The organism is Streptomyces sp. SD15 (assembly GCF_054462255.1).
This window is the reverse complement of record NZ_JBTLMO010000039.1, coordinates 1-82,927: the sequence shown is the minus strand read 5'-3', so window position 1 is coordinate 82,927 and position 82,927 is coordinate 1. Positions and strand designations below refer to the sequence as shown.

At 69.2% G+C, this 82,927-nt stretch carries 74 protein-coding genes and 3 pseudogenes; 21 read left to right on the top strand and 56 right to left on the bottom strand.

What is annotated here, in order from left to right:
* Positions 1 to 71 precede the first annotated feature (71 nt).
* The 3 genes from ACX28W_RS31535 to ACX28W_RS31525 all read right to left on the bottom strand — a co-directional run bounded on the left by ACX28W_RS31535 (position 72) and on the right by ACX28W_RS31525 (position 3,110).
* Positions 72 to 1,028 (bottom strand): SDR family NAD(P)-dependent oxidoreductase, encoded by a 957-nt coding sequence (locus tag ACX28W_RS31535; RefSeq protein WP_459003252.1) that lies wholly within the window; start codon positions 1,026 to 1,028, stop codon positions 72 to 74.
* Between the two features lie 111 nt (positions 1,029 to 1,139).
* Positions 1,140 to 2,027, bottom strand: a complete 888-nt coding sequence (locus ACX28W_RS31530) for an MBL fold metallo-hydrolase (RefSeq protein ID WP_459003250.1) — start codon at positions 2,025 to 2,027, stop codon at positions 1,140 to 1,142.
* A gap of 99 nt (positions 2,028 to 2,126) precedes the next feature.
* The gene (locus ACX28W_RS31525; RefSeq protein WP_459003249.1) at positions 2,127 to 3,110 is read right to left on the bottom strand and encodes an aldo/keto reductase; all 984 of its coding nucleotides are present in this window, start codon (positions 3,108 to 3,110) and stop codon (positions 2,127 to 2,129) included.
* A gap of 100 nt (positions 3,111 to 3,210) precedes the next feature.
* On the opposite strand from ACX28W_RS31525, the gene ACX28W_RS31520 reads away from it, so the two are divergent.
* Positions 3,211 to 3,798, top strand: a complete 588-nt coding sequence (locus tag ACX28W_RS31520; RefSeq protein WP_459003248.1) for a TetR family transcriptional regulator — start codon at positions 3,211 to 3,213, stop codon at positions 3,796 to 3,798.
* Positions 3,799 to 3,910: 112 nt separating this feature from the next.
* Here the strand turns inward: ACX28W_RS31520 and ACX28W_RS31515 are convergent, their stop codons facing one another.
* The 3 genes and pseudogenes from ACX28W_RS31515 to ACX28W_RS31505 form a co-directional block, all read right to left on the bottom strand.
* Entirely contained in the window at positions 3,911 to 4,348 is a 438-nt protein-coding gene (locus ACX28W_RS31515; RefSeq protein ID WP_459003259.1) for an AMP-binding enzyme, read from the bottom strand.
* Positions 4,346 to 5,392 (bottom strand): annotated as a pseudogene (locus ACX28W_RS31510) (AMP-binding protein); the annotation flags it as partial. The pseudogene ACX28W_RS31510 and the gene ACX28W_RS31515, both read right to left, overlap by 3 nt.
* A gap of 14 nt (positions 5,393 to 5,406) precedes the next feature.
* Positions 5,407 to 7,893, bottom strand: a complete 2,487-nt coding sequence (locus tag ACX28W_RS31505) for a SpoIIE family protein phosphatase (RefSeq protein ID WP_459003246.1) — start codon at positions 7,891 to 7,893, stop codon at positions 5,407 to 5,409.
* Between the two features lie 290 nt (positions 7,894 to 8,183).
* On the opposite strand from ACX28W_RS31505, the gene ACX28W_RS31500 reads away from it, so the two are divergent.
* Positions 8,184 to 9,446, top strand: a complete 1,263-nt coding sequence (locus ACX28W_RS31500) for a PucR family transcriptional regulator (protein ID WP_459003244.1) — start codon at positions 8,184 to 8,186, stop codon at positions 9,444 to 9,446.
* A 190-nt stretch (positions 9,447 to 9,636) separates the two neighbouring features.
* Here ACX28W_RS31500 and mdlC read toward each other — a convergent pair whose 3' ends face one another.
* The 4 genes from mdlC to ACX28W_RS31480 all read right to left on the bottom strand — a co-directional run bounded on the left by mdlC (position 9,637) and on the right by ACX28W_RS31480 (position 14,751).
* On the bottom strand, positions 9,637 to 11,247 hold the full coding sequence (mdlC, locus tag ACX28W_RS31495; RefSeq protein ID WP_459003243.1) for a benzoylformate decarboxylase: 1,611 nt from the start codon (positions 11,245 to 11,247) through the stop codon (positions 9,637 to 9,639).
* Between the two features lie 92 nt (positions 11,248 to 11,339).
* On the bottom strand, positions 11,340 to 12,119 hold the full coding sequence (locus ACX28W_RS31490; protein ID WP_459003242.1) for a crotonase/enoyl-CoA hydratase family protein: 780 nt from the start codon (positions 12,117 to 12,119) through the stop codon (positions 11,340 to 11,342).
* Between the two features lie 42 nt (positions 12,120 to 12,161).
* Positions 12,162 to 13,379, bottom strand: a complete 1,218-nt coding sequence (locus ACX28W_RS31485) for a CaiB/BaiF CoA transferase family protein (protein WP_459003240.1) — start codon at positions 13,377 to 13,379, stop codon at positions 12,162 to 12,164.
* Between the two features lie 82 nt (positions 13,380 to 13,461).
* Positions 13,462 to 14,751, bottom strand: coding sequence for an acyl-CoA dehydrogenase family protein (locus tag ACX28W_RS31480; RefSeq protein ID WP_459003239.1), 1,290 nt, complete (start codon positions 14,749 to 14,751; stop codon positions 13,462 to 13,464).
* Between the two features lie 225 nt (positions 14,752 to 14,976).
* Between ACX28W_RS31480 and ACX28W_RS31475 the strand changes: the two genes are divergently transcribed.
* Positions 14,977 to 16,404 carry a cytochrome P450 family protein gene (locus ACX28W_RS31475; protein ID WP_459003237.1) on the top strand — a complete coding sequence of 476 codons (1,428 nt, stop codon included), beginning with the start codon at positions 14,977 to 14,979 and terminating at the stop codon, positions 16,402 to 16,404.
* Positions 16,405 to 16,630: 226 nt separating this feature from the next.
* On the opposite strand, the gene ACX28W_RS31470 is transcribed toward ACX28W_RS31475, so the two are convergent.
* Both ACX28W_RS31470 and ACX28W_RS31465 read right to left on the bottom strand, forming a co-directional pair.
* The gene (locus ACX28W_RS31470; RefSeq protein WP_459003236.1) at positions 16,631 to 17,860 is read right to left on the bottom strand and encodes a SpoIIE family protein phosphatase; all 1,230 of its coding nucleotides are present in this window, start codon (positions 17,858 to 17,860) and stop codon (positions 16,631 to 16,633) included.
* Positions 17,861 to 18,146: 286 nt separating this feature from the next.
* The gene (locus ACX28W_RS31465) at positions 18,147 to 18,410 is read right to left on the bottom strand and encodes a hypothetical protein (protein ID WP_459003234.1); all 264 of its coding nucleotides are present in this window, start codon (positions 18,408 to 18,410) and stop codon (positions 18,147 to 18,149) included.
* A gap of 177 nt (positions 18,411 to 18,587) precedes the next feature.
* Between ACX28W_RS31465 and ACX28W_RS31460 the strand changes: the two are divergent.
* Positions 18,588 to 19,199, top strand: a pseudogene (locus tag ACX28W_RS31460) (transposase family protein); the annotation flags it as partial.
* Position 19,200: 1 nt separating this feature from the next.
* On the opposite strand, the pseudogene ACX28W_RS31455 reads toward ACX28W_RS31460, so the two are convergent.
* Together ACX28W_RS31455 and ACX28W_RS31450 are read right to left on the bottom strand one after the other, a co-directional pair.
* Positions 19,201 to 19,626, bottom strand: a pseudogene (locus ACX28W_RS31455) (spermidine/putrescine ABC transporter substrate-binding protein); the annotation flags it as partial.
* 162 nt (positions 19,627 to 19,788) lie between these two features.
* Complete coding sequence (locus tag ACX28W_RS31450) at positions 19,789 to 21,228, bottom strand: gamma-aminobutyraldehyde dehydrogenase (protein ID WP_459003233.1); 1,440 nt, start codon at positions 21,226 to 21,228, stop codon at positions 19,789 to 19,791.
* A gap of 166 nt (positions 21,229 to 21,394) precedes the next feature.
* On the opposite strand from ACX28W_RS31450, the gene ACX28W_RS31445 reads away from it, so the two are divergent.
* The 5 genes from ACX28W_RS31445 to ACX28W_RS31425 all read left to right on the top strand — a co-directional run bounded on the left by ACX28W_RS31445 (position 21,395) and on the right by ACX28W_RS31425 (position 26,107).
* On the top strand, positions 21,395 to 21,982 hold the full coding sequence (locus ACX28W_RS31445; RefSeq protein WP_459003231.1) for an Lrp/AsnC family transcriptional regulator: 588 nt from the start codon (positions 21,395 to 21,397) through the stop codon (positions 21,980 to 21,982).
* Entirely contained in the window at positions 21,967 to 23,349 is a 1,383-nt protein-coding gene (locus tag ACX28W_RS31440; protein WP_362070790.1) for an aspartate aminotransferase family protein, read from the top strand. Before ACX28W_RS31445 ends, ACX28W_RS31440 begins: the two co-directional genes overlap by 16 nt.
* Positions 23,350 to 23,632: 283 nt before the next feature.
* Entirely contained in the window at positions 23,633 to 24,370 is a 738-nt protein-coding gene (locus ACX28W_RS31435; protein WP_459003230.1) for an ABC transporter ATP-binding protein, read from the top strand.
* On the top strand, positions 24,352 to 25,593 hold the full coding sequence (locus tag ACX28W_RS31430; RefSeq protein ID WP_459003228.1) for a hypothetical protein: 1,242 nt from the start codon (positions 24,352 to 24,354) through the stop codon (positions 25,591 to 25,593). The genes ACX28W_RS31435 and ACX28W_RS31430 overlap by 19 nt, the downstream gene beginning before the upstream one ends.
* 106 nt (positions 25,594 to 25,699) lie before the next feature.
* A complete protein-coding gene (locus ACX28W_RS31425; RefSeq protein WP_459003226.1) occupies positions 25,700 to 26,107 on the top strand; it encodes a VOC family protein in 408 nt (135 codons plus the stop codon).
* 145 nt (positions 26,108 to 26,252) lie between these two features.
* Here ACX28W_RS31425 and ACX28W_RS31420 read toward each other — a convergent pair whose 3' ends face one another.
* Positions 26,253 to 26,429, bottom strand: coding sequence for a hypothetical protein (locus ACX28W_RS31420; protein ID WP_459003224.1), 177 nt, complete (start codon positions 26,427 to 26,429; stop codon positions 26,253 to 26,255).
* A gap of 6 nt (positions 26,430 to 26,435) precedes the next feature.
* On the opposite strand from ACX28W_RS31420, the gene ACX28W_RS31415 reads away from it, so the two are divergent.
* Entirely contained in the window at positions 26,436 to 27,551 is a 1,116-nt protein-coding gene (locus ACX28W_RS31415; protein ID WP_459003223.1) for an LOG family protein, read from the top strand.
* Positions 27,552 to 27,698: 147 nt separating this feature from the next.
* On the top strand, positions 27,699 to 28,409 hold the full coding sequence (locus ACX28W_RS31410; RefSeq protein ID WP_459003222.1) for an LAETG motif-containing sortase-dependent surface protein: 711 nt from the start codon (positions 27,699 to 27,701) through the stop codon (positions 28,407 to 28,409).
* 72 nt (positions 28,410 to 28,481) lie between these two features.
* Here the strand turns inward: ACX28W_RS31410 and ACX28W_RS31405 are convergent, their stop codons facing one another.
* From ACX28W_RS31405 to ACX28W_RS31380, 6 genes are all read right to left on the bottom strand, one after another.
* On the bottom strand, positions 28,482 to 29,279 hold the full coding sequence (locus ACX28W_RS31405) for a maleylpyruvate isomerase family mycothiol-dependent enzyme (RefSeq protein WP_459003220.1): 798 nt from the start codon (positions 29,277 to 29,279) through the stop codon (positions 28,482 to 28,484).
* 43 nt (positions 29,280 to 29,322) lie between these two features.
* Positions 29,323 to 30,411 (bottom strand): ABC transporter ATP-binding protein, encoded by a 1,089-nt coding sequence (locus ACX28W_RS31400; protein ID WP_459003218.1) that lies wholly within the window; start codon positions 30,409 to 30,411, stop codon positions 29,323 to 29,325.
* Entirely contained in the window at positions 30,411 to 32,018 is a 1,608-nt protein-coding gene (locus tag ACX28W_RS31395) for an ABC transporter permease (protein WP_459003258.1), read from the bottom strand. The genes ACX28W_RS31400 and ACX28W_RS31395 overlap by 1 nt, the downstream gene beginning before the upstream one ends.
* 128 nt (positions 32,019 to 32,146) lie before the next feature.
* Positions 32,147 to 33,259: a thiamine ABC transporter substrate-binding protein gene (locus ACX28W_RS31390; protein WP_459003217.1), complete on the bottom strand. Its 1,113-nt coding sequence runs from the start codon at positions 33,257 to 33,259 to the stop codon at positions 32,147 to 32,149.
* A gap of 222 nt (positions 33,260 to 33,481) precedes the next feature.
* Positions 33,482 to 34,588, bottom strand: a complete 1,107-nt coding sequence (gene rlmN / locus ACX28W_RS31385; RefSeq protein ID WP_459003215.1) for a 23S rRNA (adenine(2503)-C(2))-methyltransferase RlmN — start codon at positions 34,586 to 34,588, stop codon at positions 33,482 to 33,484.
* Positions 34,589 to 34,713: 125 nt separating this feature from the next.
* The gene (locus tag ACX28W_RS31380) at positions 34,714 to 34,869 is read right to left on the bottom strand and encodes a hypothetical protein (RefSeq protein WP_459003213.1); all 156 of its coding nucleotides are present in this window, start codon (positions 34,867 to 34,869) and stop codon (positions 34,714 to 34,716) included.
* Positions 34,870 to 35,105: 236 nt separating this feature from the next.
* Between ACX28W_RS31380 and ACX28W_RS31375 the strand changes: the two genes are divergently transcribed.
* Positions 35,106 to 35,891: a PAS domain-containing protein gene (locus ACX28W_RS31375; RefSeq protein WP_459003211.1), complete on the top strand. Its 786-nt coding sequence runs from the start codon at positions 35,106 to 35,108 to the stop codon at positions 35,889 to 35,891.
* Positions 35,888 to 37,069, top strand: a complete 1,182-nt coding sequence (locus ACX28W_RS31370) for a PP2C family protein-serine/threonine phosphatase (protein WP_459003209.1) — start codon at positions 35,888 to 35,890, stop codon at positions 37,067 to 37,069. Before ACX28W_RS31375 ends, ACX28W_RS31370 begins: the two co-directional genes overlap by 4 nt.
* A 286-nt stretch (positions 37,070 to 37,355) precedes the next feature.
* Here ACX28W_RS31370 and ACX28W_RS31365 read toward each other — a convergent pair whose 3' ends face one another.
* A complete protein-coding gene (locus ACX28W_RS31365) occupies positions 37,356 to 37,529 on the bottom strand; it encodes a hypothetical protein (protein WP_459003207.1) in 174 nt (57 codons plus the stop codon).
* Positions 37,530 to 37,564: 35 nt separating this feature from the next.
* Between ACX28W_RS31365 and ACX28W_RS31360 the strand changes: the two genes are divergently transcribed.
* Positions 37,565 to 37,912: a DUF6479 family protein gene (locus tag ACX28W_RS31360; protein ID WP_459003206.1), complete on the top strand. Its 348-nt coding sequence runs from the start codon at positions 37,565 to 37,567 to the stop codon at positions 37,910 to 37,912.
* Between the two features lie 150 nt (positions 37,913 to 38,062).
* On the opposite strand, the gene ACX28W_RS31355 is transcribed toward ACX28W_RS31360, so the two are convergent.
* The 5 genes from ACX28W_RS31355 to rpsB all read right to left on the bottom strand — a co-directional run bounded on the left by ACX28W_RS31355 (position 38,063) and on the right by rpsB (position 42,746).
* Positions 38,063 to 39,205, bottom strand: a complete 1,143-nt coding sequence (locus ACX28W_RS31355; protein ID WP_459003204.1) for a phosphatidate cytidylyltransferase — start codon at positions 39,203 to 39,205, stop codon at positions 38,063 to 38,065.
* Complete coding sequence (gene frr / locus ACX28W_RS31350; RefSeq protein ID WP_153288324.1) at positions 39,205 to 39,762, bottom strand: ribosome recycling factor; 558 nt, start codon at positions 39,760 to 39,762, stop codon at positions 39,205 to 39,207. The genes ACX28W_RS31355 and frr overlap by 1 nt, the downstream gene beginning before the upstream one ends.
* A 185-nt stretch (positions 39,763 to 39,947) precedes the next feature.
* Positions 39,948 to 40,718 (bottom strand): UMP kinase, encoded by a 771-nt coding sequence (gene pyrH / locus ACX28W_RS31345; protein WP_362070763.1) that lies wholly within the window; start codon positions 40,716 to 40,718, stop codon positions 39,948 to 39,950.
* 178 nt (positions 40,719 to 40,896) lie between these two features.
* The gene (tsf, locus tag ACX28W_RS31340) at positions 40,897 to 41,733 is read right to left on the bottom strand and encodes a translation elongation factor Ts (protein WP_459003202.1); all 837 of its coding nucleotides are present in this window, start codon (positions 41,731 to 41,733) and stop codon (positions 40,897 to 40,899) included.
* A 95-nt stretch (positions 41,734 to 41,828) separates the two neighbouring features.
* Positions 41,829 to 42,746, bottom strand: coding sequence for a 30S ribosomal protein S2 (gene rpsB / locus ACX28W_RS31335; protein ID WP_459003200.1), 918 nt, complete (start codon positions 42,744 to 42,746; stop codon positions 41,829 to 41,831).
* Between the two features lie 271 nt (positions 42,747 to 43,017).
* Here rpsB and ACX28W_RS31330 point away from each other — a divergent pair, with 271 nt between their 5' ends.
* The gene (locus ACX28W_RS31330; protein WP_459003198.1) at positions 43,018 to 43,677 is read left to right on the top strand and encodes a peptidoglycan DD-metalloendopeptidase family protein; all 660 of its coding nucleotides are present in this window, start codon (positions 43,018 to 43,020) and stop codon (positions 43,675 to 43,677) included.
* Between the two features lie 69 nt (positions 43,678 to 43,746).
* Here the strand turns inward: ACX28W_RS31330 and ACX28W_RS31325 are convergent, their stop codons facing one another.
* The 18 genes from ACX28W_RS31325 to proS form a co-directional block, all read right to left on the bottom strand.
* Complete coding sequence (locus tag ACX28W_RS31325; protein WP_459003256.1) at positions 43,747 to 44,304, bottom strand: TetR/AcrR family transcriptional regulator; 558 nt, start codon at positions 44,302 to 44,304, stop codon at positions 43,747 to 43,749.
* Between the two features lie 155 nt (positions 44,305 to 44,459).
* Positions 44,460 to 45,302, bottom strand: a complete 843-nt coding sequence (gene whiG / locus ACX28W_RS31320; protein WP_459003197.1) for an RNA polymerase sigma factor WhiG — start codon at positions 45,300 to 45,302, stop codon at positions 44,460 to 44,462.
* Between the two features lie 270 nt (positions 45,303 to 45,572).
* Positions 45,573 to 46,721, bottom strand: coding sequence for a DNA-processing protein DprA (dprA, locus tag ACX28W_RS31315; RefSeq protein WP_459003195.1), 1,149 nt, complete (start codon positions 46,719 to 46,721; stop codon positions 45,573 to 45,575).
* Positions 46,718 to 48,343: a YifB family Mg chelatase-like AAA ATPase gene (locus ACX28W_RS31310; protein ID WP_459003193.1), complete on the bottom strand. Its 1,626-nt coding sequence runs from the start codon at positions 48,341 to 48,343 to the stop codon at positions 46,718 to 46,720. The genes dprA and ACX28W_RS31310 overlap by 4 nt, the downstream gene beginning before the upstream one ends.
* Positions 48,343 to 48,717: a YraN family protein gene (locus tag ACX28W_RS31305; RefSeq protein WP_459003191.1), complete on the bottom strand. Its 375-nt coding sequence runs from the start codon at positions 48,715 to 48,717 to the stop codon at positions 48,343 to 48,345. Before ACX28W_RS31305 ends, ACX28W_RS31310 begins: the two co-directional genes overlap by 1 nt.
* A 117-nt stretch (positions 48,718 to 48,834) precedes the next feature.
* On the bottom strand, positions 48,835 to 49,143 hold the full coding sequence (locus tag ACX28W_RS31300; RefSeq protein WP_003965949.1) for a DUF2469 domain-containing protein: 309 nt from the start codon (positions 49,141 to 49,143) through the stop codon (positions 48,835 to 48,837).
* A gap of 55 nt (positions 49,144 to 49,198) precedes the next feature.
* On the bottom strand, positions 49,199 to 49,771 hold the full coding sequence (locus tag ACX28W_RS31295; protein WP_459003177.1) for an NUDIX hydrolase: 573 nt from the start codon (positions 49,769 to 49,771) through the stop codon (positions 49,199 to 49,201).
* 43 nt (positions 49,772 to 49,814) lie between these two features.
* A complete protein-coding gene (gene lepB / locus ACX28W_RS31290; RefSeq protein WP_459003175.1) occupies positions 49,815 to 50,561 on the bottom strand; it encodes a signal peptidase I in 747 nt (248 codons plus the stop codon).
* An 81-nt stretch (positions 50,562 to 50,642) separates the two neighbouring features.
* Positions 50,643 to 51,584, bottom strand: a complete 942-nt coding sequence (gene lepB / locus ACX28W_RS31285; protein ID WP_459003173.1) for a signal peptidase I — start codon at positions 51,582 to 51,584, stop codon at positions 50,643 to 50,645.
* Positions 51,472 to 52,551, bottom strand: coding sequence for a signal peptidase I (gene lepB / locus ACX28W_RS31280; protein WP_459003171.1), 1,080 nt, complete (start codon positions 52,549 to 52,551; stop codon positions 51,472 to 51,474). Before lepB (ACX28W_RS31280) ends, lepB (ACX28W_RS31285) begins: the two co-directional genes overlap by 113 nt.
* Positions 52,544 to 53,284, bottom strand: a complete 741-nt coding sequence (lepB, locus tag ACX28W_RS31275) for a signal peptidase I (protein WP_459003169.1) — start codon at positions 53,282 to 53,284, stop codon at positions 52,544 to 52,546. Before lepB (ACX28W_RS31275) ends, lepB (ACX28W_RS31280) begins: the two co-directional genes overlap by 8 nt.
* 45 nt (positions 53,285 to 53,329) lie before the next feature.
* Positions 53,330 to 53,680: a 50S ribosomal protein L19 gene (gene rplS, locus ACX28W_RS31270; RefSeq protein ID WP_454406885.1), complete on the bottom strand. Its 351-nt coding sequence runs from the start codon at positions 53,678 to 53,680 to the stop codon at positions 53,330 to 53,332.
* Between the two features lie 132 nt (positions 53,681 to 53,812).
* Entirely contained in the window at positions 53,813 to 54,646 is an 834-nt protein-coding gene (trmD, locus tag ACX28W_RS31265) for a tRNA (guanosine(37)-N1)-methyltransferase TrmD (RefSeq protein WP_459003168.1), read from the bottom strand.
* Positions 54,646 to 55,188, bottom strand: coding sequence for a ribosome maturation factor RimM (gene rimM, locus ACX28W_RS31260; RefSeq protein WP_362070734.1), 543 nt, complete (start codon positions 55,186 to 55,188; stop codon positions 54,646 to 54,648). The genes trmD and rimM overlap by 1 nt, the downstream gene beginning before the upstream one ends.
* A gap of 84 nt (positions 55,189 to 55,272) precedes the next feature.
* Positions 55,273 to 55,512, bottom strand: coding sequence for an RNA-binding protein (locus tag ACX28W_RS31255; RefSeq protein ID WP_005479813.1), 240 nt, complete (start codon positions 55,510 to 55,512; stop codon positions 55,273 to 55,275).
* Between the two features lie 2 nt (positions 55,513 to 55,514).
* Positions 55,515 to 55,934 (bottom strand): 30S ribosomal protein S16, encoded by a 420-nt coding sequence (gene rpsP / locus ACX28W_RS31250; RefSeq protein WP_362070732.1) that lies wholly within the window; start codon positions 55,932 to 55,934, stop codon positions 55,515 to 55,517.
* Positions 55,935 to 56,228: 294 nt separating this feature from the next.
* On the bottom strand, positions 56,229 to 56,825 hold the full coding sequence (locus ACX28W_RS31245; RefSeq protein WP_054235363.1) for a hypothetical protein: 597 nt from the start codon (positions 56,823 to 56,825) through the stop codon (positions 56,229 to 56,231).
* 250 nt (positions 56,826 to 57,075) lie between these two features.
* The gene (gene proS, locus ACX28W_RS31240) at positions 57,076 to 58,491 is read right to left on the bottom strand and encodes a proline--tRNA ligase (protein ID WP_459003165.1); all 1,416 of its coding nucleotides are present in this window, start codon (positions 58,489 to 58,491) and stop codon (positions 57,076 to 57,078) included.
* Positions 58,492 to 58,691: 200 nt separating this feature from the next.
* Between proS and ACX28W_RS31235 the strand changes: the two genes are divergently transcribed.
* Positions 58,692 to 59,531 carry an SAM-dependent methyltransferase gene (locus ACX28W_RS31235; protein ID WP_459003164.1) on the top strand — a complete coding sequence of 280 codons (840 nt, stop codon included), beginning with the start codon at positions 58,692 to 58,694 and terminating at the stop codon, positions 59,529 to 59,531.
* Positions 59,532 to 59,613: 82 nt separating this feature from the next.
* On the opposite strand, the gene ftsH is transcribed toward ACX28W_RS31235, so the two are convergent.
* From ftsH to nsdA, 6 genes are all read right to left on the bottom strand, one after another.
* Positions 59,614 to 61,560, bottom strand: a complete 1,947-nt coding sequence (gene ftsH / locus ACX28W_RS31230) for an ATP-dependent zinc metalloprotease FtsH (RefSeq protein WP_459003162.1) — start codon at positions 61,558 to 61,560, stop codon at positions 59,614 to 59,616.
* A gap of 123 nt (positions 61,561 to 61,683) precedes the next feature.
* On the bottom strand, positions 61,684 to 63,234 hold the full coding sequence (gene ffh / locus ACX28W_RS31225) for a signal recognition particle protein (protein ID WP_362070723.1): 1,551 nt from the start codon (positions 63,232 to 63,234) through the stop codon (positions 61,684 to 61,686).
* A gap of 142 nt (positions 63,235 to 63,376) precedes the next feature.
* Positions 63,377 to 65,818 carry a [protein-PII] uridylyltransferase gene (locus tag ACX28W_RS31220; RefSeq protein WP_459003161.1) on the bottom strand — a complete coding sequence of 814 codons (2,442 nt, stop codon included), beginning with the start codon at positions 65,816 to 65,818 and terminating at the stop codon, positions 63,377 to 63,379.
* Positions 65,819 to 65,845: 27 nt separating this feature from the next.
* Entirely contained in the window at positions 65,846 to 66,184 is a 339-nt protein-coding gene (locus tag ACX28W_RS31215) for a P-II family nitrogen regulator (protein ID WP_164411711.1), read from the bottom strand.
* Positions 66,181 to 67,518 carry an ammonium transporter gene (locus ACX28W_RS31210; RefSeq protein ID WP_459003158.1) on the bottom strand — a complete coding sequence of 446 codons (1,338 nt, stop codon included), beginning with the start codon at positions 67,516 to 67,518 and terminating at the stop codon, positions 66,181 to 66,183. The genes ACX28W_RS31215 and ACX28W_RS31210 overlap by 4 nt, the downstream gene beginning before the upstream one ends.
* A 505-nt stretch (positions 67,519 to 68,023) precedes the next feature.
* A complete protein-coding gene (nsdA, locus tag ACX28W_RS31205; RefSeq protein ID WP_459003156.1) occupies positions 68,024 to 69,499 on the bottom strand; it encodes a transcriptional repressor NsdA in 1,476 nt (491 codons plus the stop codon).
* Between the two features lie 448 nt (positions 69,500 to 69,947).
* On the opposite strand from nsdA, the gene ACX28W_RS31200 reads away from it, so the two are divergent.
* Positions 69,948 to 70,610 (top strand): bifunctional DNA primase/polymerase, encoded by a 663-nt coding sequence (locus tag ACX28W_RS31200; RefSeq protein WP_459003155.1) that lies wholly within the window; start codon positions 69,948 to 69,950, stop codon positions 70,608 to 70,610.
* An 89-nt stretch (positions 70,611 to 70,699) separates the two neighbouring features.
* Here the strand turns inward: ACX28W_RS31200 and ftsY are convergent, their stop codons facing one another.
* Entirely contained in the window at positions 70,700 to 71,908 is a 1,209-nt protein-coding gene (ftsY, locus tag ACX28W_RS31195) for a signal recognition particle-docking protein FtsY (protein WP_459003254.1), read from the bottom strand.
* Between the two features lie 116 nt (positions 71,909 to 72,024).
* Here ftsY and ACX28W_RS31190 point away from each other — a divergent pair, with 116 nt between their 5' ends.
* Together ACX28W_RS31190 and ACX28W_RS31185 are read left to right on the top strand one after the other, a co-directional pair.
* Complete coding sequence (locus tag ACX28W_RS31190; RefSeq protein WP_459003153.1) at positions 72,025 to 73,467, top strand: cytosine permease; 1,443 nt, start codon at positions 72,025 to 72,027, stop codon at positions 73,465 to 73,467.
* Positions 73,468 to 73,515: 48 nt separating this feature from the next.
* A complete protein-coding gene (locus ACX28W_RS31185) occupies positions 73,516 to 74,505 on the top strand; it encodes an LLM class flavin-dependent oxidoreductase (RefSeq protein WP_459003152.1) in 990 nt (329 codons plus the stop codon).
* 87 nt (positions 74,506 to 74,592) lie between these two features.
* Here ACX28W_RS31185 and ACX28W_RS31180 read toward each other — a convergent pair whose 3' ends face one another.
* The 4 genes from ACX28W_RS31180 to ACX28W_RS31165 all read right to left on the bottom strand — a co-directional run bounded on the left by ACX28W_RS31180 (position 74,593) and on the right by ACX28W_RS31165 (position 81,229).
* Positions 74,593 to 76,011 (bottom strand): sugar porter family MFS transporter, encoded by a 1,419-nt coding sequence (locus tag ACX28W_RS31180; RefSeq protein ID WP_459003150.1) that lies wholly within the window; start codon positions 76,009 to 76,011, stop codon positions 74,593 to 74,595.
* Positions 76,012 to 76,271: 260 nt separating this feature from the next.
* On the bottom strand, positions 76,272 to 80,153 hold the full coding sequence (locus ACX28W_RS31175; RefSeq protein ID WP_459003148.1) for an AAA family ATPase: 3,882 nt from the start codon (positions 80,151 to 80,153) through the stop codon (positions 76,272 to 76,274).
* Positions 80,154 to 80,361: 208 nt separating this feature from the next.
* Complete coding sequence (locus ACX28W_RS31170; RefSeq protein ID WP_028802434.1) at positions 80,362 to 80,565, bottom strand: hypothetical protein; 204 nt, start codon at positions 80,563 to 80,565, stop codon at positions 80,362 to 80,364.
* A 382-nt stretch (positions 80,566 to 80,947) separates the two neighbouring features.
* Entirely contained in the window at positions 80,948 to 81,229 is a 282-nt protein-coding gene (locus ACX28W_RS31165) for an acylphosphatase (protein WP_459003147.1), read from the bottom strand.
* A 143-nt stretch (positions 81,230 to 81,372) separates the two neighbouring features.
* Here ACX28W_RS31165 and ACX28W_RS31160 point away from each other — a divergent pair, with 143 nt between their 5' ends.
* Positions 81,373 to 82,344 carry a CAP domain-containing protein gene (locus ACX28W_RS31160; protein ID WP_459003145.1) on the top strand — a complete coding sequence of 324 codons (972 nt, stop codon included), beginning with the start codon at positions 81,373 to 81,375 and terminating at the stop codon, positions 82,342 to 82,344.
* Positions 82,345 to 82,417: 73 nt separating this feature from the next.
* A complete protein-coding gene (locus ACX28W_RS31155; protein ID WP_459003143.1) occupies positions 82,418 to 82,825 on the top strand; it encodes a winged helix-turn-helix transcriptional regulator in 408 nt (135 codons plus the stop codon).
* Positions 82,826 to 82,927: the final 102 nt, after the last annotated feature.

The following is an 82,927-nucleotide window of genomic DNA, read 5'->3' as shown; positions in this document are numbered from 1 at the left end:
GGCAACCGACGACAACGCCGCAGATCGGCGTGCCGGACCCCGCGTCTCCGGCATGATCCGCCGGACAGGCCCTAGCGGACGAGAGCCTCGGACACGGCCCACAGCCGGGCCGCGTTCTCCCGATCCAGGGCGTACGGCGCGACGCCGGCAACGGCACCGGCTCGCTCGGCGACCGGCTTGGCCTCGGCACAGTCCTCGAAATAGCGGCCGGTGATGCCCTCGACAGTCGGCGATGCGGCCAACAGCACCGAGGTCGCGGCGCCCTGCTCCACAGTCTTCTGCGGTGGCAGTGCGAGTTCGCCCGAGGCGATGAAGTCGGCCACCTGTTGCATGTCCATGTGCCGGGCCAGGGACGTGTCCGCGATGTTGCCCGGCATCAGCGCGTTGGCGGTGATGCCGTCGTCGGCCCATCGCTCGGCGGCGCCGACGGCGAACAGGGCGTTGGCGGTCTTCGACTGCCCGTAGGAGGTCCAGGGGTCGTAGGGGCGGAAGCGGTAGTCCAGGTCGTCGAAGACGACCGGTGAGAAGAGGTGGCCGATGGAACTCACCGAGACGATCCGTGCGCCGTCCGCCGCCGCGAGTGCCGGGTGGAGGCCGACGGCGAGGGCGAAGTGGCCCAGGTGGTTGACGCCGAACTGCGTTTCCCGGCCGTGAGGTGTGCGGGTGAGTTCCGGCGGGGCCATCACTCCGGCATTGTTGACCAGGATGTGCAACGGGCCGTGCCAGGCCGCCACGAACGCCGCGACCGTCGACCGGTCGGCCAGGTCGAGCCGCCCCACTGTCAACTGTCCTGATTCGGGCGGCAGTTCTGCCTCCAGGCGCGCCGCCACGCGGGCGCCCGCGTCGGTGTCCCGCACGGCCAGGGTGACGTCGGCGCCGGCCGCGGCGAGCGCGCGGGCCGTCTCCACCCCGATTCCGGAACTGGCTCCGGTCACCACGGCCCGGCGGCCGTGCAGGTCGACGCCGTTGATTACCTCGGCGGCGGTGGTGCTTGCCCCGAACGTGTGGGGCGTCTGAGGAACGGACATGAAGTGAGTCTCCTGAATTGAGCGACTTGAGCGACTGAATTAAGCGACTTGAGCGACTTGAGCGACTTGAGAAAACCGAGGGCCGCACCCGGGACGGCAGGTCTGGTCGGCTTACCGGGAAGACGGCGAGCCGCCGACGGGAGTCCACGCGTGCGCGTCGCCCACCGACGTGACACTGCCGAACACGTCGTCCGTGAAGTGCCCGGCGGCGATCACGGTGTCCGGCCGCTGGAGCACGTGGTCGCGCACCGCTCGGGCCTGGTCCGCAGCGACGTCGGAGGAGAACACCAGGGCGGGGTCGCCGACCTGAGCCGGGGAGTGAAGGATGTCTCCCACGATGCAGACCGATTCGGTGCTGCCGCCCGACGGGTCCCGCACGACGATCGCCAGGTGTCCGGGGGTATGACCTGGTGTGGCCTCGACGGTCACCCCGGGCGCGATGCTGTCGCCGCTCCTTACGAACTCGACGACGCCTTCGAGCGGCTTGAGCACTGCCTCGGCGTCCGGTCCGCCCATGGTCGCCGTCCTGGTCGACCAGTACTGCCACTCGTCTTCCGACATGAGATGGCGTGCCCGGGCGAAGGTGAGGCCCGTGGGCGAGTCCGTCGCGGGCGCGTTCGGGAGCGGCGCGACATCGCTGGTCCAGCCGACGTGATCGAGGTGCAGATGGGTGTACACCACCGTGTCGATGTCGTCGGTGGACAGTCCTTCCGCGGCGAGGCTCTGCAGCAGCGAACCGCCCTTGAGCTGTGCGACGCCGGGCACGTCCACGTCGATCTTCCCTACGGCCAGATCCACGAGAATCCTCTGGTCCCCGGCGCGTATCAGGAAGGATCCGAACGAGAGGATGAGCTGCCCGTCTTCGAGGAAGCCGGGGCGCGTCGTCCAGTCCACGCCGGGAAACAGGACGTCTGGATTGTGTGCGCCGAAACCGTCGGGGAGATAGGTGATCGTCGTTCCGCCGATGGTGATCTGGGACCGGGTGGCCGGCTGGGGCATGGGGGCCTTTCGAGACGTGGGGGGCTTGGGGGCTTGTGCGTGTGGGGGGCGGGGTTGTTCTGGCCCCGCGAGGGGATCGCGTGAGGCGCCGGCCGGCTCTCAGCCGTTGAGCGTCCCCATCTGCTCGGGTGCGTAGCGGTCGCCGGCGACCACGCCGTGCGGGGCGACCGCCTCGATCGCCGCGATGTCGGCGGCGGTCAGGGTCACCTCGGTCGCGGCGACGTTCTCCTCGAGGTAGCGGCGGCGCTTGGTGCCGGGGATGGAGACGGCGCCTTGGTGCTGGACCCAGGCGAGCGCCAGCTGGGAGGGCGTGACGTTCTTGTCGGACGCGATGCGGCGGACCTCACGCACGACGTCCAGGTTGCGGTCGAAGTTCTCGCCCTGGAACCGGGGGTCGGTCCGGCGCCAGTCGTCCTCGGCGAAGTCGTCGGGGCTGGTGATCGCGCCGGACAGGAAGCCGCGCCCCAGCGGGGAGTAGGCGACCAGGCCGATTCCCAGCTCCTGCAGCGCATCGCGCACCCCGTTCTGCTCGATGCCGCGCTCGAAGAGCGAGTACTCGGTCTGGACGGCGGCGATCGGGTGTACGGCGTGGGCACGCCGGATGGTCCGCGCGGAGGCCTCGGACAGGCCGATGTGGCGGATCTTGCCTTCGGTGACCAGCTCGGCCAGGGCGCCGACGGTTTCCTCGATGGGCACCTGGGGGTCGATGCGGTGCAGGTAGTACAGGTCGACGTAGTCGGTGCCCAGGTGCCGCAGGGAGCGTTCGAGAGCCTGGCGTACGTACTCGGGTCGGCCGTTGAGGCCGAGCACACGACCGTCGTCGGTGATCTCGACGCCGGTCTTGGTCGCGACCACGGCGGCCTCCCGGCGCCCTGCCAGCGCCTTGCCGAGAAGCTGCTCATTGACGAAGGGGCCGTAGCTCTCGGCGGTGTCCAGCAGGGTGACGCCGAGCTCCAGGGCGCGGTCGACGGTGGCCAGCGACTCGGTCTCGTCGGCGGCGCCGTAGAACACGCTCATACCCATGCAGCCGAGGCCTTGGACGCCGACGGTCAGGCCCTGGCCGCCCAGTGTGCGCTGTTCCATGATGGTTCCTCATTCCGTAACTAACTGGATAGATACATTACCGTAGACCCGCGAGCCACCCATGTCAATAACTAGATAGTTACTTGCTATGGTGGCACGCATGCCACGGGATTCCAGCGCCACCAAGGCCCGGCTGCTCGACGCCGCCTTCACCGAATTCGCCGCCTACGGCATCGCCGGTGCCCGAGTGGACCGGATCGCGGAGGCCGCGGGGGCGAACAAGCGGCTGATCTACGCCTACTTCGGCAACAAGGAGCAGTTGTTCGACGAGGTTTTGCAACGCGCGATGACGGCGGGCGCCGAGTCGGTGCCGTTCGACGTCGAGGACCTGCCCGGATACGCAGGTGCGATCTTCGACCACCTCGTCGCCCGGCCGGACCTGATGCGCCTGCGCCTATGGAAACTGCTGGAGCGCCCCTCCGCCACCGGACTCGAACCGGACGCCTTCCGACGCAAGGCCGCCGAAGTGGCCGACGCGCAGCAGCGTGGCGAGGTCGCCCAGGAGATGGAGCCTGCCGATCTCCTGACCATGGTTCTTGCCGCGGCCCAGGCGTGGTTCTGGGCCGCCGAGGGCGTCGACCCCGAGGAGGTCAGCCGGTCCTGGTCGCCGCAGCGGCTGGCCCTGCACCGCTCGGCGGTCGTCGAGGCCGCCCGCCGGATGAGCGAGCCGAAGACCGCCGGCGAGTAGCAGCCCAGCCACCCGCCGGTTGACCGCCGCCGCAGAAGCTTGGTCTTCCGTCAGCGAGGAAGGCACCGGCTCGGGCGTCGGAAGATCGCAGACCCGTCCCGCCCCAGGCGCCTCATCGCCTGCCCGGCTCGGGCGGCGGGACGATCTCCCGCTTGAGGATCTTGCCGGTGGGTCCCTTCGGCAGCGCGTCCACGATCCATACCTTCCGCGGATACTTGTAGGCGGCGACCTGATGCTTGACGTACTCACGCAGTTCCTCGGCTGTCGTTCGGGCGCCCGGCTCGAGAACGACCGCCGCCCCGACCTCCTCACCGAGATCGGGGTTGGGGAGGCCGATGACCGCGGCGTCGGCGACCGCTGGATGCTCGTACAGCACGTCTTCGACTTCGCGGGGGTACACGTTGTACCCGCCCCGAATGATCACGTCCTTCTTCCGTCCGACGATCCAGAAGTAGCCGTCCTGGTCGACCCGGCCGAGGTCGCCGGTATGGAGCCAACCGTCCCGGATCGCGGCGGCGGTCTCCTCGGGGCGCTGCCAGTACCGCTTCATCACGTTGTGCCCGCGGATCACGATCTCGCCGGTTTCCCCGTGCGGTGCCTGCGTGCCGTTGTCGACCACCCGCATCTCGACGCCTCGGATCGGGGTGCCGACCGAACCGGGCCTGGGTCCGGCCCGCAGGGTGTTGAACGAGGCGACGGGCGAGGTCTCCGACAGCCCATACCCTTCGAGCACGGGGCAGTGGAACGCGGCCTGGAAGTCGTGCAGCACCTGGACCGGCATCGCCGCGCCGCCGGAGAGGGACACACGCAGCCGGGGGTGGTCGTACGCGTCCCGGTCGGGCTGCTCCAACAGCCTGCTGAACACCGTCGGCACCCCGGCGAAGACGGTCACCCCGTGCTCGCCGAGGATTTCCAGTGCCTTCCGGGCGTCGAAGCGCGGTAGCAGCGTGAGGCACGCGCCGGCGGCGACGGCGGCGTTGAGAGTGCAGGTCTGTCCGAACGCGTGGAACAGTGGCAGCCCACCGAAGATCACATCCTCGGCGGTGAGCTGGAGCAGCTCGGTGGCCACGATGTCGCGGTTGCGGGTGAGGTTGGCGTGGGTCAGTTCGGCGCCCTTCGGCTGACCGGTCGTCCCCGAGGTGTACAGGATCACCGCTGTGTCGTCCTAGTGCCGGTCGGTCAGGTCCTCGACGGGTGGGGCGGACACCAGCAGCTCGTCGAATGCGTCGGGACTGACGACGACCGCCTCGGCCTCGACCTGCTGCGCACCGGCCCGTGCCTCGTCGGCGAAGGCGTGCCAGGCGAACAGGAGCCGGGCGCCCGAGTCGCCGAGGTAGCAGGCGACCTCGCGGGACTTGAGCAGGGGGTTCATCGGGACGACGATGCCGCCGGCCCGGAGTACGCCGTAGTAGGCGAGGGCGAACTCGGGCACGTTGGGCAGCATGATCGCGACTCGGTCGCCGGGCTTCACGCCACGGTCTTGGAGCAGTCCGGCCATGCGGGCACTGCCCTGGTCGAGCGTGCGATAGGACACGGCGGCGTCCCCGAGACGGATCGCGGCGCGATCCGGATGAATCCGAGCGCTGCTCACCATGTGGGATGCGAGGTTCATGTCAGCTCCTTTCCTCGACTTTCTGGGTCTTTCGGCCACGCAGCCCCAGCGGGTTGGGGAGGGATGCCGCTGTCGCTCTCGCCCTCGACGCGACGGGGCAGATCTTGTTCCGCCCAGACGACCTTGCCGCCCGCTGTCCAGCGGCAGCCCCAGCTACGCGACAGCTGGGAGACGAGGAGGATGCCGCGGCCGTACTCGTCGGTGCAGCGCGTGTGGCAAAGGCGTGGGAAGGACCTGCTGGCATCGGATACTTCGCAGGTCAGCAGGCGGTGCTTGATCAGACGCAGGGCCACGGGGCCGGCGCCGTGACGGATCGCGTTGGTGACCAGCTCGCTGGCGATCAGCTCCGTGTCTGTGATCAGGCTCTCCAACCCCCACAGGGTCAGTTGCCGGGCCACCAAGCTGCGGGCACTGCTGACGACGGCCGGGTCCCGGGGCAGGTCCCAGGCCACGGTCTGGCACGGATTCAACACACGGGTCCGGGCCAGGAGCAGGGTGACGTCGTCGGATGGTGACTGGGTCGGCAGTGTCTCGATCACTGAGGAGCAGAGGTCGTCCAGGGGCCGGCGGGGCTGGGCTGCCAGGGTGGCGCCCAGTTGCCGCATTCCGACGTCGATGTCCCGGTCGCGGGTCTCGACCAGGCCGTCGGTGTAGAGGGCGAGCAGGGTCCCCTCGGGCACTTCCATCTCCACGGCTTCGAAGGGGACCGAGCCGACGCCGAGTGGGGCTCCGGTGGGGAGGTCGGGGAACGTGACCTTTCCCTGCGGGTCGACGACAGCGGGCGGAGGGTGGCCGGCCCGAGCCATCGTGCACCGCCGGGTGACCGGGTCGTAGACGATGTAGAGACAGGTGGCGCCGATGACCATGGGGCCGCCGTCCCCGGCGGCGTCGTCTTCCTCTGCCTGGCGCCGGACCGTGTCATCGAGGTGGGACAGCAGGTCGTCGGGGGGCAAGTCCATGTCCGCCAGCGTGCGTACGGCCGTTCGGAACCTTCCCATGGTCGCTGCGGCGTTGATGCCATGCCCGACCACATCTCCGACAACAAGCGCCACCCGGGCGCCGGACAACGGGATCACATCGAACCAGTCGCCTCCGACGCCGCTGTTCACGTCGGCCGGCAGGTAGCGCGAGGCCGCCTCGATCGCCGCGCTGTCCCTCAAGCCGTTCGGAAGCAGCTTGCGTTGAAGAGCGAGGGCCGCCGTGTGCTCGCGGGTGTATTGGCGAGCGTTGTCCAGTGACAGTGCGGCCCTGGTGACCAGTTCCTCGGCAAGGAGCAGGTCATCCTCCTGGAACGGCATCGGTTCCTCGGTACGGATGAACAAGGCCACACCCAGCGTGGCGTGCCTCGCACGGATGGGGACGAGCATCATGGAGTGCATCCCGTTTTCACCAATGGACTGCGCCCGCGCGGGGTCGTTGTCGACCCATGTGCCAGGAGAGGTGTTCAGGATGGGTTGCAGGTGAGAGGTGCCGGAGGAGAGCACACTGATCCAGGGTGAGGTCGGCGGGACGAAGATCGGCTCGCCGCGTGCCCACGGCGATTCGGGAGTCCCCGGGTGGATCGAGGCCAGGCCGGCGCGGCGAAAGGCCGGACTGCGCTGCCCCATCGGGTTGATGAGGGGGGCGGGTTCGCCACCGAGCGGGACGAACTCCGCCAGATCGACGACGGCGTAGTCAGCCAGGAGGGGTACGGCGAGGTCGGCCAGTTCCTGGCTGGTCTGCATCACGTCCAGGGTGCTGCCTATCCGGGTGCTGGCCTCGCTGAGGATGGCGAGGCGCTCGCGGGCCCGCCGGTTGCCGGTGACATCCACGCTCATGGAGCACACCCCCAGTGACCGGCCATCGGCGTCGCTCAGGCAGAAGAAAGAGGCCGCGAAGGCGTGCTCCCGGCGCTGATCCGCCGGCGGCCATGCCCGGTATTCATGGACCGCGGTCTGGCCGCTGCTCAGCACCTGGCGCATCACCGCTTCGAGCGCCTCGGATTCGAGGCCGGGCAGCGAGTCCGGGAGGCGCCGTCCGAGCCGCTTGTCACGAGGGACGCCGTCCTGAAGTTCGCTGACATCGTTCACCCAGGCGCAGCGCAGTTCCAAGTCACGCACCACGATGCCGATCGGTGTGCGGGTGAGAAGCGACTCCCGCACCGATCCTGCGACCTCCACCGCGGAAAGCGCGGCGATATCGGTGCCGGAGACGAGCCAGTGGACTGCTCCCTCGCGCCCCCACAACAGCGAGACACGCAGGCTCACATGAAGGGTGTGGCCATCGCGGTGATGGACCGTCGCTGTGCCGGACCAGCCGCCCCGGGCGCGGCGCTGCTCGCTGGCCGCCCATTCTTGCAGTGCGTTCTGGAGAAAGGGCAGCACGAACCAGGCGGGCCGGCCCACCACCTCGCCGGCCGCGTAACCGACAAGCCGCTGCGCGGTGTTCGTCCAACCGACCACCGTCCCCTCGCCGTCGATCATCGCAATCGCAGAGTCGGGCACATCTTCAACACCTCGGACAATATTGATCAAGGCCGATCACCCCTAGGACGTTTCCGAAGAACGGATTGAAGGCGAGTCGATCCCCCAGATCTCGCGCCGGAGGGTCCAGTCAGTAACCAGAGGCTAGGCGTGGACCGCACGACAACCGCTGGGCCCGCAATACGACCTTCGGGTTGGACTTGGTGCCGATGGACCATTCCGCAGGCAGTAACCGCACAAGCTTGCCGAAGTCCGGCCTATCGTGTCCCGCAGAAGCAGATAGATCACGAACCACTCTGTACGATTGAGGTATGGCTGCGGAGCATCCAGAGGCCGCAAAACAACTGTCCGTGGTCGCGGAGAACGTAGGGTCACACCTTTCGGATCTCGGCCACGACATAGAGGAGTACGTTCTTTCCGAGATCTCGGAGATCAGGGGCGACGCAACCCTCATTAAAATCCTGCAGGCGAGCATCGCGGAAAATGCCGCCACGTTGCTGCACGTCTTCGAGAACGAAATTCCTCTGGACAAGATCGAGGGGCCTGCGGCTGCTCTTGAGTACGCCAGGAGGCTGGCGCAGAGGGACATCCCCCTCAGCACGCTGATCAGGGCCCACAGAATGGGCAACTGGCGTTTTCTGCAGTGGTGCCTGGACGAACTCAACCGACAGGACGCCGACAACGAGCTCTCCACCGCGACCACTCGGCGCATGCTGCAGATGAGCTTCGGTTACAACGACCGGGTCACCGAGCATGTCATCGCGGCCTACCAACAGGAACGCGATCACTGGCTGCTCAGCCAGACCGCCGCGCGCGCCGCGCGCGTGCGCGACATCCTCACCGAGGAGAACGTCGACCTCAACTGGGCTGAACCAGCCCTTGGTTACCGGCTCCGGCAGAACCACCTCGGGCTGGTGGCCTGGTTGCCCACGCTGACGGGTGGGGGTGAGGGACTTGCTCGACTCGACCGGATCACCCAGGAGATCGGCCGGGAGCTCGGCTGCCCCGCCAGGCCGCTGTTCGTCCCCCGGGACGCAGTCCTGTCCTGGGCCTGGCTGCCGTTCGGCTCGCGCAACGACGTCTCCTGGGAACAGATTTCACATGTGGTCGAGCGCAGCGATCCTCCCGTGCACGTATGCACTGGAAACGTCGGGTGCGGCATCGAGGGATTCCGCTCCACACATCGGCAGGCAGTGCGCACGCAGGAACTTGCGGCAGTGGCCAGTCCAGTCCCCCAGTTCACAAACTTCTCCCATGTCGGTCCCATTGCCTTGATGGCTACGAACGTCGGCGACATGCGCGCTTGGGTGTGGGGAGTCCTGGGTCCGTTGGCCGTCGATGACGAGAACAGCGCACGACTCCGGGAGACCGTGCAGATATTCCTGGGCACCGGCTGCAGTTACACCGCCACCGCCAGCGCTCAAATTCTCCACAAGAACACCGTGCAGTACCGCATCCGGAAAGCCGAGGAAATCCTTGGATGCTCCGTCCAGCAAGAGCACACCGATCTGGAAGTCGCACTGCTCGCCGTTGGGTACCTCGGCTCGACGCTCCTTCGCGTCAGCCCCGCATGAAATGCATCGGTGATCCCGTACTGGCGATGTGGGCGGGCAGCGGGCCGGCCACGCGAATGGCCGGGGCGCCCAACTCGTTCGAGAGGCTTTGGCATAGCCGCCCGTGCCCGCCGGAAGACATGGGGGACGCACCGCGCCCTGGAAGACCGACTCGAAGGCGTCACTATCGGATCGTGCGGGCGCCCGTGCCCTACAACATGGCTTTCTGGGGCTGTGTGGGGACCACGATGACCGTGGTGGTGTCGGCGGTCAGGGCCGCCTTGAACTCCCGCTCCAGATCCTCGGTGGTCTCCACGTCGACCGCTCGGCATCCGAAGCCGCGGGCCACGGAGGCGATGTCGAGCCCCGGCAGGTCGAGCCCCGGAACGCCTGGCGTTTCCTCGAGTACCGCGAACGACTTGAGGATGGAGTACTCCTGGTTACGCATGACCACATACACGATCGGGAGGTTGTGCTGGGCCGCCGTCCAGATGGCCTGCACGGAGTACTGGAAGGAGCCGTCGCCGATCAGGCCGACCACCGGACGTTCGACTCCCCTGTCCCGGTCGCCGAGCGCGACGCCCACCGCAGCCGGGGTGCCCCAGCCGATCCCTCCGCTGGCCGTGGCGAAGAACGATCCGGTCCTGACCGTCGGAAGCCACTCGACCTGCTGCGCCATCGTGGAGGTCGATTCGTTGACAATGACCGCGTCCGGCGGCCTGACCCTGCTCAGGGTGGCATAGACCTTCGGCGGGGTGAGCGGACTGTTCGGCTCCTGCGGCAGCTCACGGGGCCGCGCCATCGGCTCCGGAGCGGTCCGCGCGGATCCCTCCGCGACCATGCCCAGGAGCAGCTCGATCGCCGTCGCGGGATCGCCCAGGAGGCTGTCGCCCACACGCGCCGCCGCGGCAACCCCCGGATCGCCGGTGATCTGCAGGAGTTCCGTGCCTTCGGGGAGGTAGTCGCCGGGCACGTAGGGGTAGTACCGGAACACCTCCGCGCCGATCACGACCACCAGGTCGTGCCCCGCCAGCCGGTCGCCGACGGTCTTCACCGACATCCCGAGCGGGCCGCGGAAGAGGGGGTGGTCCTCCGGGAAGGAGGCGCGGTCCAGCAGCGGGGCGCCGTAAACGGAAGCGCGCAGCTTCTCCGCCAGGGCAACGGCCGCGTCCCAGCCGCCGCAGCGGTCGACCTCCGGGCCGAAGACCAGCGCGGGACGACGGCTTGCGGAGATGCGATCGGCGAACAGCCGCAGGCGCTGCGAGTCGGGGACGACCCGGTCGCTGACGGTCCGGATCCGGGTGAATCCGGACAGCGGCCGCTTCCAGTCGTCCATGGGAATCGACAGATACACCGGTCCCGCCGGCGGCTGCAACGCCTCCGCGTAGGCCCGCATGAAGGCCTCGGGGACGTCTTCGGCGCGGGCCGGCTCATAGGACCATTTCACCCACGGCTTCAGCAGCGTGGTGGACTCCCGGTTGCCGAGATACGGCTCCCCGATCACCAGTTCACGGTGCTGCTGTCCCGAAGTGATGATCAGGGGCGTGTTTCCGTGGTGGGCCGCTATCAGGCTTCCCATGGCGTTGCCCGGACCGGCCGCGGAGTGCACGTTGACCAGTGCCGGGCGCCGCGTGACCTGCGCGAAGGCGTCGGCCATCGCCATGACGGAGGCCTCCTGCAGCGCCAGTACGTAGGTGAAATCCGCCGGGAAATCCTGCAGGAACGTCTGCTCGGTGGAGCCGGGATTGCCGAAGACCGTGGTGAGGCGGAGAGTCCGCAGCAGATCGTAGGTCACGCTTCGGACGGTGGGTTGCTCGGTCATCGTTGGTCGTCCTTTCTTGCGGTGCGGAGGTGGCTGTGCTTGCGGGCGGCCCTGGGCGGGGGCCCGCAAGCACCTGTCGGGCGGGGCTGATGTCAGCGGCCCTGCCAGTGCGGTGGGCGCCTTTCCGCGAAGGCGTGGGCGCCCTCCTGCGCGTCGTGGGACGCCAGAACCGGTGCGACGATCCGGTCCTGCTCGACGAAGGCGTCCTGGTCGCTGAACGCTCGCCGCTCGTTGACGACCCGTTTGACGGCTGCCACGGCCAGGGGCGCGTTGTGCGCCACAAGTGCGGCGAGTTCCAGGGCCCGCTTCAGGGCCTGGCCCGGTTCTGTGAGGTAGTTGACCAGGCCGAATCGCTCGGCCCGCTCGGCGGGCAGAGGCTCGCCGGTGAGCAGAAGCTCCAGGGCGATGTTGCGCGGGATGCGCTCGGGCAGGCGCACCATGCCTCCTTCGGGCGGCACGATGCCGTAGTGGACCTCGGTCTGGCCGAAGGTGGCGTTCCGCGCGGCCACGATCATGTCGCAGGCGAGCGCCATCTCGGTTCCACCGCCCAGCGCATAGCCCTCGACGGCGGCGATGAGCGGGGTCTTGATCTGGGCGCGTGTGATGCCGGCGAAGCCCCGTCCTTCGACGATGGGCGTGTCTCCGGCCGCGAAGGCCTTGAGGTCCATGCCCGCACTGAAGACACCGTTGGCCCCACTGATGATGCCGACCCTGAGGTCGTCGCGGGACTCCAGGCGGTCGACGGCAGCCGCCAGGGCCCTGGCGGTGGCCCCGTCGATGGCGTTGCGGGCCTTCGGCCGGTCGATCGTGATCACGAAGATGCCGTCGTTATCCTCAGTCCGTACGGTCGGCGTGTCCGTGGCCGTGGTCATGATGGTGTTTCCCTTCTTCTCTCGCGCTGCTGAGCTGCGGCTTCAGACGACGGCTTCGGCCTTGCGCAGCTCCTCGATTCCTGCGGCGTCGAAGCCGAGGTCGCGGAGCACGGACTCGGTGTGTTCACCCAGATCGGGGGCAGGGCCCGGACGGACCTTCTGTTCCTGGTCCAGCCGGACGGGGCTGTCGATGGTCAGGTGCGGCTCGTCGCTGCCGTCGTCGATCGGTACGAACACCCGGTTGGCGAGGAGCTGAGGGTCGTGGGCGCACTCTTCGAGCGTCTGGACGACTCCGTACGTGAGGCCCGCGGTGTCGAGCACCTCGCGCCACTCGGCCAGGGAGCGAGTCGCGAATGTCTTGTCCAGCAGGGCAACGATCTCGGCGGCGTGGGCGCGGCGGCTCGGAGTGTCGGCGTAGCGCGGGTTCTCCGCCGCCTCGGGATGACCGATGGCCTTGAGGAAGGGCGGTACCTGCTTGTCCTCGTTGACGAAGACGAGGACGATCCAGCGGTCGTCTGCCGTGCGGTACATGTTCCCGAGCGCGTTGGGCGGGTCGGACCGGTCGATGGGTCGGGGGGGCTTCGCCCCGACCAGTACGGCTTGCAGCCACATGCTCGCCGCCCAGGCGCCTTCGGCGAGCAGCGAGGCCGTGACGCGTGCGCCCTGGCCGGTCCTCTCCCGCCGGTACAGCGCGGTCATGATCCCGGCGAACAGGGTGATCGCCGTGGAGTGATCGCCCGATCCGAACGCGTTCATGGCCGGTGGCACGTCCCTTTGGCGTGTGAGGTCCATCAGGCCGCTGCGCGCCCAGTACGCCGTCACGTCGAAGCCGGGCAGATTCGCGTCCGGACCTTCTTCGCCGAAGCCGGTGACATCGGCGTAGATCAGCCGGGGATTGAGGGAGGCCAGAGCGTCGTACTCCAGGCCCAGCTTCTCGCGCGTCCGCGGCGGGAAGTTGGTCACCAGCACATCGGCCCACCGCACCAGACTCTCGAGCACGGGCCGGGCGCCGGGCGACTTGAGGTTGAGCGCGATGCTGCGCTTGTTGCGGTTGTCCAGCTGCCAGGGGTAGTTGACCCCTTCGACATGGGGGTTGGGAGGGATACGGCTGAGCGAACGGTATGCGTCGCCCACGCGCGGGGGTTCCACCTTGACGACGTCGGCGCCGAAGTCACCGAGGACGGTGGCCGCGGCGGGCCCGGCGATGAAGCTCGCGAGATCGACGACGTGCAGTCCCTCCAGGAGGGGCGTGTTGCTCATGACTACTCCTTGTCTTCCGTGGGGTCGTGCGCGGCGCCCGGGATTGACCCGCTGTCATGGGACGCCGCGATACACGCCGGGGTCAGTGGCTCGGCGCCACAGGCACGAAGGCGTTGTAGCCGGTGATGTCGCGGCCGACGATCAGCGCCTGCACGGTGTCGGTGCCCTCGTACGTGTCGATCGCCTCGATGTCGCAAAGGTGCCGGGCGACGTGGTAATCGAGCAGGATCCCGTTGCCGCCGAGCATGTCGCGGGCGTCGGCGAGGATGGCCCGGGCTCGTTCGGTGTGGTGCATCTTGGCCAGCGCGACCCGGGGCATCGAGTACTCGCCCTCGTCCATGAGCTGGCTGAGTCGGAGCTGCATGCACAGCATGTCGGTGATGTCCGCCAGCATCCGGGAGAGCCGGTACTGGATGAGCTGGAAGGCGGCCAGCGGCATCCCGAACTGCTTGCGCTGCTTGGCGTAGGCCAGAGCCGTCTCGTAGCCCGCGATGGCGGCGCCGATCGACTCCCATGCGACGCAGAAGCGCGAGGCCAGCAGGACTTTCTCGGTGTCGCGGAAGGTGTTCACGTTCGCCAGCCGGTTCTCGGCGGGCACCCGGACGTCGGTGAGGGAGATCTGCGCGTTCTGGACACAGCGCAGAGCCGTCTTGCCCTTGATGACCTGGGCATCGAACCCGGGTGTGCCCTTTTCGACCACGTAGCCGCCCACGTGCCCGTCGTCGCCGCGGGCCCAGATGATCACGTAGTCGGCGAAGGTCGTGTTGCCGATCCACCTCTTGTGGCCGTTGAGGACGTAGGAATCACCGTCCCGGCGTGCGGTCGTCTCCAGCTCGACCACGTCCGTGCCGTGCGCAGGTTCGGTCAGGCCGAAGGCTCCGATCTTCTCCAGGCGCGCCATCGGCGGCAGGAAGCGCTGCTTCTGCTCCTCGGAGCCGAGCAGTGCGATCGACATCATGGCCAGGGCCGAGTGGACCCCCATGAACGTCGAGATGCTCAGATCGCCCCGGGCCAGCTCGAGAATCACCAGGCCGGCCGTCACATTGCTCATCCCCGGGCTGCCGTAGCCGGAAATCTGAAAGCCCGCGATGTCCAGCTGCGCCAGCTTGGGCACCAGCTCGAAGGGGAACTCCGCCCGCTCCCAATACGGGTTGATGATCGGGGCGACCTCCCGGTCCATGAACTCGCGGACCTTCTTCCGCAGGGCCCGCTGCTCGTCGGTGAGCAGGTTGTCCAGCAGGTAGTAGTCGGTGTGCTCCGGTCCGCCCAGTACCGGCGGCTCCACCCCGGACGGCTTTCCGTTGCCGTTCGGGAAAGCGCCGTTCGGCACGGTCCGGCCCGGGTCGACTGCCGTGCCCTGTGTCGCCTTCATATTCCGCTCCTTCCGATCGGGGATCCGATTGCGTCAGTGAGAACGACGCTAGGAGCGAGCAGCGGCACGGCCATTGGGCGCGGAATACTATATTTCATTTTAATTTGGTACCTCTGACCCAATTCGCCCGGTAGTGCCTGCGCGTCAACCTTGCACCACGGCTCGGGGAGAGCCGAGGCGCCGCCTCGGCTGCCCGAGCTGACCCAACGATCAGAGGAAACAAACATGAGCACACCCCACGCATGGGTCGGACTGCTTCCGCCGGCCTTCGACCCGGACTACATCGAGCGCGCCGTGGTGCCCTACCTCTCGAGCAGCGAGTACGTGGGCGAACGGCCCGCACTCCCCATGATCGATCTCGCCCTGAGCAAGGAGAACGCGGCTCCGCCGCACTTTTGGGGCATGCTCTACGACGGGTGGGCGCCCGACCCCAAGGAGGGCACCACGGTCTTCATCACGGGCTACGACCAGCGAGGACCGGACAACGAGCGCAAGAAGATCTACGCTTCGGCGACCACGCCGGACCTCTACGCAGCCAAGTACGCCCCTAAGATCCACGGCTTCCTCGCTCGGCTCTTCGCCGAGACCAACGCCGGCAAGCCGCTGATGCACGAGTACTACCAGAACTACTTCGACCTCTACTGGGACCTCCACCTCGGTGTCACCGGCGAGGCCATCCCGCCCGAGGTGCGGACGATCGGCGTCGGCTTCACCGCCGTCCTCGGCCACTGGTATCCCACCGAGGACCTGGTGCGGGAGAACATCATGCGGGTGCGCGAACTGCGCCCGCGGCTCAAGGAGTGGATCGACCGCCGGGTGCAGGCAGTGATCGACGGCGACGTCCAGGACCCGGAGGGCACTTTCGTCCACTACTGGCTCAAGAACGGCCGAGGGGGCGAGCACTTCCGCCGCGAGGACATCGTCTTCGAGTGCTTCCACAACTTCCTGGCGTTCAGTCAGTGGGGCAACATGCTCTACCGCACCATGGCCCTGCTGGACGCAAGCCATGGCGACCCGGCCGTCAGGTCGTGGTTCGAGCGGACGATGACGAACAGCCCGGACACGGCGGACGGCGGCGCGTTCACCCCACTCGACCGCTACGTGATGGAGCTCTTCCGCACGGTTTCACCGAACGGAGGCAGCCTGTCGACCGTGAGCACCGAACGTGGTGCCGATCCTCGCTCGGGCAGTGTTCTCACCCTGCACCCCTCGGCGAGCCGAGACCCCCGGCACTGGCGCAACCCGGAGGAGTTCGATCCCGACAGGTACCGGGCAGCGCCGACGACCGCCGACAACGCGGAGACGAGAAGCCGCCAAGCCGGGCTCGCGCGCTGTCCTTTCCCACCCACACCGTTCACCGTCATGGACGGCCGCCGGGCAGAGATGACCAACAGCGCTTTCGGAGCCGTGTACGGAGTCGTCGACGGCACCGCGTACCCGGCTTGCGACACGGCCGGTTATGCACCGTTCGGATTCGGCTACCGGCGATGCGGCGGAGAGCAACTGACCACGGAGTTCATCAAGGAGTTCCTGCGCACGGTGTGGAGTCGCGGGATCGAATTCACCACGCTCGACCTTGAGCATTCCGAGAAACTGCCCGTTTCGCCGCGCACAGTCATCGACGACAACATCGGCTTCCGGCAGGGTCCGTGAGAACCACAGCTCGAGGCGCGGATACGCCGGAGTCTGCAACGGCGTATCCGCGCACCTGTGAGAACAACGGGGAGGCTGTTCCGCGCCGGCCCGACCAACCAACAGGCGATCCCGTCGTGTTGCCAGGGCTGTCTGGTCGGTAGCGGGGCAAACGAACGGGGGCCGGGCCGACCGCAAGGCCGTCGCAGCCCCCGCGCGGGTTGCTGTCCCCCTCTTTGCCCCCTCCTCAAACCGGGCAGGGGTCGTAATGACCTGCCCGACTGCCTTGTGAGGGGTGCCCCGTCGCAGCAACCGGCCGCTCATCCATCCCGGCCGGCGGCGTCTGCGGCAGGGGCTGCTCGGTCCAAATCACCTTGCCGGCCTGCGTATGCCGGGTCCCCCAACGCTCGGCGAGCCGGGCGACAAGAAACAGACCGCGTCCGTTCTCGTCCGTGGTGGCCGCCTGACGCAGATGGGGGAACGCGGGGCTGGAGTCGAACACCTCACACGTAAGGGCGTGGTCACAGAGCAGCCGAAGGTGGATCGGTCCAGTGGTGTGGCGAAGAGCGTTGCTCACCAGCTCGCTGAGGATCAGTTCGGTCGTGAAGACAAGGTCACTCAGACCCCAATGCGCAAGCTGGCGCGTAACAGCAGCACGCAGGTCCGCCACCGCCGTCGGCTCGGCGGGCACATCCCAGTCGGCGACCTGATCAGGTCGCATGCTGCGAGTGCGGGCGACCACCAGCGCGACGGCGCCGCCGGGGCGGACCGGGAGCAGTGCGTCGAACACGGCCGCGCAGGTCTCCTCCGGGCCCACAACGCCGTTCCGGGTGGCGGCTCGGCTCAGCACCCTCCGCAGCAGTGCGACACCGGCATCGGCGCCCTTTCCTCGGCGTTGGAGCAGGCCATGGCCGTAGAGCACCAGTTGGCTGCCCTCGGGCACCTCCCACTCCGCAGTGGTGAAGGAGCCGCTGCCCAGGCCGAGGGGCGGCCCGGCGGGCACGTCGGGGAACTCCACCCGGCCATTGGGGCTTACTACGGCGGGCGGCCGATGCCCGGCCCCGGACACCGCGCAGTGCCGGGAGACCGGGTCGTAGATCGCATAGAGACAAGTCGCTCCCCTGAAAGAGCCCTCCCATTCGTCAGGGCCCTGGCCCCATCGGGTCGCGAGATCATCGAGGCGGCCCAGGAGTTCGTCGGGCGGCAGGCCGGTCGAGGAGAGGGTGCGGACCGCGCCGCGCAGCCGGCCGATCCAGGCGCGGGCACGCGGGCCGCAGCCCACAACACTGCCCACGGCCATGGCCACGCGATTCTCGGGCAGCGCCATGAGCTCGATCCAGTCGCCCGATGTCTCCGGTCGTGCAGGCCGATAGCGGACTGCCACGTCGACAGCGTGCTGGGCGAGCGAGCCTGGGAAGGCGTGAGGCATCTCGAGGGGTGACGGTTGTGGTGTGTCCGCGGACGTAGTCGCGTTCATGTTCCGCTCCTTGTGGGTTTGCAGGATCGGATCGCATCCGTGAACTCGACGCTAGGCGTGCAGGGCACGACAGCCACTGGGCGCGGAACACCACCTCTCACTTGAAGTTGGTACTGACGGGCCAATCGGCCCTCACCAGCACTGAAGCCGTCAACGGATCACGCCTCGGCGCGCCAGTCCGAGAGCCCCTTGGTTCTCGGCGAAGTTGTCGTCCCAGCCCTCAACGGCCTGCACACAGCAGGCGTTCCCGGCCGGGAAACCCCGACCGGGAACGCCTGACCTGGTCTTAGTAGCCGCCGTCACCCCAACCGCCGTCGTCGTCACCGTCGCCCCAGCCGCCGCCGTCGCCGTGGCCGCCACCGCCGCCGCCGTGGCCGCCACCGCCACCGCCGCCGTGGCCGCCACCGCCGCCGCCGTCAGCCGCGTAGCTGACGGCGTGGCTCTGCTGCGACGCCGACGCCGTGCCGACCCCCATACCGGTGCAGGCGAGGACGACTGCGGCAGCGGTAACGGCCGCCAGGCGGCCAATGCGGGACACATGTGCACTCATGACGTTCTCCTCTCAGAACTGAGTAACTATCTGATACGGAGGCGACATTTTTTCTCGACAACGCATTCAGTCACGCGTCCATTGCCTCCGCGAGCACGGGTATTCACATAGCCGGTACCACAGATCCGTAGGCAAATCCTCCGTGCTGTCCACCACGCTATGGACGGACGTGAGGCAATCCATCGGGCGCAGAACACGAGGAAGTCAGCACCGTTCGTATCCGGGACCCAACATTGGTACCCGGAGGAGTTCCGGAAGGACGCCGTCGCGCTGTACCACGCGGCCGGTGGCAAGCACACGTACGCGGCGGTGGACGCGGATCTCGGGATCACCGGGGAGACGTTTGCGGATGTGGGTCCGCACGGACGCCACCCCGCACTCGGCGCCCGAGCACCATGAGGCCGGAGCCGGTACGAATCCGGCTGAGGACCTGGCCCGGCTGAAGGAAGAGAACGCCAGGCTGCTCAGGGCCGAGAGGGAATGACAGCGGCAGCGCGACATCCTGCGCCGGGAAGCCGCCTATGTCGCCCGGGAGGTGAAGTGAGGACCCACTGGGACTTCATCTCCCACAACGGCGCCGATTTCGGCGTGAAGCGGCTGTGCCGGGCCCTTGGGGTGTCCCGCTCCGGCTTCTATCGACACCGGACCACCACTGTCGCCCGTATCGAGCAACAGGCGGCCGAGGACCGGGCGGTCGCGGAGATCCGCGAGATCCACGCCGAACACCACGGCGCCTGCCGCGCCCCGCGCGTGCATGCCGAACTCCGGTCCCGTGGACGGAAGATCAATGCTTGGCCCGGTCCATCTCCTGTACCCAGCCGAGCCGGACGAAGCGCGCGCACATCCAGTCGCTGATGACGATCAGATCGCGGCCCGTCTGCTGGTGGTTCATCAGGGACGGGCTGATCTTGCCGAAGAACTCGTCGTTGTCGTTGATCTCCTCGATGTAGTCGACGGAGATCCCGGTGCGCTTCTCGAAGGCGTCCACAGTGGGCCGCTTCGTGCTGTCCTCGTCGTCGGTGTCGATGTACAGCGGCCAGTTCGCCCAGGTCAGCCGCTTGTCGCGGGCGGAGAGGTCGACCCCGGCACGGTCGCCCGGTGACACGTACGCGGCAGGCACCCCGCATCCGGCCAGGGCACCGAGCGCCGCGCCCCCGCCCAGGGTGCGCAGCAGGGACCGGCGGGACAAGGGCGGGGTCCTGCGAAGCGCTGGCACCCCGGCAGCATGCCGTCCCCGTGCCGGCGCGGACAATGGGCGCTGCGTCGAGCCGTCGCCCCCCGACCCGACACCCTGTCGCCCCCCACGTACACCCAGTACGTACACCGCGGCCCCGGACAGGACCAACTCCCGTCCGGGGCCGCGCGGTTCATGCGGTGATCAGCCGTCCAGCGACGTCATCACGTGCTTGATCCGCGTGTAGTCGTCGAAGCCGTACGCCGACAGGTCCTTGCCGTAGCCGGACTTCTTGAAGCCGCCGTGGGGCATCTCGGCGACCAGCGGGATGTGCGTGTTGATCCACACGCACCCGAAGTCGAGGGCCTTCGACAGGCGCATCGCGCGGCCGTGGTCCTTCGTCCAGACGGAGGACGCGAGGGCGTACTCGACGCCGTTCGCCCACTCGACCGCCTGGGTCTCGTCCGTGAAGGACTGGACGGTGATGACCGGCCCGAACACCTCGTGCTGGATGATCTCGTCGTCCTGCTTCAGGCCCGAGACGACGGTCGGCGCGTAGAAGTAGCCCTTCTCGCCGACCCGGTGGCCACCGGACTCCACCTTGGCGTGAGCGGGCAGCCGCTCGATGAAGCCGGCGACCTGCTTGAGCTGGTTCGGGTTGTTGAGCGGCCCGTACAGCACGTCCTCGTCGTCCGGCTGCCCGGTCTTCGTATCCGCGGCGGCCTTGGCCAGCGCGGTCACGAACTCGTCGTGGATGGACTCCTGTACGAGGACACGCGTGGCGGCCGTACAGTCCTGGCCGGCGTTGAAGAAGCCCGCCACCGAGATGTCCTCGACGGCCTTGGCGATGTCGGTGTCCTCGAAGACGACGACCGGGGCCTTGCCGCCCAGCTCGAGGTGGACCCGCTTGAGGTCCTTGGACGCCGACTCGGCGACCGACATGCCCGCGCGCACCGAGCCGGTGATGGAGGCCATCGCCGGTGTCGGGTGCTCGACCATCGCGCGGCCGGTCTCGCGGTCGCCGCAGATGACGTTGAAGACGCCCTTGGGCAGGACCGAGCCGATGATGTCGGCGATCAGGACGGTGGACGCGGGGGTCGTGTCCGACGGCTTGAGGACGACCGTGTTACCGGCCGCGAGTGCGGGGGCGAACTTCCACACCGCCATCATCATCGGGTAGTTCCACGGCGCGACCTGCGCGCAGACGCCGATCGGCTCGCGGCGGATGATGGAGGTCATGCCCTCCATGTACTCGCCGGCGCTGCGCCCCTCGAGCATGCGGGCGGCGCCCGCGAAGAAGCGGATCTGGTCGACCATCGGCGGGATTTCCTCGGACCGGGTCAGCCCGATCGGCTTGCCGGTGTTCTCCACCTCGGCCGCGATCAGCTCCTCGGCCCGTTCCTCGAAGGCGTCCGCGATCTTCAGGAGGGCCTTCTGGCGCTCGGCGGGGGTCTGGTCGCGCCAGGCGGGGAAGGCCGCGGCGGCGGCCGCCATCGCGGCGTCCACGTCGGCCTGACCGGACAGCGGGGCGGTCGCATACGCCTCGCCGGTCGCGGGGTTGACGACCTCGGTGGTCCGCCCGTCGGCGGCGTCCCGGAACTCACCGTCGATGTAATTGCGCAGACGACGCAGCTCGGTGCTCACTGCCGGCCCTCCAAGTTTCGGGTGTCCAATCACTGAGACAACCACCCTAATCCGTACGCCGACGTTTTCAACACCCCCGGTCGGCCCAGAACTGCGAAATCCGCACGATACGCCATCGCAAACAACGAATTTCATCGCTACGTCCTTGCGGAACCGTCGAGACGTCGTGCACAGTGAGCTCGTGGCCAGTCGAAGCGCAGACCCCAGGGACTCCCGCGAGTCGAGGAGCGAGTCCCGGATCGATTCGCGGATCGATTCCCGGAGCGACTCCAGGATCGAGGCGAGGAACGAGTCCAGGAACGGCCGTCCCCCGTTGGACTCCGTCTCCCTCGCGATCATCGAGCAGCTCCAACAGGACGGACGCCGTCCCTACGCCGCGATAGGCAAGGCCGTCGGCCTGTCCGAGGCGGCCGTGCGCCAGCGCGTCCAGAAGCTGCTCGACCAGGGCGTGATGCAGATCGTCGCGGTCACCGACCCGCTCACCGTGGGCTTCCGCCGACAGGCGATGGTCGGCGTCAACGTCGAGGGCGACACGGAGTCCGTGGCCGACGCGCTGACCGCCATGTCGGAAGTCGAGTACGTGGTGATGACCGCGGGCTCGTTCGACCTCCTCGCCGAGATCGTCTGCGAGGACGACGACCACCTGCTGGACGTCATCAACAAACGCATCCGGGCCCTGCCCGGGGTGCGCTCCACCGAGAGCTTCGTCTACCTGAAGCTGAAGAAGCAGACCTACATGTGGGGAACCCGATAGCCGTGACCGCCAAGGACCTCAGCAAGACCGCGTACGACCACCTGTGGATGCACTTCACCCGCATGTCTTCGTACGAGAACGCGCCCGTTCCCACCATCGTCCGTGGTGAGGGCACCTACATCTACGACGACAAGGGCAAGCGCTACCTCGACGGTCTCGCGGGCCTGTTCGTGGTCCAGGCGGGCCACGGCCGCACCGAGCTCGCGGAGACGGCGTTCAAGCAGGCGCAGGAGCTGGCCTTCTTCCCGGTGTGGTCCTACGCCCACCCCAAGGCCGTCGAACTGGCGGAGCGCCTCGCGAACTACGCCCCCGGCGACCTGAACAAGGTCTTCTTCACCACCGGCGGCGGCGAGGCCGTCGAGACCGCGTGGAAGCTCGCCAAGCAGTACTTCAAGCTGCAGGGCAAGCCGACCAAGTACAAGGTCATCTCGCGCGCGGTCGCCTACCACGGCACCCCGCAGGGCGCCCTGTCCATCACCGGTCTGCCGGCCCTGAAGGCCCCCTTCGAGCCGCTGGTCCCGGGCGCCCACAAGGTCCCCAACACCAACATCTACCGCGCCCCGCTCTTCGGCGACGACCCCGAGGCCTTCGGCCGCTGGGCCGCCGACCAGATCGAGCAGCAGATCCTCTTCGAGGGCCCGGAGACGGTCGCGGCCGTCTTCCTGGAGCCGGTGCAGAACGCCGGCGGCTGCTTCCCGCCGCCGCCCGGCTACTTCCAGCGGGTCAGGGAGATCTGCGACCAGTACGACGTGCTGCTCGTGTCGGACGAGGTCATCTGCGCGTTCGGCCGCCTCGGCACAATGTTCGCCTGCGACAAGTTCGGCTACGTACCGGACATGATCACCTGCGCCAAGGGCATGACCTCGGGCTACTCCCCGATCGGCGCGTGCATCGTCTCGGACCGCCTCGCCGAGCCGTTCTACAAGGGCGACAACACCTTCCTGCACGGCTACACCTTCGGTGGCCACCCGGTCTCGGCCGCGGTGGGGCTGGCCAACCTCGACCTGTTCGAGCGTGAGGGCCTCAACCAGCACGTGCTGGACAACGAGTCCGCGTTCCTGACCACCCTGCAGAAGCTGCACGACCTGCCGATCGTCGGCGACGTCCGCGGCAACGGCTTCTTCTACGGCATCGAGCTGGTGAAGGACAAGGCCACCAAGGAGACGTTCACGGACGAGGAGTCGGAGCGCGTGCTCTACGGCTTCGTCTCCAAGAAGCTCTTCGAGTACGGCCTCTACTGCCGCGCCGACGACCGCGGTGACCCGGTCATCCAGCTGTCGCCGCCGCTGATCTCCGACCAGTCGACCTTCGACGAGATCGAGGGGATCGTCCGTCAGGTGCTGACGGAGGCGTGGACGAAGCTCTGATCTTCCCGATCTTGCCGATCTTGCCGATCTTGCCGATCTGCCTGATCTCCCGCTCTTCCTGATCATCCTGATCTTCCGTATGGATGATCAACACCGGCCCCGGTGCCGCCCGTTCGAGTGAGAAAGGGCGGCCCGGGGCCGCGTGCTGTCCGGCCTCCCGCCCCCGACTCCCTAGCGTGCCAGTGACCGATCGGCCCTGCCTTCGTTCCCCCGTCCGGGGGGACTGAGCGACCTCTCCGAGGCCGCTAGGCAGCGCAAATCAGATCTGAACGAGGTGTACGCGATGGTGGCCCCGCCGGACAACGACGTGCTCTGGGCACGCGCCCTGCACGTCAAGCACAACGGCTCCCCCGCGCTCAGCGGTGTCTCGCTAGGCATCCGCGAGGGCGAGATCCTGGCCGTCGGCGGCCCGCGCGGCAGCGGCAAGACGACCCTGCTCCAGTGCCTGTCCGGGCAGCTCCTGCCGCAGCAGGGCGAGGTCTGGTTCAACAGCACGCCGGTACACACCATGGGCACGCTGACCCGCGAACGGCTGCGCCGCGACCGCTTCGGCTGGATCGACCCGGCCCCGGTGCTGGTACCGGAACTGAACGCCTGGGAGAACGCGGCGCTGCCCCTGATGCTGCGCGGCGCGGGCCGCCGGGCCGCCAAGACCACCGCCCTGGAGTGGCTGGAGCGGCTAGACATCGGCGACTGCGCCCGCAAGCGCCCGCACGCCCTGTTGCAGGCCGAGCGCCAGCGCGTCGCCATCGCCCGCGCCCTCGTCCCCTCCCCCACGGTCCTCTTCGCCGACGAGCCGACCGCCCCGTTGTACCGCGCCGACCGCGCCCAGGTGCTGCGGACGCTCACCACGGCGGCCCGCTCGCACGGCATCACGGTCGTCCTGGCCACGCACGACACGGACACCGCGGCGCTCGCCGACCGCACGGTGTCGCTGCTCGACGGACGGCGCGTCAACAACGTCCACCTGCCCCCGGTCACCGAGTCGGAAGGCCGGGCCGCGTGCTCGCTCTCCGTCTAGCCCGCGGCGCCCACCCCCTCGTCCAGCTGCGCAGACTGCTGGTCGCCGGCGCCGCAGCGGGCACCGGGTTCCTGCTGCTGTGCACGCTGGGGTACGCGATGGCGCATCCGGAGGCCTCGGCCGGCTCGGCGCTCCGGCTCGCCTGGTGCGTCGCGCCCGTCGCCGCCACCGTGCACTTCGCGGTCGCGGTCGCCCGTACGGACCCGGGGACCCGGCCGCGCTCCGGGCTCGCGGCGGTCGGTCTCGGCCCGGGCCGCCTGATGGCCATCTCGGCCGTCACCACCGCCCTGTCGACCACGCTGGGCTCGATGCTCGCACTGCTGGTCTTCCTGCAGCTGCGCGGCGACCTGACCGGCATGCCCTTCGACGGCGCCGCGACGGAGTTCCTCGCCGCGGACCACCCCCTGCCGCTGCCCGCGGCACTGACGCTGCTCGCCCTGGTACCGCTGGCCGCCTCCGCGGCGAGCGCGGTGGTGCTGCGGCCGCGGGGCCTGGCGCCGGGACGCGCCGGACGGCACAGCTCGCCCCGGACCTCCTCCCGTAAGAGCGCGGAGTCGGGACCGTACGCCGATCAGCCGGGGCGCCCGCTGGACCCGCAGCAGCCCGCCGCTCCACTGCCCACCCCCGGCGGGCTGCCCTGGGGCACGGCCACCGTCGCGGCGGGGCTCGCCGTGGAGGCGTACGCGAGCCGCTCGGGATCGGCAGTCGGCGCGGACCTGTCCGGCCGCTTCGCGGGCGCCCCCGCCGGGGTGCTCGGCGGCTGGGCGCTGACCGCGTTCGGGCTGGCCCTGGCCGGACCCGCGATCACCCACCTGTGCGGGCGGCTGCTCCAGGCCGTACGGCCCGGTGCGCTGCGGCTGCTCGCCGGGCGCGTCCTCCAGGAGGAGGCCCGGCGCATCGGGCGTCCGCTGGGCGTGGTGTGTGCGGTGGCATCGGGCGCGTATGCCATGGCGACCCTGTACGCGGGGGCCCGGCCCTCGTTCGGACCGCTCAGCACGCTCGGGGCACTGCTCGTGGCCGGGTGCGCCGTCGCGACACTGCTGACGGCGGCGGTCGAGGCCAAGCACGCACGCGCCGACACCACGGCGGCGCTGCTGCGGCTCGGGGCGCCGGCCTCGATGCTGCGCGGCGCGGCACTGCTCCGCGCGGGCACGCTCCTCACCGTGTTCGGCCCGCTGACCTGGGCAGTCGCGGAACTGGCGGCACTCGCGGCGGCCCACTGAGAGGTCGTACGAAATCATGTTCCCGATGAGCGATGAGTTTCGCGTGGACGGGCGGTCCAACTCTCCGTACAGCACGCCACGTCACCTTCTCCGGGAGAGACCACTCATGTACCAGCAGATGATCTTCGTGAACCTCGCCGTGAGCGACGTCGACGCCTCGAAGAAGTTCTTCACGGAGCTCGGCTACACCATCAACCCGCAATTCACGACGGACGACTGCGCGTGTGTCGTCATCAGCGACACGATCATCGCGATGCTGCTGAGCAAGCAGCGCTACGCGGACTTCACGAAGAAGGAGCTCGCGGACCCGACCAGGACCAGCGAGGTGCTGCTGTGTCTGAGCGCCGAGAGCCGCGAGAAGGTCGACGAACTCTGCGACAAGGCCCTCGCGGCGGGCGGCTCGGAGACACGCGAGGCCCAGGACCACGGCTTCATGTACGGCCGCGCCTTCGACGACCCGGACGGCCACACCTGGGAGGTCATGTGGATGGACCCGGCAGCGGTCCAGGGCTGAGCCGAACTCCCCGGAGGCCGGGCCCGTGCGGCGGATCATGTGAGCACCTCGCTCTGAGATCATTGTTCGATCGTGGGGCGAGGTGATCAAGCACTCACGGGCCGCACCCACCCGCTGGGACAAACGCGCCTGGGTCTTCTTGGACTCAGGCGCCAGTGAGCTTGTTCTCCGGCGCGTTCTCGCGGCGCGGGAGCAGCAGGGGGCCGGCCAGAAGGAGGACTCCGGCGTCCGCGATCGCCGGACGGACCGCGCACAGCTCACTTCGCGCGGACCGGCGTAGCTCCTGGGTGGGCGACGGGAAATTGACGGCAGGGCCTAGCATGGCCGCGTGCAGCCAACCCCCCTTCACGCCGGCCACGACCGTGAGATCGAGTCCCTCGCCGAGTTCGACGAGGTCGTCTCGGAGCACGGCTCGCTCGCTCAATTCCGTGTCCAGGCAGTCGATCTGACGGATCGTACGGAGACACTGCTCTCTGTGGACACCGCGGGCTCGGTCTTCCTCGGCTGCCCGATGACCCCCGAGGCGGCGGCGCGGGTGAGAGCCTCGGGCGCGCTGGTCTTCCCACCCGTCCCCGGGCTGCCCTTCGACCCGTACCGGGGTCTGCTCTACACCCCGGACGAGCTCTTCCACTCGCTGGACGCCGGGTACGAGGCGACGCTGGACGCGCGCGCCTACACCTGGATACAGCAGACCAAGGCCGACGGCGACGTCTTCGCGTCGATGCTGCGCGCGATCCACGACGACTCGGTGTCCGACGCGCTCGACGAGCTTCTCGTCGGCGCACGGGTGGTGGGCGTGATGGGCGGCCACGCGATGGCGCGCGGCACGGAGGCGTACGAGGGCGCGGCCCGCCTGGGTCGCGAGCTGGCGCGCGCCGGTTTTATCGTCGCCACCGGCGGCGGCCCGGGCGCGATGGAGGCCGCGAACCTCGGCGCGTACGCGGCTCCGTTCGACGACGCGATGCTCACCGAGGCGTTCCAACTCCTCGCTGGGGCACCGTCGTTCGTGCCCTCGATCACCGACTGGGCGCGTGCCGCCTTCACCGTGCGCGAGCGCTGGCCCGCGGGCGGCGCCTCCGTCGGCATCCCCACCTGGTTCTACGGCCACGAACCGCCGAACGCCTTCGCCTCGGACATCGCCAAGTACTTCGCCAACGCGACCCGTGAGGACGGGCTGTTGGCCCGCTCGAACGCGGGCGTCGTGTTCCTGCCGGGCGCCGCCGGGACCGTACAGGAGATCTTCGACAACGCGACCCCGAACTACTACGAGTCGCGCGGCGAGCCCACCCCCATGGTTCTCGTGAACCGCGCGCACTGGACCGAGAAGCACCCCACCTGGCCGCTCCTCCAATCGCTGGCCCGCGAGCGTTCGATGGAGTCCCGGATCGCGCTGGTGGACCGGATCGAGGAGGCCCCGGAGGCACTCAAACGCCTCGGGGGTTAATGACCAGGCAAAGCCAACGGCACGGCAGGGCATATGCATTGACAGCACTTAGCTGGCGCTTATAAACCTGTGAGGCCCGAGGGGGCGCTGTTACCACAGCAGAACCCCACTCAAACCCCCCGCAGTTGCGCATTTTGAAGGGCAATCGTGTCCATATCTCGCCGTACCGCACGTTCTGTGCGAATCCTCGGTGTTGCCTCCGCCACCGCCGCGCTCGCGCTCGGCGTCGCCGGCAACGCACTTGCTTGCAACATTCGTGACTTCTCGGCCGCCGCCTCGTGCGACGACAACGGGAAGGGCATCATCACCGTGACCGACACGGACGCCACGGGCGTCAACGCCACGGTCTCGGTCTACCTGGAGTCGAACGGCGCGGACGTGAAGCTCGTCGGCTCCAAGAAGGTCAAGGGCACCCGCGAGGGCGCCACCGTCACCTTCTCCGAGGACTGGGCCCCCAAGGCCGTGTACCGCGTCCGCATCAAGGCCGGGAACATCGTCGACGAGGACATCTCGCCGCAGCTGACCACCCCGTCCGAGGCGTGCAAGACCACCGGGACGCCGTCGCCTTCGGAGACCCCGGTGACCCCGGTGACCCCGGAGCCGTCGGAGACTCCCTCTTCCCCGGCCTCCTCGGAGACGCCTTCCGCGACCCCGTCGGAGTCGGAGAGCGGCAGCACCGCGCCCGCCACGGCAGGGGACAACTCCCCGTCCCCGGCGGTTGGTGAGTCGAACCTCGCCGAGACCGGTGCGAACTCCAACACCCCGGTGATCGCCGGTATCGCCGGTGCCCTCGTGGTGGTCGGCGGCGGAGCCGTGTTCTTCGGCATGCGCCGCCGTGGCGGCTCGAAGGCCAACTGACCGGCACCCCGTAGGACGAACGTGTGGCCCGTCCCCCCTCGGAGGGGCGGGCCGCACGCCTGTGCGCGCCCGCTACCCGAAGGTGGCCCGCTCCAGCCAGAAGTCCAGCAGTTCCCGCTCCCCCAGCACCTCCAACCCCCCACCGTCCAACGGCAGTCGGCGATAGAAGCCGAGCAGCACGTCGATGAGCGGGCCGCGCAGCGCGACGGCCGCCTTCTCGTGGCCCCGCCGCCAGACGACACCCTTCTCGGTGAGTTCGACGACCCACTCGGCGTTCAGCTCGGGGCCGACGTCGGTGGCGTGGAGGTGGATGCTGCGCCCCGGACCACGCAGCTCCGTCGCCGCGTCGTGCGGCTGTGTCCGCTGCACGAACTCGATGATCTCCAGCCACTCGTCGATCGCGTCCACGGCCACATCGGGTGCCACGTCGTACGGCAACCCGGCGGCCAGGGTCGCGTCGGCACGGTGGATCGCCAGCTCGTGCGTCATCCGGCGGGCCCAGAAACCGGAGGTGAGGACACCGGCCCACGACCACACCTTCGCATCGGGCCCCGCCTCGCGCAGCGTGCCCACCAGCGTCTCGCCGGTCTCCGCGAGCCAGACGTCCAGGGCGGCCGGGTCGCCCTCGGCCTCCGGTCCCCCGACGCGCGGAACCTCCGCCTCGGGGATGGGCTCCTGCGTCCTCGTCCGGACCATGAGTTCCGCCCAGCGCAGCGCTCCGCCGGTGTGCCGTACGAGCTGCTCCAGCGACCAGTCCGGGCAGGTCGGCACGGTCGCGGAAAGGTCCGCCCCGGAGGCCACCACGTCCCTGAACTGCCGCACCTGCGACTCGATCGCGTCGCAATAGCGGTCATGTGCGAGAAGCGTCATGCCCCGCACCTTATGCGGCGCTCCCCTGCGGCCACGACTCCATTCATCCGGCCGACTGCTTCCCGAGTACGACGATCTCGGCCACGTCGAACGCCACCCCGACCTCGTCCCCGGGCGCCGGCGCCTCCCGCAGCGCACACGCCGCCTCGAGCCGCGGCCCGCCCGCGGGCTGCAGCTGTACGGCGACATGAGTGCCCCGGAAGGTGCGAGCGGCCACGATGCAGCGCAGCCCGTCCGCGGGGGCGACCAGCCGTACGCCCGCGGGCCGCACCAGCAGCGCGCCGGGACCCTGCTCGGTGCCTTCCGGCACCGGAAGCTTCCCCCACGGGGTGTCCGCGACCCGATCGCTCACCGTCGCCCCGACCACGTTGTCGAAGCCGAGGAAACGTGCCACGAACTCGTCCGCCGGGTGCTGCCAGACCTCAAGTGGCGTACCGGACTGGGCGATCCGTCCGTCGCGCATCACCACGACCCGGTCGGCGAGCGCGAACGCCTCCCCCTGGTCGTGCGTGACCGCGAGCACGGTCGTGCCCAACTCACCGAAGAGTTCTCTGAGTTCGACGACCAGTCGTTCGCGCAGCGAGCGGTCGAGCTGGCCGAGCGGCTCGTCGAGCATCAGCAACCGGGGGCGCGGCGCGAGGGCCCGGGCCAGCGCGACCCGCTGCTGCTCGCCGCCGGAGAGCGAGGCGACGGCCCGGGATGCGGCTCCGGGCAACCCGACCAGCTCCAGCAACTCCCGTACGCGTACGGCCTGTTGGTCCTTCGGCGTGCCGTGCATGCGCAGCCCGAAGGCGACGTTGCCGCCCACGTCCCGCTGGGGAAAGAGCTGGTGGTCCTGGAACATCAGCCCGACGCCGCGCTGGTGCGCGGGCACGCCGCCCTGGTCGCGTCCGCCGAGAAGCACCCGTCCGCCATCGAGCGCCTGGAGCCCGGCCACCGTCCGCAGCAGCGTGGACTTGCCACTGCCGCTCGGCCCGAGCACGCACACGATCTCGTGCTCGGCGGCCTCGAGGTCGACGGCGTCGAGCACGGGCCGCCCGCCGAAGCGTACGGTCGCCGCCTCGATCCTCAGCAGGGCGTTCCCCGACTTCGCCCTCACCTCCGCCTGCGCCTCTTTGACGAGCCTTGTCATCAGAACTCCCCCGTCCGGTCGGTGCGCATTCGCTCCAAGAGCAGCAACGCCACCGCACACACCACCATCAAGATCGTCGAAAGGGCCATCGCCTGGCCGTAGTTGAGATCGCCCGCGCGCCCGAGCAGCCGGGCCACGGCGACCGGCAGCGTCGGATTGTCGGGCCGCGCGATGAACACCGTCGCCCCGAACTCGCCCAGCGACACCGCGAAGGCGAACCCCGCCGCGATCAGCAGCGCCCGCCGCACCATCGGCAGATCGACCTCCCGCCATACTCGCCACGGCGACGCCCCGAGCACGGCCGCCGCCTCCCGCAGCCGTCCGTCCACCGCCCGCAGCACGGGCAGCATGGTGCGGACGACGAAGGGCACGCCCACCAGCGCCTGCGCGAGCGGCACCAGGATCCAGGACGACCTCAGATCCAGTGGCGGTTCGTCGAGCGCGATCAGGAAGCCGAATCCGACGGTCACAGCGGACACGCCGAGCGGCAGCATGAGCAGCGCGTCGAAACCTCGTACGAGACGACCGGCCCGTCGGGTGAGCGCGGTGGCCGCCAGACCGCCGATCACCACGGCGATGGCGGTGGCGGCGAACGCGTAGGCGAGCGAGTTGCCGATCGCCTCGATCGGCGCGACCAGGAAGATGCCGCTGTCGGCGGAGGTCAGCGCCTTGTAGTAGGCGAATCCATAGCCGCCGGGGGTGTCGAAGGACCGCTGGACCAGCACGCCGAGCGGCAGGACGAGCAGGACGGCGATGCTCGCCAGCACCCCCACGAGCAGCGCCCACTGCCCGGCCCCTCGCGGCCTGCGCGCGGTCACCTCGGGGGACACCAGACGCAGGGCGGTCTCCCGGCGGCGTACGGTCCCGGCGTGCACGGCGAGGATCGCGCCCACGGCCACGAACTGGATGATCGTCAGCACGGCCGCCGTCGCCAGGTCGAAGATCTCCGAGGTCTGCCGGTAGATCTCGACTTCCAGGGTCGAGAAGGTCGGCCCGCCGAGGATCTGCACCACACCGAACGAGGTGAAGGTGAAGAGGAAGACCATGAGCGCGGCGGCGGCCACGGCCGGGCTCAGGGCCGGGAGCGTCACCTTGCGCCAGGCCGCGAACCGAGAGGCGCCGAGCATCCGCGCGGCCTCCTCCTGGCGCGGGTCCAGCTGCGCCCAGAGCCCGCCGACGGTCCGTACGACGACCGCATAGTTGAAGAACACGTGCGCGAGCAGGATCGCCCACACGGTGGTGTCCAGACGTACGCCCCACAGCTGGTCCAGGAGCCCGCCCCGGCCGACCAGGGCCAGGAACGCCGTACCGACGACGACGGTCGGCAGCACGAACGGCACGGTCACGACGGCCCGCAGGACTTGCTTGCCCCTGAAATCGAAGCGCGCGAAGACGTATGCGCCGGGGAGCGCGATCAGCAGCGTGAGCGCCGTCGAGGCGAGCGCCTGCCACGTGGTGAACCACAGGACGTGCCGGATGTCGGACTGCGCCAGCACCTCGCCGATCCGCCCGAACTGCCAGACCCCGTCGACCTTGAGGCCCCGGGCCACGATGGCCGCGACGGGGTAGGCGAAGAGGACGGCGAAGAACGCGACGGGCAGGGCCATGAGCCCGAGCCGCGCCGCGCTGCCACGCTTGTCGGGCAACGCCTTGGCTGCTTCAGTCACTTCGCATACTTCAGCCACGTCAGTCACTTCGCGTACTTCAGCCACGTCAGGCACTTCGGGTACTTCAGTTACTTCAGTACGAGTGAGGTCCACGACTTGACCCACTGGTCACGGTGGTCGGCGATCTCGGCGGGAGCCAGAGTCTCGGGGTCCTTGGCCTGGGGACCGAACTGCGTGAACTCGGCCGGCACCTCGGCGCCCTCGACCACCGGGTACACGAACATGTTCAGTGGCATGTCCTCCTGGAACTTCTTGGAGACCAGGAAGTCGATGAGCGCCTTGCCGCCCTTCGTGTTCTTGGCGTTGCTCAGCAGCCCCGCGTACTCGACCTGCCTGAAGCAGGTGCCGCTCGCGACCCCGGTCGGCGCGGTCGTCGGCTTCGGGTCGGCGTAGATGACCTCGGCGGGCGGCGAGGAGGCGTAGGAGACCACCAGCGGCCGGTCGGCCTTGGCCTTCTTTCCGCCGGCCGACCCGGAGAACTCGTCGTTGTACGCCTGCTCCCAGCCGTCGACCACCTTCACACCGTTGGCCTTCAGTTTCTTCCAGTAGTCCGGCCAGCCTCCCCCACTCTCGGCTTCGCTCGAGCGGGAGGTGCCCCCATCCCCGTACTCGGCGGCGGTCCCGAGCAGGAACCCGAGGCCGGGCGAGGAGGTGGACGCGTTCTCCGTGACGAGCAGGTTCTTGTACGCGGGCTTGATCAGGTCGTCGAAGGAGGTCGGCGGGGCCAGCTTGTGGTCGGCGAAGTACTTCTTGTCGTAGTTGACGCAGATGTCACCGGAGTCGATCGGCGTGACCCGGTGCTTGTCCTGGTCGACCCGGTACTCCGGGAGGATCTGGTCCGAGCCGCTCGCCTCGTACGGCTGGAAGAGCCCGTTGTCGAGCGCACGGGACAGCAGGGTGTTGTCGACGCCGAAGAAGACGTCGCCCTGCGGGTTGTCCTTGGTGAGGACGGCCTTGTTCACGGCCTGCCCGGCGTCCCCGTCCTTGAGGATCCTGACCTTGTAGCCGGACTCCTTCTCGAACGCGTTCAGCACGCTCTTGGAGTAGGCGAAGGAGTCGTGACTGACGAGGGTCACGGTCTTGGAGTCCCCGGCGTCGCTGCTGTCGGCGGACCCGCACGCGGACAGCGTGACCAGGCCCAGGCCGATACCCACGGCCGTGATCGTCCTCTTGATGCCCACTGAATTCCTCCTGGGATGACCAGGAAGAGACGCGGCCCTGCCCGGGAACCGTGGGAGGTTCCCGGGCAGGGCGCAACAGCTTGAGTGATGCCCGAACTTCCTACCCAGAATGACCTGGGCAAGGTTCTGAGGGTCTGCGGCCCACCGGAGTTCCGGCTACCGCACTCTCAGCGCTGTGGCGCTCCCCTGTCGGAATATGAAGATGTACGTACCGAGCACAGGTTACCGCTCGGTGGCCGCGAGCTGACCGCACGCCCCGTCGATCTCCTGGCCCCGGGTGTCCCGGACCGTGACCGGCACCCCATGGGCCGCGATCGCCTCGACGAACGCTTTCTCGTCCTCGGGCCGCGAGGCGGTCCACTTCGAACCCGGGGTCGGGTTCAGCGGGATGAGATTGACATGCACGGGCTTGCCCTTGAGGAGCCGCCCGAGCCGGTCACCGCGCCATGCCTGGTCGTTGATGTCCCGGATGAGGGCGTACTCGATGGAGAGCCGACGCCCCGACTTGGCCGCGTACTCCCATCCGGCATCCAGCACCTCGCGCACCTTCCACCGCGTGTTGACGGGTACGAGGGTGTCGCGCAGCTCGTCGTCCGGCGCGTGCAGCGAGATGGCGAGCCGGCACTTGAAGCCCTCGTCGGCGAACCGGTGGATGGCGGGGACGAGTCCGACCGTCGACACGGTGATACCGCGCTGCGAGAGCCCGAGCCCGTCCGGCTCGGGGTCGGTGAGAGCGCGGATCGACCCGACCACCCGCTTGTAGTTGGCGAGCGGCTCACCCATACCCATGAAGACGATGTTGCTCAGCCGCGCCGGGCCACCCGGGATCTCGCCGTCCCGCAGCGCCCGCATGCCGTCCACGATCTGGTGCACGATCTCACCGGTGGACAGGTTCCGGTCGAGACCGGCCTGGCCGGTGGCGCAGAACGGGCAGTTCATCCCGCAGCCCGCCTGGGAGCTGATGCACATGGTCACCCGGTCCGGGTAGCGCATCAGCACGGACTCCACGAGCGTGCCGTCGAACAGCCGCCACAGGGTCTTGCGGGTGGTGTCCTGGTCGGTCGACAGATGCCGCACGACCGTCATCAGCTCGGGAAGCAGTGCCTCCTGGAGCTTGCCGCGCGCGGCGGCCGGGATGTCCGTCCACTCCGCCGGGTCGTGCGCGTACCGCGCGAAGTAGTGCTGCGAGAGCTGCTTGGCGCGAAACGGCTTCTCACCGATCGCGGCGACGGCCTCTTTCCGCTCGGCAGGCGTGAGATCGGCGAGGTGCCGCGGCGGCTTCTTGGCTCCGCGCGGCGCGACAAAAGTAAGTTCTCCGGGCTTAGGCATGGCTCAACCAGTGTCGCAGATCCACTTGAGTGACCTGCGGCTGCCGCTGACTACGACTGCCGTCGGTAGTCGTCACCGGTCGCCACCGAGCGGCCTCGGACGGCCCAGAGACGGCCCAGCGGCGATCACTCGTCAACTGCCGGCCACTCGTCGAGCCGGACCCTGACCTGGTGGTTGTGGGCGTGCCAGTAGACCTCACCGCTGACGCAGGCACCGAGGGCCGGGAGAGCCATCCCCGGCGGCATGGACGTGGTCTCCGCCAGCCCCATGGCGTCCGGCACGCCATCTAGGCACGCCATCTATACGTACGAAGCCCCCGATTCGTGCAGTCTTGAACCTGTGGCTCTTCCTTATCGGATCGAGCCTGAGGTCACTCTGTGTGAGTCGAACGCCCGCAGCCCCAGGTCGGCCGTGCATCAGCGTCCGTGCTCGTCCTGCCCCCGTCCGTAGAGACATCACGGCAAAATGCGCGACGATAGCTGAAAAGGCTGTTTTGGTATATGCCAGGGAGCCACAGATGGACGCCTCGGACGAACTTCTTCGAAGGGCTGACCCGTCAGCCCTTCTGACCCTGGACGGTGCCATGCGCGGCCTCAACGCCGCGATGGCCACGGCGCTGGGCAGGCCGGCGGAGCAGTGCCTGGGACGTGACTTCTGTGATCTATGGCCTGCAGGCCGACAGCTCTGTGCCGATAGTCTGATCCACGCCGCCAGGACGAGCACGACCGCGATGCGGGTGCTGGAGTTCCCCGGGCAAAACGGAGTACCCCTTGCCTGCTTGATCGAGGCGCGGCAAGTGAAGGATTCCGCCGGTGACGAGCAGCTGGTCTGGGTGCACGCGCTGGATGCGCGAAACGACCTGCCCAGCCTGCTGATCCCGTTCCGGTTGGCCACCGAGGCCGCCGACCTCGGCCTGTGGATGTATGCCCCCCATCGGGACCAGCTGGAGTGGCTCGGTGGCGCACCCGTCGTGGCCGCGCTCTTCCCGGATTCCACTGCGCCGTTTTCCAGAGTGATCTCGGCAGTGCACCCGGACGACCGGGAGGCCTTCCGGCAGCTCCTGCGCTCGGCCCCCATCCAGCAGTCCCCCTGGGTGAGGTTGCGATACCTCACCCAGCACGACGGCTGGCACCAACTGGCCGCCCAGACCCGTCGGCTCCAGCTGGGGTATGGCGGCCCCGAACGGATCTTCGGGGTGGTCCGCGACGACACCAACAGGAGAAGCGCAAGCAGAAGGCGCAGGCCGCACTGGCTGCCGAGCGACAGCGCGCCAAGGACATCGCCGACTTCTCCTCCGCCTTGATCATCGCAGCCTCGGAGCAGGAGTTGCAGCAGGTCGTCCTGACCAGGCTCGCCGCGACCTTCGGCGCCAGCGGCGCCCTGCTCGCACTCGTCGACGACAGCCGCCTGCGCTGCGCCACCGATGCCGGGATAGCCATGCGCGAGGTCCAGGCCCTGAACGGCCTGCGGCTGGGCCATCCGAGTCCGCTGCCTGAGGCGATCCGCACCGGCCGGCCGCAGTTCATCCCCGACCGGAAGCACCACATCCGCCGCTGGCCGCACGGCCCATTTCCGCGGCTCGACCGGCTCGGCTCCGACTACGCCTTCTCGATCACCCCCCTCAGCGAGACCGGCGATCAACCGCTCGGGGCGTGGGTGATGACCTACCACCGCGGATACCAGCCGTCTCTGGACGAGCGGACCCTCATGGGCACGCTGGCCGACCTGGCAGGCCAGGCGCTGCGGCGCATCAGGTTGCAGCAGGCGCGAGTCGAGCTGGCCACGGCGCTGCAGCAGACCATGCTCCCCACGCTGCCCGAGCACCTCCCGGGCCTGGAGGTCGCCGCCCGCTACCGGCCCAGCCGTGACGGGCTGGACATCGGCGGAGACTGGTACGACGCCTTCGTGCTGCCCGACGGCGCGATCGCCCTGGAGATCGGCGACGTCCAGGGGCACGACGTGGAGGCCGCCGCCTTCATGGGACAGGTCCGCTTGTCCTTGCGCCTGATCGCCTCCCAGGAACCGGATCCGGGAACCGTGCTGACGCGCACCAACGAGCTGCTCGTCACGATGGATGCCGCACGATTCACCAGCTGCACCATCCTGCATGTCGACTCGCGCGACGGACGGGTCACGGGCACCAGCGCCGGCCATGTGCCGGTGCTGTGCGCACACAGGGACGGCAGCCACGATGTCCGTGAGCTGCCGGGCGGGCCGGTCCTGGGCGTCGCGCCCGGCATCAAATACCGCGCGGAGCCCTTCACCCTGGACGAGGACAGCGCGCTGGTCATGGTCACCGACGGCGTGGTAGAAGGACCAGGCCTGACGCTGGACGCCGGACTGGAACGAGCCGGAACACTGGCCGCCCAAGCCGTCCACGACGGACTGAACGCCGAAGAGACCGCCGACCGCATCCTCGACGCCGCGATCGCGGTCGACCACCTCGACGACGTCGCCTTGCTGGTCATCCGACGCACATGACGACGCCCGCGTCCTCACACCCCTCTATACGGGCCCCACTGCAAGACTCCCTCGCGCTCATTCGCCGAGCGGTGAGTCCTCCACGACTCAGCCAAGCCAGCCGCGGAAGGACCCTCCAGCCCCAGTCACCCAGAGCCCCAGTTTGGAAGATCGCGTATGCGGATCGGGGCTGAGCTGGCGAGACGCTGACGTGCGGGTTCTCGGGCTGCTCGCCGGTGTTCCCCGTTACTCCCCGCCGGTCGCTGCTCGATCGGGCATGTTGGGGGACACGGCTGGGCCTCGCCCATCAAAACCGCAGGTCGGGGGCGCCCTGGAAGACCAGCCGGACGCTGGTGACGTAGCGCGTGCAACACCAGCGCGTCCTCGACGCCACGCAGCGGACCGAGGCGTTCGCGATCACGCGGCGGGGGAGGCGTTCACCGACGCCCGGCGCGATCAGGACGGTTGATTCATGGGGCAATTTGAGGGTATTTGCCTTGTATGAGTATCGCATCGATGCAGATTGCAGAGCCGAGCGGCCTCATCAGCCTTGCGCTGTTCGGGGTCGCCGTAGCCGTCCTGGCGCTGCTGGCAGGCGGCTTCTGGCTGGGCTGCCGCATACGGGCCAGCGAGCGCCTGCCACGCCCTGAGGACCAGCCGCGCCTTCCCGCGGACGGCCCGGTCCACGAAACCCGGGAGATCCGGGAGCCCGCCGAGGTCCCCAAGGTGACCAAGGACCAACACGCTCTCACCCCGTACGAGCTGGCCCACACGCCAACCCGCACGAGTCCCTTGAAGAAGCCGCCACGCTGGGTCGAGGGTAGAACCGGTTCGTTCGGCGGCGGCGGTCTGGGCCCTCACTGACCGCCTGCCCATCGGTGGCGGGATCCGCGCCCGCTCGCCGTGTCACAGACATACGGAGAGGGCTCGCCGTCCTGTGGACAACGAGCCCCCGCCACCATCACAACCGCAGGTCAGCCGCACCTTGGAGGAGCTGCCGGACCCTCGTACGGATCAGCCGGAGCCGACGAAGAGCACCAGCAGCAGCCACACCACCGGTGCCGTCGGCAACAGGGAATCCAGCCGGTCCATGATGCCGCCGTGCCCCGGCAGCAACGTGCCCATGTCCTTGATGCCCAGGTCCCGCTTGATCATGGACTCGCCGAGGTCGCCGAGCGTGGCGCTGGCCGCGACCGCGAGGCCGAGCAGCAGACCCTGCCACCAGGTGCCGTCCTCGATCAGGAACTGCATGCACAGCGCACCCGCGGCCATCGCGAAGGTGACCGCTCCGATCAGACCCTCGCGGGTCTTGCCGGGGCTGATGCGCGGTGCCAGCTTGCGCTTGCCGAAGCGCCAGCCGATCGCGTACGCACCGGTGTCGCTGACGACCGTCAGCAGCAGAAACGTCAGAACGCGGCGCGGGCCGTCGTCCGCGGCGAGCATGAGCGCGACGAACGTGGCCAGGAACGGCACGTAGAAGGCCGCGAAGACCCCCGCCGTGACGTCCTTGAGGTAGCCCTCGGGCGGTTCGGTCATCCGCCAGACCAGGACCGCGAGCGCGGTGAGCGCCATGGCGACCCACGCGCCCTCGGCACCCCGGACGTAACCGGCGACGACCATCGCCGCTCCGCCGACCGCCAGCGGCACGAGCGGCGCCTTGATGCCCTTGCGCTCCGCGAGCCTTGACGTGAGCTCCCACAGGCCCACCACCACGGCGACCGCCACCACACCGACGAACACGGCCTTGACGACGAACAACGACGCGACGATCACCGCACCGAGCCCGACGCCCACCCCTATCGCGGCACCCAGATCGCGGCCCGCGCTCTTCTTCTGCGGTGCGGGGGCGGGCTGTGGGGCGGCGCTGGGCATGGGCTCCTGCGGACTCTGCGGGTTGTGCGACGGGGCCCCATAGGGCGCCGCCTGCGGTGTGTCGTCGCGGACCGCGGGACCGCTCAGCCGAGCGGCCCCCCGGTCGCCATCCTGGTCTCCGCCATGTGTGGGTACGTCATCGGGCACGATGGGCATGGGCCGAGTGTGCTGCGCGTGATGCGCATCGTACGTGGGACCCGCCGGGGCTGCCCCCTGGGCAGGCCCCTGCGCGGACGGCCCCCAGTACCCGGCTTGTGGCGGCGCCCCCCAGGAAGAGTCGTTCATCAGACCTCGAGCAGCTCCGCTTCCTTGTGCTTCAGGAGCTCGTCCACCTGGGCGACGTACTTCGCGGTGGTGTCGTCGAGCTCCTTCTCCGCACGGCGGCCCTCGTCCTCGCCGACCTCGCCGTCCTTGATCAGCTTGTCGATGGTCTCCTTCGCCTTGCGGCGCACGGAGCGGATCGAGATCTTGGCGTCCTCACCCTTGGTCTTGGCGACCTTGATGAACTCCTTGCGGCGCTCCTGGGTGAGCTCGGGGAACACCACTCGGATGATGCTGCCGTCGTTGCTCGGGTTGACACCCAGGTCGGAGTCGCGGATCGCTTGCTCGATGTTGCGCAGCGCGCTCTTGTCGAACGGGGTCACCACGGCCATGCGCGGCTCGGGTACCGCGAACGAGGCCAGCTGGTTGATCGGCGTCAGCGCGCCGTAGTAGTCGGCCACGATCTTGTTGAACATCGCCGGGTGCGCACGACCGGTGCGGATCGCGGCGAAGTCCTCCTTGGCGACCACGACGGCCTTCTCCATCTTCTCCTCGGCCTCGAGGAGGGTCTCTTCGATCACCACTTGCTCCTGCGTGTCTTGAGTAGGCCCGGCAGCTGTTCCTTGTCGGGGTGCGGCCGGCTGCGTCGCGTCTTATTCCTGCACGGTTCCCGACCGGCAGGACATTGTCCATCCCCCGGTCAGGGTCCGTACTCGGCCGGGGTGCGTCCCCGGTCGGGGTTGGTCCCCGTCAGGGTGCTCCCCGGTCAGGCCCGGCCGCTTTGGTCACCCACGAGTGTGCCGATCTTCTCACCCTTGACGGCGCGCGCGATATTGCCCTCCGCCAGGAGCTCGAAGACCAGGATCGGCAGCGCGTTGTCGCGGCACAGCGTGATGGCGGTCATGTCGGCGACCTTGAGGTCGCGGGTGATGACCTCGCCGTAGCTGAGCGAGTCGAACTTGACGGCCTCGGGGTTGGTCTTGGGGTCGGAGTCGTAGACCCCGTCCACACCGTTCTTGCCCATCAGCAGGGCCTCGGCGTCGATCTCCAGGGCGCGCTGGGCGGCGGTGGTGTCGGTGGAGAAGTACGGCATGCCCATACCGGCGCCGAAGATGACCACACGGCCCTTCTCCAGGTGCCGTACGGCACGCAACGGGATGTACGGCTCGGCGACCTGCCCCATGGTGATGGCGGTCTGTACGCGGCTGTCGATGCCCTCCTTCTCCAGGAAGTCCTGGAGGGCGAGGCAGTTCATGACCGTGCCGAGCATGCCCATGTAGTCGGAGCGGGCCCGGTCCATGCCGCGCTGCTGGAGTTCGGCGCCGCGGAAGAAGTTGCCGCCGCCGATGACGACGGCGATCTGGGCTCCGCCGCGCACGACTGCCGCGATCTCGCGGGCGATCTTGTGCACCACGTCGGGATCCACGCCCAGTCCGCCGCCACCGGCGAACGCCTCGCCGGAAAGCTTCAGCAGAAAGCGTCCCGCGCCTTTGCCCTCGTCGGTCTTCTCGCCCTGGTCGGCCTGGGTGGTGGTCATGGAGATCTCCTCATGGTGCACATACGAAGAAGGCCATTGCCGGTGGGTGCTGGCTCCCATGCGCGGCAATGGCCTCCTCGTCAGATCTGCTGTCGTCCGGAACGCACGCGCGCGTGCCGGCGTACGCGGACGACTGCTGTCGACCCTAGCGGGGTCGCGTGTCGATCGCGGTACGGACTCAGATGCCGACCTTGATGCGCGTGAAGCGCTTCAGGGTGACACCGGCCTCGTCCAGGACCTTCTGAACGGACTTCTTCTGGTCCAGCGCGTAGGGCTGGCCCAGCAGGGTGGCCTCCTTGAAGAAGCCGTTGACGCGACCCTCGACGATCTTCGGGAGCGCGGCCTCGGGCTTGCCCTCGGCGCGCGTGGTCTCCTCGGCGACGCGGCGCTCGGACTCGACGACCTCGGCCGGGACGTCCTCCTTGGAGAGGTACTTCGGCGAGAAGGCGGCGATGTGCTGCGCGATGCCCTTGGCGAGGTCGGCGTCGGCCTTGTCCAGCTCGACCAGAACACCGATCTGCGGGGGCAGGTCGGGCATGGTGCGGTGCATGTACGAGGAGACGTAGACGCCGGCGAACTGCGCGAAGCGGTCCAGGACGATCTTCTCGCCCAGGTTGGCGTTGGCCTCGTCGACGAACGCCTGAACCGTCTTGCCGGCCTCGATCTCGGAGCCGAGGAGCGCGTCGAGGTCGGCCGGGGAGGTCTTGACGACGTGCTCGGCGATCTGGTTGGCGACGGCCTGGAACTTCTCGCCCTTGGCGACGAAGTCCGTCTCGCACTTCAGCTCGACCAGGACACCGGAGGTGTTGTCGTCAGCAATGATGGAAACCACAGCGCCGTTCTCGGCGGAGCGGCCCTCGCGCTTGGCGACGCCCTTCTGGCCCTTGATGCGCAGCGCCTCGACGGCCTTGTCGACGTGGCCGTCGGCCTCGTCCAGCGCCTTCTTGCAGTCCATCATGCCGGCGCCGGTGAGCTCACGGAGCTTCTTGACGTCGGCGGCGGTGTAGTTCGCCATGATTCCTGGAATCTCTCTCGAAGTCTGAAGATCTACGGACGGAACGGCGGGGGCTTGGTGTGCCCCCGCCGTCCGTAACCCGAAGGGGTGAGGGGTCAGGCCTGCTCGGCGTCCGCGGCCGGGGCCTCGGCGACGGGGGCCTCGGCGGCCGGCTCGACAGCGGCCTCAGCCGGCGTCTCGGCCTCGGCAGCGGGGGCCTCTGCGGCCGGAGCCTCAGCGGGGGCCTCGGCCTCGTCGGCCTTCTTCTCGCCCTCGAGCAGGTCGCGCTCCCATGCGGCGAGCGGCTCGCCCGCAGCCTTGTCACCCTCGGCCTTGCCGGCACCGGAGCGGGCGATGAGGCCCTCGGCGACGGCGTCGGCGATCACGCGGGTGAGCAGGGTGACGGAACGGATCGCGTCGTCGTTGCCCGGGATCTTGTAGTCGACCTCGTCGGGGTCACAGTTGGTGTCGAGGATGGCGACGACCGGAATGTTGAGCTTCCGGGCCTCGCCGACCGCGATGTGCTCCTTCTTAGTGTCCACGATCCAGACGGCGCTGGGCACCTTCTGCATCTCGCGGATACCACCGAGGGTCTTCTCCAGCTTGGCCTTCTCGCGCGAGAGCACGAGAAGCTCCTTCTTGGTCAGACCGGAAGCGGCGACGTCCTCGAAGTCGATCTGCTCGAGCTCCTTGAGGCGCTGCAGACGCTTGTAGACGGTGGAGAAGTTGGTGAGCATGCCGCCCAGCCAGCGCTGGTTGACGTAGGGCATGCCGACGCGGGTGGCCTGCTCCGCGATGGCCTCCTGCGCCTGCTTCTTCGTGCCGACGAACATGACCGTGCCGCCGTGGGCGACGGTCTCCTTGACGAACTCGTAGGCGCGGTCGATGTACGACAGCGACTGGAGCAGGTCGATGATGTAGATGCCGTTGCGCTCGGTGAAGATGAAGCGCTTCATCTTCGGGTTCCAGCGACGGGTCTGGTGACCGAAGTGGACGCCGCTTTCCAGCAGCTCCCGCATCGTGACGACGGCCATGGCCGTTCTCCTTGGTGTTCTCGGTTGTGCCGCGTGTGCCGGACGGCACTCGCGCCTGACGCCCGCGATGCGCCTTGCCACGAGGGACCGAGGGGCGCTGACACCGGCTTTTGATGACCGAATGTCGGGGCGTGCGAAGTCGACCCGGTGACCCGGATCGCCATCAGAAGTGTACGGGACCCGCGAGGTGCAGGGTGACGCCGCTGTCCACAACCGGCCGGTGATCCACAGATCCCGGCCGTGATCCGCCCCCATGCGGGACGGTTCTCGCATGCGAGCGAAACGATGTGCGCGTACGTGGCTGGGGTTGCTGTTGGGAATGACGCTGACCGTCCTGGGCACGCTGACCCCGTCCGCCCTGGCCCGGACGAACGGTCCGGCGCCCCCGGCCCCCACCGGTCCACCCGGCCCCGCAGGGCCACAGCCACCTGGCCCCGACACGACGGTCCCGACGACAGTCGCCCGCCTCTGGCCGGTGGGTCTGCGCCCCACGGTCCTACGATCCTGGGACCCCCCGGCGACGCCCTACGGCCGCGGCCACCGCGGCGTGGACCTCGCGGCGGCCCCCGGCTCCCCGGTCCGGGCCGTCTCCCCTGGTCGCGTCTCCTTCGCGGGCCGTGTCGCCGGCCGGGGCGTGGTCTCGGTGGAACTGGCCGGCACCGGCACCCCACCCTTGCGCACGACTTTCACCCCCGTACGGGGGACGGTGAGGAAAGGCGACGAGGTGGCGACGGGCGAGGTGCTGGGCACGCTCGAAGTACCGGGCACGCGCGAACCGGGGGGCTCCCACTGCCCCGTCTCATGCCTGCACTGGGGCCTGCTCAGAGCGAAGACCTACCTGAACCCGCTGTCCTTGCTGCCCCCGGGCCTGCTGCACAGACGCCCGTCCCGCCTGCTGCCGGTGATCGGGGTGCCGTCACAGCCGTCCTGAGTGCGGGGATGCGTGCCACTGGGGTGGGGTCCCCGCCGAACTCAGCGGGTGCCCGGACGCGGACGGGCCTCAGCCCCGAACCCCCCGCAGGGCCATGGCGACGGCCGCCTCCGTGATCACGCCGGGATCCTCCGCCGCCCCCAGCTCGATACGCCGCACAGCGGCATCGACCACACCCTGGAGAAGCATCGCGGCCAGCCGTGGCTCAGCGTGCCCGATCTCCCGCAGCGCATCGACGATCATCGTGACGAGCGCACCATGAGCGGCACGGATCTTCTCCCGGGCCCCGGCGTCGAGCTCGCTCGCGGAGATGGCCACCACGGCGCGGTGCCGCCGGTCGCCGACCAGCGCCAGCTGCTGCCGGACATAGGCCTCGACCTTGGCCTCTGGGGCTCCCACCTGCTCCATCGCCGCCGAGACCTCGGCCGCCCACAGGGGAAAGTCGACCTCGCACAGCTCTTCGACCACAGCCGCCCGAGACCGGAAGTACTCATACACGGAGGACCGCGCGAGCCCCGTGCGCTCCGCGAGAGCCGGGAAGGTCAGCGCCTCCGTCCCGCCCTCGGACAGCAGGGACCGCGCCGCGTCCAGCAGGGCGGCTCGCTGCATCGACCGGTGCTCGGCCACGGAGGCCGCTCGAATCCTTGGCACGCCCTCCACTTTACGGACGGACCGCTCCGAACGGCAGCCACTGCGACCACCCGAAAGGATCGCGCCATCGACACACCGGCAACAGACCAGGGACGCGGCAGAGACGATTCAGCACCCCTCCACTGTCGAGGTCAGCGGGCGAAACTCGCCAGCTTCGCCCGCAGCTGGAGCACGGATTTGGTGTGAATCTGGCTCACCCTGCTCTCGGTCACGCCCAGGACGTTCCCGATCTCCGCGAGCGTGAGCCCCTCGTAGTAGTAGAGCGTGACCACGGTCTTCTCCCGCTCGGGCAACGTATTGATCGCCCGCGCCAGAAACCTCCGCAGCTCCCGGTCCTCGGCGACCTCCACCGGGTTGTCGGCCGCGGTGTCCTCCAGCGTGTCCATCAGACTCAGTCGGTCACCGCCCTCCCCGCCGACATGCAGGAGTTCCTCCAGCGCCACCACGTTCGCCAGCGACAACTGGCTGAAGACCGCGTGGAGTTCCTCCACCCCGATCCCCATCTCACGGGCCACCTCCCCCTCCGACGGAGTGCGCCGCAGCCGCGCCTCCAGCGTCGCGTACGCCCGCTCGACATTGCGCGCCTTCTGCCGCACGGACCGCGGAATCCAGTCCAGCGCCCGCAGTTCGTCGATCATCGCGCCCCGGATCCGCGTGATCGCGTACGTCTCGAACTTGATCTCCCGTTCGATGTCGAACTTCTCGATCGCGTCGATCAGCCCGAACACCCCCGACGACACGAAGTCCGCCTGCTCCACATTGGCCGGCAGACCCACACTCACCCGGCCCGCCACATATTTCACCAACGGCGAGTAGTGCAGGATCAGCTGCTCGCGCAGCCGCTCGTCCCCCGTCGCCTTGTACGACCGCCACAACTCGTCGACCGTCGAGGGAGCGGGCGGGCGCACGCTACCGCCGTCGCGCGCGGCTGGGGGGATCGCCGCCCGATCGGGCCCGGAGGTGTGCTGGGGCATTCGTCGCCTTGTGCCGTTCTGCCGTGAACTGGGAGTGCCTGGGTGAGCTGTCGCTCTGATGTCGAGTTGCCTCTCTACGTCGGAATCCACGTGAGCGTAGCGTGACTGAAGTGTCGCAGTGCGCGAAGGGCAGAGGTTCAGCCGTGCGCAGATACGTTCCGCTGGGCCTCCCCCGGGTCACGTTCGTCGCACTGCGTGATCGGCGAGAGAGGTCAACTGCGCGTAATGCCAAGGCTATCGGCGTTCGCCCGGACGGCCGAACACGCTCGGTCAGCACCCGTGGCGATCGTCCCGGACCGAGATCATCGCCTGGCGTGTCAACTTCCAGCCGTCGCCGTGTCGTTCGACGAAGCCAAGTGAGCGGAGTTCGTACAGCCTCCCGACCACGTCGTCCGTCGTGGTCCGCGCCCCGCGGGCGATCTCGTCCACCGCCGCCAGACCGCGGGCCGGCAGCGCGGCCAGCACGCGTCCGGCGCCCGGATCCAGCAGGTCGCGCGGCAGCACGGGCCCGCGCCGGTCCGGGGCCAGCTCACCCATGCCACCCACCAGTTCGGCGACTTCCGCGGCGTCGCTGACCAGGACCGCTTCCCCGCGCAGCAGTTCGTGCACCCCGGCCGACAGCCCACTGGTGACCGGGCCCGGCACCCCCATCGTGAACCGCCCGAGGCGCTGCGCCGCCCGCGCCGTGACCAGCGCCCCACTGCGGTACGCGGCCTCGACGACCACGGTTCCCCGGGTGAGCGCGGCGATGACCCTGTTCCTGAGGATGAATCTGCTCGGCGTGGGATGGTCACCTGGCGGCAACTCCCCTACGACCAGACCTTGCTCGGCGATTCTGTTGATCAACCCGGTGTGCCCGCGCGGATAGGGCCGGTCGACGCCGCAGGCCAGCACGGCGACAGTAGCCCCGCCCGCCCCGAGGGCCCCTCGGTGCACAGCTCCGTCCACTCCGTAGGCGCCGCCCGACACCACCACCCAGCCCCGCTCCGCGAGCCCGGCGCCGAGGGTGGCCGCCATATGGGCACCGTACTCGGTACAGGCCCGCGCTCCGACGACCGCAACCGACCGCAGTGCCCACATCCGCAGGCTGGGCAGCCCCCGGACCCAGAGGCCGGTGGGCCGGGTGTCCCCGAGATCGTCGAGCTGCGCAGGCCACTCGGAGTCCCCGGGGCACACGAATCGCGCTCCGGCGTCCTGCGCCGCCGCGAGGTCCCGCTCCGGGTCGGCCCGCTCGGCCCGGGCCCGCAGCCCCGCCCACCGCTTGTCCGTCATCCCTGGTGGCCGCACCCCACCGCCGACGAGCCGCCGGACCGCCTCCTCGGCCCCGACCTCACGCAGCCAGCGCCCGCAGATCTCGTCCCCCGGTTCGACGACTCGCGCGAGAATGGCCCGGTGGAGCCGCTCGTCGTCCTGGCTCACGACGACGCGCCGATCGCCATCGGCACCCCGCGTGGAACCCCGGTGCGCAGTTGCAGGGCTAGGGCGACGTCCGTCGCGTCGGGCCGGTCGTGTCCCACCAGGTCCGCGACGGTCCAGGCGACGCGCAAGACCCGGTCGAGGCCACGGGCGGTCAGAACGCCTCGCTCCAGATTCCGCTCCGCCTCGTCCAACGCGCCCAGGCACGCGTACCACCGGCTGCGCAGCTCCCGCCCCGGCACTTCGCCGTTCGTCCGCCAAGGGGTGCCCGTCAGACGCGCGGCGGCCCGCTCCCTGGCTGCCCGCACCCGGTCGGCGACCGTCTCGGTGGATTCGCCCCGCGCGCCGCGCCGGGTCAGCTCGGAGCGCGTGACCCGATCCACCTCGACCCGCAGATCGACCCGGTCGAGCAGCGGCCCGGAAAGCCTGGCCTGGTAGCGGCGGATGGCGGAGGGCGGACACTCGCACAGCACGTCCACCTGCGAGAAACGGCCGCAGGGGCAGGGATTCGCCGCCAGCACCATCAGGAACCGCGCCGGAAACCGCACCACACCCGCGCTGCGCGCGATCACCACATGCCCCGCCTCCAGAGGCTGGCGCAACGCGTCGAGGGCTTGGCTGCTGAACTCCGGGGTCTCATCCAAAAAGAGCACCCCCCGGTGGGCCAGCGACACCGCGCCCGGTCGTGCGACCCCCTGGCCCCCTCCGACGAGCGCCTGCATGGTCGCCGAATGGTGCGGGGCGCAGTAGGGAGCGAGGTCGACCAGCGGCTTGCCCGGTGGCAGCAGGCCCGCAATTGAGTGGACGGCCGTGACCTCGAGGGATTCACTTCTGACGAGCCGGGGCAGGATGGCCGGCAGTCGCTCGGCGAGCATGGTCTTGCCCGCTCCCGGTGGGCCTTCCAGGAAGAGATGGTGCCCGCCTGCCGCCGCCACCTCCACGGCGGTCCGTGCCGAGAGCTGACCCACGACATCGGCGAGGTCGTGGCCGTGATCGTGCTGGGCGCCGCCCAAGCTGTGGATGCCCGTGGCCGCGCCCGTGCCCGGCATGCGCAGGCCTGCCAGCAACGGATCCGGCCGCCCCTGCTCGTCCGGATCCTCGTCGGGCACCGGCTCGTCCGTGAGGACGGCGATCAGCTGGCGCAGACTGCGCACCCCGAGCACCGAGATCCCCGGCACCAGCGAGGCCTCGGCCGCCGCGCACTCGGGTACCACCACCTGCTCGTACCCCGAGTCCGCCGCGGCCAGCACCGCCGGCAGCACGCCCCGCACCGGCCGCACCCGGCCGTCCAGGCCCAGCTCCCCGATCATCACGATGTCGGAGAGCACCCGTGGATCGATCCGCTCCGAAGCGCCCAGCACCGCACAGGCCACAGCCAGGTCGAAGCCGCTGCCGCCCTTAGGCACCGATGCAGGGCTCAGCCCCACCGTGAGCTTCTTCTGGGGCCACGACGCGCCGGAATTCACCACCGCCGCGCGAACCCGGTCCTTGCTCTCCGTCAGGCTCTTGTCGGGGAGGCCGACCAGAGTGAACGCCGCGACGCCCGGCTCCAGATCCGCCTGGACCTCGACCACCACGCCCTCTACGCCGACGAGGGCCACCGCACACGTGCGCGCGAATCCCATCAGGCCACCCCCCGCGCGTGCTCGAGCACGGGTGCGCCGCGCTCGGGGAGAACGACTCCGATCAGATCGATGCGGACGCCGCCGGGTGGGGCTCCGCCGTGTTCCTGGAGCCAGCGTTCCGCCAGGCCGCGCAGGCGTAGCGCTTTGGCCGGGGTGACGGCCGCCATCGGGTGTTCGAAGGCCCCCGCCCTGCGGGTCTTGACCTCGCAGACGACGAGCGCGTCGCCGTCGCGGGCCACGATGTCGATCTCACCGGTCCTGCCGCAGCGCCAGTTCCGCGCCAGGACCGTCATCCCGGTCTCGGCCAGCCGCCGCGCGGCCAGGTCCTCGCCGTACTTGCCGAGTGCACTGCGTTGTGCGTTGCGTGTGTTCATGTCGGCACCACCTCCGGCGCCAACATTGCGGCCACTTCGACTTGCTATTGGATCTTGGTGGACAAGCAGCCGACTGTGGACAACTCCGCCACCCGCAGGAGTGGCCCTCGCACGTCATCAGCCGCCCGGCAACTCCAGATCGCTCTTGTTCAGCTCCTCAATGTTCACGTCCTTGAACGTGAGTACCCGTACCTGCTTCACGAAGCGAGCAGGTCGGTACATGTCCCACACCCAGGCGTCCGCCATGGACACCTCGAAAAACACCTCACCCTGGACCGAGTGCACCTGCATCTCGTAGTCATTGGTGAGGTAGAAGCGCCGTTCGGTCTCGATCACATATTTGAACAGACCGACGACATCGCGGTACTCCCGATAGAGCTTCAGCTCCATCTCGGTCTCGTACTTCTCGAGGTCCTCGGCGCTCATGGCATGTTCCCCTTCAGCCGTGCGTCCCCCTATTGTGCGCCAGCCCCGCGAGCCTCTAGACGATTTCGGTGTCGAGGACCTCGGGCCTGGCCGGGGGACCCTCGTCGAGCAGCCTGCGCAGCAGCTCGGCGAGCCTGGTCGGATACACCGTCTCATGTGCCTCGGTCAGTTCCTGGCACGTCCACCAGCGCGCTCCGGCGAGGCTGCGCCGTTCCAGCTCCGTCAGCCCGGCGGCAACAGTGTCCGCCTGGGTCGTACGGGCCAGGAAGTACCACTCGTCCTGGTCCCAGCGGCGCCCCGCGAACGGGAAGGAACACATACGCCGCCACAGCACCGGACCCAGCTCGACCTGGGTGATGCCGGTCTCCTCCGCGAGTTCCCGCAGTGCGGCCTCCTCCCGTGTTTCGGCGCCCTCCAGGCCGCCACCGGGCGTGAACCACCAGTCGTCCGCCGGATCGTCCGGCTCATGCCCGTGCAGCAGCAGAATGCGCTCCTGCGCATCGAGCAGCACCACCCGGGCCACTTTCCGCGGTCCGCCGCCGTACGAGTCCTCGCCCGAGCCGTCGTCCGACTCCCCGGCCGAACCGTCGTCCGATGCCCCCGGCGACACCCCGGACACCCCAGGCATCTCAGGCACCTCAACCTCAGGTACCTCAGACACCCCAGCCGTCTCAGCTGACACCGGCCGGCTCCGTCCGCGTCCGGCCACGTCGGCGGCCCACGCGCTTGGCGATCGGCCCGTACGCCGCTCCGCCCAGTACGAGCACCGCGCCGACCACCACGGCGGCGAGGACCAGTCGCAGCGGCCCCGGCGACGAGATCACGCCGAGCGTCTCGAAGCCCGTGGGACGCGCCAGCATGCCGTCCATGGGCCAGGCCACGGCGTCGACCCGGGCCTTCACCGCGCTGCGCGGCACCGTGCCATTGAAGGCCTCCGTGAGGTGCGCCGTGGAGTCCAGCGAGCCGCTGCGCTCGTCGCCGAGCAGGAACAGCCGTCCCTCGGGGACCTCGACGGTCGGGATCTGGGTCGACTCGGCGGCCTGGCCCTTGGGAAGATACGGTTCGTCGATCTTCTTGCCGTTGACGGTCAGCTTGTCGTCGGTACAGCAGGCGACCGTGTCGCCGCCGACCGCGACGACCCGCTTGACGATGAGTGTGTCGCCCCAGCTCTCCTGCTTGAAGACGACGACGTCGCCGCGCTCGATCTCACTGCCGTCGATCCGCTCGGCCAGGATGCGGTCGCCCGCCTTGATCGTCGGTGCCATCGACTCGGTCGGCACCGTGTAGGGCTGATAGACGATCGCGCCCCAGGCGAAGCCGCCGAGGAAGAGCACACAGCCGAGGGCCACGACCAGCCCCGACAGCACGCTGCCGAGCCGCCCGTGGCCCTCGTCCGTACGACCTGATGTCCTGCTCATCCCAGTGCTCCCCCAACTCGGAGAATCGATTCCCGCGGCCCAGGTGCGGGCCGCGGAAGATCGGCGATCTGGGACGGCACCCTACCCGGCGGTACCCCGCCCAGAAACCCTCGAGTTTCCGGCGGTAAGGCGGCGCCTGCGCCACAGCACCAGCGGCACCGCGCCCGCAAGACCGAGGGCGCCCGGAGCGGCCGCGCTGAGGTTCTGGTCGAAGGTGTCGGGAATCGGCAGCGTGTCCCAGCGGGTGGGCGGCCAGGCGATCACGATGGCACGGCCCACGACGTTGCCCACGGGCACGAAGCCCGCGTTCTTGTCCTGCTGGTGGTAGCGGGAGTCCAGCGAGTTCTGGCGGTGGTCACCCATGACCCAGATTTTGCCCTCGGGTACCTTCACCTTGAACTGGCCGCCCTGGTCGTCGACGCTGCACGGGGTGTTCCCGGCGTACACGTACGGCTCGTTCAGCGCCTTGCCGTTGACCTTCAGCGGGCCTGTTTTGTTGCACTCGATCGTGTCACCCGCGACGCCGATGACCCGCTTGATGAGGTCCTTCTCATCGGCGGACGGCATCAGGCCGATCTTGCTGAGGATCTGCTGCAGGGCGTTCGGATTGGGCGTCGGCTCGCCCGCAAGCCAGCTGGCGGGGTCGTGGAAGACGACCACCTCGCCGCGGCCGGGCTCGGAGCCGAACCACGGGGTGAGCTTGTCGACCAGGACCCGGTCGCCCTGCTGAAGGGTGTTCTGCATCGAGTCCGAGGGGATGGAAAACGCCTGGACCAGGAAGGTCTTGATCAGCAGCGCGAGAACCAACGCGATACCGATGAGGAGCGGGAGTTCCTTCCAGAAGGAGCGCGGCTTCTTGGACTTCGGGTCCTTCTCACCCGGCCCCTGCGTACCGCCACCGACCCCGGAGTCACTCCCGGAGCCGACGACGTCTTCCGTGGCCGGGGCGGCCGATCCGTCGGTTCGCTCCGGCTCCTCGGGGCCATCGTGTCCGGATCGTGCGCCGACCGCCAAATCCCCCACATCCACTCCTTACTCCGTGCCGCCGCCTGCCCCGGATCCGGCGCAGGCCCACCACTCCCATAACGAGCGGGAGTTCCGCAGGGCTCGGGAGCGGGATCAATCCATTCAGATCCGCGGAGGCCACCCTATGCGACGGGCCGAGGGCCGTGGTCGACCCGCTCGGCACGGACGCGTAGGTGTCCGGCTCCTTCAGACGGGTCCAGTGCCCGAAGGGCCAGGCGATGACCATGGCTCTGCCGACGACCGAGTCCTCGGAGACGGTACCGCTGTACTTCTCGGTGCGGTGGTAGCGGGAGTCCGCGGAGTTGGCCCGGTGGTCGCCCATGACCCAGAGGCGCCCCTCGGGCACGGTCACCTCGAAGGCGAAGTCCGACGGCTTGTTGCCGGTGCGGATGTACGGCTCCTCGAGCGGCATGCCGTTGACGGTCACGCGCCCCTGTGTGTCACAGCACTTGACGGTGTCGCCGCCGACCGCGACGACCCGCTTGATCAGGTCCTTGTCGTTGTCCGAAGGCAGCAGACCGATGGCCGTCAGTCCCTCTTTGACCTGCTTGATGACGACGGGGTCTTCCTTCTTCGTGGTCTGCTCCCCGGCGAGCCAGTTCCCCGGGTCCTTGAAGACGACGACGTCGCCACGCTGGGGCTTGGAACCGAACCACGGCGTGAACTTGTCGACGAGCACCCGGTCGCCGATCTGGATCGTGTTCTCCATGGAGCCCGACGGGATCACGAAGGCCTGCACGAGAAAGGTCTTGAGCACCAGGGCTATGAGCACCGCGACGCCTGCGAGGAGGGGTATCTCCTTGACCGCGGAGCGCTGTCTGCGCCGCTTGACCTTGCGCTGGAGCTTGCGGCGCTCGGCGCGGCCGGGCCGGGCCGCCCCGCCGGCGGCGCGGCGGGTTCCGGTGGGCAGCAGGTTGTCGGCCGCATGGCTGGAGACCCCGCGCGGCCTGCCACGGTTACCCATGGGCACCGTCCGCGTTTTTCGACTCGCTCGCCTCCGCGGCGGGCACGCGCGCGTAGCCGACGGGACGCTCCAGCCGGGTCCAGTGGCCCACCGGCCAGGAGATCCAGTCGGCCCTGCCGATGACGTCACCGACGGGGATCATGCCGCCGCCGGGAGACCCGAGGTGGTCGCGGGAATCGCTCGAGTCGCTGCGGTGGTCGCCGAGGAGGAACAGGCTGCCGTCGGGCACGACGACGTCGAAGGCCACGTCGGACGGGCTGTCCCCTGGATACAGAAACGTCGACTCGTCGACCGACCGGCCGTTCACCTCGAGCCTCCCGTCCTTGTCGCAGCAGACCACATGGTCTCCCCCCACACCGACAACGCGCTTGATGTAGTCGGCGTTTCCGAAGTACCCGGTGCCGTCGAACACGACGACGTCGCCCCGCTGCGGCTCAGCACCGAAACGGTACGCCAACTTATTTACGAGAACGCGGTCCCCGATCCTCAATCCGCGCTCCATGGAACTGCTGGGAATCTGGAACGGCTGCATCACGAACTTACTGAACAGCACCAGAAACAGCAGGCAGACCAGCACGGTCAAGGTGATCCGCCCACCTGGGAGCCAGTCCGCGGCCCGGGCCACCAACGCGAAGCGCGACCGACCCTCCATACCCTCTGTGTCCGAGATCTCCTCGGACTCGGTGGGGCGGGAGGAGCGGTCGCGCTCCGTGTGCTGTGCTTCGGTGTCCATCGGAGCCAGATGTTATCCGGCGTCCATATGAACCCCTTCGCGAGCTCAGCTGTCGCGCTTCTCCTTGATCTTCGCGGCCTTGCCGCGCAGGTCGCGCAGGTAGTACAGCTTCGCGCGACGCACGTCACCGCGGGTGACGAGCTCGATCTTCTCGACGATCGGGGTGTGCACCGGGAAGGTGCGCTCGACGCCGACGGAGAAGGAGACCTTGCGGACCGTGAAGGTCTCGCGGACACCGGCGCCCTGGCGGCGGATGACTACGCCCTTGAACTGCTGCACACGGGAGCGGTTGCCCTCGATGACGCGGACGTGGACGTTGACGGTGTCACCCGGGCGGAAGGCCGGGATGTCGCTGCGCAGCGACGCGCTGTCGACGGAGTCGAGCAGGTGAGACATTTCGTCTGCTTTCTTCGCTGATGCCACAGGTCATCAACGGGAGATAGTTTTCCAAGAGGATGCTGCCGCGTCGGGGCGGGCGTCGTGTCCCCCTGTGGCAGGGGCGCACGCCTGGCGACGTACAACAGCGGCCTATTCTTCCATGGCCTCTGGTCTGCGCCAAAATCGACCGTGTGGCACCCCTTCGGGGTCCGGCGCCCAGCCCAGGATCGAGAGCATTTCACGGTCCTTCTTGTCGAAGACGGACGGATCGCAGCGCTCGATGAGGTCGGGTCGATGGGCCGTCGTACGCCGCAGGGCCTCGTCGCGGCGCCAGCGGGCGATCTTTCCGTGGTGGCCGCTGAGCAGCACGTCGGGGATCTCCCGGCCGCGCCACTCGGGGGGCTTGGTGTAAACCGGCCCCTCCAGGAGGTTGGCCATGGCCCCGGGGGCGAAGGAGTCGTCCCGGTGGGACTCGGCATTGCCGAGAACGCCCGGCAACAGCCGCGCCACGGCCTCCGTGACGACCAGGACGGCCGCCTCGCCGCCGGCGAGAACGTAGTCACCGATGGACACCTCGTGGACGGGCATCCGGGTCGCGTACTCGTCGATGACCCGGCGGTCGATGCCCTCATAGCGGGCGGGCGTGAAGATCAGCCAGGGGCGCTCGGAAAGCTCGACGGCGAGTTCCTGGGTGAAAGGGCGTCCGCTGGGCGTGGGCACGACCAGGACGGGCCCGTGGGAGCCCGTCTCGTAGCCGTCCGCCAGTACGGAGTCCAGGGCGTCGCCCCAGGGATCGGTCTTCATGACCATGCCCGGGCCGCCGCCGTACGGAGTGTCGTCGACCGTGTTGTGGCGGTCGTACGTCCACTCCCGAAGATCATGCACGTGCACATTCAGCTGTCCACGCGCGCGTGCCTTGCCGACGAGCGAGACGTTCAGGGGGTCCAGGTACTCGGGGAAGATCGTGACGACGTCGAGCCGCATTACGCCTCGCCCTGGGGGGAATCAATCTCGGCCTGATCATCGATCAGCCCTGGCGGCGGGTCGATGACGGCCCGCTGCTCCTCCAGGTCGATCTCGATGACGATCTCCTCGACGAACGGGATCAGGGCCTCGGTCCCGTCCGGCCGCTCGACCACGAACAGGTCCTGCGAGGGCAGGTGCGAGATCTCCGTGATCCGTCCGACCTCCGCACCGTCCTTGGTAACCACGTCCAGGTCCATCAGCTGGTGGTCGTAGTACTCGTCCGGGTCCTCGGGCTGCTCGTCCGGGTCGACCTCCGCGATCAGGAGGGTGTTGCGCAGCGCCTCGGCGGCGTTCCGGTCACGTACGCCTTCGAAGCGCAGCAGAAGACGGCCACTGTGGACGCGGCCCGTCTCGATGGTCAGTGGTCCGGCGGAGGCCGGGTCGGTGAGCAGGACGGCGCCGGGCCCGAGCCTGAGTTCCGGCTCGTCCGTACGTACCTCCACGGTGACCTCGCCCTTGATGCCGTGGGCGCGGCCGACGCGAGCGACTACCAGCTGCACTGTGCTTGATCTCCTGTCGATACGACTACGGGCCGGGGAGGGCTCATGAGCCCTCCCCGGCCCGAGCCGGTGCTGCCTGTTACGTCAGCGGACGTGGTCCACGTCGACGAGGTCGACACGGACACCGCGGCCGCCAATGGCACCCACGACGGTACGCAGAGCACGCGCGGTGCGGCCATTGCGGCCGATCACCTTACCGAGGTCGTCGGGGTGGACCCGGACCTCGAGAACGCGCCCACGGCGCAGGTCACGCGAGGCGACCTGCACATCGTCGGGGTTGTCGACAATGCCCTTCACGAGGTGCTCGAGAGCCTCCTCGAGCATGCTCAGGCCTCGGTCGACGCGGACTCGGCGGCGGCCTCGTCCTTCTTCTCAGCCTTCTTCTTCTGGGTGATGGCCTCACCCTTGCCCTCGTCGTCGCCACCGAGAGCGTCGAACAGCGGGCGGGTCGCCTTCGGCTCGGCCACGAGCAGCGGAGCCGGGGCGGGCAGACCCTTGAACTTCTGCCAGTCGCCGGTCAGCTTGAGGATGGCGAGAACCGGCTCGGTCGGCTGCGCGCCGACACCCAGCCAGTACTGCGCACGCTCGGTGTCGACCTCGATGCGCGAGGGGTTCTGTACCGGGTGGTACAGGCCGATCTCCTCGATGGCCCGGCCATCACGGCGGGTACGGGAGTCGGCGACGACAATGCGGTAGTGAGGCGAACGGATCTTGCCCAGACGCTTCAGCTTGATCTTGACTGCCACGGAAGTGGTGTCTCCTGGTCTTGACGTGGTTGGGCACGGCGAGATGGCCGCGTGGGGTTGCGGTACCCGAGTGCCCGATGGACGCGTCAGCCGGAGGAGAGAGGGGTCCTATGCGGCTGTCGAGTACAGCTAGCCATTGTGCCACACCTTGACAGCTCGCCTTCACCGGGCGAGGTGCACGTACCCATGCCTCACCGGCACCCGGCGGCGTCGGCCCCGGGCGCCGACGGGGCCGTCCGGCACCTGCAAGCAAGGTGTCGCGGCTGAGTACGGCTGCCACGAGCAGCCGTCCGCTCAGCTCGCCGCCGCCCCGACCACCTCCGGAATGCGGAAGGGCTTGCCGCACCCCCCGCACACGATCGGCGCCTGCGCCAGCACGGACGGGACGACCCGCACATTGCGGCCGCAGTCGCAGACCGCCTTGACGCGAACACCTCCTCCGGAAGAGCCGTGCCGGGCGGCCGGGCCACGGAAGGAGCGGGCCGTGTCGGCGGCGGTCGCGGCGGTGTGCGCCTTGAGGGCGCGCTGCAGCCGCTCGATCGTCGGGCGGTAGCGCCGCTTCGCCTCGGGGTTGAGCGTGACCAGGGAGAAGCCACTGCTGGGGTGCGGCTCCTCCGGGTGGTCCAGGCCCAACTCCTCGGCGATCGCGAGGAATCTACGGTTGTGGTACCGGCCGGCGCGCGAGGTGTCGCGGACTCCGCGGGCGGCGGCGATGCCGTGGACTGCTTCATGAAGCAGTCGCTCGAAAGAGAGCTCGTGTCCGCAGGCGGACGACGACTCTCCGATCAGGGACTCTGGCGCGGCAAGATCGGGCAGCTCGGGGTGGTGCCGCTGAATATCGGCCCACGCCCCTGCCAGCTCTGCGGCGAGAACAGGTGGTGTCGTGCTCACGTAATGACAACGAGCCGGGGTGCCTCTGTGTTCCTATTCCGGGGCATCCCAAATAATTTGCACGTACCCGTCAGTTGCCGCTGATGCGTCCTGACGAGGGCGGGTGCGCTGATCTGCGGAGAAGCCTCACAGCTCATACCAAGCCGGTACGTAGTCACATGTACGCCCCGGCGCGTAGACGAGGTCAGCGCGCCGGGGCACCTGTGTTCAGCAGATACGCAAGAGGCGTTTCGGTCGCCCTCGGGACGACTCAGTAGGCGCGCGCCACGACGGCGACGTTACCCGGTGCGTCGTCGGAGCCGGGCACCGACCCGTCCTCGGCGACCAGACACCGTACGGTCACGGAGTGCTCGGCGAGCTTGGCCTCACCCTCTTCGCCGAGGTCGGCCCAGGGGATGCGCGCCCAGCCGCCGGCGGTGGCCGCCTCGACGGCCTCCTCGATCGTCGACACGTCCGACGTACGGGACCGGCGGCGTTCGCGGGACTGCTGCAGAAGCAGCGCCTGGTCCTCTTCGAGGACCGTGGGGAGCAGTCCCACCAGAGCGTCGAGGGCGACCGGCTCCTTGCCGCCGGGGATGCGGCGGGCCAGCATCGCGGTGCCGTTCTCCAGGTCACGGGGGCCGACCTCGATGCGTACGGGCACGCCCTTGAGCTCCCAGTCGACGGCGCGGCGCCCGAACGGGGTGTCCGTGCGGTCGTCCACGTGAACGCGTACGCCCGCCGCCCTCAGCCGATCGCCGATTTCGTGGACCTTGGCCAGAACCGCTTCGTCGCCCTTGATCGCGAGGACGACGGCCTGCACGGAGGCGAGCCGGGGCGGCACCCGCAACCCATTGTCATCGCCGTGCGACATGATCAGGCCACCCACCATGCGGGTCGACGACCCCCAGGAGGTCTGCCAGACGAGCTCCTGCTTGCCGTCCTTGGACAGGTACTGGGTGTGGAATGCCTTGGCGAAGTTCTGGCCCAGTTCGTGGCTGGTGCCCATCTGGAGCGCCTTGCCGTCGCCCATCATGGCTTCGAGCGTGAGGGTGTTGATGGCGCCCGCGAACCGCTCGCTCGGAGTCTTGCGGCCGAGCACCACGTCGATGCCGAGGACGTTCACCATGAAGTCCTCGTACACCTCCTTGTGGATGTACGCGGCGTAGTCCCGTGCGTCCTCGTACGTGGCGTGCGCGGTGTGGCCCTCCTGCCAGAGGAATTCCGTCGTACGGAGGAACACGCGCGGGCGCATCTCCCAACGAACGACGTTCGCCCACTGGTTGATGAGCAGCGGGAGGTCGCGGTAGCTCTGGACCCACTTGGAGAAGTAGTCGTTGATGATCGTCTCGGAGGTGGGGCGGACGACGACCGGCTCCTCCAGCTCCTTGCCGCCGCCGTGCGTGACGACCGCGAGCTCCGGGGCGAAGCCCTCGACGTGCTCGGCCTCCCTCGTCAGGTACGACTGCGGGATGAAGAGCGGGAAGTACGCGTTCTGGGCGCCCGCTTCCTTGATGCGGGCGTCCATCTCCTGCTGCATCCGCTCCCACAGCCCGTACCCGTACGGTCGGATGACCATGGTGCCGCGCACCGGCCCGTTGTCGGCCAGCTCGGCCTTGTTGATCAGGTCCTGGTACCAGCGCGGGAAGTCGTCCGCCCGGGGCGTGAGAACAGGTGCCTTTGCCATGGCGCGATGGTACGGGCACACGTTGCCGGGATGTGAATTCTTGCGCCACGCGCAGGCAGCGCACAAGCCGGGCGCCACAACCCCTGGACGCGGGGACGAGCGCGGAGTTTCCTGACATACGGGGGGGGAGTGCGCGCGCACTGCACGGGGGCTGGGGACCGGGGCACAGAGGCAAACTCTCGGCGATTGGGGCGCTTTCGATGACACCTACGCTCGTGCGGCAGCACCTACCTCACGCGGGAGCGACACCCCGCGTGGATTTGCGTGCACGCGCGCGTGACTGGGCCGAGATCCAGGAGCGGATGCTGGTGCCGCTCTACGAGGCCGTCCACGAGCGACTCGAAGTGGGCGGCGGGACGCGGCTCCTCGGCCTCGGCTGCGGTTCGGGGCTTGCCCTTTTGCTGGCGGCCTCCCGGGGTGCCGCGGTGACCGGTGTCGACGCCGACTCGCCCGAGCGGCTGGCGCTCGCCCGGGAGCGGCTGCTGCCGGAGGCGTGGGGCACGCACGCGCGTGCCGACGCCCGGATCGTGGCGGGGTCCCCTTCGGACCTCGTCGACGCGAACACGCCCGCGTACACGCTGGTGAGCGCGTTCGAGCCGCTCGGAGGTGCGGCCGGGGACTCCGAAGGGCTCGTCGAGCTTCTGCGGGAGGCTGCTCCGCTCGCCGAGCGGGGGGCGCCCGTGGTGCTTGCCGGGTGGGGGCCGCCGGAGCGTTGCGCCACGTCCGCGGTGCTGCGGGAGGTCGCCGGGCCGGCCGACACGGTGCGGGCCGCTCGTCGCGACGACCTGGAGGAGGTCGCCCAGCGGGCCGGGCTCCGGCCGGACGGGTCGGGGCGGGTCGCGTGTCCCTTCGGGTACGCGGACGTGGAGAGTGCGGTACGGGGGTTGTTGTCGACCGGGCTGTTCGACGCGGCCCTTGGTGCTGCGGACGTGGTTCAGGTCGGCAAGGAACTCACGGAGGCGCTTCAGCCCCATCGTCGGCGGGACGGGACGGTGTGGATGCCCAACGTCTTTCGGTACCTGATCGCGCGTACGGAGTGAGGTCCGGGGTTCCTCGCCCCCGCCTCTCCCCTCACCCAAGCTCGCGGCTTCGCTCGAGGCTCGTCTTCGAACGCCGGACGGGCTAGGACAGGTCCTCAGAGGTCTCCTTCTTCAATCGCGGGATCCCCGCGATGCGGTACGCCTCCACCTCCTCCAGCGTCTCGTTCGCCAGCAACGCCTCCGCCAGCGCGTCCAATTGGGCGCGGTGGTCACGGAGCTTCTCGCAGGCCTCCTCGTAGCACTCGTCGACGATGCGGCGCATCTCGTGGTCGATCGAGTCGAGGGTGGCCGGGGCAGCGGCGAGGCCGTAGGCCTGCTGGGGGTCGTTCGGGAGGGCGGAGAGGCGGCCGATACGTTCGCTCATGCCCCAGCGGGCGACCATGCCGCGGACGATGTTGGTGACCTGTTCGAGGTCGTTCTCGGAGCCCGTGGTGATGACTCCGTAGACGACGTGTTCGGCGGCCATGCCGCCCAGCGCGCCGATGATGCGGCCGCGCAGGTACTCCTCCGTGTACGAGTACCTGTCGGCGTCCGGGGTGGAGAGTGTGACGCCCAGGGCGCGACCGCGCGGGACGATGGTGATCTTGCGGACCGGGTCGGCGCCCGGCTGCAGCATGCCGAGGAGGGCGTGGCCGCTCTCGTGGTGGGCCGTGCGGTGGCGCTCCTCCTCGGGCATCACCAGCGACCGTTCGGCGCCCAACTGCACCTTTTCCAGCGCCTCGGAAAGGTCCGTCTGCGTCACCTGCTCCTGCTGGCGCTTGACCGCGAGCAGGGCCGCCTCGTTGGCGAGGTTGGCCAGGTCCGCGCCGGTCATGCCCGGCGTCGTACGGGCCACCTGCCCGAGGTTCACGTCGGGGGCGAGCGGGATTTCGCGGGTGTGGATCTCCAGGATCGCCTCGCGGCCGCCGCGGTCGGGGGGTGAGACCTGGACGGTCCGGTCGAAGCGGCCGGGGCGGGTCAGCGCCGGGTCCAGGATGTCCGCGCGGTTCGTCGCCGCGATGACGATGACGCCCTCGGAGCCCGAGAAGCCGTCCATCTCGGTGAGGATCTGGTTCAGCGTCTGCTCGCGCTCGTCGTGACCGCCCATCGCGGAACCGCCGCCGCGGGCCCGGCCGATGGTGTCGATCTCGTCGATGAAGATGATGGAGGGGGCCACTTTGCGGGCCTCGGCGAACAGTTCACGCACGCGCGAGGCGCCCACGCCCACGATCATCTCGATGAACTCCGAGGCCGAGGCCGAGAAGAACGGGACTCCCGCCTCTCCCGCGACCGCCCGCGCGAGCAGGGTCTTTCCCGTGCCGGGCGGGCCCGCGAGAAGCACGCCTCGCGGCATCTTCGCGCCCATCCTGCGGTAGACGTCGGGGTTCTTCAGGAAGTCCACGACGTCGTTCAGTTCACCCGCGACCTCGTCGATTCCGGCCACGTCCGCGAAGGTCGTGCGGGGGGCGCCGGGCTCCAGTTCGATCGGCTTCGGGGGTGCCTTGCGGCCGAGCATGCCACCCGCGCCACCCATGCCGCCCGTCCGCATCCGCCGGGCGAAGAAGATCCACAACACCACCAGGAGCACCATCGGGGCCAGGGAAAGCAGCAGGTTGGACAGGAAACTGCGCTGCTGCACCACCGGCGAGGCGGTCACCGTGACGTTGCGCTGCTCCAGGTTCTGCCAGAGCTGGTCGTCCGCGAAGGACGGGCGCTGGGTCTTGAACTTGGTGTACGTCCCGTCGCCCTCCGGGTTGTCCTGGGCGTTCTTGAGCTGGCCCTGGATCGCGTCGCCCTTGGAGTAGATCTTGGTGACGTTGCCGTCGTCGACCTGCTTGCTGAATTCCGTATACGAGATCGTCGGCTCGTCGCCCTCGTTGAAGAAGGACAGCGCCAGGATGGCGGCCAGGAACACGACAAGAGCGGCGATGACCAGCCCGATCCAGCCGCCCGGCATCTTCCACCTGCCGGAGGGCGACTCGGGCGGCGTGCCCTCGGTATGCCACGGCTGGTCAGGGGCCTTGCGCGGCGGCACACGGGGGTTGCTCATATTCGGACGTTACGACATACAGCGGACACCGGCACCCTCGGACGCCGGGCACGGCACGGGTACGCGCCTGGGGGCGCCCCTCCGACGAGGGGCGCCCCCAGGCGCGTACCAGCAAAAAAACCGTCAGCCCATGAACTTCTTGAACTCGTCCGGCAGCTCGAAGTCCTGGCCGCCCTGCTGCGGCAGACCGAAGGCGTTGCCGCCCTGGGCCCCGGCCTCGCGGCGCGCGGCGGCCTCGTCCTCCTGCTGCTTGCGCTTCATCGGGTTGCCGGAGCGCTGCTTGCCCTTGGCCTGCTTCTGCTTCTTCTTGGCGCGGCCGGGGCCGCCGCCCATGCCCGGCATCCCGGGCATCCCCGGCATGCCGCCGCCCTGGGCCATGCGGGACATCATCTTGCGGGCCTCGAAGAAGCGCTCGACCAGGCCCTTGACCGCACTGACATCGACGCCGGAGCCCTTGGCGATACGGGCACGGCGCGAACCGTTGATGATCGTCGGCTCCTGGCGCTCGCCCGGGGTCATCGACTTGATGATGGCGGCGGTGCGGTCGACGTCGCGCTCGTCGAGGTTGTTGATCTGGTCCTTGATCTGGCCCATGCCCGGGAGCATGCCGAGCAGCTTGCTGATGCTGCCCATCTTCCGGACCTGCTCCATCTGGGCCAGGAAGTCGTCCAGGGTGAAGTCCTGGCCCTTCTTGGACGCCAGCTTGGAGGCCATCTTCTCGGCCTCTTCTTGGCTGAACGTCTTCTCCGCCTGCTCGATCAGGGTGAGCAGGTCACCCATGTCGAGGATGCGGGAGGCCATCCGGTCCGGGTGGAAGGCGTCGAAGTCGTCGAGCTTCTCGCCGTTCGACGCGAACATGATCGGCTTGCCGGTGACCGAGGCGATGGAGAGCGCGGCACCACCGCGCGCGTCGCCGTCGAGCTTCGACAGGACGACGCCGTCGAAGCCGACGCCGTCACGGAAGGCCTCGGCGGTGTTGACCGCGTCCTGACCGATCATCGCGTCGACGACGAAGAGGATCTCGTCGGGGCTGACCGCGTCGCGGATGTCCGCGGCCTGCTGCATCAGCTCCTGGTCGATGCCGAGCCGGCCCGCGGTGTCCACGATGACGATGTCGTGGACCTTCGTCTTCGCGAACTCCATGGAGTCCTTGGCGACCTTGACCGGGTCACCGACGCCGTTGCCCGGCTCGGGCGCGTAGACGGCGACGCCCGCGCGCTCGGCGACGACGCTGAGCTGGTTCACGGCGTTCGGGCGCTGGAGGTCGGCGGCCACCAGGAGCGGGGAGTGGCCCTGGTCCTTGAGCCACTTGCCGAGCTTTCCGGCGAGTGTGGTCTTACCGGCACCCTGCAGACCCGCGAGCATGATCACGGTGGGCGGGTTCTTGGCGAACCGCAGGCGGCGGGTCTCGCCGCCCAAGATCGTGACCAACTCATCGTTGACGATCTTGACGATCTGCTGGGCAGGATTCAGCGCCTTGGAGACCTCGACGCCGAGGGCACGCTCCTTGACGTTCTTGATGAAGGTCCGCACGACCGGCAGGGCCACGTCGGCTTCGAGAAGCGCGATACGGATCTCGCGTGCGGTGGTGTCGATGTCCGCCTCGGAGAGCCGGCCTTTACCGCGGAGATTCTTGAAAGTCGCGCTGAGGCGGTCGGAGAGGGTATCGAACACGGCGCTCGTCGGTCCTCAAAGGTTGGGGGCAGTCTGATGTCGCTCCCCAGGGTATCCGGCCAATGCAACAAGTCGGCCCCTGCCCGACAGAACTGCGGGGCAGGGGCCGGAATCCCCACGTGCGTGGGGAGCAGGCGCACACTCAGCGCAGGCATTCCTCGAGCGACCGTGCGAGCCCAGCTGCCTCCGGGCCTGGCAAGGGCTGGCCTTTCGGAGACGTGACGTAAAAGGCGTCGACCGCATTGGCGCCCAGCGTCGACACATGCATGCTCCGCACCCGTACGTTCGCCTCCTCGAAAGCCCGCCCGATGCGGTGCAGCAGGCCGGGGGCGTCATGGGCGCGGACCTCGATGACCGTGGCGTGACGCGATGCCGCCGGGGCGACCGTCACACGGGCCGGCGGCCCGATCGTGCCCCGGCGCCGGGGATAGGCGGCGTCCCGCTCGGCGAGACGGCCCGCGATGTCGAGCGAGCCGTCCAGGGCGCGTACGAGATCGGCGCGCAGCCGGGCCGCCTGCGGCAGGGAGCCGTACTCGGCGGCGACCCGCCAGTTGAGCAGCAGCACCGAGCCCTCGACGCCGTCGGGCAGGTCGAGGGCGCGCAGCTCGGCGGTGCGCACGGTCAGCCGGTGCATGGCGAGGACGCCCGCCACCGCGGGAAGCACCCCGGGCTGGTCGGGTACGGCGATGAGCAGTTCCACGCCCAGCGGCTCCGGATCGCCGGAGCTCTCCTCGGTCGGCGGCTCGGTCTGCGCGCGCAGCGCGAGCACCGGCCCGCCCGTACGGAACGCCTCGATCGCGAGCCGTTCCTGCTCGGCCGTGGGTGCCGCGGCCTCCGGCTCCTCGGGGTCGTCCCCGGCGAGCACGGCCGCGACCCGCTTGACCAGGTCGGCGACCAGGGAGCCGCGCCAGGAGGACCAGGCGGCGGGCCCGGTGGCCAGCGCGTCCGCCTCGGTGAGCGCGTGCAGCAGTTCGAGGGTGCTCTGCGAGCCGACCGCCTCGGCGACCGAGCGAACCGTGGCCGGGTCCTCCAGGTCGCGCCGGGTGGCGGTGTCGATGAGCAGCAGATGGTGGCGTACGAGGGTGGCGAGGACGGCCACGTCGGTGCGGTCGAAGCCGATCCGGGCGGCCACGTCCCTGGCGATGATCTCGCCCGCGACGGAGTGGTCGCCGGGCCAGCCCTTGCCGATGTCGTGCAGCAGCGAGGCGACGAGGAGGAGGTCGGGCCGGCCCACCCGGCGGGTCAGTTCGGAGGCGCGCACGGCCGTCTCGATGAGGTGCCGGTCGACGGTCCAGATGTGCACGGCGTTGCGCTGCGGCCGACAGCGCACCCGCTCCCAGTCGGGCAGGAGCCGGGTGATCAGGCCCTCGGCCTCCAGCGCCTCCCAGACCTCGATGGTCGGGCGGCCCGAGCCCAGCAGGGTGACGAGTTGTTCCCGGGCCTCGGCGGGCCAGGGTGCGGGGAGCGGGCGCGCGGTGGCGGCCATGCGCCGTACGGCGTGCAAGGACAGCGGGAGCCCGGCCTGTGCGGCGGCGGCCGCCGCGCGCAAGGGGAGCACCGGGTCGCGCTCGGGGCGCGCGGCGCGCGCGAGCACCACCTCGCCATCCATCTCGACAACGCCCTCGGCGAGCGGTGAGCGCTCTGCGGCGGGCTTGGCGCCGCCCAGCATGGCCCGCAGACGCGGACGCACGGTGCGCGAGCGCAGCACGCGCGCCACCTCGCGCCAGGTGACGTCACTGGCGTACGAGACGACGCGGGCGGCCTCGTAGACCTGGCGCAGCAGCGTGTCGGCGTCCAGCAGGCCGAGTTCCGCGGCGACCTGGTCCTGTTCCTGGAGGGCGAGGCGGTCGGTGGCGCGTCCGGTGGTCAGATGCAGCGCGTCGCGGACGTCGAGGAGTCTGCGGCGTGCGTCGGAGAGGCCTTCGCGGGGCGCGTCCGCGAGCCAGGAGGCGGCGACGGCGCGCAGGGCGGTGGCGTCGCGGAGGCCGCCCCGGGCCTCCTTCAGGTCCGGTTCCAGCAGGTACTGCAGCTCGCCCTGCCGCTCGGCCCGCTCGGCGCACAGTTCCTGGAGTTCGGGGAGACGTTTCGGCGCCTGGTTGCGCCAGTCGGCGAGGACGGCTGTGCGCAATCCGGCGGTGAGACCGAGGTCACCCGCGATATGGCGGGCGTCCAGCAGTCCCAACTGCACCTTGAGGTCCTCACCCGCAGTCTTGCGGGCCTCGGCCGGTGTACGGACGGAGTGGTCGAGGGCGAGGCCGAGGTCCCAGACGGGGTACCAGATGCGGTCGGCGAGGGCGGCGACCGCGCCGGAGTCGCTGCCGTCGTGCAGGAGCAGCAGGTCCAGATCGCTGCGTGGGGAGAGTTCACCGCGGCCGTAGCCGCCGACGGCGACGAGCGACGCTCCGCGCAGACCGTCCGAGCCGGCGGTGAAGAGGCCGGTCAGCCAGTCGTCCGTCAGTTCGGCGAGGGCAGCACGGCGCGGCGGCCCGGACTGCGCCTCCCTCTGGAGGAGGCGCAGCCGGGCCGCCGCGTAGCCGCTGGGTCCCGAGTCCTCTGCTTCCGTACGCATCTCCGTACTCGTCACCCAGCGACTCCTGTTCTTTTCTTCTGTTTAGAGCGCGTCCGGGCCGCGCTCGCCGGTCCGGACCCGGACGGCCGTCTCGACCGGGATGGACCACACCTTGCCGTCACCGATCTTGCCGGTGCGGGCCGCCTTGACGATGACGTCGATCAAGCCTTCGGCGTCGTCGTCCTCGGCCAGCACCTCGATGCGGATCTTGGGGACCAGGTCGACCGTGTACTCGGCACCACGGTAGACCTCGGTGTGTCCCCGCTGCCGACCGTAGCCGCTGGCCTCCGTGACCGTCAGACCGTGCACCCCGAAGGCCTGCAGGGCCTCCTTGATCTCGTCGAGCCGATGCGGCTTCACGACGGCGGTGATGAGCTTCATGCGTCCACCTTCTTGGCAATGCCCTCAGCGGGGGTCGGCGAGGAGGTAAAGCCCGCGCCGCCGCCGGTGCCGCTGAAGTCGTATGCGGTCTCGGCGTGCTCGGCCTGGTCGATGCCCGCCACCTCTTCATCCTCGGTGACGCGCATACCGATCGTCTTGTCGATCAGGAAGGCGAGGATCGCGGAGGCGACCAGGGAGTAACCCAGGACCGCGAAGACACCGGCGCACTGCTTCCAGAACTGGGTCATGCCGCCGCCGTAGAAGAGGCCCTCCACGGTGGACTGGCCCTTGCCGCTGGCGAAGAAGCCGACCAGCAGGGAACCGACGACACCGCCGACGAGGTGGACACCGACGACGTCCAGGGAGTCGTCGTAGCCGAACTTGTACTTGAGACCGACGGCCATGGCGCAGAGCACACCGGCGATGGCACCGACGGCGATCGCGCCCAGCGGGGAGACCGCACCACCGGACGGGGTGATCGCGACCAGACCCGCGACCGCACCGGAGGCGGCACCCAGCGTGGTGAACGCGCCGTGCCGGATCTTCTCGTAGGCGAGCCAGGCGAGCATCGCAGCGGCGGTGGCGATCTGCGTGTTGAGGAACATCAGCGCGCCGACACCGTCGTCGTTGCCGAGCCACGAGCCGGCGTTGAATCCGAACCAGCCGAACCACAGCAGACCGGCGCCGAGCATGACCAGCGGAAGGCTGTGCGGGCGCATCGGGTCCTTCTTGAAGCCGACGCGCTTACCGATGACGAGGATCACGCCGAGCGCCGCGGCACCGGCGTTGATGTGGACCGCCGTACCACCCGCGAAGTCGATCACGCCGAGGTCGAACGCCCAGCCGCCGGTGCCCCACACCCAGTGCGCGACCGGGAAGTACACGATCGTGGCCCACAGGGCGACGAAAAGGCACCAGGCGGTGAACTTCACGCGGTCCGCGAGCGCACCGCTTATCAGGGCGGGCGTGATGATCGCGAACATCAGCTGGAAGACGGCGAAGACATAGATCGGGATGGTGTAACCGTCCCAGAGATCCCCGCTGCCGATGCCGCTGAACCCGACGAAGTCGGAGGTCCAGCCGATGAGGGAACCCTTGTCGGTGCCGAAGGCGAGCGAGAAGCCATACAGCACCCACAGGATCGTGACGATCCCGATGCTGATGAAGCTCATCATCAGCATGTTCAGGGTGCTCTTGACACGGACCATGCCTCCATAGAAGAAGGCCAGGCCGGGCGTCATGATCAGCACGAGGGCTGAACAGATGAGCATGAACCCGGTGTTGGCGGCAGAGAGCGTAGGAGCCTCTGCGGCTAGCGTGATGGCTGGTGCCATCGGCGTCTCCTCGTCGTTGGTACGGCCCCGTGCGGGCGAAGCCTGAAGCGGTCATGAGGGGTGGGCCGGTTATGCGCCATGAGATTGGCGCAGCGCGGTTTCGGTCGACACCCCTCGATGTTTCGCCGCCGTGACGAAGGCGCCCTGCGTGTTACGCATCCATGAACTGCCGGATAGCGGCCGAGCCGATCGTTATCGTGACGCAATCTTCGACGAGGACCACCGCAACCACCACTTGAGGAACCCCTACAGCGACCAGCCAGGTCCGCGAAAGCGGCGCCGGTTCAGGCACAGAGGGGGCAGCCGGCCACGACCGGTCGTCCGATGACCTGGCATGGGGGGAGCCGAGTCGGGCAGTTCGGGACGACCGGCCGTGGCCGGGGTACGGGGACCGGGCCGCTCTCACGGCCCGGGTGGGGCCTGGCCGCTTTCACGGCCCGGTTACGGGCACCTGGCCGCTTCCACGGCCCAGGTACGGGGACCTGGCCGCTTTCACGGCCCCGGTTCAGACCGCTTCTGCGGTCTCGGGCAGCTCGACGGCGAGCTGGGCGGTGAGGTCCACGACCTCCGCCAGGTCACCGAAGTCACGGACGGCCGTGTCGACCGTCTTTCGGATACGAGTGTTCACGCGCTCGGAGCGCACCTTCTTGGCGATCGCCATCGCCTCCTTGGCCAACACCACGCTCTGCTCCGGCTCGCGTTGCAGCAGGTACACGGTGGCCATGCCGATGAGGTTGAGTGCGTACGAACGCTGGTGTTCGTTGTCCTTGGCGAAGAGGTTGACGGCCCGCTGCATCAAGGGCTCGGCGAGGGAGGCGTAGGTGGGGCTGCGGCCCGCGACATAGGCGAGGTCGCGGTAGGAGTGCGAGTTCTCGGCATGCAGCTCGGCCGGTGAGAAGAAGCGGATCCAGTCGGGGTCCGGGTCGTCCCACTCATGGACGTCCTCGAAGCTGTCCTCGGCCATCCGGACGGCCCGCTTGCACTTTCCGGGCTGGCCCATGTTGGCGTAGGCGCGGGCCTCCATCGCATACAGCATGGACTGGGTGCGCGGGCTCGCGCAGTCACGGCTTCCGTACTGCGCGAGGTGGATGAGTTCGAGCGCGTCGTCGGGCCGGCCGAGGTGGATCATCTGGCGGCTCATGCTGGAGAGGACGTACGAGCCCAGCGGCTTGTCGCCCGCTTCCTTGGCCGCGTGCAGGGCGAGCACGAAGTACTTCTGCGCGGTCGGCTGGAGCCCCACGTCGTAGCTCATCCAGCCCGCCAGCTCGGCCAGCTCGGCGGCGACCTTGAACAGACGCCTGCTGGTCGCCGCGGGCTGGGGCTCCTGGAGCAGGTCGGTCACCTCATGCAGCTGGCCGACGACCGCCTTGCGGCGCAGACCGCCGCCGCACTGGGCGTCCCACTGCCGGAACATCACCGTGGTGGACTCCAGAAGGTCCATCTCGGGCTTGGAGAGGCGGCCCGCGCGGCGTGCGGCGGCCGGCGACTCGGGCTCCTCCTCGGGCGGTGTGGGCGAGGGCACCAGCCAGCGCTGCATCGGCTCGATGAGGGCCGGGCCGGCGGACAGGGCGAGCGAGCTCCCCAGGAACCCGCGCCTCGCCAGCATCAGGTCGCTGCGCGAGTACTCGCTGATCAGGGCCACGGTCTGGGGGCCGGTCCAGGGCAGGTCGACACCCGACACGGACGGTGACCGGTGGGCGGCACGCAGGCCGAGGTCCTCGACGGCGACGACACAGCCGAACCGCTCGGAGAACAGCTCGGACAGGATCCGCGGGATCGGCTCGCGCGGATTCTCGCCGTCCAGCCAGCGACGCACACGAGACGTGTCCGTGGAGATGTGATTGGCCCCCAACTGGCGGGCCCTGCGGTTCACTTGACGCGCCAGCTCGCCCTTCGACCAGCCACTGCGCACGAACCACGAGCCCAACAGCTCATTCGGGCGCTTGTCAGCGTTCACACCACTTCCGCCGTTGCCGCCCACTGGAACGCCCCCATCCCTGAGACCACTTGTACGCTGCGTGCGCCAAGCCCTATCAGAATGCCGGTAAATACGGCCGCCCGTCCGGCAGTTCTCACCCTTCGAACCGGGAAGCCGAGTTGCCTCCGGCATACCCACGAGTGCATACGTCCCCAGGGCCTCGTGTACTCAAAGTAATCCTACGATCACCCGTCCAGCCATGGCGATCCCGGAAACGCCACCATTCGCCACCCCTTCGAATGAACTCCGGATCGCCTGTACGCGATTCACTTGACACAGAACGGCCGGAGCGGGCGGAGCGATGCATTCGAGGGCGCGCACAGCCGAGCGCACTACCCGGAGTGCTTCCGAGCGCCGTAAGGACCGCGCCACTTCCGGGGGCAGGAACACACTGAGTCACGTTCCGCGTCCGGGGCGTAACCACCGGCTCTCTGAACCCGTTGGAGGGGGCATGGGCTTCACGATCGGCAGCAGTCGGGGGATTCGCGAAATCCGGCCGGGCTCCCGTCGCCGCGGCCGCTCGTCGGAGTGCACCGCCGTGGCCGAGTTCACCGGGCTGTGGGGCTGGGACGTGGTTCCCGGCACCCGGGCCGCGGCAGGCGCGTGCTCGTGCGGCAAGGCCGACTGCCCCTCCCCCGGGGCGCATCCGCTGGACTTCGCGCCGGTGATCCCGGCGGGCGCCACACTCGACGAGGTGTCCGAAGCCTGGGCCGAGTTTCCCGGCGCCGCGGTGATGCTGCCGGTCGGCCGCGCCTTCGACGTGCTCGAGGTCGCCGAGCCCGCGGGGCGGCGCGCGCTCGCCCGCCTGGAGCGGATGGGTCTGCCCCTCGGACCGGTCACGGCCGCCCAGGACGGCCGCGCCCATTTCTTCGTCGCCCCCGGCGCGGCGGCCGAGCTCCCCGAGCTGCTCTACCGGATGGGCTGGGACGACGCGTCCCTCGACCTGCACGGCCTCGGCGCCGGTACGTATCTCACGGCCCCGCCCTCCGACCGAGCCGGCCTCGGCCCCGTCCGCTGGCTCCGCTCCCCCGCGCTGGACTCGGCGACCAGGCCGCCACAGGCCCGCCTCCTCCTCGGCACGCTGGCGTACGTGGCGCACCGGTCGAGGGCGTAGCGGCAACGGCGTACACAGCAAAGCGCCCGCCTCCCACTGCACCTCGGGGGCGGGCACTTCTTCGACCACCTACGCCTATGGGCGGGTGGTCACTCTCCGATAAGGGCGTCAACGAACGCCTCCGGCTCGAACGGCGCCAGATCGTCGGCACCCTCGCCCAGACCCACCAGCTTGACCGGCACGCCCAGCTCGCGCTGCACCGCGATCACGATGCCGCCCTTCGCCGTGCCGTCGAGCTTGGTCAGCACGATGCCGGTGATGTCGACGACCTCGGCGAAGACGCGTGCCTGAACGAGACCGTTCTGGCCGGTCGTGGCGTCGAGGACGAGCAGCACCTCATCGAGCGGGGCGTGCTTCTCGACGACCCGCTTGACCTTGCCGAGCTCGTCCATGAGGCCGGTCTTGGTGTGCAGGCGTCCGGCGGTGTCGATGAGGACGACGTCCACGCCCTCCTCGATGCCCTCCTTGACCGCGTCGAAGGCGATCGAGGCAGGGTCGCCGCCCTCCGGTCCGCGCACGGTGCGGGCGCCGACGCGCTCGCCCCAGGTCTGCAGCTGGTCGGCGGCGGCGGCACGGAAGGTGTCGGCGGCGCCGAGCACCACGTTCTTGCCGTCGGCGACGAGCACGCGGGCGAGCTTGCCGGTGGTGGTGGTCTTACCGGTGCCGTTGACACCGACGACCATCACGATGCCCGGGGTGTCGAGGGGCGAGTCGGTCTTGACGGAGCGGTCGAACTCGGGGACGAGGATCTGCAGCAGCTCCTCGCGCAGCAGGGTGCGCAGTTGGTCGGGCGTGCGGGTGCCGAGCACCTTCACACGCTCACGCAGCCGCTCGACCAGATCCTGGGTGGGCTGCACGCCGACGTCGGCGGTGAGCAGCGTGTCCTCGATCTCCTCCCAGGTGTCCTCGTCGAGGTGCTCGCGCGAGAGCAGCGTGAGCAGCCCCTTGCCGAGCGCGTTCTGCGAGCGGGAGAGCCGGGCGCGCAGGCGGATCAGGCGCCCCGCGGTCGGCTCGGGGATCTCGATCGGGGGAACCTCGACGACGGGCGTCGGCTCCTCGACGGCGACCGGCGCCGCCGCCGAGCCGTCCGGGAGATCCACCTCCTCTATCGTCCGGCGCGGTTCCTCGCGCGGGGTCTCGGCCTCGTCTCCGAGGTGCGGTTCGGCCGGAGGGGCGGTGATGTCGGGCGTCTTGGGGGGCGCCGGGGGCAGTGGCTTCTTGCGGCGACTGCCGATGACGAGCCCGCCGAGCGCGCCGAGCACGAGCACGGCGATGACTACAGCAAGGATGATTTCCATAACCCACCCAGTATCGGCCATGCCCGTTCCTTGGAGGGGAAACCCAGCCCGCGTTCCCCTGGGGGGAACATAAGCCATTGAGAGGACTTAATGGGATTAAAGTAAACTGATCATTCATGAGCACCGCCGGACCCCGCGATGGCACGCTCGAAACGCACGGAATTGAGCCCGTCCCGCTCCCCGAGCGCACTGCCAAAACCCGCGACCTCTTCCCCACCTGGGTCGCCGCGAACATCACCGTCCTGCTGCTGACCATGGGTGCGACCCTGGCCGTCTCGTACAGGCTCAACATCTGGCAGGCCTGCGTGGTCGGCGTCGCGGCGCCGATCGCGGCGTTCGGCCTGGTCGGGCTGATCGGCATCGCGGGCAGGCGGGGCGGCGCGCCCGGCATGGCCCTGTCCCGGGCGGTCTTCGGGCAGCGCGGCAATCTGCTGCCCGGCTCGCTGATCTGGATCGCCCGCTGGGGCTGGGAGACGATCAACGCGGTGACCGGCGCCTACGCCCTGCTGACCGTCCTGGACATCGTGTTCGGCGTGCAGCGCAACACGTTCCTGATCGTGGTGACGCTGCTGCTCTTCGTGGTCGCGACGTTCGCGATCTCGGGCCTCGGCATCCGCGCCGTGCGGAAGTGCAACAAGTGGGCGACGTATCTCTTCGGCGGCTTCTCCGTGCTCGTCCTGGGCCGTCTGATCGTGAACACGGACTGGGGCGAGGTCTTCGGGCGGCCGGCGGGCCCGACGCCCCTGATGATCACGGGGGTCGGGCTGATCGCCGCGGGCGGCATCAGCTGGGCTCCCTCCTCCCCCGACTTCACGCGCTATCTGCCGCGTACGGCCCCGTCCTGGGCGATCGTGCGCAACTGCGTCGGCGGCGCCGCCATCGTCGTACTCCCCATGGTCCTGATGGGCGCGGTCATGGCGTTCGACACGCCGGGCCTGGCCTCGGCGGCCGACCCGGTCTCGTTCGTCGGCGCGATCCTGCCGATGTGGATGGCGGTGCCGTATCTGCTCATCGCCCTGGTCGGCATGCTGCTGATCAACGCGATGTCGATGTACTCGGCGGGCTTCACCGCACAGACCCTCGGCCTCAAGGTGCCGCGGCACTGGGCGGTCTCGGTCAACGCCGTGATCTCGCTGGTCCTCGGCGGCGTCCTGATGCTGTTCGCGCCCTCCTTCATGGGGTCGTTCATCGCGTTCCTGTCGCTGCTCGCGGTCGCCTTCTCGGCGTGGGTCGGCGTCTTCGGCGCCGACATGCTGCGCCGCAAGGCGTACGACGCCGGCGCCCTGCTCGACACGACGCGGACCAGCGCCTACTGGTACCGGGGCGGCTTCAGTCCGGCAGCGGTCGCCGCCTGGGCGGTCGGCCTCGGCTCCGGAGCGCTGTTCACGACATCCGACTGGTTCACGGGCCCCCTGGCCGCGAACAACCCCGTCGGCGAGTACGGCCTCGGCTGGGTGGCCACCGTCGCGGTCTCCTTCCTGCTGTACGTCGTCCTGCCGAAGCCGGCGGTCGCAGGGACCCCGCAGGCCGCCGAAGAGCCCGCATCCCTAGCCGTCTGACGCACCGTCAGCTAGCGTCCCCCCTCCACACACGAAGGGGGGCTCCCCATGCCCGTATCGGTCGTGCGCTTCAACCTCGTCGACCCCGACGCCACACCGGCCTCGCTGAGTGCCCGCTACAAGGCGGCGGTCGAGATGGCCGCCTACGCCGACGACCGCGGCGTCACCACGGTGCAGACCGAGGAGCACCATGGCGTCGCCAACAACTGGCTGCCCTCGCCGTTCGCCTTCGCGGGCGCGGTGTTCGGCGCCACCCGGCACCTCGCGGTCACCGTCTCGGCGGTCATCGGCCCGCTGCACGATCCACTGCGCCTCGCCGAGGACATCGCCGTACTCGATCTGCTGAGCGGCGGAAGGCTCGTCACCGTCGCGGGGATCGGCTACCGGCCCGAGGAGTACGCCCTCTTCGACGTCGACTGGAAGCGCCGCGGCACACTGCAGGACGAGCTCCTGGAGACGGTGCTGAAGGCGTGGACCGGCGAGGACTTCAGCTACCGGGGCCGTACGGTACGGGTCACCCCGCGCCCCTTCTCCGACCCGCACCCCCTGCTGCTGGTCGGCGGTTCGTCCCGGGCCGCGGCCCGTCGCGCCGCCCGTCTCGGGCTGCCGTTCTTCCCCAGCGCGCACCTCCCTGAGCTGGAGGCGTACTACAAGGAGCGGCTCATCGAGTACGGCACCGAGGGCTGGACCATGATGCCCGCCGCCGAGACTCCGCTGCTGCACATCGCCGAGGACCCGGACCGGGCCTGGGCCGAGTACGGCACCCACTTCCTGCACGAGGCACGGACATATGCCTCCTGGCAGTCCGGCGACATCCGCTCGGCGGTGAAGTCGGCGGCCACGACGGTCGACGAGCTGCGTGCCGAGGGCGTGTACCGCATCCTCACGCCCGAGGCGTGCGTGGCACAGGGCCTCGCCACCTATGTGCTGCATCCGCTGTCCGGCGGGATGCCCGTCGACGAGGGCTGGCGCAGTCTGCGTCTGTTCTGCGAAAACGTACTGCCCCGGCTCAAGGACCTCGAGGATCTCGGAGGCTGAGCCGGGGCAGTACGTCTCTTACGAGTACGGGGAGAGGGGCAGCGGGGGGTTGGCCCTTCTCCCCGAGTCCACAGGGGGTTACGAGCGTCAGCCCATCTCCTCCAGGGCCTTGCCCTTCGTCTCCTTCACATACTTGAGCACGAAGGGGATGGAGAGCGCGGCGAAGATCGTGTAGATCACGTAGGTCGCGGAGAGGTTCCACTCGGCCAGCGACGGGAAGCTCGCGGTGATGGCCCAGTTGGCGATCCACTGCGCGGCGGCGGCGACGCCCAGCGCGGCGGCACGGATCTTGTTCGGGAACATCTCGCCGAGGAAGACCCAGACCACGACACCCCACGAGAGGGCGAAGAAGAGGACGAAGACGTGGGCGGCGATCAGTGCGACCCAGCCCTGGGTCGCCGGCAGCTTGCCGTCCACCAGGTCGAAGGAGAAGGCCCAGGCCTCGAGTCCGAGGCCGATGACCATACCCACGGAACCGATGAGGGCGAGCGGCTTACGGCCGATCCGGTCGACGAAGATCATGGCGATCACGGTGCCGACGATGTTGATGATCGACGTCGTGAACGAGTAGAGGAACGAGTCCGTCGGGTCGACACCGACCGACTGCCACAGCGTCGAGGAGTAGTAGAACGCGACGTTGATGCCGACGAACTGCTGGAAGACCGAGAGGCCGATACCGATCCAGACGATCGGCTTGAAGAAGAAGCTGCCGCCGAGCAGGTCCTTGAAGGTCGACTTGTGCTCGCTCTTCATGGCGTGCTCGATCTCGAGGACGCGGGCGTCCAGGTCGACCTTGTCGCCCTCGACCTCCTTGAGCACCTCACGGGCGCGGGCGTCGCGGCCGACGGAGATCAGGAAGCGCGGCGACTCGGGGATCGCGAAGGAGAGCAGACCGTAGAGGACGGCCGGGACGACCATGACGCCGAGCATGACCTGCCAGGCCTCGAGGCCCAGGACCTCACCACGCTGGTCGCCGCCGGCGGCGTTCAGGATGCCCCAGTTGACCAGCTGCGAGATGGCGATGCCGATGACGATCGCGGCCTGCTGGAAGGAGCCGAGACGACCGCGGTACGCCGCCGGGGCGACCTCGGCGATGTAGGCGGGGCCGATCACGGAGGCCATACCGATGGCGAAACCGCCGATGACACGCCAGAAGGCGAGGTCGTACAGGGAGAAGGGAAGCGCCGAACCGATGGCGCTGACCGTGAAGAGGACGGCGGAGATCTGCATGCAGCGGATGCGGCCGATGCGGTCGGCTATGCGACCCGCGGTCGCCGCGCCGATGGCGCAGCCGATCAGCGCAATGGCGATGACCTGGGCCAGCGCCGCGGAGCCGATGTCGTAGCGGCTTCGGATGGCTTCGACGGCGCCGTTGATCACGGCACTGTCGTAGCCGAAGAGGAAGCCGCCCATCGCGGCCGCCGCCGCGATGAAGATGACATGGCTGAGATGCTCGGGATGAGCTTCCCGGGCTCCGGACTGAGGTGCCTGCGCAGTGCTGGTCACGTGTAACTCCTCGGGCCACCGGCCTCGCTGCCGGGGGTGTGGGGGCAAGCCCTTCGGTAGTGGTACCAGTGGCGCACAACTTCACGCCGCCCACCACCTGAAGGTAAAAGCAACGTTGCAGAGACTATGCCTTCAAGTTTCGAAGTCAACAGTTCGCCAGCTGTGAATTTTTACGACAGAAGAGTGATGAGCGCGTTCAAGACTTGAACACAACGGGAAGCCCAGGTCAGCCCGGTGTGGGCTACATGTATCTGGTGGGCCTAGCGCAGCCGCTGGCTGATGACCTTCGACACACCGTCGCCCTGCATGGAGACGCCGTACAGCGCGTCGGCGACCTCCATCGTGCGCTTCTGATGCGTGATGACGATCAGCTGCGAGGCCTCCTGCAGCTCCTGCATGATCCGGATCAGCCGCTGCAGGTTGGTGTCGTCGAGCGCCGCCTCGACCTCGTCCATCACATAGAAGGGGCTGGGCCGCGCCTTGAAGATCGACACGAGCAGCGCGACGGCGGTCAGCGACCGCTCGCCGCCGGACAGCAGGGACAGGCGCTTGACCTTCTTCCCGGGGGGCCTGGCCTCGACATCCACACCTGTGGTGAGCATGTTGTCGGGATCGGTCAGAATCAGCCGCCCGTCGCCTCCCGGGAACAGCCGGCTGAAGACGCCCTCGAACTCCCGGGCCGTATCCCGATAGGCCTCGGTGAAGACCTGCTCGACGCGCTCGTCGACCTCCTTCACCACCTGCAGCAGATCGGCCCGGGTCTTCTTGAGGTCCTCCAACTGCTCACTGAGGAACTTATGGCGCTCCTCCAACGCGGCGAACTCCTCCAGCGCGAGCGGGTTGACCTTCCCCAGCTGCTGATATGCCCGTTCGGCCGACTTGAGCCGCCGCTCCTGCTCGGCGCGGTGGAACGGCCGGGGCTGGTTGCGCGGGTGTTCCGGGTCCTCGGGCAGTTCCTCGCCCTCGGCGGGGAGCGAGGGCGGCACGAGCTGGGCCGGACCGTAATCCGCGACCAGCCCCTCCGGCTCGACGCCGAGCTCCTCCAGCGCCTTCGACTCCAGCTGCTCTATGCGCAGCCGCTTCTCGGCACCGAGTACCTCGCCGCGGTGCACCGAATCCGTGAGTTTGTCGAGCTCGGCCTTGAGGTCGCGGCCTTCGCCCCGAGCGGCGCCGAGCGCCTGCTCCTTGTACGTCTTGGCGTTCTCGGCGGCGCCCCGCTCCTCCTCGGCCCGGGTCAGCGAGACCTCGACGTGCGCGAGCAGCTGCCGTGCGCCGGAGGCGACGGCCTCGGCGACCGCCGCCTCGTGCCGCAGCCGGGCGCGGCGCTGCTCGGCACGCGCACGTGCCTCACGCTCCGCCCGCGCGGCCCGGTCGAGTCCCTCGGCCCGCCCGGCGAGCCCCTTCACCCGCTCCTCGTGCGTACGCACCTGGAGCCGGGCCTCCATCTCGGTCTGCCTCGCGTTGGCCCCGTCGGCGGCGAGCCGATCCCGTACGGCGGTGTCGGGCTCCTCATCCACGGGCATCTCCTCGGCGACGGCGAGCTGCTCCGCCAGCTCCTCCGCCTCCTCCACGGCCCGATCGAGCGCCTGCTGCGCCCGCGCCGCGGCAGCGGTGCTCCGTTCGGCCTCCCCGGCAGCGCCGCGCGCCTGCCCGGCCAGCCGCCCCAGCTGCTGTGCCACGCCCGACTTCTCCCGCTCGGCGGCCCGCCGTCGCTCCCCCGCCTCCTCGACGAGCGCGGCCCGTTCCTTGCGGAGTTCGGTGGCCAGGTGGTGAGCCTCGGTCAACTCCTCGCAACGTACGGCGAGTTCTTCGAGCTCGGCCGCCGCCTCGTCGACCGACGCCTGTACCTCGAGCAGACTCGGCGCCCCGGCGGATCCACCGTGCGCGAAGTGCGCCCCGAGGAGGTCCCCCTCGGCGGTGACGGCGGTCAACTCCGGCCGCGCGCAGACGAGATCCTCGGCGTCCTCGAGAGTGTCGACGACGACGATCCCGCGCAGCAGCCGCCGTACGGCGGGCATGAGTTCGGCGGGCCCTCGGACGAGGTCGGCTGCGTACGGGGGTCCGGCCGGACGGGCTTGCGAGGCTGCTGCCCTCGCGTTGGTCGCTTCACCAGGGGTGCCGTGGCGCGTGGCCCGGGTGGAGTCGAGCGCACCGGCCCCGGACTCGAAGTCGTGACCCACGGTCGGCACCTCGGCCCGGACTCCCGGCACATGGCCCGAAGTCGGCACCGCAGGCCGCTCCCCGGCAACAGTGGCCCACCCTGCCGCATCACCATCGCCACGCGTGCGTACGTTTGCGGATCCTGCCGCATCACCATCGCCACGCATGCGTACGTTTGCGGATCCTGCCGCATCACCATCGCCACGCATGCCTACGTTCTCGGTCCGCAGGCCGGAGCCGTCCCCGCGCCCTGCCTCCTCCGGCGCCCCCGCCAGCAGCAACGCCGCCCGCCCCGCGTCCTGCTTGCGCAACAGGCGGATGGCCTCGGCGGCCGAGGCGGGGGTCGTCACCGCGATCGCGTCGGCCGCCGCGCCGAAGGCGGCGGCGAGGGCGACCTCGAAACCCGGAGTGACCGAGAGCAGCTCCGCCGCGGGGCCAAGGAGACCCGTGAGTCGGTCCGTCGCCCCCAACAACGCGCCCGTGCCGTCCTTGCGGCGCAGGCCAAGGGCGAGGGCCTCGTGGCGGGCCTGGGTCGCGGCGCGCCTGCGCTCGGCCGCGGTGGCCGCCTCGCGGGCCGCCGTGAGAGTGGACTCGGCCTCGGCGAGCGCCAGCTTGGCCGCCTCGTGCCGCTCCGTCAGTTCCGCGTCACCGGCGTCGAGACCGTCGACCTCGGCCTTCAACTGCTCGTACTCCTCCTGCGCCGCGACCGCCCGCTCCTGGGCCTCGTCACGGGCGGCGGCGAGGCGGTCGATCTCGGCCTGGGCGGAGGCGGCCCGCGAACGGGCGGCGTTGACCTGGCCGTTGAGACGGGCGAGGCCTTCACGGCGGTCGGCGATGGCGCGAGCCACGTCCTTGAGGCGCCGCTCCTCGACGGCGAGCTCGCGCTCCAGCTCGGCCCGGTGCGCGACCGTGTCCTCCAGGGCGTGCTCGGCCGCTTCCAGGGCCGCTTCGAGCTCGGCCTCCTGCTCACGGATCCGCGCGGCCTCGCGTTCCATGTCCTCGGGGTCACGTCCGCGCCGCTCTTCGGCAGGCACCGACGTGGCGCTCTTCACGCGCGCTTCGGCCAGCGAGACCGTGCCGCGCACCCGCTCGGCGAGCTGCGACAGCTCGTACCAGGTCTGCTGCGCCCGCTGGAGGCGCGGGGTGAGCCGGCGCACCTCGTCCTCCAGGAGAGCCTCCCGCTGAAGCGCCTTCTTCAGCTCGGTCTCGGCCGCTTCCTTGCGTTCCTTCAGGGCGGCCTCGTCCGCGATCTCGGTCTGGAGCGCCTGGCGCAGGCGTACAAGGTCGTCGGCGAGGAGCCGCAGGCGGGCGTCCCGGAGGTCGGCCTGGATCACCGCCGCCCTGCGCGCCACCGCGGCTTGCCTCCCGAGCGGCTTCAACTGCCGTCGCAGTTCGTCCGTGAGGTCCTGGACGCGGGCCAGGTTCGCCTGCATCGCGTCGAGTTTCCGCAGCGCCTTCTCCTTGCGCTTGCGGTGTTTGAGGACGCCTGCCGCCTCCTCGATGAACGCGCGGCGGCCCATGGGGTCGGCGTGCAGGACGGAGTCGAGCTGGCCCTGCCCGACGATGACGTGCATCTCGCGGCCGATGCCGGAGTCGGACAGCAGCTCCTGGATGTCGAGGAGCCGACAGGTGTCGCCGTTGATCTGGTACTCGCTGCCGCCGTTGCGGAACATGATCCGCGTGATGGTGACCTCGGCGTACTCGATGGGCAGCGCCCCGTCGGAGTTGTCGATGGTGAGGGACACCTCGGCCCGGCCGAGCGGCGGCCGCCCGGTGGTGCCGGCGAAGATGACGTCCTCCATCTTGCCGCCGCGCAGCGACTTGGCCCCCTGCTCGCCCATGACCCAGGTCAGGGCGTCCACGACATTGGACTTGCCCGAGCCGTTGGGGCCCACGACACAGGTGATGCCCGGCTCGAACCGCAGCGTGGTCGCCGAGGCGAACGATTTGAACCCGCGCAGGGTCAGGGCCTTGAGGTGCACGCCGCCGGACTCTACCTTTCGGGCCGGTCTCACTCCATGAACCCGCGGTTTCACCCATGAACGTGCAGGGCACACCAGACGTTAAAGAAAGTGGAAGGGCGCGCGGGGGAAAGAAGAAGGGACGCCGAAGAGGCGTCCCTTGCAAATCTGACAACTTAGCGGTTGATACGGGCAGCCCAACCACTGCTGTCGTAGTGCAGTGCAGTGATCAGGTGAGCGCAGGCTCCGCCTGGGGTACGTCGATGCTCTCGAGAAGCGAGTCGTGAGAAGCGGCAGCCGCGAGCGCGTCGTTCTCGGCCTGGATCCGTACGAGCTCGGATTCGAGGTCCTGTACGCGCTGCTGGAGCCGTCGCATCTCGGCGATGAGTCGCGGGTCGGAACCGCCGACGTAACCGAGAAGCGCCTTTGCCATGATGGATGGTCCTCCACACTGAGTGACCGACCGAAGCGGTGTGGGTCGTGAGGGAATCGCACCCGCGATGCTTGACATTTACTAAAGTCTTGCTGCCGTTCCACATGCCAAACAGCTAAGGTGCGCGGGGCTTTCAGCGTCTCACCAAAAAGTTTGACGGTCAACACGATCACGCCCCGTATCGGCGGGCAACCCACGGTCGCGCGGCCCTTGGGGCGGCTGCGCTGCGACTCCTGCGGGACCCTGGGGGCGTCGAGATCATCCTTCTCTGCGGAGCCTGCCACGACGAGCCGTTCTTGGCAACCACCAGGCCCTTTCTGCTTCTGGCAGGTGCCAGTGGCATGCCATACCGCTTCCGCCTGGGCGGTTGCGGCGGTCGCCGTCACCGGATGGCGAAGTCCTCGTAGATCCCCCGGGGCGTGTCCCAGATCTCAGTGACTCCGTCCACACGCCCGGGTGTGTCGTCCCCCTGGAGCCAGTCGAGCAGCCCTTGGCATTCGGCCCGAGCTCCCTCCGCGACCACCTGGACCCGTCCGTCGTCCAAATTGAGTGCAAAACCACTCAGGCCGCCGATCTCCAGCGCCTTGGCTCGCGTGAACCAGCGGAAACCCACACCTTGGACGCGTCCGCGTACCCAGACCACCAGCCGTACAACCTCGTTCATGGGTGCACGCTAACCGGACAAAGTCTCTCCGGGCACTTCCTTCCCTCCCGCCATGCGGTACCGTCCCGACCCAATGAGTCTCATATGAAACTCACTCTTTCGAGTGAGGGACGCTGACCGAAAGATCGAGGAAGGCCAGGAGATTGGGACGCCACCGACGCTCCGCCGCCGGCCGCGCCGCCACGGGCCGCGCCAACGGGGTCACCGACACAACGGGTACGTACGGGGCCCACACGGACCATTACGGTCCGGAGAATCTGTACGGCTACGCCGCGATCGCCGATCTCCCGAGCAATGCCGCCGCCCGCTCGCACCGCAAGGGGAAGGTCGCGACCCCTGTACGCACGGGTCTGCTCGGCGTCTCCGCGGCCGTGGCGCTGGGCACCGTCGCCGTCGCGGCCGGCGTACTGCCCGGCAGTGACAACTACGCGCTCGGTGGTGGCGGCAGCAACTCCGACAGCGTGCAGGCCGTGGGCTCCCCGTCCAGTCAGGAGACCCAGCAGGGCGGTACGTCGGGCAGCGCGGAGGAACGCGAGGACACGTCGACGAGCCGTGACGCCGACCGTTCGGCCTCCGCCTCCGCCACGCCCTCGGCCGCCCCTTCGTCGTCATCGGCCAAGCCGACCAAGGGGCCCGAGAAGACGAAGCCCGCCACCAAGCCCGCCAAGACGAAGACGCCGAAGCCGAGCAAGACCGCCAAGGGCCCGAAGACCACCGCCCCGGTGACGGTGTCCGCCGAGGCCGCGGCCGAGGCCGAGGTGCTCAAGCTGGTCAACGAGGAGCGGGCCAAGGTCGGCTGCAGCGCGGTGGCGGCGAACAGCGCCCTGTCCGCGCTGGCCGAGGCCTTCAGCGACGACATGGCCGCGCGCGGCTTCTTCGACCACACCGACCCGAACGGGCTCAGCCCCTGGGACCGGGCGGCGAAGGCCGGTATCACCGACCTGGGCGGCGAGAACATAGCCCGCGGCCAGGCCGACGCGGCAGCCGTCATGGATGCCTGGATGAACAGCCCCGGTCACCGCGCCAACATCCTGAACTGCGACTTCAAGACCCTGGGCGTAGGTGTGCACTACGGCAGCGGCGGCCCCTGGTGGACGCAGGACTTCGGCTACTGACGGACGGAGCGAGCGCTAACTATCAGTTAGCGCAACCTTCTGGTTTGCGCTGTGCCCTAGTAGGGTGAAAGGCATGCAACCCACCGTGCAGCCCGCCGAGAGCGGTGACTTTCAAGACCTCGTGTACGACGTGTTCGCCCGCGGCTGCCCGTCCCGGGGCACGCTCGAGCACGTCACCGGACGCTGGGGCTCGCTCACGCTCGGAGCGCTGCACGACGGTTCGTTCCGCTTCAACGAGCTGCGCCGCCGTGTCGACGGCGTCAGCGAGAAGATGCTCTCCCAGACGCTGCACGCGCTGGAGCGTGACGGTCTGGTGCACCGTGAGGCGCAGCCCACGAACCCGCCGCGTGTCGACTACACGCTCACGCCGCTCGGCCACGAGGTCGCCGAGCGCCTGTTGTCCCTCATCCGCTTCGTGGAGGGCCGCATGGACGACGTCCTGGAGGCCCGCGCACGCTACGACGCGACGCGCGAGAGCTGACTCCTCAGGACTTCATCTAGTACTCCAGCAGCGTTTCGCTATCTGGTCTGGTCAGAGGCGTCGTCCGGAGTGTAGTTGGCTGATGGTGTGTCAGGGGCGGCC

Excerpts from the sequence above, each read along its gene's own strand:
- ACX28W_RS31535 (WP_459003252.1), bottom strand. The coding sequence starts at position 1,028 with ATGTCCGTTCCTCAGACGCCCCACACGTTCGGGGCAAGCACCACCGCC.
- ACX28W_RS31530 (WP_459003250.1), bottom strand. The coding sequence starts at position 2,027 with ATGCCCCAGCCGGCCACCCGGTCCCAGATCACCATCGGCGGAACGACG.
- ACX28W_RS31525 (WP_459003249.1), bottom strand. The coding sequence starts at position 3,110 with ATGGAACAGCGCACACTGGGCGGCCAGGGCCTGACCGTCGGCGTCCAA.
- ACX28W_RS31520 (WP_459003248.1), top strand. The coding sequence starts at position 3,211 with ATGCCACGGGATTCCAGCGCCACCAAGGCCCGGCTGCTCGACGCCGCC.
- ACX28W_RS31515 (WP_459003259.1), bottom strand. The coding sequence starts at position 4,348 with ATGAAGCGGTACTGGCAGCGCCCCGAGGAGACCGCCGCCGCGATCCGG.
- ACX28W_RS31500 (WP_459003244.1), top strand. The coding sequence starts at position 8,184 with ATGGCTGCGGAGCATCCAGAGGCCGCAAAACAACTGTCCGTGGTCGCG.
- mdlC (WP_459003243.1), bottom strand. The coding sequence starts at position 11,247 with ATGACCGAGCAACCCACCGTCCGAAGCGTGACCTACGATCTGCTGCGG.
- ACX28W_RS31490 (WP_459003242.1), bottom strand. The coding sequence starts at position 12,119 with ATGACCACGGCCACGGACACGCCGACCGTACGGACTGAGGATAACGAC.
- ACX28W_RS31485 (WP_459003240.1), bottom strand. The coding sequence starts at position 13,379 with ATGAGCAACACGCCCCTCCTGGAGGGACTGCACGTCGTCGATCTCGCG.
- ACX28W_RS31480 (WP_459003239.1), bottom strand. The coding sequence starts at position 14,751 with ATGAAGGCGACACAGGGCACGGCAGTCGACCCGGGCCGGACCGTGCCG.
- ACX28W_RS31475 (WP_459003237.1), top strand. The coding sequence starts at position 14,977 with ATGAGCACACCCCACGCATGGGTCGGACTGCTTCCGCCGGCCTTCGAC.
- ACX28W_RS31470 (WP_459003236.1), bottom strand. The coding sequence starts at position 17,860 with ATGAACGCGACTACGTCCGCGGACACACCACAACCGTCACCCCTCGAG.
- ACX28W_RS31465 (WP_459003234.1), bottom strand. The coding sequence starts at position 18,410 with ATGAGTGCACATGTGTCCCGCATTGGCCGCCTGGCGGCCGTTACCGCT.
- ACX28W_RS31435 (WP_459003230.1), top strand. The coding sequence starts at position 23,633 with ATGGTGGCCCCGCCGGACAACGACGTGCTCTGGGCACGCGCCCTGCAC.
- ACX28W_RS31425 (WP_459003226.1), top strand. The coding sequence starts at position 25,700 with ATGTACCAGCAGATGATCTTCGTGAACCTCGCCGTGAGCGACGTCGAC.
- ACX28W_RS31420 (WP_459003224.1), bottom strand. The coding sequence starts at position 26,429 with ATGCTAGGCCCTGCCGTCAATTTCCCGTCGCCCACCCAGGAGCTACGC.
- ACX28W_RS31405 (WP_459003220.1), bottom strand. The coding sequence starts at position 29,279 with ATGACGCTTCTCGCACATGACCGCTATTGCGACGCGATCGAGTCGCAG.
- ACX28W_RS31400 (WP_459003218.1), bottom strand. The coding sequence starts at position 30,411 with ATGACAAGGCTCGTCAAAGAGGCGCAGGCGGAGGTGAGGGCGAAGTCG.
- ACX28W_RS31395 (WP_459003258.1), bottom strand. The coding sequence starts at position 32,018 with ATGGCCCTGCCCGTCGCGTTCTTCGCCGTCCTCTTCGCCTACCCCGTC.
- rlmN (WP_459003215.1), bottom strand. The coding sequence starts at position 34,588 with ATGCCTAAGCCCGGAGAACTTACTTTTGTCGCGCCGCGCGGAGCCAAG.
- ACX28W_RS31375 (WP_459003211.1), top strand. The coding sequence starts at position 35,106 with ATGGACGCCTCGGACGAACTTCTTCGAAGGGCTGACCCGTCAGCCCTT.
- ACX28W_RS31360 (WP_459003206.1), top strand. The coding sequence starts at position 37,565 with ATGCAGATTGCAGAGCCGAGCGGCCTCATCAGCCTTGCGCTGTTCGGG.
- ACX28W_RS31355 (WP_459003204.1), bottom strand. The coding sequence starts at position 39,205 with ATGAACGACTCTTCCTGGGGGGCGCCGCCACAAGCCGGGTACTGGGGG.
- pyrH (WP_362070763.1), bottom strand. The coding sequence starts at position 40,718 with ATGACCACCACCCAGGCCGACCAGGGCGAGAAGACCGACGAGGGCAAA.
- tsf (WP_459003202.1), bottom strand. The coding sequence starts at position 41,733 with ATGGCGAACTACACCGCCGCCGACGTCAAGAAGCTCCGTGAGCTCACC.
- rpsB (WP_459003200.1), bottom strand. The coding sequence starts at position 42,746 with ATGGCCGTCGTCACGATGCGGGAGCTGCTGGAAAGCGGCGTCCACTTC.
- ACX28W_RS31330 (WP_459003198.1), top strand. The coding sequence starts at position 43,018 with ATGCGAGCGAAACGATGTGCGCGTACGTGGCTGGGGTTGCTGTTGGGA.
- whiG (WP_459003197.1), bottom strand. The coding sequence starts at position 45,302 with ATGCCCCAGCACACCTCCGGGCCCGATCGGGCGGCGATCCCCCCAGCC.
- ACX28W_RS31310 (WP_459003193.1), bottom strand. The coding sequence starts at position 48,343 with ATGGGATTCGCGCGCACGTGTGCGGTGGCCCTCGTCGGCGTAGAGGGC.
- ACX28W_RS31305 (WP_459003191.1), bottom strand. The coding sequence starts at position 48,717 with ATGAACACACGCAACGCACAACGCAGTGCACTCGGCAAGTACGGCGAG.
- ACX28W_RS31300 (WP_003965949.1), bottom strand. The coding sequence starts at position 49,143 with ATGAGCGCCGAGGACCTCGAGAAGTACGAGACCGAGATGGAGCTGAAG.
- ACX28W_RS31295 (WP_459003177.1), bottom strand. The coding sequence starts at position 49,771 with ATGCCTGGGGTGTCCGGGGTGTCGCCGGGGGCATCGGACGACGGTTCG.
- lepB (WP_459003175.1), bottom strand. The coding sequence starts at position 50,561 with ATGAGCAGGACATCAGGTCGTACGGACGAGGGCCACGGGCGGCTCGGC.
- lepB (WP_459003171.1), bottom strand. The coding sequence starts at position 52,551 with ATGGGTAACCGTGGCAGGCCGCGCGGGGTCTCCAGCCATGCGGCCGAC.
- lepB (WP_459003169.1), bottom strand. The coding sequence starts at position 53,284 with ATGGACACCGAAGCACAGCACACGGAGCGCGACCGCTCCTCCCGCCCC.
- rplS (WP_454406885.1), bottom strand. The coding sequence starts at position 53,680 with ATGTCTCACCTGCTCGACTCCGTCGACAGCGCGTCGCTGCGCAGCGAC.
- trmD (WP_459003168.1), bottom strand. The coding sequence starts at position 54,646 with ATGCGGCTCGACGTCGTCACGATCTTCCCCGAGTACCTGGACCCCCTG.
- ACX28W_RS31255 (WP_005479813.1), bottom strand. The coding sequence starts at position 55,512 with ATGCTCGAGGAGGCTCTCGAGCACCTCGTGAAGGGCATTGTCGACAAC.
- proS (WP_459003165.1), bottom strand. The coding sequence starts at position 58,491 with ATGGCAAAGGCACCTGTTCTCACGCCCCGGGCGGACGACTTCCCGCGC.
- ACX28W_RS31235 (WP_459003164.1), top strand. The coding sequence starts at position 58,692 with ATGACACCTACGCTCGTGCGGCAGCACCTACCTCACGCGGGAGCGACA.
- ftsH (WP_459003162.1), bottom strand. The coding sequence starts at position 61,560 with ATGAGCAACCCCCGTGTGCCGCCGCGCAAGGCCCCTGACCAGCCGTGG.
- ACX28W_RS31215 (WP_164411711.1), bottom strand. The coding sequence starts at position 66,184 with ATGAAGCTCATCACCGCCGTCGTGAAGCCGCATCGGCTCGACGAGATC.
- ACX28W_RS31210 (WP_459003158.1), bottom strand. The coding sequence starts at position 67,518 with ATGGCACCAGCCATCACGCTAGCCGCAGAGGCTCCTACGCTCTCTGCC.
- ACX28W_RS31200 (WP_459003155.1), top strand. The coding sequence starts at position 69,948 with ATGGGCTTCACGATCGGCAGCAGTCGGGGGATTCGCGAAATCCGGCCG.
- ftsY (WP_459003254.1), bottom strand. The coding sequence starts at position 71,908 with ATGGAAATCATCCTTGCTGTAGTCATCGCCGTGCTCGTGCTCGGCGCG.
- ACX28W_RS31190 (WP_459003153.1), top strand. The coding sequence starts at position 72,025 with ATGAGCACCGCCGGACCCCGCGATGGCACGCTCGAAACGCACGGAATT.
- ACX28W_RS31185 (WP_459003152.1), top strand. The coding sequence starts at position 73,516 with ATGCCCGTATCGGTCGTGCGCTTCAACCTCGTCGACCCCGACGCCACA.
- ACX28W_RS31170 (WP_028802434.1), bottom strand. The coding sequence starts at position 80,565 with ATGGCAAAGGCGCTTCTCGGTTACGTCGGCGGTTCCGACCCGCGACTC.
- ACX28W_RS31165 (WP_459003147.1), bottom strand. The coding sequence starts at position 81,229 with ATGAACGAGGTTGTACGGCTGGTGGTCTGGGTACGCGGACGCGTCCAA.
- ACX28W_RS31155 (WP_459003143.1), top strand. The coding sequence starts at position 82,418 with ATGCAACCCACCGTGCAGCCCGCCGAGAGCGGTGACTTTCAAGACCTC.